Below are 95,860 nucleotides of genomic sequence, written 5' to 3'. Positions count from 1 at the left end.
CAAGAGGCAACCGCTCAAACTTACCCGAACCAGCACCCCACCGTCAACCACCCAGCCAAGCCACCGATTCCACCCCCGACGCACAACACCCGACCCGCAGCCAACCGGCCACGCCACGAGCACCACACTTCAGGGAGCCACCCCGGGACCAGCCACCCGCTCACGAAGAGCCTCGGTGTCCGTTCCTCCCTGCCGGGCGGCGAGGCGAAACATTACGCAGACCGCTCGTGGGACGTCAAAGCCGTCGGCCGTGACGCGGGTCACCGCTTCTGACCTGCGCCGATGCGCACCCGGGCGCGTCGCCCGGTGATCGGGCGCGGCCCGCGCCGCCCCACGCCGTCCCACCGGCCGGTCACCGGACGTGGTCACGGCGCGGCGCCCCCGGCGTCGACGACCGCGAGGGTGCGCTTGCCGCGGCGCAGCAGCGCCCAACGGCCGTGGAGCAGGTCGTCGGCCGACAGCACCGCCGCGTCGTCGGGCACCTTGACGTTGTTGACGGACGCACCTCCCTCGGCGATGGCCCGGCGTGCGGCCGCCTTGGACGCCACCACCCCGGACGCGGCGAGCAGGTCGACGAGGAGGTCGCCGGGGCGGCCGCTGGTACTGGGCAGCTCGGCGACTGCGGCCGCGGTGGTCACCGGGTCGAGAGCCCGCAGGTCCCCGCGCCCGAAGAGCGCCTGGCTCGCGGCCACGACGCCGTCGGCCGCGGCGACGCCGTGCACCAGTGACGTCACGTCGTGGGCGAGCACGCGCTGGGCTTCGCGGGCCGCCGGCCGCTCGGCGACCGCCGCCTCGAGGCCGTCGATCTCCTCGCGGGACCGGAAGGTGAAGACCTTGAGGTACCGGACCACGTCGGCGTCGTCGGCGTTGAGCCAGAACTGGTAGAAGGCGTACGGGCTGGTCATGTCGGGGTCGAGCCAGACCGTGCCGGACTCCGTCTTGCCGAACTTGGTGCCGTCGGCCTTGGTGATCAGCGGCGTCGTCAGCGCGTGGACGGCCCTGCCCTCGACCTTGCGGATCAGCTCGACGCCGGACAGCAGGTTGCCCCACTGGTCGCTGCCGCCGGTCTGCAGGGTGATGCCGTGGCGGCGGTGCAGCTCGAGGTAGTCCATGCCCTGCAGGATCTGGTAGCTGAACTCGGTGAACGAGATCCCCTGGTCGCTGCTCAGGCGGCGGGCCACGGTGTCCTTGGCGAGCATGGTGCCGAGCCGGTAGTGCTTGCCCACGTCGCGCAGGAAGTCGATGGCCGACATCGGCGCGGTCCAGTCGAGGTTGTTGGTCATCTGCGCGGCTGCGGGACCGTCGAAGTCGAGCAGGGGCTCGATCTGGCGGCGGATGCGCTCCACCCAGCCGGCCACCACGTCGGGCGCGTTGAGGGTCCGCTCCCCCGCCATCTTCGGGTCGCCGATCAGACCCGTCGCGCCGCCGACCAGCGCGAACGGCCGATGGCCGGCGAGCTGGAGCCGGCGCACGGTGAGGATCTGCACGAGGTTGCCGATGTGCAGGCTCGGCGCGGTGGGGTCGAAGCCGCAGTACAGCGCGACGGTCCCCTCGCCGAGGGCCGTGCGCAGCGCGGCCTCGTCCGTGGTCTGGGCGATCAGCCCGCGCCACTGCAGCTCGTCGAGGATGTGGGTCACGTCGGTGCTCTCCTTCTGCCTGTCCGGTCGGCCCACAGTGTGCCGTGCCCGGCGGCGCGGACGCTCAGGCTTTCCGGGCCGCGGGCCGCCGGCGAGGTGCGGCGGGCCGGTACACCGAGACGGTCGGCTCGTCCGGCAGCCACAGCCGCCACGGGTAGCGCCCGGCGTCCGCACCCTCGCCCGACACCCCGACCCGGGGACCGGTCACGTGCGGCAGCGCCGGCACGGCCGGGTGACGCTGCACGACGACGTCGCCGGCCGGGTCGGTGAGGTCGGCGCGCAGGGCGGTCAGGTCCAGGCCGAGGGCGACGGCGAGGCGGGCGGGGCCGCGGGCCAGGTCGACGTCGCTGCGCAGCACGCCCGCGCGGCGGCGACGCCCGCCGGCGACGTCGATCCCGGCGACGACCTCACCGGCGCGCAGGAGCACGGCCGAGGCGACGCCCTCCGGGCCGGTGACCACGTTGACGCAGTGGTGCAGGCCGAGGTGGCGGTACACGTACAGCCGCCCGGGCTCACCGAACATGGCCGCGTTGCGCGCCGTCGGGCCGCGGTAGGCGTGCGACGCCGGGTCGGCCTGCCCGCGGTACACCTCGACCTCGGTGAGGCGGACGGTCACCTCACCGTCGGGGCGCCGGGTCGTGACGTGGGCGCCGAGCAGGTCGGCACCCACGTCGTGGGCGTCGCGCTGGTACCAGTCCCGGGACGGGACGTGGTCGGGGCGGGTCGCGGCGGTCATGGCGGCCATGCTCGCTCACCGTCGACGACGACATCGGCCCGCTCCCGGGTCCGCTCGGCGGCGAAGTGCCGCCGCTCGGCCGCCATCCAGGCGAGCCACTGCGGGCGCATGCCCTCGCCGTCGCGTGCCAGGCCGCGGGCGAGCCGGACGTCGTCGGCCGCCTCGACCCAGACCGACAGGACGGCGACGTCGTCCGCGGCCCGGCGCGCGGAGCCGCAGCCCTCCACCACCAGCGCGTCGCCCGCGGGCACGTCGTGCCACTCCGCGAACGCCCCGGCGACCCAGTCGTAGCGGCGGTACCGGCCCGGCCGGCCCGCCGCCAGCGGGGCGAGCACCCAGGCGTCCAGCCGTGCCCACCACCCCTCGAGGTCGCCCCAGCCGGCGAGCAGGTCGTCGGCGTGCAGGACCGGCGCCCCGAGCGCGTGCGCCAGGCGCCCGGCCAGCGTCGTCTTCCCGGAGCCGGCCGGGCCGTCCACCACGACCAGCCGGGTCGCGCCCAGCCGTGGGGTGGCGGCTCGGACCCGCCCCGCGAGGTCGGCGACGACGGGGTCGGTCACGTCAGGCGGTGGTCCAGGCACGCAGCGCCGCGGCGCGCTCGGCGGCACGCTCGAGCTGCTCGCGGACCCGGGCCGGGGCCGTCCCGCCGTGCGCCGACCGCGAGCGCAGCGATCCCTCGACGGTCAGCACGCTGCGGACCGCCGGCGTCAGGTGCGGCGAGATCCGGGCCAGGTCGTCGTCGGACAGGTCCCACAGCTCGATGCCGCGGTCCTCGCACTCGCGCACGCAGGCCCCGGCCAGCTCGTGCGCGACCCGGAAGGGCACGCCCTGCCGGACCAGCCACTCGGCGATGTCGGTGGCGAGCGAGAACCCCTGCGGCGCCAGCTCGGCCATCCGCCCGGTGTCGAACTGCAGGGTCGCGACCATCCCGGCGAAGGCCGGCAGCAGGACGGTGAGCGTGTCGACCTGGTCGAACACCGGCTCCTTGTCCTCCTGCAGGTCGCGGTTGTACGCCAGCGGCAGGCCCTTGAGCGTGGTGAGGAGGCCGGTCAGGTCGCCCACGAGCCGGCCGGCCTTGCCCCGGGCGAGCTCGGCGACGTCGGGGTTCTTCTTCTGCGGCATGATGCTCGACCCGGTCGAGTAGGCGTCGTCCAGCCGGACGAAGCCGAACTCCTTGGTCGCCCAGACGATGACCTCCTCGGCGAGCCGGGACAGGTCGACCCCGGTCATCGCGGCGACGAAGGCCCACTCCGCGACGACGTCGCGCGAGGCGGTGCCGTCGATGGAGTTCTCCACCGGGCCGTCGAAGCCCAGCTCCGCGGCGACCGCCGCCGGGTCCAGGCCCAGCGACGAGCCGGCCAGCGCGCCGGACCCGTACGGGGACCGCGCCGCCCGGGCGTCCCAGTCGACCCAGCGCTCGACGTCGCGCAGCATCGGCCACGCGTGGGCGAGCAGGTGGTGCGCGAGCAGCACGGGCTGGGCGTGCTGCAGGTGCGTGCGGCCCGGCATCGCCGCCTCCCCGACGGCGCGTGCCTGCGCGACCAGCGCGTCGACCACGTCCAGCAGCAGACCCGAGACGGTGCGGGCCTGCTCGCGCAGGTACATCCGGATCAGCGTGGCGATCTGGTCGTTGCGGGACCGACCGGCGCGCAGCTTGCCGCCGACGTCCGGCCCGGCCCGCTCGATCAGCCCGCGCTCGAGCGCGGTGTGCACGTCCTCGTCGCCGACGTCGGGCGTGAAGGCGCCGCTGCGCACGTCGTCGAGCAGCCGGCCGAGCGCGCCGACCATGGTGTCCAGCTCGGCGTCGGTGAGCAGGCCCGCGGCGCGCAGCACGTGGGCGTGCGCGACCGAGCCGGCGATGTCGTGGCCGGCGAGCCGCCAGTCGAAGTGCGTGCTCAGCGACAGCGCCGCCAGCGCGTCCGAAGGGCCGCCGGCGAACCGGCCGCCCCACAGGCTCACCCGGGCGTCGCCGGCCCCTGACGGCACGGGCGGCGGTCCGGGCTGAGGTGCGGGTGAGCCGGTGGGCTGCGTCGGTCCCGTCACGATCAGGCCTCGCCGCCGCCGGAGAGCGTGCCCGAGCTGGACGAGCCGGCGACCGGGCTGAGGTCCACGCCGTTGCCGAACCGGACGTCGCGCGCCGCGGCGAGCTTGGCGGTGAGCCCGTAGATCTCGATGAAGCCCTTGGCGTTGGACTGGTCGAAGGTGTCGCCGGTGTCGTACGTCGCGAGGTTGAAGTCGTACAGGCTCGCGCCGCTGCGCCGGCCCGTCACCGTCGCCCGGCCACCGTGCAGCACCAGGCGCACCTCACCGGAGACGTAGCTCTGGGTGTCGTCGATGAAGGTGTCCAGCGACCGCTTGAGCGGGGAGAACCACATGCCGTCGTAGACCAGCTCGGTCCACCGCTGCTCGACGCCGCGCTTGAACCGCGCCTGCTCACGCTCGACCGTGACGTTCTCCAGCTCCTGGTGCGCGGCGATCAGCGCGATCGCCCCCGGTGCCTCGTACACCTCGCGCGACTTGATGCCGACCAGGCGGTCCTCGACGATGTCGATCCGGCCCACCCCCTGGGCCCCGGCGCGGCGGTTCATCTCCTGGATGGCCTGCAGCGGGGTGACCGGGACGCCGTCGATCGCGACCGGGACGCCCTGGTCGAAGCGGATGATCACCTCGTCCGCGACCGGCGGGAACGTGGGGTCGTCGGTGTAGCTGTAGACGTCCTTGGTGGGAGCGTTCCAGATGTCCTCGAGGAAGCCCGTCTCGACCGCCCGGCCCCACACGTTCTGGTCGATCGAGAACGGGTTGTGCTTCGTCGTCTCGATCGGCAGGTCGTTGCGGGTCGCGTACTCGATCGCCTTGTCGCGGGTCAGCGCGAGGTCGCGGACCGGCGCCAGGCACGCCAGGTCCGGGGCGAGGGACGTGATGCCGACCTCGAAGCGCACCTGGTCGTTGCCCTTGCCGGTGCATCCGTGGGCGACGGTCGTGGCGCCGAACTGACGGGCGGCCCGCACGAGGTGCTTGACGATCACCGGCCGGGACAGCGCGGAGACCAGCGGGTACCGGTCGAGGTACAGCGCGTTCGCCCGCAGCGCGGGCATGCAGTACTCGTCGGCGAACTCGTCCTTGGCGTCGGCCACGTACGCCTCGACGGCGCCGCAGTCCAGCGCCCGACGGCGGATGACCTCCAGGTCCTCACCGCCCTGGCCCACGTCGACGGCGACGGCGATGACCTCGGCGCCGGTGGCCTCGGCGATCCAGCCGATCCCGACGGAGGTGTCCAGGCCGCCGGAGTAGGCGAGCACGACGCGTTCAGTCATCACAGTTCTCTTTCGTCGGTGGTGCGAAGTGGGGAAGGCTCGGAGTCGGCGGCCGGTACGGCGCCCGGTGGGCCGCCGGAGGGGTCCGGCCCGGCTGCGCCGCGGGAGGCCAGCTCGAGGAAGCGCTCGGCGAGCGCGGCCCCGGCGGCGCCCGGCGGGACACCGGCCGGGCTCTCGCGCGCGATCACCAGCACCGTGTCGTCGCCGGCGATGGTGCCCATGACCGCGGGCAGCACCGAGTGGTCGATCGCGGAGGCGAGGAACTGCGCCGCGCCCGGGGGTGTGCGCAGCACGACCAGGTTGCCCGCGGAGTCCGCCGTGACGAGCAGCTCGGCGCACAGCCGTGCGAGCCGGGCCGCGAGGTACTCGACGTCCGGGGCCGGCTGCGGGCTGCGGTCGCCGCCCTCGGCCGGGATCGCGTAGGCCAGCGTCCCGTCGGACGTGCGGATCTTCACCGCGCGCAGCTCGACGAGGTCCCGCGACAGCGTCGCCTGGGTCACCGACACGCCCGCCTCGGCGAGCTGGCCGGCCAGCTCGGTCTGGGAGTGCACCGGCCGGCGGGCGAGCAGCGTCGCGATGAGCGCGTGGCGGGCCGCCTTGGTCGCGGGCAGCCGGGCGGCGTCGCGGGCGGACTCGCGGGCGGACCCGGCCGCGGCGTGCGGCGCCGGGGCACCGGCCCGGGCGGCGGCGCTCACGGTGCCACCGGCTCGCCGGCGGTGCCCTGATCGCTGCGCTCCCAGCGCCTCCCCCGGCTCACGGTTGCTCCAGGATCCAGGCGAGCAGCGCCTTCTGCGCGTGCAGGCGGTTCTCCGCCTCGTCCCACACCGCCGACTGCGGCCCGTCCAGCACCTCGGCGGTGATCTCCTTGCCGCGGTAGGCGGGCAGGCAGTGCAGGACGATCGCGTCCGGCGCCGCCCGGCTCACGAGCGCGGCGTCGACCCGGAAGCCGACGAACGGCGCCTCGCGGGCGGCGGCCTCACCCTCCTGCCCCATCGACACCCAGGTGTCGGTCGCCACCACGTCGGCTCCGGCGACCGCGTGGGCGGGGTCGTGCGTGACCAGGACCGACCCGCCGGTGCCGGCCGCGATGCGGGCGGCGTCGTCGACGACGGCGGGGTCGGGCAACCAGCCCTCGGGGGTGCCGATCCGCACGTGCATGCCCGCGGTCGCGCCGCCGAGCAGGTAGGACGCGGCCATGTTGTTCGCGCCGTCGCCGACGTACGCGAGGGTGCGCCCCGGCAGGGCGTCCACGCCGCCGCGCAGCTGCGCCACGGTCAGCAGGTCCGCCAGCACCTGGCACGGGTGGAAGGCGTCGGTCAGGGCGTTGACCACCGGGACCGCCGACACCGCGGCCATCTCCTCGAGCCGGTCCTGGCCGAAGGTGCGCCACACGACGGCGGCCACCTGGCGGTCCAGCACGCGGGTGGTGTCCGCGATCGACTCCCCGCGGCCGAGCTGGGACGTCGCGGCGTCCAGCACGAGCGGGTAGCCGCCCATCTCGGCGATGCCGACGCTGAAGGACACGCGGGTGCGCGTCGAGGGCTTGTCGAAGATGACGGCGACCGCGCGGGGCCCGGTCAGCGGGGTCCGGACGAACCGGTCCTCGCGGAAGGCGAGGGCGAGCTCGAGCACCTCGCGCTGCTCGCGCGGGGACAGGTCGTCGTCGCGCAGGAGGTGCCGCGTCATGCCGCACCTGCGTCCGCGGTGCCGTCCGCCGGCGCCCGGCCGTCGGCCTCGAGGAAGGCGACGAAGTCGGCGGCCTGCTCGGCGGTGAGGATCAGCGGTGGCGCGAGCCGGATGGCGTCCGGCGCGACCGGGTTGACGATGAAGCCGGCCGCGAGCGCCCGCGCAGCCAGTGCGGCGGCGGCGTCGGGACGCAGGCCGACCGCCACGAGCAGTCCCTCACCGCGCACGCCGGTCACCAGCGGGTGCCCCGCGGCGGCGATGCCGGTCCGCAGCGCCTCGCCCACGGCGGTGACCTGGGCCAGCAGACCGTCCCGCTCGATCACGCCGATGGTGGTCAGCGCGGCGGCCGCCGCGACCGGGTTGCCGCCGAACGTGGTGCCGTGCTGCCCGGGGCCGAGCAGGGTCGCGGCACGCTCCCCGAAGGCGACGACGGCGCCCACCGGGAAGCCGCCGCCCAGCCCCTTGGCCAGGGTCACGACGTCGGGCACGGCTCCGCCACCCAGGTGCGGGTGCTGGTGGGCCAGCCACGCGCCGGTGCGTCCCATCCCGGTCTGCACCTCGTCCAGGACGAGCAGGGCGCCGTGCTGGGCGGTGAGCTCGCGGGCGCGGGCCAGGTACCCCGGCGGCAGCGGCCGGACGCCGGCCTCGCCCTGGATCGGCTCGAGGACCACGGCCGCCACGTCGTCGGCCATCGCGGCCTCGAGCGCGGCCGTGTCCCCGAACGGGAGGAACTCCACCCCGCCCGGCAGCGGCTCGAACGGCTCCCGGTAGGCGGCCTTGGCGGTCAGGGCGAGCGCGCCCATGGTGCGGCCGTGGAAGGCCCCCTCGAGCGCGAGGATCCGCGGCCGGCCGGTGCGCCGCGCCATCTTGACCATGGCCTCGTTCGCCTCGGTGCCCGAGTTGGTGAAGAACACCCGCGACCCGGCCGGTGCGCGGCACAGCTCCAGCAGCCGCTCCGCGAGCGCGACCTGCGTCGGGGTGGCGAAGAAGTTCGACACGTGACCGAGCGTGCCCAGCTGCGCCGAGATGGCCGCGGTCAGGGTGGGGTGGGCGTGGCCGAGCGCGTTGACCGCGATGCCGGCCAGCAGGTCCAGGTAGCGGTTGCCGTCGGCGTCCCACACGTAGGCCCCCTCGCCGCGGACCAGGACCCGCTGCGGGGCCCCGAACGTGTTCATCACCGCGTGGGTGTAGCGCTCGGTCCACGCGGCGCCCGACTCGCGCGCGACGGCGTCCGCGCTGCCCGGGCCGCCCGGGGTGGCCGCGACCTCGTGGGTGCTCATGACTGGCCTCTCGGGTCGACGACGACGGGGATCGCGCCGGTGAACGGCGAGGGGACGGGCTCGTCGTCGGGCAGGACCATGGTGCCCACGCCCTCGGACGTGAACACCTCGACGAGGACCGAGTGCGGCTGCCGGCCGTCGATGACGTGCGCCCGCCCGACGCCGCCGGACACGGCCCGCCAGCACGCCTCCATCTTGGGCCGCATCCCGTGGTCCAGGGTGGGCAGCAGCTCGGTGAGGGACGACGCGCGGATGCGGCGCACGAGCGAGCTGCGGTCCGGCCAGGAGGTGTACAGCCCCTCGACGTCGGTCAGCACGATGAGCTTGCGGGCGCCCAGGGCGACGGCGAGCGCGGCCGCGGCGGTGTCGGCGTTGACGTTGAGCACCTGGGTCGGGTCGTCGACGTCCGGGGCGACGGTCGACACCACGGGGATGCGGCCGGCGTCGAGCAGGTCCAGGACGGCGCCCGGGTTCACCTCGACGACGTCGCCCACCAGGCCGATGTCGACCGTCCGGCCGTCCACCACGGCGGTGCGCCGCCGCGCCTGCAGCAGCGCCCCGTCCTCGCCGGAGAGGCCGACCGCGTACGGGCCGTGGGAGTTGAGCAGGCCGACGAGCTCGCGGGACACCTGCCCGGTGAGCACCATCCGGACCACGTCCATGGCCTCGGGCGTCGTCACGCGCAGCCCGCCGCGGAACTCGGACTCGATGCCGAGCCGGTCCAGCATCGCGTTGATCTGCGGTCCGCCGCCGTGCACGACGACGGGGCGCAGCCCCACCTGGCGCAGGAACACCATGTCCTGGGCGAAGGCGCGCTTGAGGTCGTCGTCGATCATGGCGTTGCCGCCGTACTTGACCACCACCAGGGCCCCGGCGAAGCGCTGCAGCCAGGGCAGCGCCTCGATGAGCACCTCGGCCTTCTGCTGCGGGAAGAGGCCGGTGCGGACGTCGAAGTCGTCGTGGTCGGGGGCGATGTCGGTCATGAGGAGTAGGCGCTGTTCTCGTGGACGTAGTCGTGCGTGAGGTCGTTGGTCCACACGGTGGCGCCGGCGTCGCCGGCGTGCAGGTCGACCTGCACGCGCACCTCGCGCGCCGACGCGAGGTCGACGCCCTCGCGGTCGTCCCCGACGCCGCCGGCGCGGCACACCGTGACGCCGTTGATGGTGACGTCGATGCGGTCCGGGTCGAAGGGGGCGACGTCGGCCGGGACCGTGCCCACCGCGGCCAGGACCCGGCCCCAGTTGGGGTCGTTGCCGAACACGGCGGCCTTGAACAGGTTCGAGCGCGTGACCGACCGCGCGACCGCGACGGCGGCGTCCTCGGTGTGGGCGCCGGTGACCGTCACGGCGATCTCGTGGCTCGCGCCCTCGGCGTCGGCGACCAGCGCGCGGGACAGAGTTGCGCACGCGTCGGTCAGGGCGGCGGTCAGCTCCTCGCGGCCGACCCGGACCCCGGACGCCCCGGACGCCAGCAGGGCGACGGTGTCGTTGGTGGACATGCAGCCGTCGGAGTCGACGCGGTCGAAGGTGAGGCGGGTGGCGGCGCGCAGGGCGGCGTCGGCGTCCTCGGCGGTGCACTCGGCGTCGGTGGTCAGGACGCTGAGCATCGTCGCCAGGCCGGGGGCGAGCATCCCGGCGCCCTTGGCCATCCCCCCCACGGACCAGCCGGCACGCTCGACGACGACGGTCTTGGGCACGCTGTCCGTGGTCATGATCGCGGTGGCCGCGTCGGCGCCGCCGTCGGCGGTGAGCGCGCCCGCGGCGGCGGTGACCCCGGCGAGCAGGCGGTCCATCGGCAGCCGGACGCCGATCAGTCCGGTCGAGCAGACCAGGACGTCACCCGCCGAGACGCCCAGCGCGTCCGCGGTGTGCTCGGCGGTGGCGTGCGTGTCCGCGAACCCCTCCGGACCGGTGCACGCGTTCGCGCCGCCCGAGTTCAGGACGACCGCGGACGCGACGCCGTCGGACACGGCCTGGCGCGACCACAGGATCGGGGCGGCCTGGACGCGGTTGGTGGTGAACACCGCCGCCCCCACGGCGAGCGGACCGTCGTTGACGACGAGGGCGATGTCGGGGGCACCGGTCGACTTGAGCCCGGCGGCGACGCCGGCGGCCCGGAAGCCGCGGGGGTGGGTGACGGTCATGAGTTCTCCTGTTCGCCGGCGGTGCCCTGCTCGCTGCGCTCCCAGCGCCTCCCCCGGCTCACGGTCTGCGGTTCGCCGGCGGTGCCCTGCTCGCTGCGCTCCCAGCGCCTCCCCCGGCTCACGGTGCGGTTCCGTTCGTGGTCAGGCCGAGCGTCTCCGGCAGGCCGAGCGCGAGGTTGAGGGACTGGACGGCGCCGCCGGCGGTGCCCTTGACCAGGTTGTCGATGGCGGTGACGGTCACGACCCGCCCGGCCCGCTCGTCGACGGCGACCTGGACGAGCGCGGTGTTCGCGCCGGTGGTGGCGGCCGTCGTCGGCCAGCGCAGTGCGCCCCCCGACGCGGCCGGGAGCAGGTGCACGAACGGCTCGTCGGCGTAGGCGCTCTCCCAGGCGGCGCGCACGGCGGCGGCGTCGGCCCCGGGGGCCAGGCGCGCCGTGGCGGTCGCCAGGATGCCGCGCGCCATCGGCACGAGGGTCGGCGTGAAGGAGATCGACACCGACGCCGCCCCGGCGACCTGCAGGTTCTGCTCGATCTCGGGGATGTGCCGGTGCGTGCCGCCGACGGCGTACGGCTGGGCCGAGCCGAGCCCCTCCGCGGCGAGCAGGTGGGGCTTGAGTGCCTTGCCCGCGCCGGAGTAGCCGTTGGCGAGCACGGCGACGAGGTCCGTGGGCTCGATGACGCCCGCGGCGACACCCGGCTGCAGTCCCAGGGTCACCGCGGTGACGTTGCACCCCGGGACGGCGACCCGGCGGGCCCCGGCGAGCGCGGCCCGCTGCGCGGTCGCGGTCCGCTCCCCGGCGTGCATGAGCTCGGGCAGCCCGTACGGCCAGTGCCCGGCGTGCTCCCCGCCGTAGAAGACCGACCAGGCGGCGGCGTCGGCGAGCCGGTGGTCCGCGCCGAGGTCCAGCACGAGGACGTCGTCACCCAGCTCGGCGGCGACGGCGCCGGACGCGCCGTGCGGCAGGCCGAGGACGACGACGTCGTGCCCGGACAGCGTCTCGGCGCTGGTCGGCGCCAGCACGCGGTCGGCCAGCCCGACGAGGTGCGGGTGGTGCTCGCCGAGCATGGTGCCGGCGCTCGCGTGGGCCGTCAGCGTGCCGATGCGCGCCTCGGGGTGACCCAGGAGCAGCCGGAGCGCCTCACCCCCGGCGTAGCCGCTGGCGCCGGCGACGGCGACGGAGAAGGACATATGCATGACCATACACCGCAATGCAGGTCGATGCATGTCGACGACGCGCGGGGGGCGGTCCGGCGCGACGCGAGGGATGACCCGCGGGCACGAGTATGTTGCCCCGACATGCGAGCCATCCGAGCCACCGCCGCCGGCGGACCCGAGGTCCTGAGCCTGGACGACCTGCCCGTGCCCACCCCGGGACCGGGCGAGGTCCTGGTCGACGTGGCGGCGGCGGGCGTCAACTTCATCGACGCCTACCGTCGCTCCGGGGTCTACCCGGTCGACTACCCGCACGTCGTCGGGTTCGAGGGGTCGGGCCGGGTCGCGGCGCTCGGCGACGACGTGGTGGGCCTCGCGGTCGGCGACCGGGTCGCCTGGAGCAACGCCGCCGGCTCCTACGCCGAGCGGGTGCTCGTCGCGGCCGACGAGGCCGTCCCCGTCCCGGACGGCGTGGACGACGACGTCGCGGCCGCGCTCCTGCTGCAGGGGCTGACCGCGCACTACCTGGCGACGTCCACCTTCCCGGTCGAGGTGGGGCAGGACGTGCTGGTGCACGCCGGTGCGGGCGGTGTCGGGCTGCTGCTCACCCAGCTCGCGGTCGCGCGCGGGGCCCGCGTGATCACCACCGTGGGATCGGCGCAGAAGGAGGAGCTGTCCCGGGCCGCCGGTGCCGCCGACGTCATCCGCTACACCGAGCTCGACGACCTCACGACCGAGCTGCCCGCGCGGGTGCGCGACCTGACCGGCGGGGCCGGCGTGCACACCGTGTTCGACGGCGTCGGACGCTCCACCTTCGACGCGTCGCTGGCGTCGCTGCGCCCGCGCGGCGGCCTCGCGCTGTTCGGCGCGGCGTCCGGGCCGGTCCCCCCGGTCGACCCGCAGCGGCTGAACGCCGCCGGTTCGCTGTACCTGACCCGGCCGACGCTCGGGCACTACGTCGCCACCCGCGCCGAGCTGGTCCGGCGGGCCGACGACCTGTGGGACGCCGTCCGCGCCGGGACGCTCGACGTCCGGATCGGCGCGACGTTCGCGCTCGCCGACGCCGCCGATGCGCACCGGGCCCTCGAGGGCCGGGCCACCACCGGGAAGGTCCTGCTGCACCCATGACCACCCCCGCCACCACCACCATCACCCGGGTGCGGCCGCTGCGGGTCGAGATCTGGGCCGACGTCGCCTGCCCCTGGTGCTACATCGGGCGGCGACGGTTCGCCGCCGCGCTGCGCACCTTCCCCCACCGCGAGCACGTCGAGGTGCGCTGGCGCAGCTACCAGCTGTCCCCCGAGGCGCCGGTCGGGTCCGCGCTCTCCGAGGCCGAGATGCTCGCCGAGGCGAAGATGCTGCCGCTGGCGGACGTGCAGGAGATGTTCACCCACGTCACCGCGGTGGCCGCGGGCGTGGGGCTGGACCTGCGGTTCGACACCGTGCGCCCGGCCAACACCTTCGACGCGCACCGCCTCGTGCACCTCGCGCGCCGCCGCAGCCCCGAGCTGGCCGACGCGGTGGTCGAGGCGCTGATGAGCGCGCACTTCACGCGGGGGCTCGCGGTCGACGACCGGGAGGTGCTCGCCGGGATCGCCGCCGACGTCGGCCTGGACGCGGGCGAGGTCCGCGCGTCCCTGGCCGACGACGACGCCGCCGACGACGTGCTCGCCGACCTGGAGGAGGGCCGGACCGTACGGGTCTCCGGGGTGCCGTTCTTCGTCCTCGACCGGCGCCTGGGCGTCTCCGGCGCACAGCCCACCGAGCTGTTCACCGAGGCGCTGGAGCGCGCGTGGGAGGCCGAACGGTGAGCGGCGGCGCGGGCGACGGCCCGGTCCGCGACACCGCTGCCCCACGCCCGATCACGCCCGGGGACCTCGAGGCGCTGGCCGAGCTGAACGACGCGGCGGTGCCCGCGGTCAACACCCTGGGCGTCGCCGGGCTGGCCGCGCACGTCCCGCGCTGCGAGGTGGCGATCACCGTGCCGGACGACGACGGCGCGCCGCTGGCCTTCCTGCTCGCACTCGCGCCGGACGCCGACTACGACAGCGAGAACTACCGGTGGTTCGCCACCCACCGACCGGGCTCGCTGTACGTGGACCGGATCGTCGTCGCCCCGCACGCGCACGGCCGCGGGCTGGGTCGGCTGATGTACGCCGCCGTCCTGGACCGGGCGCACCGGCTCGGGCTCGGCGAGGTGACGTGCGAGGTGAACCTCGAGCCGCCGAACCCCGGATCGCTCGCCTTCCACGGACGGCTGGGGTTCGCGCAGGTCGGCGAGCAGGTCACCAAGGGCGGCGAGGTACGGGTCGCGCTGCTGGCCCGGACCGTGTGACGTCGGTCCGGACCTCGACACATCGGGAGGACGCGATGACGGGCTCGTGGAGGGCGTCGCGCGCCGCGTTCGCGGACGCCGCGCAGTGGTTCGTGCAGGTGGCCGGCCTGGTCGACGGCCGGTGGGACGCAGCCGGGTTGGGTGAGTGGGACGTGCGGGCGCTCGTCGGCCACACCAGCCGCTCGCTGCTGACCGTGGAGGCGTACCTGGCCGACCCCGCGACCGCGGTGGACGTGCCCTCGGCGCCGGACTACTACCGGGCGACCCGTGCGATCGCCGCGGGCCCCGGGGTCGCTCGGCGTGGCCGCGACGCGGGCGCGGCGCTCGGGGACGACCCTGCGGGTGCGGTGCGGCAGATCGCCGCGCGCGTGGTCCCGCTGGTCCACGGGTCCGACCCCGACGCGCTGCTCACCACGATCGCCGGCGGGATGCGGCTCGCGGACTACCTGCCGACGCGCACGTTCGAGCTCGTGGTGCACACCGCCGACCTGGCCGCGGCGCTCGGGGTCGACGCCGACGTGCCGCCGAGCAGCGCCAGGCAGGCGCTGGGGCTGGTCGCCGACCTCGCGGTGGCGGACGGGACCTCGGTGCCCCTGCTGCTGGCAGCGACCGGACGGACCGGTCTTCCGGGTGGGTTCTCGGTGCTCTGAGACCCGCCGAGCAGGGTGGGCGGCCCGCTGCGCCGTCGCATCGCGCCCTGCGCAGACCGCGGCGCGGCCGACGGGCAGAGCCCGTCGACCGCGCCGTGGGTGGGACCGGTGGTGCCGTCAGGCGCCGGCACCGTCCGTGAACAGCCGGGGCAGGAAGTCGATGACCGCCTTCTGCCAGACGTCCCAGCTGTGCGGACCCGGGATGATCGGCGCGAACTCGTGCTCCACGCCGGCGTTGTCCATGGACGCCAGCAGCGACAGCGTCGCGTTGTAGGTGAAGTCCTGCACGTCCCCGGAGTACACCCGCAGCAGCTCGGTGCCCTCGTTGATCGCCTGGACGTCCGCGCTGGCCGGCACGCCACCGAAGGCCGACATGGCGCCGATGTAGCCGAACTCACCGGGGTGCGCCCACAGCGTGCTCAGCGTGAGGCCCGAGCCGAACGACAGGCCGGCGAGCGCGCGCTGGTCGCCCTCGGAGCTGACGTTGAACTGCGCCTCGGCGGCCGGTGCAATCCGGGTGGTGATCTCCGTGGGGAAGTTCACGCCGTTGCCGTTGGGCATGACGACCACCATCGGGACGATCTCGTCCTGGAGGTAGAGGTTGTCGAGGATGCGGTCGATGTGGCCGACCTCGAGCCAGTCGGTCCACGTCTGCCCGCCACCGTGCATCAGGTAGAACACGGGGTAGGCCTCGGCGCGGTCCGCGTCGTAGTCCGGAGGCGTCCACACGTACGCCGAGCGCGGCTGCTCGCCCGCGGTGCTCGGGTAGGTCATGACGCTGACCTCGCCCTGCGCCTCGGCCGGCACGTCGGCCATGTACCGGCCGCGGAGCGTGTCACCCTCGACGGTGAAGGTGCTCCACGTCGGCTCCGAGAACACGGTCGTGGGGTTGCCGTCGTCCTTGTGGTCGACGCCGTCCACCACGAACTTGTAGTAGTACGACCCGCCCTCGACCGCCAGGGACAGCCGCCACGAGCCGTCGGCCTGCTGGACCATGGGGGTGCGCGGCCAGCTCCCGGCCGGGCCGAAGTTCCCCCAGACCATGACGTTGTTGGCGTCGGCGAACTCGGGGCCGACCTCGAACGTCACGACGCCGTTCTCGTCGATCCACGGCGTCGGGGTCGTGCCGGGCGCGGGCAGCTCGTGCTCGACGAACGGCAGGTGACCCTCGCTCGGGCCCTCGTCGTCGACGTCCTGGAAGATCCGCTGCGCGAAGTCGTGCAAATTCTTCTGCCAGGTGTCCCAGGTCCCGCCGGTCACGGGGTCCGAGCCGTCGGACTGGACGTCCACACCCGCGGCCGTCAGCGTGTCCAGCAGGGCCACGGTGTCGTCGTAGGCGGGGTCGGTGACGTTGCCCGCGTACAGGCGGACGAGGTCGGTCGACTGGTTGATGCGCTTGACCCGGCCCCGGTTGATGTCCTGGTCGTAGCTGCCCGAGAACAGGCCGACGGATCCGAACTCGCGCGGCTTGAGGGCCAGGTTCTCCAGCACCTGCCCGGCGCCGTCGCCGATCCCGGCGATCGCGCGGCCGGACGCCTCGTCGGAGATGTTGAACGCGTCCTCCGCGTCGGGCACCAGGTCCTTCGTCACGCGGGCGCGGTCCTCGACCGCGCTGTCGCCCATGACGACCACCATCGGCTCGGCGTCCCCGTCGAGCGTGAGGTTGTCCATGATCTGGCCGAGCCGCCCGAGCTCCGCCCACTCGCGGGGGCTCTGGCCCTCGTCCTGGAGCAGGTACAGGACGGGGTAGGGCTCCCTGCGGTCGGCGTCGTACCCCGGCGGCGTCCAGACGAGCGCCTCGTGGTCGCGCCTGACCCCCTTGCCGTAGGCGAGCGCGTGCAGCTCACCGCCGCCGGCCACGTCCTCGAGCCACTCCGCCCCCGGCCCGCTGACGAACAGGGTGCTGTAGGTCGGCTTCGACGTCACCTCCTGCGGTGCGGCGGGGTTGCGGAAGGTGACGACGTCCTGGTCCACGGCCGGACGCACGGCGTACTCGTAGTAGTACAGGCCCGGCTCCAGCGGGCCGATCGTCGCGGTCAGGTTCGGCCCGTTGCCGCCGGTGTTCAGCGTGGTCCACGCCTTGCCCGGGCCGAAGTTGCCGTGGACCGCCACCAGGCCGTCCTCGATCCCGGTCGCCGCGGTCACCGCCTCCGCCGGCACCGTGAACCGGTAGACGTCGGAGATGGGGTTGTTCGGCACCTCCCCCACCCACGGGTCCGCGGACACCCCGGCCGCCGTCGCGGAGGGCACGACCACCAGCGTCGCGGCTCCGAGCGTGGCGGCCGCGACGGCAGCCAGCGCCGTCCGTCCCCGTCGCCCGCGTCGCCTCCGTCGGGGGGTCGTCCCTGGTTGAGATCGCATCGCCATCGACTCGCCTCTCGTCCACACCTCGGTGTTGTCGCAGGACGGGCACATGCGCGTCCCACCCGGGAATCGGCCACGACGAGGAAATTTACGACGTCGTAACTCCCGGGCCCGATGGTTCTGGCTGCCGTGACCGCCTGTCAACCCCCAGCCCGCCGCGGTCCGGCGCCGGGGCGAGGTGGTCGGCGTCCGGGACCCGCCCGGACCGCGGGATCCGAGCCTCAGCGGGGCCCGCAGCGCTCCACGGTGCAGATGGTCGTGCCGCTCGTGACGACCTCCGGTGGGCCCCCGGGCGTCGCGAACGGGTCCGTGAGCGGGACCGTGAGCGGGACCGACGCGATCGCGTGGGCGGCCCAAGACGTCGGCGGCAGCCCGGCCGACGGCGCCACCCCGGTCCACGTCGTGGTGGACCACCTCGGGTGCTTCTACTGGGTCGCGTTCGGCGGTCGAGCCGTCAGGCCGCGACGCCGGGCTGCCGCCGCATGGGCACGTGCGGGATGCCGTCCTCGTCGAACCCGTCACCGTCGACGGTGAACCCGAACCGGGCGTACCAGTGCGCCAGGTGTGCTTGGGCGTCGAGCACGACCGGGGCCGCCGGGTCCAGCTCGGCGCAGCGGTCGAGCGCGGCGTGCATGAGCCGGGCGGCGACCCCCCGCGACCGCGCCGCCGCCGCGGTCGCCACCCGGCCGATGCGCAGGGCGCCGTCGGCGTCGTGCAGCAGGCGCAGCGTGGCCCGCACGTCCGTCCCGTCGGCGGCCCAGAACAGCTCGGCGCCCGGCTCGGCGTCGCGGCCGTCCAGCTCGGGGTACGCGCACCTCTGCTCGACGACGAAGACGTCGACCCGCAGCCGCAGGATCGCGTACAGCGTCAGCGGGTCGATCGTGCGGACGTCGGCGCGGTGGACGGTCGCAGACATGCGCCGTCAGGCTCCCCGCAGCACGGCGCCCACCCGGCGGGCGGCCTCCGCGACCGCAGCCTCGCGCACCGCGGCGGCGTCGGCGGCGGTCAGCGTGCGGTCACCGGCGCGCAGGCGCAAGGAGAAGGCCAGCGACTTCTTGCCCTCGCCGACCTGCGGCCCGGTGAAGACGTCGAACAGCCGCAGCTCCTCGAGCAGGTCGCCGGCCCCGTCACGGACGGCGGCCTCGACGTCACCGGCCAGCACGTCGGCGTCCACGACGAGTGCGAGGTCCTCCTTGCCGACCGGGTAGGTGGACACGGGCTCCGCCTGCAGCGGCTCGCGCGGTGCGGCGGCGAGCAGCACGTCGAGGTCCAGCTCGAACGCCACGGCGCGCGCCGGCAGGGCCAGGCGGGTCAGCACCTGCGGGTGCAGCTCGCCGGCGTGCCCGACCAGCGTGCCGTCGGCGAGCTCGAGGCGGGCGGTCCGGCCGGGGTGCCACGGCGCGTGGTCGTCCGGCCGGACCTGCACCGGCACCCCGACGGTGCGCGCCACCAGCAGCGCGGCGGCGATCGCGTCGGCGTGCTCCGCGCGCCGACCCGGCCCCCACCACCCGGCGCGCTCACGGGCGCCGGCCAGGAAGCCCGCGACCCGCCGCGGCTGCGGCGGGACGGCCGCGGCCAGGCGGTCCAGGTCGTCGTCGGACGGGCGCACCGCACCGGGAAGCTGCGGGGCCGGCGGGGCGCCCTCGACCGGACGGGTCACCAGACCGATCTCGTACAGGGCCAGGTCCGTCGTCCCGCGCCCCACGTTGCGCCGCGCGGTCTCCAGCAGCGTCGTGAGCAGGTTGGTCCGCATCTCCGGCTGGGTGTCGGCGAGCGGGTTCGCCAGTCGCAGCGCCCGACGGCGCGGGTCGTCGGCGGGCAGCCCGAGCGCGTCGTGCTGGTCGGCCCCGACGAACGGGTAGGACAGCGTCTGCGTCCAGCCGTCGCCGGCCAGCGCCCGGGCGACGGCGCGCCGGGCGGCCTGCTCCCCGGTCAGCCCGCGGCCGCCGGGGGCGGCGGGCAGCACCGACGGGATCGCGTCGTACCCGCGCAGGCGGGCGACCTCCTCGACGAGGTCCACGCCCACGCGCAGGTCGGGGCGCCACGACGGCACGGTCACCAGCAGGGTGTCCCCCGACGGCGCGACCCGGCACCCGATGGTCTCCAGCGTCTCGGTGACCTCTGCGGCCGAGTACGGCACGCCGACCAGCCGGGCCGGCAGGTCGACCGGCAGCGGCACGGTCGGCGCCGGGACCGTGCGGTCCACGTCCGTCACGGCGTCGTCCGCGACGCCGCCGCCGTGGGCGACCAGCAGGTCCACCGCCCGCGCGACCGCGACCCGCGCGAGCTGCGGGTCGACCCCGCGCTCGAACCGCTTGGCGGCCTCGCTGGGGATCCGGTGCCGGCGGCTGGTCCGGGCCACCGAGACGGCGTCGAAGTGGGCGCCCTCGATCAGCAGGTCGGTGGTCGAGCCGCTCACCTCGGTCTCGGCGCCGCCCATGACGCCGGCCAGGCCGAGCAGGCGCGCACCGGTGCGCCCGTCGGGGCTGTCGGTGATGACGAGGTCCTCGGGGTGCAGCGTGCGCCCGACGTCGTCCAGCGTGGTCAGCGCGTCCCCGGGCCGGGCGCGGCGCACGACGACGGGCTCGGCCACGAGGCCGAGGTCGTAGGCGTGCAACGGCTGGCCCAGGTCGAGCATCACGTAGTTGGTGACGTCGACCGCGAGCGAGATCGGGCGCATCCCGGCCTGGGTCAGGCGGCGCTGCATCCAGGTCGGTGACGGCCCCGCGGCGGCCACCCCCCGCACGACCTGCGCGACGAACCGGTCGCAGCCGGCGACGCCGTCGATGGGAGCGTCGTCGGCCAGCTCCACGGTGAACCCGCCACCGGCCGGCCGCGTGACCGCGGCGACGTCGGTGACCGTGCCGGGCAGCCCGGGGTCGGTGAACGCGGCGCCGGTGGAGTGCCCGTACTCGCGGGCGACGCCGCGCATCGCGAAGCAGTAGCCGCGGTCGGGGGTCACGTTGATCTCGAGGACCTCCTCGCCCAGCCCCAGCAGCTCGCGCGCGTCGGTGCCCGGCTCGGCGTCCAGGCCCAGCCGGGAGATGACGATGATGCCGTCGTGGTCCTCGCCCAGCCCGAGCTCGCGGGCCGAGCAGATCATGCCGTCCGACACGTGCCCGTAGGTCCTGCGGGACGCGATCGGGAACGGCCCGGGCAGCACGGCCCCGGGCAGCGCGACGACGACGCGGTCGCCGACGTCGAAGTTGTGCGCCCCGCAGACGATGCCGCGCGGGCCCACGGTGCCGTCCTCGCGCACCTCGCCGTGCTCGGGGCCGACGTCGACCCGGCACCAGTTGATGGTCTTGCCGTTCCGCTGCGGCTCCGGGGTGCGCTCGACGACCTGCCCGATCACCAGCGGGCCCGTGACGGCGGCCGGGTGGATGGCCTCCTCCTCGAGCCCGACCCGCACGAGGTCGGCGGCGACGGACTCGGCGGTCGCGCCGGCGGGCAGCGCGACGTGCTCGGCGAGCCAGGACAGCGGGATGCGGGGCATCAGAGGACTCCTGCGAACTGCTGGGAGAAGCGGACGTCGCCCTCGACCATGTCGTGCATGTCGGCGATGCCGTGGCGGAACATGAGGGTGCGCTCGATGCCCATGCCGAACGCGAAGCCGGAGTAGACGTCGGGGTCCACGCCGCAGGCGCGCAGGACGTTGGGGTTGACCATCCCGCAGCCGCCCCACTCGATCCAGCCGGGGCCGCCCTTCTTCTGCGGGAACCAGAAGTCCATCTCGGCGCTGGGCTCGGTGAACGGGAAGTACGCCGGCCGCAGCCGGGTGCGCGACTCGGGGCCGAACATCGCCCGGGCGAAGTGGTCCAGCGTCCCCTTGAGGTGCGCCATGGTCAGGCCCTTGTCGATCGCGAGGCCCTCGACCTGGTGGAACACCGGCGTGTGGGTCGCGTCGAGCTCGTCGGTCCGGAACGTGCGGCCCGGGCACGCGATGTAGACGGGCAGGTCCCGCGACAGCAGCGTGCGGGCCTGCACGGGCGAGGTGTGGGTGCGCAGCACCAGGCCGGCGTCGGCGGGCTCGACGAAGAAGGTGTCCTGCATCTGCCGGGCGGGGTGGTCGGGGCCGAAGTTCAGCGCGTCGAAGTTGAACCACTCCGCCTCGACCTCGGGTCCCTCGGCGATCTCCCAGCCCATCGCGACGAACACGTCCGCGACCCGCTCCTGGAGCAGCTCCAGTGGGTGCCGGGCGCCGCGCGGGGTCCGGTCCGCGGGGAGCGTGACGTCCACCGCCTCCTCGACCAGCACCCGGGCGTCACGCTCGGCCTCCAGCTCACCCTGCCGGGCGGCGATCGCCGCGGTGAGCCGCCCGCGCACCGAGCCGAGCAGCTTGCCCGCGACGGCCTTGTCCGCCGGCGCGAGCCGGCCGATCTCCCGGTTCGCGAGCGACAGCGGGCTGCGGTCGCCGGAGTGCGCGAGGCGGACCGCCTTGAGCTCGTCCAGGTCGGCGGCGCCCGCGACGGCGTCGAGGGCCCGCGTCAGGGCGGCGTCGACGGCATCCGCGTCGAGCGGCGACAGGGCGGGGACGGGTTCTTCTGGGGTGGACATCCGAGCCTTCCGGGAGTGCGACGGGCCTCGCGGCCCCGTGGAGTCTAGGCGGGACGCCGCGGGGGACGCGCACGCATATCGGGCCGCCCGTGCCCGTCGCGCGTCCGCCCAGCCCCCTGCCGGGCCGACGCAGCAGCCGGCCCCAGCCGGTGCGGGGCAGGCGGGCCCTACCCGGACGCCGCCGGCCCGACGCCGTCCGGCCCGCCCAGCCGGTAGGCCTGCTCGGTGTCGTACGCCGGGCCTGCGCCCCGTCCCTCGCCGGGACGCGAGACGACCAGCGCGAAGCCGTCGACGGTCCACTCCGGTCCGGCGTACACGGCCAGCGCGTGGGCCAGGGCCGCCACCCGGTCGGGTCCGGCGGGTGCCTGCGGGCGCCGCCGGTACGGCGTCGATCGCGCGCGGGCCTGGCTGCGGACGCGGGCGACGGTCAGGTGCGAGCGGGACCGCACCCGGCCGTCGGCCCGGCCGGTGGTCGCGGACCCGAGCCCGACGCAGTCCGCGGTGAGCGCGGCGAGCGCGTCCACCTCGCCGCCGACGCCGATCCAGAACACCCGCCGGTCGAACACCCCGGCGCCGCGCAGCTGGGCGCGGAAGGGGCGGTGCGCCGCGGCCACGGCGGCCAGCCCCTGGTCGAGCTCGACGGCCGCCCCGGCCGGCACCTCCCCGAAGAACGCCAGCGTGACGTGGCGGTCCTCGGTTGGCGCCCACCGCAGCGGTCCCGCGCCGCCGGCGTCCTCGTCCGAGCCACGGACGGCGTCGAGCGCACGCTCCAGGTGCGCGAGGACGTGCTCGGGTGGCTGGACGGCGGCGAACAGGCGCACGGGGACCCTTCGGGTCGGGCGCGCGGGGGCGGCGGCGGCGCCGTCAGCGGTGCGCGCGGGACGAGGCGTACAGGCACACGGTGGCGGCGGTCGCGAGGTTGAGCGACTCGGCGCGTCCACGGATCGGCACCCGCACGACGGCGTCGGCGAGGTCGCGGTCCTCGGGGGCCAGCCCCCACGCCTCGTTCCCGAACACCCAGGCGGTGGGGGCCGACAGGTCCGGGCCCCCGACGGGGACGGCGTCGAGCAGGTCGTCCAGGTCGTGCTCGCCCGAGCCGTCGGCCGCGAGGACCGCGAGGCCGGCGTCGCGCAGGGCCGCCGTGACCTCGCCGAGGCTCGCCCCGGCGGTCACCGGCAGGTGGAACAGCGATCCGGCCGTGGAGCGGACCACCTTGGGGTTGTGGACGTCGACGCTCTGGTCGGTGAGCACGACGGCGTCGGCGCCGGCGGCGTCGGCCGCGCGGATGACGGCGCCCGCGTTGCCCGGGTCGCGGACGCGCGCGAGCACGGCGACCAGCCGCGGTCGCGCGGCGAGCACCGAGGCCAGCCCCGGGTCGTGGACGTCCAGGACCGCCAGGACGCCCTGCGCGTCGGGGCTCATCGCCGCCACCACGTCGTCGCTGGCGGTGCGCACGGCCACCGACCGCTCGGCGGCGGCGTCGACGATCTCGGGGTAGCGCCCGACGGCGTCGGGCGTGAGGTAGAGCCCGCGCACCCGGTCCGGGGCCTCCCGGACGGCCTCGCGGACGCTCTGGGGGCCCTCGACGAGGAACCGGCCCGCTCGCCGACGCGCCGAACGCCCGGACAGGGCCCGGGCTGCCTTGACCCGCTCGGCGCGGGGGTTGGTCAGCTCGGGTCCGGCCGGCGACGTCATGTCGAGGTCTGCCGGTGTCCGGGCGTTCGGTGGGTGTGCCGGGGTGTCGCGGATGTCAGGCCGCGGCGACGGGCGCGTTGACGTCCGCCGGCAGGGCGGCCTTGGCCACCTGCACCAGCGCCGCGAAGGCGGCGGCGTCGTTGACGGCCATGTCGGCCAGGACGCGACGGTCGACCTCGACACCCGCGGCCTTCAGGCCCTGGATGAGGCGGTTGTAGGTCAGTCCGTTGGCGCGCGACGCAGCGTTGATGCGCTGGATCCACAGCCGGCGGAAGTCGCCCTTGCGCGCCTTGCGGTCGCGGTAGGCGTAGACGAGGGAGTGGGTGACCTGCTCCTTCGCCTTGCGGTACAGGCGCGACCGCTGCCCGCGGTAACCGCTGGCGCGCTCGAGGGTAGTGCGGCGCTTCTTGTGGGCGTTGACCGCCCGCTTCACGCGTGCCACGTGATGCTCCTTGCGTTTCGGGGCTCAGGGGGGCGAGACGGGGCACCGGCGAGCGGTACCCGTACGGCTCACTTGCCGAGCAGCTTCTTGATCTTGGACGTGTCGGCCGGGGAGACGACCTGGTCGGTGGACAGGCGACGCGTCCGACGGCTGGACTTGTGCTCGAGCAGGTGGCGGGTGCCGGCCTGCTCACGCATCACCTTGCCGCCACCGGAGATCCGGAAGCGCTTCTTGGCACCGGAGTGCGTCTTGTTCTTCGGCATGGCCGGAGTCTCTCCTCTGGTCTCATCGCGCGGACCTCACGCGACTCGTTCGTTGCGGGCGCCGGTGGGCTCCCGCGCAGTGCTGGGTGGTGCTGGTCGCTCAGGCCGTCCCGCCGGCCGACGGCCGCGGGGCCCCCGGCTTGGCGGCGCCGGGCCGCGCGGACGGCTTGGCCGGCACCGGCTTGACGGCGGCCGGGCCCGGACGCGGCGCCGGGGTCGGGCGCGGGGCCTCCTCCGCAGGGGCGGACGACGCCGCGGGCGCCTGGCGGGCCGCCGGAGCGGCCGACGCGGGACGCTCCGCCGGACGCGCAGCCGCCGCCGGACGCGGCGAGGCGGCGGGACGCGCTGCGGCCGCGGGACGCGGTGCAGCCGGGGACGCAGCCGCGGGTGCCGCCTCGGCAGCCGCCGGCGCCGCCGGGGCGTCCTCGGCAGCGGACGGGGCGGCGGGTGCGGCCTGCGCCTGCTGGGCGGGCGCCGGGGCCTGCGGGGCCGGTGCCGACTGGGCCGGTGCGGATGCCGCAGTCGCAGGAGGGGACGCCGGCGCGACGACCTGCGGGGCGGTCGCCCGCGCCGCGGGGGTGCGCGGTGCCTCGTCGCGCGCGGCGCGACGCTGCTCCTGCTTCTGCTCGGCCTTCTTCTTGGTCGGGCCGAGCACCATGATCATGTTGCGGCCGTCCTGCTTCGGCGAGCTCTCGATGAAGCCGAGCTCGGCGACGTCGTCGGCGAGACGCTGCAGCAGGCGGATGCCCATCTCCGGGCGCGACTGCTCGCGGCCCCGGAACATGATCATGACCTTGACCTTGTCGCCGGCCTTGAGGAACCGCTCGACGTGGCCCTTCTTGGTGCCGTAGTCGTGCGGGTCGATCTTCAGCCGGAAGCGGATCTCCTTGAGGACCGTGTTCGTCTGGTTGCGCCGGGCCTCGCGCGCCTTCATGTCGGCTTCGTACTTGAACTTGCCGAAGTCCATGAGCTTGCAGACGGGCGGGCGGGCGTCGGGGGCGACCTCGACCAGGTCGAGGTCCGACTCCTGCGCCAGACGCAGAGCGTCCTCCACGCGGACGATGCCGACCTGCTCCCCGTTCGGGCCGACGAGCCGGACCTCGGGGACGCGGATCCGATCGTTGATGCGGGGCTCGCTGATGTGGTGCTCCTCGTACTCGCAGTGTCTCCACCGCCGGACGAGAAAGGCCCCCGTCCGTGGGCACAGGCGGGGGCCGAGGGATCCGCGTCACCCGGTGCGTAGCACCGGCGACACGAGCGCGACGACGGTGTGACCCGTGACGTGCTCTCGGACCGGACCCGGCACCTGTCGCCCGCGAGGGACGGTCGGCACCTGGGTGGGATCAGCTCCACTTGTGCACCGGAGATCTGCGTCTGCACCTGGGTGCGGGCACGGTTCACCGGTTGGTCGACCACCAGCATAGCACCGCACGCGCCGGCGACGGCGGGGGGACGACGTGACCGGCGTCTCCTGGCAGCCCGCGCCCGCCGCCCGGCGCCCGGGCCGGCCGAGTCCGGCCGACGACGGCCGACGACGGCCGACGACGGCACGGTGAGAGGATCGCAGCATGTCCCAGACCCCCACGCCACCGCCGTCGTCGACCGACCCCACCGCCACCGCGATGCGCGACATCGCCGACGTCGCCGCCGTCGAGGTCATCACCACGGCCGCCGTCCACCTCATGAGCGCGGCCGCCGTCAAGTGCGGCCTGGGCGAGGACACCCCGGACGCGGCCGGGTCGGACCACCTGGACCTGGACGAGGCCCGCAAGCTCATCACCGCCCTGGCCGCGCTGGTGACCGCGAGCGCCGCGGACCTCGGCAACCAGCACGCCCGCTCCCTGCGTGACGGGCTGCGCACGCTGCAGCTGGCGTTCCGTGAGGCGTCGCCCTATCCCGACGCGCCCGGCGAGGGCCCCGGGGAGAAGTTCACCGGCTACGTGAGCTGACCCGGCTCAGCCCAGCGGCGCGGTGGGGACGCGCGCCTCCCGCTCCGCCGGTGCGACGTCGGTGGGCAGGTCGTCCTGGGCCGGGTCGAGGGCGCCGAGGCCCACCGCCTGCTCCGCGGCCGGCGTCCCCGCCAGCGGGACCCGGGCGGCGCTGCTGGGCCGGGTCCGGCGCAGCACGAGGAGGCCGACGCCGGCCACCGCGGTCCCCACCGCACCGACCGCGAGGAATCCGGCGCCCGCACCGGCCCGGTCGATGAGGGCACCGCACACCGGCGCCCCGAGGGCCGAGCCCACCGTCATCGCCGAGCCGCTCCACCCCATGACCTCCCCTCGCCGCTCCTCCGGCACCAGCCGGACCAGGGAGGCGTTGATCGCCGACAGCGCCGGCGCGCACGGCAGCCCCGCCAGCACGACGGCGACCGCGAGCAGCCCCGGCGTGCCGGCCAGCGCGGCCGGGATGGTCAGCAGTGACAGCACCAGCACCAGGGTCAGCGGCCGCACCGACCGGCTCCCCGCCCCGTACAGCACCCCGCCGACGACGGAGCCACCGGCCCAGAGCGCGACCATCCAGCCCGTCGCCGCGACGCGGTCCCACTCCTCCAGCGACGCGACGATGCTGACGTCCGTGCCGGTCAGCACGAGCGAGGCCGCGCTCGCGGCGAGCAGGGTGACCAGCAGGGCCGGGGTCACCACGCGGGCCGCCGCGGCCGACGACGCGTCGCGGCCCGGACCGTCCCCGGCACCGCCCACGACCTGCGCGGCGCCGTCACCGGCGCGCGACCGGGAGGGGGTCGAGCGGGTCGGCGGGTCGACCCACATGAGCAGGGCGCCCGCGCCCACCGTCGCCACGCCGACGAGGACCAGCGCCGCCGTCGTCGACCACGTGGTGGCGACCACGACCCCCAGCACGGGCCCGAGCATGAAGGACAGCTCGGTGGTCACCGAGTCCAGCGCGAACGCGGTCCGCTGCTCGCGCTCGGGGACCAGGACCGACAGCGACTGCCGGATGACCGAGAACACCGGCACCATGAACAGCCCCGCCACCACGCCCGCCACGACCAGCCCGCGGAAGCCGAGCGACGGAGCGGTCGCCCAGACGGCCGCCTCGACGACGACCGAGGGCAGCACGGCGCGCCGCAGGCCCAGCCGGTCCACCCGCCGCCCGCGCCACGGCCCGCCGAGGGCCATGCCGATCGTGATGGCGGCCGCCACCGCACCGGCGTGGGCGTACCCGAGGTCGAGCGTCACCACGACGTGCAGGGTCAGCACGACCCCCACGGCGGCGTGCGGCAGCCGCGCCACGAGGGAGAGCAGCACGAGGCGCAGCACACCGGGGCGCCGCAGCAGGCGCCCGTAGGAAGCGAGGATCACGCGGGCGATGATCGCCCACGCGCGGCGGTCGACGCACGTCCATTCCACCCGGACGCCGCGGAGACGGGTGACCGCCGCGGGCTCCGACACGACCCCCCTCGGGGGGCGCTCGGCGCCTATCCTGACGCCGTGACGCACGAACCGACCGCCGAGGTGCCGACCCACCGGGTCCGCAGCGGCGAGCCCGGGTGGGGGACGTCGACGACGCCCCCCGGGTCGGTCGGTGCCACCCACCCGCCGCCGGTCCCCCTGGCCGTCCCGACGTCCGGCGGGTCCGCGGCGGAGCACCCCGTGACCGGGCCGACCCCACCCCGCGCGCGCCGCCGCCGGCGCTGGCCGGTCGTGCTGCTCGTCGTCCTGCTGCTCGCCGCGCTGGGTGCCGCCGGCTACCTGTACGCGACCACCACCGCCTACGCCGACCGTCTGGGCTGGACCGAGGACCAGGCCCGCGCCATCGGCACCGAGCTGGCCACCACCCGGCTCGAGCTGGACGGGGCGACCGCCGAGCTCCAGGCGGTCCGCGGCCAGCTCGCCATCGCCCAGGAGCGGATCACCGCCCTGGCGGACGAGAAGGCGCAGATCGGGGACGACCGCGAGGCGCAGGCCCAGCTGCTCGACTACCAGGCCCGGGTCACCGCTGCCGCGGGCACCGTGGCCTCGGCCCTGGACCGGTGCGTCAAGGGCCAGGACCAGCTCATCGACTACCTCGCGGACGCCGCCTCCTACGACCCCGACGCGCTGGCCCGGTTCGGCGCGGACGTCGAGCTGCTGTGCCGGTCGGCGTCGCAGGCCAACGACGCGCTGCAGGCCGAGCTGGCGAACCGGTGAGACGCCGGACCACCCGCGGCCGGGGCGACGCGTCCGGCGCCACCGTCCGGGGCGCCGCGCCGGGGGGCACGGTGAGGTCCGCGCCGGACGGCGCGCTGAGCTCCGTGCTGGCCGGCGTGCTGGCCGGCGTGCTGCTCGCCGGCTGCGCCGCGGTGCCGACGATGCCGGGGCCGACCCCGACGGACCTCGTGCCGTCCGAGGTCCCCCGCCCGACTCCGACCACGACCGGCAACCTCTCCCCCGACGGCTTCGACGCCGCGCAGCGGATGGCGGTGCGGATCCGCAACGTCGGCTGCGGCTCGGTCTCGACCGGCTCGGGGTTCGCGATCGACGCACGCACGCTGATCACGAACCGGCACGTCGTGGCGGACTCGGCGGAGCTGCAGCTGAGCACCTACGACGGGCGCGACCTCGCGGCCACCACCGCGAGCACCGCGAGCCTGGCCGACCTCGCCGTGGTCCGCACCACCGACGACCTGCCGGCCGTCCCCGAGCTGGCCGACGTCGACCCGTCCCCGGGCGACGAGGTCACCGTGGTCGGGTACCCCGAGGGCGGGCGGCTGACGGTGACCAGCGGCCGGGTGATCGGCGGCACGACCGACCCGCTCAACGAGAACCTCGGCGAGGTGCTGGTGACCGACGCCGAGGTCGAGCCGGGCAGCTCGGGCTCCGCGGTCCTCGACGAGGGGGGCCGCGTGGTCGGCGTCGTCTACGCCAAGAACAGCCTCGACCAGAGCTTCATCGTCCCGGTCAGCACCCTGCGCTCCATGCTCGACGACGCCGCCGCCTTCGTGGACGCTCCCTCCTGCGCGGGCTGACGACCGGCCCGGCACCATCCCGTCACGTCGACCCGGAGGACCGTCATGGACAGCACCCGACCGCGCACGTTCGACCCCACCAGCCACCTGCGCGAGGCGAGCGAGGCCCTCAGCGTCCGGCGCGTCTTCGGTGAGGCGTACACCCGGGGCGACGCCCTGGTCATCCCCGTGGCCAAGGTCATGGGGGGCACCGGCTCCGGGTACGGCAGCGGGACCACCCCGGCCGACGGGGCCGACCCGTCGGGGCCCGCGGGCCCCGCGACGGGCGGCGGTGCGCAGGAGGGCGAGGGCGGCGGGGGCGGGTTCGGCGTGCGCGTCCGCCCGGTCGGGGTCTACGTGGTGGACGACGCCGGGGTCCGCTGGCAGCCGGCGCTCGACCTGAACCGGGTCGTCCTGGGCGGGCAGGTCGCCGGGACCCTGATCGCCGTGGTGGTCGCCTGGGCGCTGGGCCGGCGTCGGGCCTGACCGGCTCGCGGCCGGGCGTCGACCCTGACCCGGGCCGGCGACCGTGGCCGGGCGTCAGCGGCCGGTGGGCGCCTGGGTCAGCCGCAGCTCGAGCGCGTCGACCCGCGCCGCCACGACCGTGTCCGCGGCGAGACGGGCGTTGACCTCGCCGAGCACGGCGTCCAGCCGTACCCGGTCCAGCCCCGGGGCCAGGGCGAGCACGACGGCGACCTCGGCGCGCCGCCCGGCCTCGGCGCGGGCCTCGACCACCGCCGGGACGCCGTGCACGGCGTCGGCGACGGCGGCGGCGACCTCACGGTCCACGACGCCGTCGACGACTGCCGGGTGCCACCGCTCGCCGCGCGCGAGCGCCCAGACGGCGGGTCGGGGCAGCACGGCGGTCACCGGCCCGGCCGGGTCCAGGACGACGACCTCCCAGCCCTCGCCCACGGCGGACAGCGCCGCCCGCGGGACGTCGCTGGGTACCGGGCGCGCGTCGGGGTGCCAGGCGTTCAGCGCCGCGACGCAGGAGAACACCGGCATCGCGGTGCGCCCGTCGGGCGTGCGCACCGCCACGATCCCGGCCGACGCCTCCTTGTCGACGGTGTGCTCGTGACCCTCGTGCACCACGACGTCCGCCACCTCGAGCTGGGCCAGCATCGGCACCAGCACGCGGGTCGGGGCGAGCGCCTGCACGACGTCACCCAGGCCCCCGGTGCCGGCGGCGTAGCGCCTGAGGGCGTCGACCAGCGCGGGGTCGGCGGTGCCGTCGTCGCCGGCGAACGGCGACGACGGCGGCAGCGCGCGGCCGGCCATCGGGTCGGGCACGGGGGCGGGTCCGGTGGGCTCGCCGGGGCCGGTCAGAACCGACCCGGCCCGGCGCCGCCGGGCTTGCCGGCGACCTCGAGCGCCTCGGGCAGCGTGAACGCCCCGGCGTACAGGGCCTTGCCGACGATCGCGCCCTCGACGCCGTCGTCGACCAGGTCGCGCAGGGCCCGCAGGTCCTCCAGGCTCGAGATCCCGCCGGAGGCCACGACGGCCGCGTCGGTGCGCGAGCAGACCTGGCGCAGCAGGTCGAGGTTCGGGCCGCGCAGCGTGCCGTCCTTGGTCACGTCCGTCACGACGTACCGGGCGCAGCCGGCGTCGTCCAGGCGGGCCAGGACCTCCCACAGGTCACCGCCCTCCTGCGTCCAGCCGCGCGCGGCGAGCGTCGTGCCGCGCACGTCCAGGCCGACGGCGATGAGCTCGCCGTGCTGGTCGATGACCTTCGCGGTCCACTCGGGGTTCTCCAGCGCGGCCGTGCCCAGGTTGACGCGCGCGGCACCGGTCGCGAGCGCACGCTCGAGCGAGGCGTCGTCGCGGATGCCGCCGGACATCTCGACCCGGACGTCCAGCGCGGCCACGACCGAGGCGAGCAGCTCGGCGTTGGACCCGCGGCCGAAGGCGGCGTCCAGGTCGACCAGGTGCACCCACTCCGCCCCCCCGGCCTGCCAGTCGAGGGCGGCGGACAGCGGGTCGCCGTAGGACGTCTCCGAGCCGGCCTCGCCCTGGACGAGGCGGACCGCCTGCCCGTCGGCGACGTCGACGGCGGGCAGCAGGACGAGCGGTTCGGTGGACATCGGTGGGGCGTCTCCTCGGTGGGGGCGGTGGGCGGTGGCGCGCGGGCTAGGAGCGCAGCGAGCCGACCCAGTTGGCGAGCAGCTGCGAGCCCGCGTCGCCGGACTTCTCGGGGTGGAACTGGGTCGCGGCGAGCGGCCCGTTCTCGACGGCGGCCACGAACCGGCCCCCGTGCTCGGACCAGGTGACCAGCGGCGGGGTGAAGCGGGAGTCCCCGAGCGGGGGGAAGCTGCGCGCGGCGTAGGAGTGCACGAAGTAGAACCGCTCGGACTCGATGCCGGCGAACAGGGTCGAGCCGTCCGGGACGTCCACGGTCGACCACCCCATGTGCGGCACGACGTCGGCCTCGAGCCGGTCGACCACGCCGGGCCACTCCCCGAGGCCCTCGGCCTCGACGCCGTGCTCCTCACCGCGCTCGAACATGACCTGCATGCCGACGCAGATGCCCAGCACCGGGCGGCCACCGGCGAGCCGGCGGTCGATGATCTGCCCGCCGCGCACGCCGTCCAGGCCCTCCATCACGGCGGCGAAGGCGCCGACGCCGGGCACGACGAGGCCGTCCGCCTCGGCGGCGGCCCGGGGGTCGGCCGTCAGCTCGACCTCGGCCCCGACACGCTCGAGGGCGCGCACGGCCGAGCGCACGTTGCCGAAGCCGTAGTCGAGGACGACGACCTGGGGGGTGGGAGTCACGTGGCCTGAGTTTACCGGCGGTTCGCGCGGGCCGACGCGGCCAGCACCCGCAGCGCCCGGAACCGGGACATCCCCACGCTGGAGACGACCCCGGGGACGTCCGCCGCGGTGGTCGTGCCCAGCAGCAGGTCCTCGACCACCTCGGGGGCCCCGTTGAGCGCGAGGCCGGCGGACAGCTTCTCGCCCTCCTCGCCGTCCATCCACCGCGAGGCCGTCGCGCGCCCGCCGGACTTCTGCAGCAGCACCACAGGGACGCCCTTGAGCAGGCGGGACACCGCGATCGCGGCGTCCCGGGGTGCGCTGCCGGAGGAGTCGCGGCACACCGCGACCGCGCCGACGTCGGTGGGCACCACGTCGACCCGGACCTTGGCGATCGCACAGGTCGCCGCGAGCGGCGCCGGCACCGCGACCGGCGTGATCACCAGCGCGACGCCCGCCGGTGCGGCCGGCGCCCCGGGGGCGCCCGGCGCCGCGTCGCGGTCGGCCATCACAGCGCGCCCTTGGTCGACGGGACGCCCACCACGCGCGGGTCCGGCTGCACCGCGGCGCGCAGCGCCCGGGCGAGCGCCTTGAACTGCGCCTCCACGACGTGGTGCGGGTCGCGGCCGGCCAGCACCCGCATGTGGATGCAGATGCCGGCGTGGTGCGCGATCGACTCCAGCACGTGCCGGGTCAGGGACCCGGTGAAGTGGCCGCCGATGAGGTGGTACTCCTGGCCGGCCGGCTCCCCCGAGTGCACCAGGTACGGCCGGCCGGACACGTCCACCACGGCCTGGGCGAGCGCCTCGTCCAGCGGCACCAGGGCGTCGCCGAACCGGCCGATGCCGGCCTTGTCGCCCAGCGCGACCCGCAGCGCCTCGCCGAGGGCGATCGCGACGTCCTCGACGGTGTGGTGGGCGTCGATGTGGGTGTCACCGGTCGCCCGCACGGTCAGATCCAGCAGGGAGTGCTTGCCCAGCGCGGTGAGCATGTGGTCGTAGAACGGCACGCTGGTGGAGATGTCGGTGCGCCCGCTGCCGTCCAGGTCGAGCTCGACCAGCACGCTGGACTCCGACGTGGTCCGCTCGATGCGCGCGGTGCGCCCGGGGCCGCCGCCGGGTGGGGTGCCCGGCGTCGCCGCAGCCGTCGTCGCGCCCGTCGGCGTCGTCCCGGTCGTGTCGCCGGTCATCGTCCCGTCACCTCCACCAGGGCGTCCCGGAAGGCCGCCATCTCCTCGCCGGTGCCGATGGACACCCGCAGCCACTGCGGCGGGCCGACCTCGCGGATGAGGACGCCACGCCGCAGCAGACCCTCCCAGATCGCGTGCCGGTCGTCGAACGGCCCGAACAGCACGAAGTTGGCGTCCGAGTCCGCGACGTCCAGGCCCCGGCCGCGCAGCCACGCGACGCACGCGTCGCGCTCCTCGCGCAGCGAGCCCACCTGCGCCATGAGGGCGTCGGAGTGCTTGAGCGCGGCCCGGGCGACCGCCTGCGTCACCCCCGACAGGTGGTACGGCAGCCGCACGACCCGCAACGCGTCCACCAGGGCCGGGGCGGCCGCGAGGTAGCCGACCCGCGCCCCGGCGAGGCCGAACGCCTTGGACATGGTCCGGCTGACCGCCAGGTGCGGGTGCTCGGCCAGGATCTCCAGGGCGGACGGCGTCCCGGCGCGGCGAAACTCCCCGTACGCCTCGTCGACCACGACGACGCAGCCACCCGGGACCTGCGCCGCGGCCGCGAGCACGGCGCGGATCGTGTCCAGCGGCAGGGCGGTCCCGGTGGGGTTGTTCGGGCTGGCCAGCAGCACCACGCTGGGTGCGTGCTCGGCGACCGTCGCCGCGGCACGGTCGGGGTCCAGCGTGAAGTCGTCCTCGCGGCGTCCCTGCACCCAGCCGGTGCTGGTGTCCCGGGCGTACTCGGGGTACATCGAGTAGGTCGGTGCGAAGGACAGCGCGGTGCGGCCCGGCCCGCCGAAGGCCTGCAGCAGGTGCAGCATCACCTCGTTGGAGCCGTTCGCGGCCCAGATCTGCTCGGGCGCGAGCGGGACGCCGGACTCGCGCAGCAGGTAGGCGGCGAGGTCGGTGCGCAGCGCGAGGAAGTCCCGGTCCGGGTAACGGTTCAGCCCGCGGGCGGCGGCGGCGACGTCGGCGGCGATGTCGGCGACGACGTCGTCGGCCGGCGGGTAGGGGTTCTCGTTGACGTTGAGCAGGACCGGGACGTCGAGCTGGGGCGCGCCGTACGGCTCCAGGCCCGCCAGCTCGGGACGCAGGGGAAGGGTCACGCCCCGAGTCTAGGGAGCACCGGGGGCACCGGCCGCGCCGGGGCGTGTGGGTGCCGCTGCCTACGATCGACGGATGAGCCAGCCCTCGACGTCCACCGACCCGCAGACCCGCAGCGGCGGCCCGGCCGCCCAGGCCGGCGCCGCGACGGCGGACCGGGCCGCGCTGCGGGCCGAGGCCGAGGCCGCGCTGGTCGCGCTGGTCGGCCGCCCGGACGCCCGCCTGCGCGACGACCAGTGGGTCGCGATCGAGGCCCTGGTGGCCGACCACCGGCGCGCGCTCGTGGTGCAGCGCACCGGGTGGGGCAAGTCGGCCGTCTACTTCGTCGCGACCGCGCTGCTGCGCGCCCGCGGGTCCGGTCCGACGGTCATCGTCTCGCCGCTGCTCGCGCTGATGCGCAACCAGGTCGAGGCCGCCCAGCGCGCCGGGATCCGCGCCGAGACGATCAACTCGGCCAACGTCACCGAGTGGGACGGCGTGCACCAGCGGGTCGCCGCCGGTGAGGTCGACGTGCTGCTGGTCTCCCCGGAGCGGCTGAACAACCCCGGCTTCCGCGAGGAGGTGCTGCCGCGGCTGGCCGCCTCCGCGGGGCTCGTGGTGGTCGACGAGGCCCACTGCATCTCCGACTGGGGCCACGACTTCCGCCCGGACTACCGCCGGATCCGCACGCTGCTCGCCGAGCTGCCGGCCGGCATCCCGGTGCTGGCCACGACGGCCACCGCGAACGCGCGGGTGACCGCCGACGTGGCCGAGCAGCTCGCGGTCACCTCGGACGACGGCGGGCCCGACCGCGCCCTGGCGGCCGACGTCCTGGTGCTGCGCGGGTCGCTCGACCGCGAGAGCCTGCACCTGGCCGTCGCGCGGCTGCCCGGGACGGCGGCGCAGCTCGCCTGGCTCGGCCACCGCCTGCCGCAGGTCGACGGCTCCGGCATCGTCTACTGCCTCACGGTCGCGGCCACCCAGCAGGTCACCGAGTACCTGCGCGACCTAGGCCTCGAGGTACGCGCGTACACCGGGCAGACCGACCCGGCCGAGCGGGAGGCCGCGGAGCAGGACCTGCTGGCGAACCGGGTCAAGGCGCTCGTGGCGACCTCGGCGCTGGGGATGGGGTTCGACAAGCCCGACCTGGCGTTCGTGGTGCACCTCGGGGCGCCGTCGTCGCCCATCTCCTACTACCAGCAGGTGGGTCGTGCGGGGCGCGCGACCGACCGCGCGGAGGTCGTGCTGCTGCCCGGGCCCGAGGACCGCGCGATCTGGGACTACTTCGCCTCGATGGCGTTCCCGCCGGAGGCCGAGGTGCGCGCGACGCTGGCGGCGCTGGAGGCGGCCGGCACCCTGTCGACCGCCGCGCTGGAGACGCGGGTCTCGCTGCGCCGCAACCGGCTCGAGCTCATGCTCAAGGTGCTGGACGTCGACGGCGCCGTCCGGCGGGTGCGCGGCGGCTGGGAGTCGACCGGGCGCCCCTGGTCCTACGACGCCGAGCGGTACCACCGGGTCGCCGAGACCCGCCGGGCCGAGCAGCGGGCGATGCTCGACTACGTCTCGACCGACGGCTGCCGGATGGCGTACCTGCGGCGCGCGCTGGACGACCCCGACCTGGATGCCGGCTGGCGCTGCGGTCGCTGCGACGGGTGCGGGGGCACCTCCGCCGGCCAGGCGCCCGACGACGCCGAGGTGGCGGCGGCACGCGAGCGCCTCGCCGTCCCCGGCGTGGAGATCGAGCCGCGCCGTCAGTGGCCGACCGGGATGTCCGGCCTCGGCGTCGACCTGTCCGGCCGGATCGCCGCCGACGAGCGGCCGGAGACCGGGCGCGCGGTCGCCCGGCTGGACGGCATCGGCTGGGGCGGGCTGCTGCGGGACCTGTTCGCACCGGTTCCCGGGGCGCCGGCGCCGGACCACGACGCCGCGGAGGCCGGCGGCGGGCGCGACGGTGCCCTGCCGGTGGCGCTGCGGCGCCCGGTCCTGGACGTGCTCGACGCGTGGCACCCCGACCCGGCGCCCGCCGGGGTCGTGGTCGTGGAGTCCGCGAGCCGACCGGAGCTCGTCCGGCACCTGGCCGAGGGGGTCGCGCACCGGCTCGGGGTGCCGGTCGTCGGCTCGGTCGGGCCGGTGGCGGGTGTCGAGGCGGGCCGGCGCGACGTGAACTCGGCGCAGCGACTGGCCGGGGTGGCCCGGCGCCTGGAGCTGCACCTGTCCGAGGCGGCCGCGGCGGGCCTGCCGGGACGTGCGGTCGTGCTGGTCGACGACCGCACCGACTCGGGGTGGACGGTGACGGTCGCGGCGCGCCTGCTGCGCCGCGCGGGGGCGTCGGCGGTGCACCCGTTCGTCCTGGCCGTCGGCTAGACCCGGCCCTCGGGAGACGTCGGCGCCGGCGCGGCGGCCGCCGGGGCCAGGTGCGCCGCGAGCCGGGCGAAGCCCTCGTCGAGCGTGACCGCGGGAGCCCAGCGCAGCGCCTCGCGGGTGCGCCGCTGGTCGAACCAGTGCGCGGTGGACATCTGCTCGGCGACGAACCGGGTCATCGGCGGCTCACCCCACTGCGGGCGCACGGCCCAGACCCGTTCGATCGCGGCGCCGGCCACCCGGGCGACCCCCGGCGGCACCGACCGCGCCGGGACCGGCACGCCGGCCGCCCGGCACATCCCGGCCAGCAGGTCTCGGACCGGCCGCGGCTCGCCGTTGGTCACCACGTACGACCCGCCCCACGCGTCGGCGGGCGCCTGGAGCGCGGCGACCAGCGCGTCCGCCGCGTTGTCGACGTACGTGGTGTCGATCAGCGCGGTCCCGCCGCCCAGCAGCGGCAGCCGGCCGCGCCGGGCCCGGTCGACCACCCGGGCGACCAGCTGGGTGTCCCCCGGGCCCCAGACGATGTGCGGCCGGACCGCCAGCACGCGCATCTCGGGAGTGTCGGCGGCCAGCGCCGCGAGCTCCGCGGCCGCCTTCGTGCGGGCATACGGACCGCGGGCCCGAGCCGGGTCGGCCGGGCCCGCCGGCTCGCCGACGATCGACGACCCCACGTGCGCGACCGAGGGCGACGACACCATGACGAACCGCCGCACCCCGGCAGCGCGCGCGGCGGCCAGCAGCGTCCGGGTGCCCTCGACGTTGACCGCGCGGTACTCCGCCTCCGGACCCGTCACGTCGACCTTCGCCGCGAGGTGGACCACCGCGGTGCAGCCCTCGACGGCGCGGGCCACGGCGGCCGGGTCGGTGAGCGAGCCACGCTCGTCCACAGCCCCGGGGAGGTCCGCGGCGCCGCGCTGGAACGTGCGGACGGCGTGGCCGCGGGCGAGGATCGCCGTCGCCACCGCGCGACCGAGCATCCCGCTCGCGCCGGTGACCAGCACGGGCAGGACCGACCCAGCCGCGTGCCGCGCGCTCACGGCCGGCCCGTCCGCCCGCCGGCCAGCACCCGCTCGGCCCAGCGGGACAGCCGGGTCCGCTCGATCTTGGAGTTGTGGCGGACGTCGGTGGGCAGCGCGTCGACGACCAGCACCGCGGCGACCGGGACGTCCAGCGCCGCCCGCACCCGGGCGGTCAGGTCCAGGTCGGCCAGTCCGGGACGCCGGACGGCCGGGGTCGTCTCGACGACCAGCACGACGGTCTGGACGCCGACCGGGCCCACGCCGACGGCCGCGGCCCGGGTCACGCCGTCCACCCCTTCGGCCCGCCGCTCCAGGCCGACCGGCGTGAGCACGCCGTCGGGGGTGGTGATCACGTGCGCGAGCCGGCCCTCGACCCACAGCCGTCCCTCGCGGTCCAGGTGGCCCACGTCCCCGGTGCGGTGCCACCCGGCGTCGCGGCGCGCGGCGTGATGCGTGAGCCACAGCCGGTCGTACCGGTCCATCACGTGCGGCGCGCTGACCAGGATCTCGCCGGTCACGCCGGGTTCCCGGCCGGCGGGGCCGGTCGCGGCGCCGTCGACGTCCAGGGCGCTGATCGCCACCTGGGCGCCCGCGACGGGCCGGCCGACGCACACGCCGTCGCCGTCGCCGGCGGCGGTGATCTCGGCCAGCGAGATGTCGGTGACCGGGAGCACCTCGGTCATGCCGTAGGGGGTGTGCGGCTCGGCGGCCGGCATGATCCGCCCCACCGCCGCGAGCAGCTCCGGGGGCACGGGCGCCCCGGCGGACAGGAACAGCCGCACCCCGGACAGCGCACGCCGGTCGGCGTCGTCCAGGCGGCCCGCGTCGGCGACCACGCTGGTCAGCGCGGCCGGCGAGGCGAACACGACCGCCGCGTCGACCGCGGCGACCGCGTCCGCGAGCGCCGTCGCGGTCAGCGTCCGCGGTGCGGTGACGTCCATGTCGGGACTCGCGCAGGTCGCGCCGAGCGCGGGCCCCAGCAGGGCGAACGGGGCGAACGCGGCCACCAGCGACGACCCCGGGCCGATGCCGTACGTGGACCCGACCGCGCGAGCCATCGCCGCGAGCTGCGCGTGGGTGTACGCGACGCCCTTGGCCGGCCCGGTCGAGCCGGAGGTGAACAGGATCGCGGCGTCGTCGTCGGCGGACGGCTCGGGGGGCGCGTCGGACACACCCGCGCGCGCCGCTGCCCGGCCCCGGTCGGCGAGCTCGACGAGCGTGCAGTCGATCCCGAGCGCGGCGCGGGCACCGGTCGGCAGCGGGCCGGCGGCGATGCGGCGGGCCGACCAGCCCAGGGCCCGGGCGGCGGCCAGGGCCCGCGGGACGCCGATGACGACCTGCGGACGGGCGCCGCGGACCGCACGTGACAGGCCGTGCAGCCCCAGGCCGGCGTCGGCCACGACGACGACGGCGCCGATCCGCAGGCAGGCGTAGAGCACGGCGGTCAGGTCCGCACCCGGCGGCACGAGCAGCGCGACCCGGTCGCCGGGCCGCACCCCGCTGCCCAGCAGCCCGCGGCCGAGCTCGTCGACGCGGCGTGCGAGCAGCGACCACGGGACGGCGCGCGGCCCGCTGGCACCGGGGGGCGCCATCTCGACCAGCGCGACGCCGTCGTCGCCGGCGCGTTCCTCGAGGGCGCGCCACAGCGGGACGAACGGCGCGTCGGCGACGGCGGTGCCGAGCTCCGGCGCGGCGGACGCGGCCTCGTCCGCGGCACCCGCACCGACGACGGCACCTGCCGTGCCCGGGAAGCGGTCGCTGAGCCAGGTGACGACCGCACCGGCGACGTCGACGTCCTCGGGCAGCAGGTGGCTCGCGCCCTCGTACCGGTGCACGTCGGCGTGCGGCAGCCGGTGCATCAGGTCGGCGAGGAACTGCTCGCCGAAGACGGGGTCACCCGGGCCCCACAGCAGCAGGGCCGGCACGCGCAGCGCGCTGATCCCGGTCGCGAGCGCCTCCAGCGCGGGCCGGCTCGGGTGCTCGGCGTCCACCGGGATGTCGGCGACGAAGTCACCGATCGCCTGGCGCCGGTCCGCCGAGGGGTACGGAGCCCGGAACGCGTCGCGGACCTCGCGGCTGAGCGGGGGCCGCGCGAGCGCCAGGGTGGTCTCCAGGAACGCCGGTGTCGCGACCGTGCTGGTCCCCAGCACGCCGGGGGTCATCGCCAGCCGCAGCGGCGCGGGGGTACGCCCGTCCAGGTCCTGGTAGACCGCGGTGTTCGTGACCACGACACCGGCGAGCTGCTCGGGGTGGTCGACGGCCCAGCCCAGCGAGATCGGGCCGCCCCAGTCGTGCCCGACCGTCAGCACCGGCCCTGTCAGGTCGAGCACGTCGGTCAGCGCGCCCAGCTCGGCGATCCGGTCGGCGAGCCGGTGCACGCGGCCGGTGCGCTGGGAGAAGCCCATGCCGAGCTGGTCGACGGCGACCACCCGCCACCCCGCCGCCGCACCGGCGCGGAGCAGGTCACGCCACAGGTAGGACCAGGTCGGGTTGCCGTGGACGCACAGCAGGGTGCCCCGCACCGGCGCGTCGACCTGCGAGGCGTTGTCCAGCACGTGCCACGTGTCGCTGCCGCTGCGGACCTCGGCGTCGTGCCGGCCTCGCCGACCGCCCCGGGGCACCTCGACGAGCCGGGACCAGGCGGGGTCGAGCCCGGGCAGGCCGCCCGGGGGGTGCTGCGCCGGCTGGACGGGGAGGGGCGACGCCGTCACCAGACGATCTCGGTCATGGCGGTGTTCAGGCCCGAGCCCACCCCCATGCACAGCACCCGGTCACCCGCGGACAGGCTGTCCGCCTCGGCCGCGAGCGTGATCGGCACGGACGCCGGGCCGACGTTGCCCAGGTGCGGGAACGTCAGCGGCACCGCGCGCCGGTCGAGGCCGAGCTCCTCCACGATCCGCTTGATGTGGATGGTCGAGACCTGGTGCATGACGAACCGGTCGACGCCGGACCACCCCCACTCGGGCTCCGCCTCGTGCCACGCCTCCTGGACCAGGGCGAGCCCGTTCTCCAGCAGCCCGGTGGCGTCGGTCTGCATGCCCGCGTCGATCCCGCCGACGCACAGCCCGTGGTGCTGGGTCGCGGCACGCGAGACACCACCCAGGACGCGGTGGGCGCCGGGGTGGTCGTCCACCGGGCCGAGCACGGCCGCCGCTGCGCCGGAGCCCAGGGTGAGGGTCGCGAACTCGCGCAGGTAGTCCTCGCGGGTCGTGCCCGGCCGGTTGAGCCGCGCGATCGTGCCCTCCTGCGTGGCCTGCGGGTCCTCGCCGTCGACGATGAGCGCGTAGCGGATCTGGCCCGAGTCGATCATCCCGGCGGCGAGGGTCAGCCCGTTGACGAAGCCCAGGCACGCGTTGGTGACGTCGAAGTTGAGGGCCGACGGCGGCAGCCCGAGGCCGTCGTGCACCTTGGAGGCGACGGACGGCTCGAGGTGGGCGCGGGTCACGGAGGTGTTGATGAGCAGGCCGACGTCGGCGGCGTCGACGCCGGACTCGGCGAGCGCCTTGGCGCCGGCCGCGATCGCGGCCTCGTCGAAGGCGGTGCCCGCGTCCCACCAGCGGCGCTCCTTGACGCCCGCGACGCGCTGCAGCAGGCCGCGGGGCAGCCGCAGCCGCTTCAGGGTGCCGGCGAGCTCGTCGTCGAAGTGGGACGAGGGGACCACGACCGGGGCCTCGAGGCCGGTGATCGCCAGGAGGGCGGTCCCGGTGTGGCGGAAGGTGGCATTGCCGTTCACGTGCTGACCCGGTTTCTGCGATGAGCTGCGGACGCCGGTCCCCGTCGTCCGGCGTGCGTGGCCGACGTGTCCCGGTTCGGCCCTGCACCGCACGGGCCGGGTCGGATGCCTAGTTTGGCATCGCCGTCCGTGTGCGTCGTGCCGAACGGCGTGAGTCTCGGCACGCTCGCCGCGGGCACGGGCCGCCCGGTGGCGCGCCGACGCACCGCCACCGGGCGTCGGGTCCCGCTCAGAAGCGGGCCCGCACGGCCTCGCCGTGCGCCGGCAGGTCCTCGGCCTCGGCGAGCGCGGCGATCCGGTCGCTCACCGCCCGCAGCGCGTCGGCGTCGTACTCGATGACCTGCACGGCCTTGAGGAAGCTGTGCACGCCGAGCACGCTGGCGAAGTGGGCGCAGCCGCCGGTCGGCAGCACGTGGTTGGACCCGGCCATGTAGTCACCCAGCGACACCGGTGACCACGGTCCGACGAAGATCGCGCCCGCGTTGTGGATGCGGTCGGCGACCCGGGCGGCGTCCGCGGTCTGGATCTCCAGGTGCTCGGCCCCGTACGCGTCGACCACCGCGATGCCGTGCTCGAGGTCGTCGACCAGGACGACCGCGGACTGCCGCCCGGCCAGCGCGGTGCGCACCCGCTGCTGGTGACGGGTGGCCGCGGCGCGGTCCTCCAGCTGCGCCTCGACGGCGCCGGCCAGCTCGACCGAGTCGGTCACCAGCACCGCGGCCGCCAGCGGGTCGTGCTCGGCCTGGCTGATCAGGTCGGCCGCGACGTGCACCGGGTCCGCGCCGCCGTCGGCCAGCACGGCGATCTCGGTCGGCCCCGCCTCGGCGTCGATGCCGACGACGCCCCGGACGAGGCGCTTGGCCGCGGCGACGTAGACGTTCCCCGGCCCGGTGATGACGTCGACCGGCTCGCACAGCCACTCGGTGTCGACCGGCTCGGAGCCGGCCGCGCCGTAGGCGAACATCGCGACCGCCTGCGCCCCGCCGACGGCGTACACCTCGTCCACACCGAGCAGCGCGCACGCCGCCAGGACCGTGGGGTTGGGCAGGCCACCCTCCTCCGCCTGCGGCGGGGACGCCACGGCGAGGGACGTCACACCGGCCTCCTGCGCCGCCACGACGTTCATCACCACCGACGACGGGTACACCGCGAGCCCGCCCGGGGCGTACAGGCCGACCCGCTGCACCGGGACCCAGCGCTGGCGGACCTGACCGCCGGGGCCCAGGTCCACCGTCAGGTCGGCGGGCCGCTGGGCGGCGTGCACCGCCCGGACCCGGCGGACCGACTCCTCCAGGGCGGACCGCACGGCCGGGTCGAGGCCGGCCAGCGCGGACTCCAGGGCCTCCGGCGGCACCCGCAGGTGCGCGGGGCGCACGCCGTCGAAGCGCTCGGCCAGGTCGCGCAGCGCCGCCGCGCCGTGGGTCCGGACCGCCTCGAGCGTGGGGGCGACGAGGTGCGTCGCGGCGTCCACGTCCACCTCGGCGCGCGGCAGCACCGCGCGCAGCTCGCGGGGGGTCATCGCGCGACCGCGCAGGTCCAGACGGGTGATCACGTCCGGCAGTCTAGGCCTGCGGCGACCGGGGCTCGGTGGGCCGCCGCCGGCCCTCGCCCGGGCGGCGTCGTGACCGCGCCGGGTCAGGACCGCGGTGGCGCGCGGCGTGCGGCACCACCGGCATCATGGGCGCATGGACCCCGTGCCGATCACCGACGACGTCATCCGCCTCGGGCAGTTCCTCAAGCTGTCCGGGCTCGCGGACTCCGGTGCGCAGGCGCGTGAGCTGCTCGAGGACGGCGCGGTGACCGTCAACGGCCAGGACGAGGCGCGCCGGGGCCGCCAGCTGCGGCGCGGCGACGTCGTCATGGTGGACACCCCGGCCGGGCCGGTCACCGCCACGGTCGGCTGACGTGCCCCGCCGCTGACCCGCCCCGACCCGTCCCGACGGGCCGCGTCGCGACGCGGCCGTGGCCGTGGCCGTGGCCGTGGCGTGAGTGCCGCCGACGGGCGTCAGCGCACCGTGCCGAGCACCCGCGCCACCTGCAGGTGGAGCACGACCCGGGTCGGCTGCTCTCCGAGCACGCGGTACCGGTCGGCGTACCGCTCGACGGCCTCGGCGACGTCGGCCGGGTCGTCGGAGAGCGTGATGGTGCCCTCGAGGGTCATCCAGCGCCGCCCGTCGACCTGGCACAGCGCCGCCGGCAGCGGCTCCCCGTCCGGTCCGCCGCGCGCGATCCGGCGCGCCTTGACCGAGGTCGAGCGGGTGGTGATCCGCGCCCGGCCACGCGCCGCGTCCCAGGTGAACGCGACCGGGACGACGTGCGGGCTGCCGTCGCGGCGGACCGTGCTGAGCGTGGCCAGGTGCCGGTCGGTGACGAACGCGAGCCCGGCGTCGCTGAGCACGACCGGGCCGGGCGGCCCCGGCGTGTCCGGGCGGGGCGGCTGCCGGTCCCCCGGCTCGCGCGGCGGGGTGGTCACGCGGTGGCGAGGCAGCTGGGACCGAGCAGCGCCTTGAGGTCGCCGAACAGCGCCGAGGTCCGCTCCACCCGCAGCCCCTGGTCCAGCCGCATCACGGTGGCCTTGCCGGGGCTGGTGAGCTTCAGGTGCACCTCGGTGGTGCCGGGGTGGGTGGACAGCACCTCACGCAGCCGCTCGACGACCGGCGCGGTGCACCGGGCGACCGGCAGGGTCACCAGCACGGGCGCGTCGGCGGCCGCCGAGACGTCCGGCAGCGACACCTCGATGGCCTGCAGCTGCATCGACTCGTCACGGCGCCGGACCCGGCCGCGCACCACGACCACCGTGTCCTCGGCGAGCGCGGTGGAGTAGGCGAGGTACGTCTCGCCGAAGAACATGATCTCCACCGAGCCCTCCATGTCCTCCACGGTGACCGCGGCCCACGGGTTGCCCTGCTTGGACATCTTGCGCTGCAGCGACGTGATCAGGCCGGCGACCACGACCGTCGAGCCGTCGGGCCGGGCCTCGTCGGCGAGCAGCGTCGCGATGGACACGTCGGCCGCCTGGGCGAGCACGTGCTCGAGGCCGGACAGCGGGTGGTCCGAGACGTACAGCCCGAGCATCTCCCGCTCGAAGGCGAGCCGCTGCTTCTTGTCCCAGTCCGGCAGCGCGGGGACCTCCACCGAGAAGCCGGCGTCGTCGTCGCCGCCGAAGCCGGCGAACAGGTCGAACTGCCCCTCGGCCTCCTTGCGCTTGACCCCGATGACGGCGTCCACCGCCTGCTCGTGCACGAGCAGCAGCGCGCGGCGGGTGTGCCCGAGGGAGTCGAACGCGCCGGCCTTGATCAGCGACTCGATGGTCCGCTTGTTGCACACGACCGCGGGCACCTTGTCCAGGAAGTCGGTGAAGGAGGTGAACGCTCCCTTGGACTCGCGGGTGGCCACGACCGCGTCCACCACGTTGGCGCCGACGTTGCGCACGGCGGTCAGCCCGAACCGGATGTCCTCGCCGACGGCGGTGAAGTTGGCCGACGAGGAGTTCACGTCCGGCGGGAGCACGGTGATGCCCATGCGCCGGCACTCGTTGAGGTACAGCGCCGACTTGTCCTTGTCGTCGCGCACGGAGGTGAGCAGCGCGGCCATGTACTCGGTGCGGTAGTTCGCCTTGAGGTAGGCCGTCCAGTAGGACACCACCCCGTACGCCGCCGAGTGCGCCTTGTTGAAGGCGTAGTCGGAGAACGGCAGCAGGATGTCCCACAGCGTCTGCACGGCGGCCATGGAGTACCCGCGCTCACGCATGCCGGCCGAGAAGCCCTCGAACTGCTTGTCCAGCTCGGACTTCTTCTTCTTGCCCATCGCGCGGCGCAGCAGGTCCGCCTGGCCCAGGGAGTACCCGGCCACCTTCTGCGCGATGGCCATGACCTGCTCCTGGTACACGATCAGGCCGTGCGTGGTGCCGAGGATCTCCTCCAGCGGCTCCTGCAGCTCGGGGTGGATCGGGTCCTTGGGCTGCAGCCCGTTCTTGCGCAGCGCGTAGTTCGTGTGCGAGTTGGCGCCCATGGGCCCCGGGCGGTAGAGCGCGCCGACGGCCGAGATGTCCTCGAAGTTGTCCGGCCGCATGAGCCGCAGCAGCGAGCGCATGCCGCCGCCGTCGAGCTGGAACACGCCCAGGGTGTCGCCCTTGCCGAGGAGCTCGTACGTGGCCGGGTCGTCCAGCGGCAGCGACTCGACCTCGATGCGCTCCTTGCCGTTCATCACGATGTTCGCCAGGGCGTCGTCGAGGATCGTCAGGTTCCGCAGGCCGAGGAAGTCCATCTTGATCAGCCCGAGCCCCTCGCACGTGGGGTAGTCGAACTGGGTGATGATCGCGCCGTCCTGCTCGCGGCGCATGATCGGCACGATGTCGATCAGCGGCTCGCTGGACATGATGACGCCGGCGGCGTGCACGCCCCACTGCCGCTTGAGGTTCTCCAGCCCCTTGGCCGTCTCGACCACGCGCTGGGCGTCCGGGTCGGTGGCGACCGCCTGCCGGAACTCCTCGGCCTCGCCGTAGCGCTTGTCCGCCGGGTCGAAGATCCCGGACAGCGAGATGTCCTTGCCCATGATCGACGGCGGCATCACCTTGGTCAGCTTCTCCCCCATCGCGAAGGGGTAGCCGAGCACGCGGGAGGAGTCCTTGAGGGCCTGCTTGGCCTTGATGGTGCCGTAGGTGACGATCTGGGCGACGCGGTCCTCGCCGTACTTGTCGGTGACGTACCGGATCACCTCGCCACGACGGCGCTCGTCGAAGTCGACGTCGAAGTCGGGCATGGACACGCGGTCGGGGTTGAGGAACCGCTCGAAGATCAGCCCGTGCTGCAGCGGGTCGAGGTCCGTGATCCGCATCGCGTACGCGGCCATCGACCCGGCGCCGGACCCTCGACCAGGCCCGACGCGGATGCCGTTGTCCTTGGCCCAGTTGATGAAGTCGGCGACCACGAGGAAGTACCCCGGGAAGCCCATCTGCGTGATGACGCCGGTCTCGTACTCCGCCTGCTTGCGGACCTCGTCGGGGATGCCGCCGGGGTACCGCACGTGCAGCCCGTGCTCGACCTCCTTGACGAACCAGGACGTCTCGTCCTCACCGTCCGGCGTGGGGTACCGCGGCATGTAGTTCGCCGCGGTGTTGAACTCGACCTCGCACTGCTCGGCGATCCGCAGCGTGTTGTCGCACGCCTCGGGCAGGTCCGCCCAGGTGCGGCGCATCTCCTCGGCGGACTTGAGGTAGAAGTCCTCGGCGTCGAACTTGAACCGCTTGGGGTCCGCGAGCGTCGAGCCCGACTGGACGCACAGCAGCACCTCGTGGGCCGCGTGGTCCTCCTTGCGGGTGTAGTGCAGGTCGTTCGTCGCGACGATCGGCGCGTCGATCGCCTCGGCGACCCGCAGCAGGTCCTTGATCACGCGGGTCTCGATGTCGAGGCCATGGTCCATCAGCTCGACGTAGAAGTAGTCCTTGCCGAAGATGTCCTGCAGCTCGCCGGCGACCCGCACGGCCTCGTCGAACTGGCCGAGCCGCAGCCGCGTCTGCACCTCCCCGGACGGGCACCCGGTCGAGGCGATGAGCCCCCTGCCGTAGGTCTGCAGCAGCTCGCGGTCCATCCGGGGCTTGTAGAAGTGGCCCTCCAGCGACGCCAGCGACGCCATCCGGAACAGGTTGTGCATGCCCTCGGTGGTCCGCGCCCACATCGTCATGTGGGTGTACGCGCCACCTCCCGAGACGTCGTCGGACGCCTGGTGGGCCTCCCCCCACTTCACGCGGGTGCGGTCGTGCCGGCTGGTGCCCGGCGTCAGGTACGCCTCGACGCCGATGATGGGCTTGATGCCGGCGGCCCGGGCCTTGGACCAGAAGTCGAAGGCGCCGAAGACGAACCCGTGGTCGGTCGTGGCCATCGCCGTCTGGCCGAGCCGCTGGGCCTCGCCGAACAGGTCACCCAGCCGCGCCGCACCGTCGAGCATGGAGTACTCGGTGTGGACGTGCAGGTGCGCGAAGTCCGTCGACGAGGCAGTGGGCATGGCGCGATTCTAGGCTCCGCCACCGACACCTCCGGCGCCGCCACACCCGCCGTCGACGGGTGACGCGGGCCATGTCGGCCGGGGTGCCCGCCGGGCTCGGAGTGGGCTCCGGCGGGTGCCGGACGGGCGTCAGCGCGCCGGGCCGCGCAGCACCGCCAGCGCCGCGGCGAGGTCCTGCGGGTACTCGCTGGTGACCTCCAGCCGCCGCCCGGTGGCGGGGTGGTCGAACGCCAGCCGCATCGCGTGCAGCCACTGCCGGCCCAGGCCCGTGCGCTCGGCCAGCCGCGGGTCGGCGCCGTAGGTGAGGTCCCCGACGCACGGGTGCCGCAGCGCGGAGAAGTGCACGCGGATCTGGTGGGTGCGCCCGGTCTCCAGGTGCACCTCGACCAGGGACGCCGACGGCAGCATCTCCAGCACCCCGTAGTGCGTGACCGAGGGCTTGCCGTCCGCGACCACCGCGAACTTCCAGTCCGCGGTGGGGTGCCGGCCGATCGGGGCGTCGATGGTGCCGGTGGTCGGCTCGGGGTGCCCCTGCACGAGCGCGTGGTAGACCTTGTCGACCGTGCGCTCCTTGAAGGCGCGCTTGAGCACCGTGTACGCGTGCTCGCTCTTGGCCACCACCATGAGGCCGGACGTGCCGACGTCGAGGCGGTGCACGACCCCCTGGCGCTCGGCGGCTCCCGAGGTCGAGATCCGGTAGCCGGCGGCGGCCAGCGCGCCGACCACGGTCGGCCCGGTCCAGCCCGGCGAGCCGTGCGCCGCGACCCCCACGGGCTTGTCGACGACCACGACGTCGTCGTCGTCGTGCACGATCCGCATGCCGGGGACCGGCTCGGGCGGGGCCTGGTCGACCGCTCGCGGCGGGTCGGGCAGCTCGACCTCGAGCCAGCCACCCGGCAGCAGCCGGTCGGACTTGCCGACCGCGACGCCGTCCAGCCGGACGCCGCCGCTGGCAGCGAGCTCGGCGGCCCGCGTCCGGGACAGCCCGAGCAGCCGTGCGATCGCGGCGTCCACCCGCTCGCCGGCCAGACCGTCGGGGACCGGCATGGCCCGGGTCTCAGCCACGGAGCCGGTCCTGGGTCGCCGCACCGTCCGCGCGGCCGCGGCCGGCGACGTCGTCCGCCGGGTCCGTGGCAGCCGCCTCCGGCGCCGCGGCGGGTGCGGGGTCGCGCGGGGCGGCGTCGTCGGTCGCGCCACGGGGACGGGGATCGTGCTCACGCGTGCCGTCCAGCCCGACGCCGCGCAGGGCGAGCAGCATGATCAGCCCGGCCGCCGCCACGATGGCGATGTCCGCCACGTTGCCGACGAACAGCTCGCCGTACGCGATGAAGTCGACGACGTGCCCGCGCGCCGGACCGGGCTCGCGCAGGAACCGGTCGGCGAGATTGCCGATCGCGCCGCCCAGCAGCAGTCCGAGGCCCACCGCCCAGCCGCGCGAGCCGATCCGCCGCGACGCCCGGAGGGTCACCACCACCACGCCCACCGCGACGACCGTGAGCACCCACGTCATCCCGGTCGCGATCGACAGCGCCGCACCGGGGTTGTACAGCAGGGTCAGCCCCAGCAGGTCCCCGACGAGCTCGGTCCGCCGCCCCTCGGTCAGGGTCGCGACCGCCCACACCTTCGTCACCTGGTCGACCGCGAGGACGACGACGGCGAGCAGGGCGAGCAGCGTGAGCAGGCGACGGCGGCGCGCCGGGTCGACGGGAGCCGGGTCGACAGGGTCGGTGCGTCGCGCGGGGTCGTGGGCAGGCACCGCGTCTGGGGTCGTGGACATCGCCGACGAGTGTCCCATGGCGGGACGGGTCAGCGACGCTCCTCGCGCTGCTTGCACACCACGCACAGCGTCGCGCGGGGGAAGGCCTGCAGGCGGGCCTTGCCCACCGCCTTGCCGCAGGACTCGCAGGTGCCGAACGTGCCACGACCGATCCGCGCCATCGCGTGGCTGGTCTGGGCCAGCAGGTCGCGGGTGTTGTTGACCAGGGTGAGCTCGTGCTCGCGCTCCAGTGCGCTCGACCCGGAGTCGGCCTGGTCGTCCCCGGCCCCGTCGCCGGAGTCGCGCAGCAGGTCCGAGAGGACCTCGTCCGCCGCCGCCAGCTCGGCCTTGAGCCGCTCGATCTCCGCGGTGAGCTCGTCGGCGATCTCGCGGACCTCGGTCTCGGTCCAGGGCTTCTCGGAGTCGCGGACGGGGAAGCGCCGGACGAGCGCCGCGAGATCGGGCACGTCAGCCAGCGTCGTCGTCGAGCCGGCACCTTCGGGACTCGTCACGCCTGCCCCCTCTGGTCGAAGTCACGTGAGAGTAGACGCCACGCCCCGGACGCACAACACACCACGCCGGATCGCTCCGGCGTGGTGTGCTGCGGGGTCGTTCGAGGGGTGATGCCGGGGCTACAGGCCGCTCTGCGGCCCGCCGGCGGCGGCCGGGTTCCCCCGCGGCGGCAGCGCGCTGCCCCGGTTGTCCAGGTCCCCGAGCAGGTTCTCCAGGTAGCTCTTCAGGCGGGTGCGGTAGTCCCGCTCGAAGACGCGGAGCTCGTCGATCTTGCGCTCCAGCAGGCTGCGCTCCTGCTCGAGCTGGGCGAGCGTGCGGTGCGACGTCTCCTCGGCCTCACGGACGATGCGCGTGCCCTGGGTCTTGGCCTCGGCGATGAGCCGCTCGCCCTCCTCCTGGCCGTTGCGCACGTAGTCGTCGTGCAGCTTCTGCGCGAGCAGCAGCATCCCGGTGGCCGACTCGGGCTCGCTCGCCCGGGCCGGGGCCGCCGGGGCGGCGGGGGCTGCCGTGGCGGCCGGCGCGGGCGTCGGCGCGGCCTGCTCCGACCCGCCGTCGGCGGGTGCCGGGGACGCCTGGGCGCCGGCGCGGCTGAGCTCGGCGACGCGCCGCTCGGCGGCGGCGAGCTTGTTCTCCAGCTCGTCGTTCTCGGTCTGCACCGCGCGCAGGGTGTTGACGACCTCGTCGAGGAAGTCGTCGACCTCGTCCTGGTCGTAGCCCTCTCGGAACTTCGTCGCCTGGAACTTCTTGTTCAGGACGTCGTCTGCCGTCAGCAGTGCCATCGGTGTCACCTCGGAAGAGTTCGTGCCGCTCGTGGTCGAGCAGGTCGGACCGGCAGTCCAGCGACCGCCCAGCGATCACCGTAGCGGAGTCTGCCGGAGGCCACGCACCGCGGCCGGGGCGGGCAGCGGTCAGACGCTGGCCAGCAGCGACTGCAGGATGACGCAGATCACCACCAGCACGAGGAAGGCCAGGTCGAGCCGGATCGTCCCGAGCGTCAGCGGCGGGATCACCCGCCGCAGGGCGCGCAGCGGCGGGTCGGTGATCGTGTACGTGATCTCGGCGACCACGAGCGCCGGACCGCGGGGACGCCAGTCCCGGGCGAAGACCTGGATCCAGTCGAAGACGACCCGGACGAACAGCACCAGCAGGAACAGACCGACGAGGAACGACGCCAGCGAGGCGACGGTGCGCACGCGCGCGTCAGCTCTGGTTGTAGAAACCGGCGCGCATCTCGCCGGGCACAGCCTGCTCCTCGGCCGTCACCTCGACGTGCGCGGGGGACAGCAGGAAGACCTTGTTCGTGACCCGCTCGATGGCGCCGTGCAGCCCGAAGATGAGCCCGGCCGAGAAGTCGACCAGGCGCTTGGCGTCGGAGTCGTCCATGTCGGACAGGTTCATGATCACCGGGGTGCCCTCGCGGAACGCCTCACCGATCTTGCGCGCGTCGTTGTACGACCGCGGGTGCACGGTCGTGATGCGGCGCAGCTCCGTCTCCGGCGCGGCGTGCGCCGGGACCAGCGCGTGGCTGCCGTTCGCCCGGATCGGGGTCACCTGCGCCTCGTACTCCTGCGGCACGTCCGCCTCCAGCTCGTGGTACTCGTCGGCGAAGTCCTCGCCCTGGTGCTCACCGCGCTCGTCAGCGAGACCGAGGTACAGCATCGTCTTGCGCAGTGCTCCGGCCATCGCCTCTTCCTCTCACACCCTGGTTGTCCTGCGGTTTCACGCTAGCAAGCGCCGACGGCGCCGCCGTCGTCCGACACGCCCGGGCCCGGCGCCGCGCTGCGGACCACGCCCGCGCACCGACCCTCCGCCGCTCCCGTCGCCATGGACCGGCGGTGGGAGAAGAACCTCTCGTCCGTCCGGGTGCACAGGCCGGTCGGGTGCACGTGCCCCACGCCCGCCGTGCGCAGGACGGCGGCGACCCCCGCGGGCAGGTCCAGGGCCGGCGTGCCCCACGAGGTCCGCGCGGCGACGTCGGGCACGACGGCGGCGACGGTGTCGCGCAAGTCGGCCGGGACCTCGTAGCACCGCCCGCAGATCGCCGGCCCCACCGCGGCGCGCAGATCGGCCGGTCGTGCGCCGCGTGCGACCATCCGAGCCACGGCGGCCTGCACGACGCCGTCCACCAGCCCGCGGCGGCCGGCGTGGACGGCGGCGACCACCCCGGTGGCGGGGTCGACGAGCAGCACCGGCACGCAGTCGGCGACCACGACGGCGACCCCGGCGCCCGGGCCGGCGACCAGCGCGTCCGCCTCACCGCACGGCTCGCCCGCCGGGCCGTCCGAGCCCACCGGGCCCTCCCGGCTCCCCGCGCCCCTCGCCGGGAGGTCGACCGGCACGGCGGCGGCCGTACGGTCCGCCCCGCGCACCCCGGGCAGGTCGAGGACCGCCGTCCCGTGCACCTGGGTGCTCCACGCGACGGGCCCGCCCGCCCAGCGGGCGAGCCGGCGGCGACGGTCCAGCACGGCCGCCGGGTCGTCGGCGACACCCAGACCCAGGTTGGCGTCCGCTCCGTCGTCGGCCGGGGACCGCGTCGTGAAGCCGGCCCGGACGCCGGGGCCGAGGTCCACCTCGAGCACACCGAACCCCGGCCCGGACCGGCCGGGCACGGCCGGTCCGGAGGTCCTCACCGCGGCGCTACTTGAGGAAGTCGGGGACGTCGAGGTCCTCGTCGCGACGGCGACGCTGCTCCTCCTCGAAGACCCGCGGCACCTCGAGCTGCCCGGTCGACACCACCGCGTGCGGGTCCGAGGCCAGGAACGCCGGGACGGGGGTCCCGTTGGGCCCCGTGGGCACGGGCTGCGTCGCGGGGGCCCCGCCGTGCGCCGGCGGCGTGCTGACCGGCGGCGCGCCGTGCGACGGCGCGGTGTGGGACGGCGTCGACGGCGTGACCGGCACGCTGACCGGCGAGGGGGTGGGCACGGCGCGCCCACCCGCCACCTGCCCGACCTCGCGGTGGCTGCGCCGGGTCTCCGGGCCGCCGCTGTCGAACCCCGCGGCGATCACGGTGACGCGCACCTCGTCGCCGAGGGCGTCGTCGATCACGGCACCGAAGATGATGTTGGCCTCGGGGTGCGCGGCCTCCTGCACGAGGCGGGCAGCCTCGTTGATCTCGAACAGACCCAGGTCGCTGCCGCCCTGGATGGACAGCAGCACCCCGTGCGCGCCGTCGATGCTGGCCTCGAGCAGCGGGGAGGAGATCGCCAGCTCGGCGGCCTGGACGGCCCGGTCGTCGCCCCGGGCGGAGCCGATGCCCATCAGGGCGCTGCCGGCGCCCTGCATCACCGACTTCACGTCGGCGAAGTCGAGGTTGATCAGGCCCGGCGTGGTGATGAGGTCGGTGATGCCCTGGACACCGGACAGCAGCACCTGGTCGGCGGAGTGGAAGGCGTCCAGCACCGAGACCGAGCGGTCGGAGATCGACAGCAGCCGGTCGTTGGGGATGACGATCAGGGTGTCGACCTCGGCGCGGAGGTTGTCGATGCCCGAGTCGGCCTGCACGGTGCGGCGGCGACCCTCGAAGGTGAACGGCCGGGTGACCACACCGATCGTCAGCGCGCCGAGCGAGCGAGCGATCCGGGCGACGACCGGGGCGCCGCCGGTGCCGGTGCCACCGCCCTCCCCCGCGGTGACGAAGACCATGTCGGCGCCGCGCAGGACGTCCTCGATCTCCTCCGCGTGGTCCTCGGCCGCCTTCTTGCCGACCTCGGGGTCCGCGCCGGCGCCCAGGCCGCGGGTCAGCTCGCGGCCGACGTCGAGCTTGACGTCCGCGTCGGACATGAGCAGGGCCTGCGCATCGGTGTTGATCGCGATGAACTCGACGCCCTTGAGGCCGACCTCGATCATGCGGTTGACGGCGTTGACGCCACCGCCTCCGATGCCGACCACCTTGATGACCGCCAGGTAGTTCTGCGGAGCTGCCACGTCTATGCCTCTCGTTGCCACGGGTACTTCAGGGGTGCGGGTGCTACGTGCGTCACGGCCGCGCCGCGTGCGCTGCGACCCGGTGCTGCCACCGGGTCAAACCCTCAGTCTCAGGTAGAGGGTTACAGTTATGTCAGGTTGTTCGAGCGCCAGGACGGTAGGTGGCGCACCGGGACGGATCAACGACCGTCGCGCGCGTGTCGCGATCGCGTCCGATCGCCGGGCGTCCCGCGGCAGGTCAGCGGGTGATCGGCAGCGTCGGCGCGGAGACGTCGTACTCGCGCGCGTCGGCCGCGGCGGGCGCGGCGCGCAGCGCCTGGAGCACCCGGATCTTCAGCTCCGCCTGTGCCGCGCTCCCCCAGACCACCGTCCGGTCGTCGCGCAGGGTCATCCGCACCGTGTCCTGCGTCTCGGCCTCGATCGTGGCGACCTCCGCCGCCAGCTCGGGCGGCAGGGCCTGCAGGATGGCCAGCACCGCGTCGAGGCTGCGGTTGCGGCCGTCGGACACCACCGGCACCGACACGACCGGCAGGCCCTCGGGCGGCGTCGCCGTCCAGCCGACCCCGAAGCCCTCGACGTCGAGCAGGGTGTACCCCTCCGGCGCGTCCGGCACCGACGCGGCCTGCGGCACCGCGGCGACCGGCTCGCGCGACACCAGCGCGATCACCAGCCCGTGCGGCCAGATGCGCGACACCTTCGCCTCGCGCACCCCGGGCACGCCCAGGACGGCGTCGCGCAGCCCGACCGTGTCCAGCCGCGGCAGCGGGACGCCGTCGACCTCGGCGACGACCGCCTGCACGTCGGCGACGTCGACCACCGTGCCGGCACCGGTGACCTCCACCCGGGCCGCGTCGAGCGCCAGCACGGGTGAGAGCAGCAGCAGCCAGGCCAGCGCCCCGAGCAGCACCGCGACGGCCGCGGCGAGGTAGACCTTGTGCCGCGCGAGGCGCCGGCGCATCGCGACGCGCTCGGCGAAGCGCGCCGCGGAGCCGCTGGACACCACCGGCCGGACCGGCACACCGAGCGACCGGCGGCCCGCGGTGTAGGTGGTGACGGCGTCCGAGACGGCGGACGCCGGGCGGTGGGCGGCGTCGCCGGTGGGTGCGCCGCCGCGCCGGGCGTCGACGGTCACCGCGGCGGGCGGTGTGCGGACCGGACCGCGCGTGGGCTCGGGCGTGCGCGGCGTGGGCGGGTCTGCCGACGTCGCGCCGCCGCGGTCCGGGCCGGTCGTGGGGCGGGGACGCGGCGGGGTGGGCCGGGGCCGTGCCCCGCGCGGGACGGGCATGCCGGGTCGGGCCGGCGGCGTCACCGTGACGACCGCCCGGGACCGCCGGCCGCCCGGTCCTCGAGCGCGCCGAGCACGACGGGGGCCAGCTCGGTGACGTCCCCGGCGCCGACCGTCAGGACGAGGTCCCCGGGCCGTGCGAGCTCGGCGATCCGGCGCGCGGCGGCGAGCCGGTCCGGCACGTGCTCGGCCGGCGTCGTGCCGGGCATCCGGTCGGTGATCGTCGCACCGGTGACGTCCGGGTCGGGGTCCTCGCGCGCGGCGTAGACGTCGGTCACCACGACGGCGTCGGCCAGGGCCAGCGCGGCGGCGAACTCGGCGGCGAAGATCCGCGTCCGCGAGAACAGGTGGGGCTGGAACAGGACGAGGACCCGTCCCTCGCCGGCGACCGGGCGGGCGCCGCGCAGCAGTGCGGCCACCTCGGTCGGGTGGTGGTCGTAGCTGTCGACGACGCGCACACCCCCGGCCGACCCGCGGTGCTCGAACCGGCGGCCGGTCCCGCGGAAGCCCGCGAGCCCGCGGCGGGCGTCGTCCGGCGCGACACCCAGCAGTCGCGCGGCCGTCCACGCGGCGGCCGCGTTGAGGGCGTTGTGCGCCCCGGGCACGGCGAGCTCGAGGTCCACCGTCACCTCGCCGTCGGCACCGACCAGGTCGGGGTGGGCGGTGCGCAGGGTCGCGGTGGACCCGCCGGCGGGGTCGGCCCGGAACCCGGCGACGACGACGTCGGCGGACGGGTCCTCGCCGTAGCCGATCGTGCGCACGCCGCGGGCGGTGAGCCGGGACCGGGCCGCCGCGAGCAGCCGACGCGCGCCGGGGTCGTCGGCGCAGGCGACCAGGGCACCGCCGTCGGCGATGCGGTCGGCGAACTGCTCGAACGCCGCCTCGAACGCCTCACGGGTCCCGTAGTGGTCCAGGTGGTCGGGCTCGACGTTGGTCACCACGGCCACCGTCGGGGTGTAGGCCAGGAACGACCCGTCGGACTCGTCGGCCTCCGCGACCAGCACGTCCCCGGCCCCGTGCCGTGCACCGGCCAGCGGACCGCTCGCACCGGCGTCCGCACCGAGGACCGTGCCCCCGATCGCGTAGGACGGGTCGAGACCGCCGGCGAGCAGCGTGACGGCGACCATCGCCGACGTCGTCGTCTTGCCGTGCGCGCCGGCGACCGCGACCGTGCGGCGGTCGGCCATCAGGGCGGCCAGCGCGGCGGAGCGGTGCAGCACCCGCAGGCCCGCGTGGCGAGCGGCCGCCAGCTCGGGATTGACGGGCCGGACGGCACTGGACACGACGACCGTGTCGACGCCCGCCACGTGCGCCGCGTCGTGCCCGACGTGCACCACCGCGCCGGCCTCGCGCAACGCCGCCACGACCGGGCTGTCACGCGCGTCGGACCCGCTGACCGCCAGCCCGCGGGCGAGCAGCAGGGCCGCGACCACCGACATCCCGGCACCGCCCACGCCGATCAGGTGCACCCGGCCCAGCTCCGCCACGCCCCCCGGCGCGACCGCCGCGGCGGCGTCGCCCGCGCTCACCGGGGCTCCGGCGTCGCCGAGCGGGCCGGACGGGCCGGGCCGCCGGCGACGGCCAGCTCGACCAGGTCGGCGACCCGGGCGGCTCCGTCGACGGTCCCCGCCCGGGCCGCGGCGCGCCCCATCGCGTCGAGCCGGCCGGGGTCGGCGAGCAGCGGGAGCACCTGCCCACGGAGCCAGGCGGGGCCGAGGTCGTCGTCGGCCACCAGCAGCCCGCCGCCGGCCTGGACGAGCGGGGCGGCGTTGAGGCGCTGCTCGCCGTTGCCGATCGGCAGCGGCACGTACACCGCGGGCAGCCCGAGAGCGGCCAGCTCGCACACGGTCGCCGCCCCGGACCGGCACACGACCAGGTCGGCGACCGCGTACGCCAGCTCCATCTCGCTCAGGTACTCCCGGACGTGGTACCGCTGCCCGGCCTCGCCGGTGGGCAGCACGGAGCGGACCGCCGCGTCCTTGCCGGTGCCGGTCAGGTGCAGGACCTGCGCGCCGGTGACCAGCAGGTCCGCCGCCACCGCCGCGACCGCGGCGTTGAGGCTGACGGCGCCGGAGCTGCCGCCGGTGACCAGCACGGTGCGCCGGTCGGCGTCCAGGCCCAGGGCGGCGGCGGCGTCCCGCCGGGTGCCGGCGGCGTCCGCGGACCGGCGCTCGACGAGCCCGGCGACGGCGGCGCGCAACGGCATCCCGACCACCTGGGCGCCGGGCAGCGGCGTGCCCGGGAAGGTGACGCCGACCTGCGCGGCCCATCGCGCGCCCAGGCGGTTGGCCAGTCCGGGCCGGGCGTTGGCCTCGTGCACCACGACCGGCAGGCCGCGGCGCCGGGCCGCGAGGTAGGCGGGGGTGGACACGTAGCCCCCGAAGCCGACGACGACCTGCGCCCCGGTGCGGTCGATCGTCTCGCCGGCGGCGCGCACCGCGCCGGCCAGGCGCCCGGGCAGGCGCAGCAGGTCGACCGAGGGCCGGCGCGGCAGCGGCACGCGCGGCACCAGCTCCAGCGGCAGGCCATGCTCGGGGACCAGGCGGGCCTCGAGGCCGGTGGCGGTGCCGAGCACGGACAGCGCGGTGGACGCGTCCCGGCGGCGCAGCTCCTCGGCGACCGCGAGCAGCGGGTTGACGTGACCGGCCGTGCCGCCCCCGGCGAGCAGGACCGAGCGCAGCCTCGCGGTCGACGCGTCACCGACGGCGCGGGACCCGGCGGACCCGTCGGCCGGACCGGCCGTGCTGCCCGGCGCGGTCACCGGCGGGCCCCGCGGGTCCGGCCCAGCACGGCGAGGGAGCGACGCACGACTCCCGGGCGTGCCGCGAGCGCCTCGGCCGCGCCCGGCTCCTGGCGGGCGAACGAGATCAGCACGCCGATCGCCGCCATCGTCATGATGAGCGCCGAGCCGCCGGCGGACACCAGCGGCAGCGGGACGCCGATCACCGGCAGCAGGCCGATGACCACCCCGATGTTGACCAGCGCCTGGCCGACGATCCACACGCTGATGCCGCCGGTGGTGATGACCACGAAGGGGTCGGGGTGGCGGCGGATGATCCGGCTCATGGCCAGCCCGAGCAGCGCGAACAGCGCGAGCACGAGCAGGGTGCCGACCAGGCCGAGCTCCTCGCCGATGATCGCGAAGATGAAGTCGTTGTGCGCCTCGGGCAGGTAGGACCACTTCTCCCGGCTCGCCCCCAGACCGACGCCCCACCAGCCGCCGGTGGCCAGGCCCCAGGTCCCGTGCAGGGTCTGGTAGCCCTCGTCGGTCGGGTCGCAGGTGCCGGTGAACAGGCAGGTGATGCGGGTCATGCGGTTGGCGCTGGTGGTCACCAGCGCCACCACGGCCGCCGCGGTGAGGGCGCCCGCGACGGCGAAGATGCGCAGCGGCACACCGGCCATGAACAGGGCGCCGCCGACGAGCAGCATGATGATGAGCGCGGTGCCGAGGTCGTGGCCGAGCAGCACCAGCCCCACCATCGCACCGGCCACCGGGAGCACGGGGATGACCGAGTGCTTCCAGTCCCCCAGGAGCGCGTGCTTGCGGGCCAGGACGGCGCCGATCCACAGGGCGAGCGCGAGCTTGACCACCTCGGACGGCTGCATGGTGACCGGGCCGACGCCGATCCAGTTCTTGTTGCCGCCCGCACCCAGCCCGAGCGGGGTGAAGACCAGCAGCTGCAGGCCGCCGGCGCCGAGCAGCATCGGCCACGCGAGCTTCTTGAGCACCGGGACCGACATCCGGCTCATCACCCAGAGCACCGGCAGGCCGACGATCGCGAACTGCGCCTGCTTGAGGAACTCCGCGTACGGCGACTTCTCGTCCGCGAGCGACTCGACGCTCGAGCTCGACAGCACCATGACCAGCCCGAGCACGAGCAGGATCGTGGTCGCCCCGGTGAGCAGGTAGTAGCTCGTCACCGAGCTGTTCCACAGCCCCAGCGCGGCGGCGACGTCCCGGCGCGTCCCGCCCGGCGTGCGCCCGGTGGTGGCTGCGGCGTCGGTGACCGGCGTGGAGGCGGCGGCGCGGGCCGACGACGCCGGGCGGTACCCGGTGGTCTGCGTCATGACGGTCCCCGGCTCACCGGTCGCCGAGCGCGCGTGCGGCCGCCGCGAAGGCGTCGCCGCGCTCGGCGTAGGAGGCGAACTGGTCCATCGAGGCGCAGGCGGGTGCGAGCAGCACGGTGTCACCCGGCCGGGCGAGCCGGCGGGCCTGGTCGACGGCGCGAGTCATCACCGTCCCAGTGTCACCGGGATCGATCGACTCGACGGGAACCTCGGGTGCGTGTCGGGCCAGTGCCTGCGCCAGCGGTCCCGGGTCGACGCCGATCAGCACGACGCCGCGCAGCCGGTCGGCCCGGGCGCGCACCAGCTCGTCGAAGGTCGCCCCCTTGGCCAGTCCCCCGGCCACCCACACCACGCCCCCGGGCGGGTACGCCGCGAGCGACGCCGCCGCGGCGTGGGCGTTGGTCGCCTTGGAGTCGTCGACGTACGTGACGCCCTGGGCCACGGCGACGGTCTGGATGCGGTGCGCGCCCGGGACGTAGGCCCGCAGGCCGTCGCGCACCGCGACCGGCTCGACCCCGTGCGCGAGCGCGAGCGCGGCGGCGGCCAGCGCGTCGGCGACGACGTGCGACGGCACCGCCCCGGTGCGCGGGTCGGTGGCCTCGCCGCTGCCCAGGTGGGCCAGGTCGGCGAGCGTGCCGAGCTCGGCAGCGTGGGTGTGCCGCAGGGTGGCGAAGCCGCGGTCGACCAGCACGTCCTCGACCAGGCCGACCTGGCCGACGGACGGCATGGCCAGGGTGAACCCGACCGCGACGGCCCCGTCGACGACGTCGGCGTCCCGCACGAGCCGCTCGGTGACCGGGTCGGCGCTGTTGTAGACGCACGCGACCTGCGTCCGCTCGAAGATGCGGCCCTTGTCGGCGGCGTACGCCTCCACGGTCCCGTGCCAGTCCAGGTGGTCGGCGGCGACGTTGAGCACGGCCGCGGCCTGCGCGGACATGGAGTGGGTGAAGTGCAGCTGGAAGCTGGACAGCTCGACCGCGAGCACGTCGAGGTCCGGGTCGGTGACCGCGTCGACGACCGGGCGGCCGACGTTGCCCACCGCCGCGGTGCGCCGGCCCGCGGCGGCCAGGATCGACTCCAGCATGCCCACCGTCGTGGTCTTGCCGTTGGTGCCGGTCACCACCAGCCACGGCGCCGGCCCGCGGTGGGTGCCGTCGGGTCCGGGCCTGCGGTCGGTGCGCAGCCGCCAGGCGAGCTCGACCTCGCTCCACACCGGCAGCCCCCGACCGGTCGCGGCCTGCAGCAGGGGCGACGTCGGCGGCCAGCCGGGCGAGGCGACGACGAGGCCGACGTCGGCCAGGCCGTCGTCGGCGAGGAGCGCGGCGACGTCGGCCACGTCCGCGCCGGGCTCGCGGGCGTCCACGGTGGTCACGTCGACGCCCCGGCCCCGCAGCGCGGCCGCGACGGCGCGTCCGGTGACGCCGAGGCCGGCGACCAGCACGCGCCCCGGGGGCAGGCCGGGGACCGGGGGCTGCTGCACCGGCTGCGGCGCCATCAGCCCGCGACCCACTCGGCGTAGTAGACGCCGATCCCGGCGGCGACGAACAGCCCGGCGATGATCCAGAACCGGATGACGATCGTGACCTCTCCCCAGCCGGACAGCTCGAAGTGGTGGTGCAGCGGCGCCATCTTGAACACGCGCTTGCCGGTCATCTTGAAGAAGCCGATCTGGATGACGTCCGAGAGCACGATGAGGACGAACAGCCCGCCGACGATCGCGCCGAGGATCTCGGTGCGGGACAGGATCGACAGCCCCGCGAGCGCGCCACCGAGCGCGAGCGATCCGGTGTCGCCCATGAAGATCTTCGCCGGGCTCGCGTTCCACCACAGGAACCCGAAGCACGCCCCGGTGATCGCCGCGGCCACCACCGCCAGGTCCAGGGGATCACGCGTCTCGTAGCAGCGCGGCCCCACCGTGAGGATCGACTGGCAGCTCTGGTTCGACTGCCAGACGCACACGATCACGTAGGCGCCGAACACGATCAGCGAGACGCCGGTCGCCAGGCCGTCGAGCCCGTCGGTGAGGTTGACCGCGTTCGACCACGCCGTGATGAGGAAGTTGGCCCACAGCACGAACAGGATGAGCCCCAGGGTGGCCCCGGCGAAGGCGAGGTCCAGGCCGGTGTCCCGGATGAACGAGATCTGCGTGGACGCCGGGGTGCGGAAGTTCTCGTTGGGGAACCCCAGCGCAGCGACGGCGAACGTGATGCCGACCAGGCCCTGGCCCACGACCTTCCAGCGGGCGCGCAGGCCCAGGCTGCGTTGCCGGGAGATCTTGATGAAGTCGTCGAGGAAGCCGACGACGCCGAGCCCGGTCATGAGGAACAGCACGAGCACCGCCGAGGCGCTCGGCACGTTGCCGGTCACCACGCTCGCTGCGCCCCACCCGATCAGGGTCGCCGAGATGATGACGACGCCGCCCATCGTGGGCGTCCCGCGCTTGGTGAAGTGGGCCGTCGGACCGTCCTGGCGGATGAACTGGCCGTACTGCTTGCGCACGAGGAAGCGGATGAACAGCGGTGTCCCGAGCAGGGACAGGACCAGCGCGAAGCCACCCGAGAGGAGGACCGCCCTCATCGGCCGGTGCCCGCGGGTTCCGCGGCGCCGTCCGCCGTGCCGTCGGGCGTGCCGTCCGCCGTGCCGGCCGTCCTGCCGTCGGGCGCGCCGTCCGGTGTGCCGGCCGTCCTGCCGTCGGGCGCGCCGTCCGGTGTGCCGGCCGCGGTGAGGATGTCCCCCAGCCGCCACAGCCCGGCCCCGTAGGACGACTTGACGAGCACGACGTCGCCCGGGCGCAGCTCGTCGGCGAGGAACGCCGCGGCGGAGTCGACGTCGTCCACCATCGCGACCTCGTCGCCCCACGAGCCCTCGCGCAGGGCGCCGTCGGCGATGGGCTGCGCGCCCGCGCCGACCACGACGGTCAGCCCGATGTTGAGCCGGACCACCATCAGCCCGAGCGCCTCGTGCGCCGTGCGGTGGTCCTCGCCCAGCTCGAGCATCTCGCCGAGGACGGCGACGGACCGCCGGTCGCGGCCGGAGACGATCGCGAGCGTCTTCAGGGCGGCCCGCATCGAGTCCGGGTTGGCGTTGTAGGAGTCGTCGATGACGGTGACGCCGTCCGGACGCTCGACCACGTGCATGCGGTGCGGGCTGAGCGGTCCGGCGCCGGACAGACGCTCGGCGACGTCGGCCAGCGGCACACCCAGGCGCAGGGCGACGGTGGCCGCGGCGAGCGCGTTGTGGACGTGGTGCTCGCCGACCAGGCGCAGCGCGACGTCGGCCGGGGCGCCACCCGCGGTGAGCGTGAAGGACGCGCGCCCGGCCCGGTCCACCCGCAGCCCCGTGGCGCGCACGTCGGCGCCGGCGGTGGTGCCGAACGTCGTGACGTCGCCGGGCGCCAGGTCGGCCATCGCGGCCACCCGCATGTCGTCGGCGTTCAGCACCGCCACCCCGCCGGGGGCGAGCCCGGCGACGATCTCGGACTTGGCGCGGGCGACCGCCTCGATGCCGCCGAACTCGCCCAGGTGCGCGCTGCCGACGACGAGGACGACCGACACGTCCGGCGGCGCGATCCCGGTGAGGTAGGTCAGGTGCCCCAGGCCGCTCGCGCCCATCTCCAGCACGAGGTAGCGGGTGCTCTCGTCGGCGCGCAGGACGGTCAGCGGCAGGCCGATCTCGTTGTTGAACGACGCGACCGGCGCGATCGTCGGCCCGGTCGGGGTGAGCAGCTGGAGCAGCAGGTCCTTGGTCGTCGTCTTGCCGACCGAGCCCGTGACGCCGACGACGGACAGCCGCGTCGCGCCGGTCTCGTCGTCGGTGCGCAGGCGGAGCAGGACCTCGCGGGCGAGGTCCCCGAGGGCACGCTCGACGTCGTCGACGACGACGACCGGCAGGTCCGCGCCGTCGGGCCCGGTGACCGGGCGCGCCCCGAGCACGAGCGCGGCCCCGGCGGACACGGCGGCGGCGGCGTAGTCGTGCCCGTCCGCGTGCTCGCCGGGCAGGGCCACGAAGAGCGACCCCGCCTCGACCTGCCGGGAGTCCACGACCACCGGCCCGTGCACCATCCGGGCGGGGTCGAGCCCGTCGGGGTGCAGCCGTCCACCGGTCGCGGCGGCCACCTCGGCGACCGTCAGCGCGATCACTCGCCGGCTCCGTGGGCCGCGGGGTCGGTGGATGTCGCCGTGGCGGCCAGCAGGACGTCCCGGTCGTTGTACCGGTGGAACACCCCGGCGATCTCCTGGGTGGGCTCGTGCCCCTTGCCGGTGATGATGATGGTGTCCTTGTCGTCGGCGAGCGCGAGCGCGGCCCGGATGGCCTCGGCGCGTGAGGTCGCCTCGTGGATGTCGGTGCCGTCCGGGCGGGTCCGCCGGGCCCCGGCGAGGATCTGGGCCCGGATGGACGCCGGGTCCTCCGAGCGGGGGTTCTCGTCGGTCACCACGAGCACGTCGGCGAGCCGAGCGGCGATCTCGCCCATGAGGGGGCGCTTGCCCTGGTCGCGGTCGCCGTCGGACCCGAAGACGATGATGAGCCGGCCGGGGGTGATCGGGCGGACCGCCTCCAGCGCGAGCACGAGGGCGTCGGGGGTGTGGGCGTAGTCGACGAGCGCGAGCGGCCGGCCGGCAGCCCGCTCCACGACGCGCTCCATCCGGCCGGGGATCGCGCCGGCCGTGCCGACCGCGGTGATCGCCACGTCCAGCGGGACGCCGGCGCGGTGCGCGAGCACGATCGCCAGCGCGGCGTTGGACACGTTGACCAGTCCGGGCAGCGGGCTCGTCGCCGGGTGCCGGACGCCGTCCGGACCCCGCAGCGTGAACGTGGAGCCGACGCCGTCCAGGCCGATCGTGGCGTCGACGACGGCCCAGTCCGCGGTGTCGGTCTGCGGCGTCCCGACGTGGGTCGCCACCGACTCGACCGGGATGTCGGCCGTCGCGGCCAGCCGCCGGCCCCACTCGTCGTCCACCACGACGACGCCGCGGGCGGCCTGCCCGGGCGCGAACAGACGCGCCTTGTCGGCGAAGTAGCCGTCCATGTCGCCGTGGAAGTCGAGGTGGTCGCGCTGGAGGTTCGTGAAGCCCACGACGTCGAACGTCAGGCCGTGCACGCGACCGAGCGCGAGCGCGTGGCTGGACACCTCCATGGTCACCGCGCCCGCGTCCCGCTCCCGGGCCAGCCGCAGCAGCGCGTGCAGGGCGGGTGCCTCGACGGTGGTCCGCGGGCTGTCGATCGCGGTGTCCCCGATCCGCAGCTCGACCGTGCCGAGCAGGGCCGTGGTGGCGTGCACGGCACGCAGCGCGGCGTCCACGAAGTAGGTGGTCGTGGTCTTGCCGTTGGTGCCGGTGACGCCGACCGTGACCAGCTCGCGCGCGGGGTGGCCGTGCATCCAGGCCGCGACGTCCCCGAGCAGGCCGCGGGGGTCGTCCGCGACCAGGACCGGCACGCCCAGACCCTGGCAGTGCGCGGCGCCGGCGGCGTCGGTGAGCACGGCCACCGCACCGGCGTCGACGGCGGCCGGTGCGAAGGTGGCGCCGTGCGCCCGGAAGCCCTGCAGCGCGACGAACAGGTCGCCGGGCCGCACGTCCGAGCTCGCGTGGGTCAGGCCGGTCAGCACGACGTCGGCCGGGCCCGGGTCGGCGGTGCGCAGGTCGAAGGCGGCCGCGAGGTCGACGATCCCGTGGGCCGAGGGATGCGCAGGACGCATCAGGGCGTGCGGGGACGTCATGCGAGAAATCTACCGCGGGCGCACCGGCCCGCCCCGGCGCGGGGCATGGCCTGCCTCACTCGTAGGTCGTGGGGAAGAGGGTCGCCGGCGCGCCGGTCGGCGGCACCGAGAGCATCTGCAGCGCGAACCCGGCCACCTCGCTGAACACCGGTGCGGCGACGTCACCGCCCCACTCGGAGGTGCGCGGGTTGTGCATGATGACCGCCACCGCGATCTGGGGGTCGTCCGCCGGCGCCACGCCGATGAACGACGCCGTGATGCCCGTGCGCCCGTCCGAGCCCCAGGACTGCGCGGTCCCGGTCTTGCCCGCGACGCGGTAGCCCGGGATGGCGGCCTTGGAGCCGGTGCCCTCGTCGACGGCGCTCTCCAGCATGGTCAGCACGGTGTCCGCCGTCGCCTCGGACACCACCCGGGTGCCCTCCCCCGGCGGGGCGGCGGTGACCGTGCCGTCCGGCGCGGTGACGTCCCGGACCAGGTGGGCCGGCATCCGGACGCCGCCGTTGGCGATGGTCGCGAAGACCTGGGTCGCCTGGACCGCGTTGACGGACACGCCCTGGCCGAACAGGACGGCGTACTTGGTGCGCCCGTCCCAGGCGTCCACGGGGTGCAGGATCCCCGCGGACTCGTTCTGGAGCTCCAGGCCGGTCGGGGTGCCGAAGCCGAACTTGGCGAGGTAGTCGTAGCGGACCTGCTCGGGGATCTGCTGACCGAGCATGACGGTGCCCGTGTTGGACGACTCGGCGAGGATCCCGGTGGTCGTGAGCTTCTCCAGGCCGTGCTCGTGAGAGTCCTTGAAGGTCTGCCCGTTGGCGGTCGTGTACGTGTAGGGCACCTCCCACGGCTGGTACGGGTCGGTGATCCCGCTCTCGATGGCGGCCGCCATGGTGATGACCTTGGCGGTCGACCCCGGCTCGAACACGTCGGAGATGGCGCGGGACCCGCGCCGGTCGGCCGGCGTCCGGCCGGGCTCGTTGGGGTCGACGGCCCCGGAGTCCACCAGCGCGAGGATCTCCCCGGTGTCGACCTTCATCGCCACGAGCGCGGCGGAGTCCGAGCCGGTCTCCACCAGCTGCTGGTCGACCGCCTCCTGGGCCTTCCACTGCAGGTCGCGCCAGATGGTCGTGCGCACGTCGTGACCCGGCTGGGCGGGCGTCTGCTCGCGTGCGCCGCCCGGGATCTCCTGCCCGCCCGCGCCGCGCTCGTACCGGTACGTGCCGTCGACGCCGGTGAGCTCGTCGTCCAGCGCCCGCTCCAGGCCGGCGAGGGCCTCGCCGTCCTGGTTGAGGAAGCCGACGACGTTGCCGGCGACCGAGCCGGCCGGGTAGATGCGCTCGTCGGCGCGGTCCGCCTCGACCCCCGTGATCCCCTCCTGCCGGATGGCGCGCCACACCTCGGGCAGCACCCCGCGGCGGATCTCGACGTACGTCCTGTCGCCGGTGAGCTGGAAGCCGAGCTCGCCGGCGTCGACGTCGAGCAGCGGCGCGAGGATCTGCGCGGCTCCGGCCGGGCCCTCGGCGACGACCGTCCCGTTGACGGTCCGCTTGAAAGTCGCGATCTGGGCCTGGTTCACCCAGAGCACGTAGCGCTCGACCGTGGTGGCCAGCGCGACGCCCTCGGCGTCGGTGATCTGTCCCCGCGGGGCGACCAGCGTCGCGGTGCTCATGCGCTCCTCGAGCGCCGTGGCCGCCACCGCCGACCCGGCCAGGCCCTGGACGTAGAAGAGCCGTCCGGCGAAGACGACGAGCAGCGCGAGCGCGATGCCCAGCAGCACGCGGTGGCGGCGGTCCGGGTCCGCGGCGGCCGGGACGGCGCCGCCGGTCACCGCGGCGCCGCGCGTCTCGACGGAGGTCGCGGCCCGGGCCAGCGTGCGCGCGGTGGGCCGTTCGGTGGTGGCGGTTCTCGCCGCACCGCGGGTGGCCCCGCGGCCGGCGGTCGACGCCGTGCGGGCGCCGGCCGGGGCGGTGCGGGCACCGGGTGACGCGGTCCGCGTGGCGCGAGCGGGCGTCGTCGTCGTCCCTGTCGGGCGGGGTGCGGGCGTGGGGCGCGCGGCGGGCCGGGGGGTCGCCACCCGCCCGCGGCCGGGGTCGCGACCGGTCACCCGCCGGCTCCCGCCGGGGTCGGGGTACCCAGCACGGCCCCGTCGGACAGGCGCAGGTAGGCCGACGGCGGGGCCTGGACCAGACCCAGCGCGCGGGCCGACGCGGCGAGCTGCTGCGGCGCCTTGTGCGCGTCGATGCTGGTCTGCAGCGACTGCTCGGTGCGGGACAGTCCGGCGAGCTCGACCTCCATCCGGTGCTTGTCGTACGCCGCGCTGGCCATCGACGTGTTCAGCACGAGCGCGCCGAGCAGTGCGCCGGCCAGGATCGCGATGCAGAGCAGCACGAACGGCACCCGGGTGCGGTGGTGCTCGGGCGCCCGGACGACCCGGAGCCGGGACCCCGGCGTGCGGGACCGCGACGGACCGGGCGGCGCCGGGACCGGCCGCGGCGCCGGGGCGAAGGACTGCGGCAGAGCACTCATGGGCGCACCCCCCGGAGGTGATCGGGTGTGGGACGAAGACGTTCGGCGGCGCGCAGGCGCACCGACGCCGAGCGCGGGTTGTGCTCGCGCTCGTCGGGCGGCGCCTCCTCGGCGCCACGGGTCACCAGCCGCAGGTAGGGCAGGTGGGTCTCGGGCACGACCGGCAGCCCGTCGGGGGCGCTGGACGTCGCGCCGGCCGCGAACGCCCGCTTGACGATCCGGTCCTCGAGCGAGTGGTACGCCTCGACCACGATCCGGCCGCCGACGGCCAGCGCCTCGATCGCCGCCGGGACCGCTCGGCCGAGCACCTCGAGCTCGGCGTTGACCTCGATCCGCAGCGCCTGGAACGAGCGCTTGGCCGGGTTGCCACCGGTCTTGCGCGTGGCGGCGGGGATGCTCGCCCGCAGGATGTCGACGAGCTCGCCGGTCCGGGTCAGCGGACGGGTCGCACGGGCCCGCACGACGTTGCGGGCGATCCGGGCCGCGAACCGCTCCTCGCCGTACTCGCGCAGCACCCGGGCGAGCTCGCGCTCGTCGTAGGTGTTCAGCACGTCGGCGGCGGTCAGGCCGCCGGAGGAGTCCATCCGCATGTCCAGCGGGGCGTCGTGGGCGTAGGAGAACCCGCGCTCGGCCTCGTCGAGCTGCAGGGACGAGACCCCGAGGTCCATCAGCACGCCCTGGACCGCAGGCAGGTCGCGCTCGGCCAGGACGTCGCCGATCTCGTCGTACACCGCGTGCACCCCCTCGAAGCGGTCACCGAACCGGGCCAGCCGGCGACCGGCGAGGTCCAGGGCCTGGCGGTCGCGGTCCAGCCCGATGACCCGCACGCCGGCGAGCCGCTCGAGCACCGCCTCGGTGTGCCCGCCCATGCCGAGGGTGCAGTCCACCAGGACGGCCCCGGGCTGCTCCAGCGCGGGCGCGAGCAGCTCGACGCAGCGGTCGAGCAGGACCGGCGTGTGCCGGTCCGCCGTCTCGCGCGGCTCGCTCATGGGGTGCTCCAGGTGCTGGGGAGGCGGTGGGACGGGGGGGGTGGGAGGTGGTGGAGGTGGTGGGACGGGTGCGGGGGCGGCCGGACGGCCCTCCGCCGTCCGGCCAGGTCCCCCTCCGACCCTCTGGCGCCGGGGAAGTGCGTCAGACGAGGCGGGAGGAGACCTCACCGGGCGGTGGCACGGGTGCCCACGCGCGTGGTCAGAACGGTCCGTCGGGGAAGACCTCCTCGGCGGTGTCGGCGTATCCGGACTCCTGCTCGGCCAGGTACCGCTCCCAGGCCGCCAGGTCCCAGATCTCGACCCGGGTCCCGGCGCCGATGACGGCGACGTCCCGGTCCAGCCCTGCGTACGTGCGCAGGGTCGGCGGGATGGAGATCCGGCCCTGCTTGTCGGGCAGCTCGTCGCTGGCACCGGACAGGAAGACCCGCAGGTAGTCGCGCGCCTGCTTGCTGGTGACCGGGGCCCGGCGGATCTGGTCGTGCATCCGGCGGAACTCCTCGATCGGCAGCAGGAACAGGCAGCGCTCCTGGCCGCGGGTCATGACGAGCCCCGGGGCGAGCTGCCCCCGGAACTTGGCGGGAAGGATCAGGCGGCCCTTGTCGTCGAGCCGGGGCGTGTAGGTGCCCAGGAACATCGCCGACCCGGCACCGAAGAGGTCGCTCATGGACGACCGACCTCCCCCGTGGACTCCCGCACTCACCCAGTGGCCCCACAGTACTCCACTTCCCTCCACCGTCCAGAGGTCCGGGCCGACCCGCCGGTGCACCGGCGCACGTTCGTGCAGGTCAGGCCGGCACGGTCCGGTGGAGGAGATCCGCCCTCCCGGCTCGTCCCCGCGGTCGACATCGCTCGTCCGGCCGCATCGCTCCCCCGCCGGCGCGTCGGCGCCCACGGTCACCGGCGCGTGCCCGCAGGCGCGGTGGAGCGGGGTGGGGCGGACCGGGACCCACCGGTGGAGGGAGGTGGGGCCACCCGGCCGGGTGGCCCCACCCGGTTCTTCGCCGCACCGCCGCGCGGTCGCCTAGGCTCTGGGGCAGCCCGTGAGGAGTCACCATGCTGCAAGCCGTGCCGACGTCGGCCGAGCTCGACGAGCTCGTCGACACCACCAGCCTGATCAGTGCCGGGATCGGACGGGTGGTCGCGGGGCGTCCGCAGCTCATCCGGCTCACCGTGGCGGTGCTCCTCGCCGAGGGGCACCTGCTGCTCGAGGACGTGCCCGGGGTCGGCAAGACGACCCTGGCCAAGGCACTGGCCCGGAGCATCGACTGCACCGTCGGGCGGATCCAGTTCACCCCGGACCTGCTGCCCAGCGACCTCACCGGCGTCAACATCTTCCGCGCGCAGACCCACGAGTTCGAGTTCCGCCCCGGGCCCGTGTTCGCCAACATCGTCATCGGCGACGAGATCAACCGGGCCTCGCCCAAGACGCAGTCGGCCTTGCTGGAGTGCATGCAGGAGTCGCAGGCCACCGTGGACGGCGCGACCTACCCGCTGCCGCGACCCTTCCTGGTCATCGCGACGCAGAACCCGGTCGAGATGGAGGGCACGTACCCGCTGCCGGAGGCGCAGCGCGACCGCTTCATGGCGCGGCTCAGCGTCGGGTACCCCGAGCGGTCCGCCGAGCTGGAGATGCTCGAACGTCAGGAGGTCGCCGACCCGCTCGCCGACCTCGCCCCGGTGACCGACGCCGCACAGGTCGGCCGGCTGATCGCGACGGCGCGGCGGCTCTACGCCGCACCGGCGGTCAAGGGGTACGTGCTGGACCTCGTCGCCGCCACCCGCTCGGACCCCGGCCTGCGGCTGGGCGCGTCACCGCGCGCGTCGATCCAGGTGCTGCGGGCTGCGAAGGCGCTGGCGGCCCTGTCCGGTCGTGACCACGTCCTGCCCGACGACGTGCAGGAGGTCGCCGAGCCCGTCCTGGCGCACCGCCTGCTGCCCAGCACCGAGTCGCGGCTCGCCGGACGCTCCACGCCCGACGTCGTCCGCGGCATCGTGGCCCGCACCCCGCTGCCGCCCGTCGAGACGCCCCGCGCCCGACGCGCGACCGGCTGACCGACCACGGCCGCGTGCGCGACCGCGCACCACGCCATGCCACGGGCCGGCCCGGCACGGCCCCGTCCCCCCGAGGAGGCGTCCCCATGTGGTCGATGCGACCCACGCCGCGCGGCTGGGGCCTGCTCGCCGGCGGATCGGTGCTCGCGCTCGCGGGCGGGCTGTGGGGTTCCATCGACATCGCCCGGCTCGGGCTCGTCGGCCCGCTGCTCGTCCTGGCCGGGGCGCTGTGGGTGGTGCTGTTCGACCCGGCTCGTGGTCGTCATGCGCTCCGGGTGCACCGGTCGGTCCAGCCGAACCCCGTCTCGGCGCACTCCCCCGCGACCGCCCACGTCGAGGTCCTCGCCGGCGACACCTCGGGCCGGTCACGGCTGGCGGACCTCGAGCTCGGCGAGCAGGCGGCCAGCCAGCTCTCCGGTGGGCTCACGCTGCGGGCCCGGGTGGAGCGCTCCGCCGGCCGCATCGCGCTGTCCTACGCCCTGGCTCCCGTCCGGCGTGGCCGCTGGCCGCTGGGCCCGCTGGTCGCCCGCCGCACCGACCCCTTCGGCGTGGTGCGGACCCGGTCCACCCTGGGCGAGCCGGTCGACGTCACGGTGTGGCCAGCGGTCGTGGACCTCGACCTGCCCTCCGGTGCGCTGGTGGGCGAGCCCGACCGCGTCGCGCTCGGCGCCCGGTCCCCGTCCCCCGACGACGCAGCCCTGCGCGGCTACCGGGTCGGGGACGACCTGCGCCGGGTGCACTGGGTGAGCTCGGCGCGGCGCGGCGAGCTGGTGGTGCGCAGCGACGAGCGAGCCGGCCGGCGCACCGCCTCGATCCTGCTCGACCTGCCGAGGGACCGTTCGGGCATCGAGTGGAGCGTGTCGCTCGCGACGTCGATGGGGCTCGCGGCGCTCGGTGGCGGCCACCCGGTGCGGCTGCTCGGCGGTCACACGACGCGCCCCGGCGGCGAGACCGTGGGCACGCACGGGCAGGTGCGCGAGGGGGGCGGCAGCCGCGGCCGCGCCGAGCTGCTGGACCGCGCGGTCGACCTGGAACCGGCACCGACCGATGCCGAGAACGAGGCGGTCCTGGTGGCGGCCGTGGCCGAGCTCGGCCTCGCCGTCACGGGGCGCGAGCTCGTGCTGGCCGTGGTCGGCGCGCTGTCGGCCCGTGGACGGGCCGCGCTGGCGCCGCTGGCCGACGGCTGCGACGCCTTCGCCGTCGTGCGCGTCCCGCCGGCGCTCGGCGCGGCCCGGCGGGACGCCGACGTGACGCTGGCCGCGCTGCGACGTGCCGGCTGGCACGTGTGCGGCGCCGAGCCGGGCGAAGACCTGCACCAGACCTGGGCCCGACTGCTGGAGACCGCGCGATGAACGACGTCATCCGAGGACCGCGCGCCTGGATCGCCGGTGGCCTGTGCGCCCTCGGGGTGAGCTCGGGCGTGCTCGCGCTGTCCGGGCTGATCGGGCCGGGCCGGTGGACGACGGCGGCCGTGCTGGCGGTGTTCACGCTGGCGGCCGTGCTCGCCGTGGTCCGGTCGGCGGCGCGGACCTGGTGGGTCCCGACCGTCGTCGGCGCCGTGGTGGCCGCCGCCGGGATCCTGGTCGTGTACGGCAGCCCACCCGGGCGACTGGACGTCCTGCCGGACGGGGAGTCGTTCGGGCGGTTCGGTGACCTGCTGCGCAGCGGCCTGCTCACCGCGGACACCTCGACGCCGCCGGCCGAGCCGGGCCTGCCGCTCGAGGCGCTCGTGGTGGGCGGCGCCCTGCTGGTCGTGCTCGCCGCCGACCTGCTCGCCGTCGGCCTCGGCGCACCGGCGTGGACGGGCGTGGCGCTCCTGGCGCTGTGGATACCGCCGCTGGTGATCGGTCGTCCTGCCCCGACGGCTGCGTTCGTGGGGACCGCGCTCGCCTACCTGCTCCTGCTGGCCGTCGGCGCCTCGCCGTCGGCGCCGACGCGCCGTGCCGCGGCGGCGGTCGACCGGCGGCGGCGCATGGTGACCGCGGCGGGCACGTCCGTCGCGGTCACCGTCGCGGCTCTCGTGGTCGGTCCGGTGAGCACGGCCCTGCCCGGATGGTCCAGCGTCCGGCTGCCCGACGTCGGCAGCTCGACGTCGGGCTCGCTGCAGCTCGCGGACGACCTGGACATGCGGCAGAGCCTGGGCGCCCGCTCGACCGAGGTGGTCCTGGCGTACCGGGCGGACCCGGTGCCCGCCGGTCCGCTGCGCCTGTTCACGCTGCGCGACTACGACGGCGACAGCTGGTCGCGGGAGGCCGACGTCCCCGAGGACCTGCCGCCGGTGGACACCGGCTCGGTGCTGTGGCCGGTCCGCGACCTCGGCCCGGTCCCCGCGGGTGACACGTCGCCGACCTCCACCCGGCTCGAGGTGCGCCTGGAGGGGCTGCGCGAGGACCGGCTCCCGGTCCCGGTCATGCCCCGGACCGTCGAGGTCAGCGGGAGCATCGCCTACGACAGCCGCCGCGACGAGGTCGTGCGGCCCGCGGTGACCCGGAGCGGCCTGGAGTACTCCGTCGACGTCCAGCTGCTCGGGCTCACGGCGGACACGCTGCGCACGTCCGGCACCGACGACCCCCGCGACCTCGCCGACTACCTCACCGTCCCGCAGACGTCCCGCACCGACGACGTCACGCGGGCGGCGCAGGAGGTGACGGCGGGGCTGACCGATCGCTACGACCAGGCACTGGCCCTGCAGTCCTACTTCCGCAGCGCCCAGAACTTCACCTACACCACCGACGTCGACACCGCACGCACCGACGACGCCGTGTGGGACTTCCTCGGGTCGCGCAGGGGCTACTGCGTGCAGTTCGCGACCGCCATGACGGTCATGGCGCGCACTCTGGGCATCCCCTCGCGGCTGGCCGTCGGCTTCCTGCCCGGCAGCAGGGACGACTCCGGCCGGTACGTGGTGACCGGGCGGGACTCGCACGCGTGGCCCGAGCTGTACTTCCCCGACACGGGCTGGGTGCGCTTCGAGCCGACCCCCGCCGTGCAGACCGGCGCGCCGCCGCAGTGGGCCGATCCGTTCGCCGGCACCGACTTCGCCGACCCGAACCTAGCCGAGCCGGAGATCCCCGAGGCCGGTGCGGTGCCGGCGCCGTCGACGGCCCCCGTGCCGCAGCCGACCGCCGCCACGCCGACGGCCGGGACGCCCGGCTACCTGGTGCCCGTCGCCGTGGCGGGTGGGCTGCTCATGCTGGCGCTCGGCGCGCTGCTGCTGCGCCGGCGCCTGACGAGGTCCGTCGAGATGCGTCCCGAGGCGGCCTGGGCGCACCTGCGCCGACGCCTGGCGACGTCCGGCATCACCTGGAACGACGCGCACACACCGCGGCAGGCCGTCGCCGTGGTGCAGGAGCAGATCGAGAGCCGTCGCCAGGGCCCGATGGACCCCGGCGCGCGCACCGCGCTGGGCGAGCTGGCCCACGCGGTCGAGAACCACCGGTACGCGCTCGCGCCGCGGACCTGGGATCACGCCGAGCTCGAGCAGCGGGTCGCCGTCGTGCTGCGCGACGTCGCCCGGCTCGCCTCGGCCGGTAGCCGCCGCCGGTAGTCCGCACGGCGGTCGCCCGGCGCGCCTGCGCGTCGGGCGCTCCGCCCGACACCCCGGCGGCTCGGCGCGACCCGGGTCGGGCCGAGCGCACCGCGGGTGCGGCCGTGGTGCCGTCGGAGGTGTCCGCGTGCGGTGGACCGGCTCGCCCATCGGCGCGGTCCGCCCGAGCGGCCGGGCCGGAGCGGCCGGAGCGAGGCGCGCACGGGAACGCTGTCGCGGGACGTGAGCCCACCGTGGTGGGCGGCGGCCGCCGGTCACCCGGGGCGGGATGTGCCGATCAGCGGGATCGCGAGGGCGGTGCGGGCGGGTGGGCCGCTGCCCTGCCGGACCGGCGAGAGCGCCCGATCTGTGCCGACCGGTGCGGGACGGTCAGCGCCCCTGGTCGCGACGTCGGTCCCAGCGCTCCTCGAGCCGCGCCATGAAGCCGCGTCGCGCCGCGGGCTTGTGGCCGCGGGCCGGGCGAGGACCGACCGTGCCGTCCCCCCGGACGACGCCGACGGGCCCCGGCGACGACGCCGGGCCGGCGAAGGCGAACGCCACCGCCCCGAACATCAGCAGGAACCCGATCACCCCGAGCCACAGCTGCGACATCGCCGCTCCGGCAACGAGGAGCAGGAGCCCGCCGACGAAGCCGGCGCCGACGATGAGCCACCGGCCCACACCGCGCCGGCCGCCCCGTGACTGGAGCGTGTTGGCCAGCCTGGGGTCGTCAGACGTGAGCTGTCGCTCCATCTGTTCCAGTACGCGCTGCTCGTACTCGGACAGAGGCATCACTACCCCCGCACTTCCCCTGATGGGACTGGTCATGGTCTGGGTCATCAGGATAGGTCGCTCGGCCCCGGTTCGGTAGTTGACCGGAGGATGACAACGTCACGGTTCTGCGGTCGCCGATCCGGGAACTATCGCGGCGGTCCCGAACCTGGCCCGCACGAGGTCCATCGCGCGCTCCGCGTCCCGGCGTGCCGCCCCGTCGTCGCCCACCGCCTCCTCGAGGGTGGGCTGCCGCGGCGTGGACCCCGCCGGCGACAGACCCTCGGCCCGGACGCCGACCAGCCGCACCGGCAGGCCGCCGAGGTCGACGGCCGCGAGCAGGTCCCGGGCTACGCCGTGCAGGTCACGCCCGACGTCGGTCGGCGTGGGCAGCGTCCGGGAGCGGGTCAGCGTCCGGAAGTCCGAGGTGCGCACCTTGATGCTCACGGTGCGGGCGAGCATCGACTCCGCACGCAGCCGCTGCGCGCACCGGTCGGCGAGCACCGCGGCCTGTCGCTGGACGACGGCGAGGTCGGCGACGTCGGACGGGAAGGTCACCTCGGCGCCGATGCTCTTCTCCACCCGGCCGGGCTGCACCGGGCGCGGGTCACGGCCCCACGCGAGGTCGTGCAGGTGCGCCCCGGCCACCTTGCCCACCGCGCGCTGGATCGTGGTGACGTCGCTGTGGGCCAGCTGGGCGACCGTCTGCACGCCCCACCGGGCCAGCGCGACCTCGGTGCGCTCCCCCACTCCCCACAGCGCACCGACCGGCAGGGTGTGCAGGAAGTCCACCGTGGCCGCACGAGGGATGAGCAGCACGCCGTCCGGCTTCGCGTGGCCCGAGGCCAGCTTGGCGACGAACTTGGTGCCGGCGATGCCGACCGAGCAGGTGATGCCGTGCTCGGCCCGGACCCGCTCCCGGATGCGGGCGGCGATGACGGTGGGCGGCCCGAGCCGGCGTCGGGCACCGGACACGTCCAGGAAGGCCTCGTCCACGCTGACCTGCTCGACCAGCGTCGTGACGTCGGCCAGCGCGTCCATGACGGCCGCCGACACCGCGCGGTACGTCGCCTGGTCCGGCGGCACGACGACAGCCTGCGGGCACATCCGGCGGGCCGTCGCCATCGGCATGGCCGAGTGCACCCCGTACGCGCGGGCCTCGTAGGTCGCGGCGAGGACCACGGCGCGCTCCTCGCCACCGACGATCACTGGACGGCCGCGCAGCTGTGGCCGGCGGGCGAGCTCGACGGACGCGTAGAAGGCGTCCATGTCGACGTGCAGGATCGAGCAGCCGTCCTCCTGCGCGCCCCAGTCCCGGCGGGCGCCCTCGGCCCGTGGCCCCCGGCTCACGTCCGCGCGCCCCGGCGGGTCGGCGTGCTCACGAGGCGTGCACCGCGGTCAGGTGCCGGGGTGCCGGCACGGGCCCCCGGCCGGCCTCGACCTCCAGCATCGACCGGACGTCGTCGAGGAAGTCCTCGGCGGCGCACAGCGTGCGCTCCGCACGGTCGGCGTCGACCGCGTCGAAGCGGCCCGCGTCGACCGCCTGGCGCAGCGACGCTCCGTCGGCGAAGAACGCGGCCCAGTCGGCCGCGCCGGGCTCGACCGCGGCCAGCATGTCCCACACCGTCCGCGGCGCCCGGCGGCCACCCGGGCGGCCGCGGGCGGCGATGACCGCCGCCGCCGCACGCAGGGCGGCGAGGTGGGCGTGGTTGAACATCTCGGCAGGCACCGCGGAGAACTGGGCGGCGAGCAGCTCCGCGTCGGCGCGGCGGAGCAGGTCGACGACGGTGGTCGGCAGCGGCGCGACATGGATCGTTCGGCTCATGGTGGGCACCTCCCGGACTATCGTCGAACATCTGTTCGATCGCGTCAAGACGTGGTCGGACGGCCTACGGTGGTCGGGTGGGACGGTCCGGTGGCACCTCGTCGGGGCGACGCCGTGGAGCATCCCATCCACCACCCACAACACCGGCCGAGCTCCCGACCATCCCCGTCGCCACCAGCACCGGGACCGTCCGCCTCGAGCGCAGCCGGGACGACCCGAGCGGAGTGACGCTGCTGGTCAACGGCGTGCCGAGCTCGCACCTGGACCTCGTGGACCCGACCCGCCTGGAGTTCGAGTACATGCAGCAGATGGCGGCCGTGCTCGACCGCCTCGCGCCCCCCGGGGCCCCGGTGCGCGCCGTCCACCTGGGCGCCGCCGGCTGCACGCTGGCTCGCTACCTCGAGGCGACCCGGCCGGGCTCGCGCCAGCTGGCGGTCGAGCTGGACACGGCGCTCACCGAGCTGGTGCGGGACTGGTTCGACCTGCCGCGCTCGCCCGCCCTGCGGATCCGCGCCGGCGACGCCCGGGTCGAGCTGGCGGGCCGACCGGCCGCGAGCGCCGACGTCGTCGTACGTGACGTGTTCGCCGGGGACACCACGCCCGACCACGTGCGCACCGTCGAGTTCACCCGGGACGTCGCCCGGGTGCTGTCGCCGGGCGGCGTCTACCTGGCCAACTGCGCCGACCGGCCACCCCTGGCGGCGGCACGCGCAGAGGTCGCCACGCTCGCGGCCGTGTTCGCCGACGTCATCGCGATCGCCGAGCCCGCCCAGCTCAAGGGGCGGCGGTACGGCAACCTCGTGCTGGCCGGCAGCGACGACGCCGACCTGCTGGGCTCGGCCGACCTCGCCCGCGCCGTGCGCTCGCTGCCGGCGCCGACGCGGGTGCTGCACGGGCCCGAGCTGGCCGCGTTCGTGGCGGGCGCCGCACCGCTGCACGACGCCTGACCGGCGCCGCCGGACGACCCCGCACGTGCCGCGAGGCCCCGTCCCGGACGGGACAGGGCCTCGCGGAGGTCACGCGTCAGAGCGGGCGGACCTGCTCGGCCTGCGGGCCCTTGGGTCCCTGGGTGATGTCGAACTCGACCCGCTGGCCCTCTTCGAGGGAGCGGTACCCCTGGGTCTCGATGGCGGAGTAGTGGACGAAGACGTCCGCGCCGCCGCCGTCCTGGGCGATGAACCCGTAGCCCTTCTCAGCGTTGAACCACTTGACAGCACCCTGTGCCATGTTCTGTGTCCTTCTGTCCATCCGAGGTGAGTGACCGGACCTGTGCTGCCCGGCCGCCGTGCCGCGATGCACACGTCCTTCACCGGGTGGACCAGCCAGGGCTGGGGTACCGCGTCCCCCCGGGGGACGCGGCGCCGGGTCGAGCGTCCGTACGTCACTGCAACGCGGCCGAGTCTGGCACAAGGGGCCGGGCCGCGGCGCGCTTTCGGTGGACGCCGCGGACCGCCGCCACAACGGTTCGGTCACGGCCGCGACGGCCCCGAACGAGGGCCCCCGCGCCCCCGGCGGACGGCTACAGCCCGGGGCCGTCGCCGCGCTGCTGCGAGGCGAGGAACCGCTCGAACTCGTCGCCGAGCTCGTCGGCGGTCGGGATCTCGGCGGTGTCCGCGAGCAGGCTCGTGCGACCGATGGACCGGGTGAAGCTGTCGTACTGCTCCTCGAGCGCGTGCACGACGGCGGCCACCTCGGCGGACGCCTCGACCTGCCGGTCGATCTCCTCGTTCGCCTCCCGGACGGCCGCCTCGAGGGCGGCGACCCGCAGGTCCAGGCCGGTGGAGCGCTCGACGCTGCGCAGCGCGGTCTGGCTGGCGACCGGGAACGGCGACTGGGCCAGGTAGTGCGGGACGTGCACCGCGAAACCCATCGCGTCGTGACCCGACTGGCCCAGCCGGTACTCGAGCAGCGAGCTGGCGCTGGCCGGGACCTGCACCGTGCCGAACCACGCGGTGTGGTCGGCGACCAGCTCGGGCCGGGTCGCGTGCGCCGTGGCGGACAGCGGCCGGGTGTGCGGCACCCCCATCGGGATCCCGTGGATGCCGATGGTCAGCGGCACGTCGAAGCGCTCGACGAGCTGGCGCACCGCGGCCGCGTACCGCTCCCACTGGACGTCGGGCTCGACGCCGTGCAGCAGCAGGAACGGGACGCCGTCGGCGTCGGTGACCAGGTCCACGCCGAGCTCGGGCTCGGCGTACTCGCTCCACGTGGTGGCGTCGAACGTCATCAGCGGCCGGCGCGACCGGTAGTCCAGCAGCTGGTCGACGTCGAACGTCACCAGCCGGACGGTGTCCAGCTCCTCGCGGATGTGGTCGGCCGCCAGCTGGCCGGCGCTGCCGGCGTCGACGAAGCCGCGCACCGCGTGGACCAGGACGGGGCCGCCGTCGGGCAGGTGGGCCGACAGCTCCGCGAGGCGGCTCGCCGCCTGCGGGTCGACCTCGTAGATCTCGCTCGGGTTCAGCATCGTTCCCTCTCCGCTGCTCGCTGCCGACGGCGCTTGCACCACCGGCACCTGCGTCAACGCGCCTGCGGTCCCGATCCTTCCCGGGCGGGCGGGGCTCAGCGACCGGGCAGGCGCACCACGGAGACGAAGAACTCGTCGATCTGGCGCACCACGTCGATGAACCGGTCGAAGTCGACCGGCTTGGTGACGTAGGCGTTGGCGTGCAGCGAGTAGCTGCGCAGGACGTCCTCCTCGGACTCGGACGTGGTCAGGACCACGACCGGGATCCGGCGCAGCTCGTCGTCCTCCTTGAGCGCGGCGAGCACCTCGCGGCCGTCCATCCGCGGCAGGTTGAGGTCGAGCAGGACGAGGTCCGGGGTGGGCGCGTCGGCGTACGGCCCCTCCTTGCGCAGGTACTCCATCGCGCTGACCCCGTCGCTGACGACGGCGAGCCGGTTCGCCACCTTGTTGTCCTCGAACGCCTCCCGGGTCATCAGGACGTCGCCGGGGTCGTCCTCCACGAGCAGGACGTCGATCACCTTGGGTGTGCCGGGCATGGAGGTCCTCTCAGCGCCCGGGGGCGGGCGTGCGGTCGTCGGTGGTCTCGGGGGCGTCGAGGGCCGACGGGGGTGCGTCGTCGGCCGCCGGCTCGGGGTCGGGCGTGATCGGCAGCGAGAAGCGGATGCGGGCGCCGGGAGTGTCGTCCGGCGGCTCGAGCCAGATGTGCCCGCCGTGGTACTCGACGATCTTCTTGCACAGCGACAGGCCGATGCCCGTGCCCTCGTAGGCGTCCTTGGCGTGCAGGCGCTGGAAGATGACGAACACCCGCTCGGCGTACTGCTCGTCGATGCCGATGCCGTTGTCGCGGCACTCGAACTGCCAGGCGTCGTCGGACCGCCAGGCGGTGACCCGGACCTGCGGGGCGCGGTCCGGCGCGCGGAACTTCACCGCGTTGCCCACGAGGTTCTGCAGCAGCTGCACCAGCAGCGGGCGCTCGCCGCGGACCACCGGCAGGTCGCCGTGCGTGATCGTCGCCCCCGACTCCGCGACCGCCTCGTCGAGGTTGGACACCGCCTCCGCGAGCGCGTCCGCCATGTCGACGTCCACGGTCTGCCCGCTCATCCGGCCGACGCGGGAGAACCCGAGCAGGTCCTGGATCAGGCGCTGCATGCGCTTGGCGCCGTCGACGGCGAACTCGATGTACTGGTCCGCGCGCTCGTCCATCTGCCCGCCGTAGCGCTTCTGGAGCAGCTGGGTGAAGCTCGCCACCTTGCGCAGCGGCTCCTGCAGGTCGTGCGAGGCGACGTAGGCGAACTGCTCGAGGTCGCGGTTGGAGCGCTGGAGCTCCTCGGCCTGCTCGGTGAGCAGGCGGTGGGCACGCCCGAGCTCCGCCGTGGACGACGCCGCCTCGTCGACGTGGCGCACGAGGACCTGCCGCATCGTCTCCACGTCCACGGCGAGGGCCGCGATCTCGCCGGGACCTGTCGAGCGCACCGGGTGCCCGAGGTCGCCGGAGCTGACGTGCCGGGCGTCGGCGGCCAGCGCGGCGAGCGGGCGGGTGACCCAGCGGCCCAGCGTGGTCCACAGCGCCAGCCCGACCACCGCGGCGCCGAGCGCGAGGGCGGCGGTGGCCGCGACGAGGATGGTCGTCCACCGGTGCAGGTCGTCGATCGCGTCGGTGCGCCGCTCGCGGATGTCGTCGAGATAGGTCTCCACCGCGTCGCGGGTGGCGTCGAAGAGCACCCGGCCGCGCTCGATCTGCGCGGGGGTCACCGCCGCGGTTCCGCCGGTCTGCACGGCGGCGGTGGTCGGCTGGGCGAACTCCACGACCCAGCGCCGGGCAGCCTCCACGGCCCGCTCGCGCGAGGCGAAGAGGTCGGCGTCGGCGGCGAGCTCGTCCGCGAGCGCGGCCGTCGACTCCCCGGAGCCGCCCAGCGCCTGCGCGTACGGCTCGAGCGTCACCGGGTCGGCCGTCAGCGCGTACCCGCGGACCGCCGTCTCGGCGTCCAGCATGCGCACGTAGCCGTCGTTCGCCTCGGTGATCGCGTCGTAGTACAGCTCGGTGACGTCGTCCTGCGCGCGCACGACCTGGACGGTCGCCGTCACGGCACACAGCACCAGCACACCGAGCGCGACGGCCGCGGCGAGCAGGGCGCGACGCAGCTGCGAGCGCAGGGTCGCCGGCCGGCGTCCCGCATCCGCTGGCGTGGCGGTCACGGGCGGTCCTCGTCCCAGCCCAGCACGACGGCCGCGGCGTCGTCGGCGAGCTGGCCGCCGTGGCGCCGGCGCACCTGCGCGATGACGTCCTCGACGAGGCAGGGCGTGCCCTCGGCCAGGGCCGCGTCGACCAGCTCCACCAGCCCCGACTTGCCGATCCGCTCGCGGGCGCCGGCGATCGTCGCCTCGATGATCCCGTCGGTGTACATCATCAGCCGCCACCGCGGGCCGAGGTCCAGGTGCTGCGGCTGCCAGGCGCCGGGCACCGGGACGCCGATGGCGCGACCGCGCTGGTCGGGCGGCACCAGCCGGCTCGGCGGCCCGAGCAGCAGGGGGGACGGGTGCCCGGCGTTGTACAGGTCGGCCCCGCGCCGGTCCGGTGCGAGCTCGACCATGCCGGCGGTCGTGAAGATCTCCTCGGCCCACCGTTCGGCGGCCAGCACGCGCTCCACGAGCGGCAGGACGGCGGCGGTCTCGGTGCCGGCCAGCACCAGGGTGCGCCACGCGGTGCGCAGCGTGGCGCCCAGGGCGGCGGCGTCGGGACCGTGGCCGCACACGTCGCCGACGATCGCCAGCACCGACCCGTCCGGACGCTCGACGACGTCGTAGAAGTCCCCGCCGAGCAGGCCGTGGCGCCCCGCGCGGTACCCCACCCCCACCTCCAGCCGCGGGTCGATGACCGCGGGCGTGGGCAGCAGGGCGCGCTCCAGACGCGCGGTCTCCTCCGCGCGGACCTGGCTGCGGTAGAGCTCGCGCTCGGTGGCCTCCGACCGCCTGCGCTGGACGGCGTAGCGCACGGACCGGCCGAGCATGCCGGCGTCGGCCTCGCCCTTGACGAGGTAGTCCTGGGCGCCGGCGGCCAGCGCCTGCAGCCCCAGGTCCGTGCCGCTGAGCCCGGTCAGCACCACGACGGCCGGGGCGCCCGCGGCCAGCAGTCGCTCGAGCGCGTCCAGGCCGACGGCGTCGGGCAGGCCCAGGTCGAGCAGCACGCAGTCGGCGTCCAGCGCGCCGAGGGCCGCGTCGACGGACCGGACGTGCACGAGGTCGACCGCCATCCCGGCGTCGTGGAACAGCTCCTCGACGAGCACCGCGTCGCCCTCGTCGTCCTCGACGAGCAGGACGCGGATCGGGGCACCCCCCGTCACGCTGCTGCTCACGCCCGCCCTCTCGTCCGGTCCCCGGGTCGGAGCATACGGGCGACGCGGCGACGCACGGTCCCGGGTCGACACGCGGACGCCGGATGGACGTGGTGCCGTGCTGGCGGATAATGGACGGCCGCCTTTCCCGGGCGGTCGGTCCTCGGGCCGGGTGCCGGCACCGGAGGGCGGGACGATGGCAGGCCACGAGGCCGAGCTGCGGGGCGAGCAGGACCGGGTCGACGCGCTGTACGCGCGGCTCGACGCCCTGCGCGCGCACCAGCGCGAGCGGCTGCGCGAGGTGCGCCTGGAGGGCCCGTCCGGCTCACCGCAGAACCGCAGCGAGCGCGACGCGTTCGCGACCCTCTACGAGGACCGGGTCGCCCAGCTCGAGGCCGTGGAGGACCGCCTCGCGTTCGGCCGGCTCGACCTGGATGACGGCACCCAGCGGTACATCGGGCGCATCGGCCTCACCGACGAGCAGCAGACCACCATGCTCACCGACTGGCGCGCCCCGGCGGCGCAGGCGTTCTACCGCGCGACCGCCGCCCACCGCGACGACGTCGTGCGCCGCCGCCACCTGGTGACCCGCGGGCGGTCGGTCACCGGCATCGAGGACGAGGTCCTGCACCTCGCCGCGCTCGGCGTCGGGGGGGACGACGACGGCGAGGCGAACGCGGCGCTGTCCGGCCTGACCGGCGAGGGCGCGCTGCTGGCCGCGCTCGCGGCGGGACGCACCGGCCGGATGGGCGACATCGTCGCCACCATCCAGGCGGAGCAGGACGCGATCATCCGCTCGGATCTCGCCGGGGCGCTGGTCGTGCAGGGCGGGCCGGGCACCGGCAAGACCGCCGTCGCCCTGCACCGCGCCGCATACCTGCTGTACGCGCACCGCCGCGTGCTGGAGCGCTCCGGTGTGCTGCTGATCGGGCCGAGCGCGGTGTTCCTGCGCTACATCGACCAGGTGCTGCCGTCCCTCGGCGAGACCGGCGTCGTCACCACGACGATCGGCGACCTGCTGCCCGGCGTCGAGGTGACCGCGACCGAGGACGAGGCCGTCGCCGAGGTCAAGGGCCGGGCCGTCATGGCCGGTGTGGTGGCCCGGGCGGTCCGGCAGCGGCAGCGCGTGCCGGCCGAGGCCCAGGAGGTCAAGGTCGAGGGGCGGGTGGTGGTGATCACGCCCCGCGACGTCCAGGACGCCATGGCCCGCGCCCGGCGCAACCACCGGCCGCACAACGCGGCCCGGGTGACGTTCGTCCGGGAGATGCTCGCGCGGCTGGCCGACCAGTACGTCGAGCAGCTCGGGTATCCGGTGCCGGCCGACGAGCGGGGGGAGATCCTCGAGGAGCTGCGCACGACCCGGGACGTCCGGGTGGCGCTGAACCTGGCCTGGATGCCGCTGACCCCTCAGCGTCTCGTGGAGGACCTGTACGCCAAGCCGCACCGGCTGGCCGCCGCCGCCCCGGAGCTGTCCCGCCGGGACCGCGCGCTGCTGCGGCGCGACCCGGGCTCGCCGTGGACCGCCGCCGACGTGCCGCTGCTGGACGAGGCGGCCGAGCTGCTCGGCGAGGACGACCAGGCGGCGCGGGCCCAGGCGCGCGCGGACGCCGAGCGCCGCAGCGCCGAGGTCGAGTACGCGCGCCGGGTGCTGCAGTCGTCCGGCAACTCCGGGATGGTCTCCGCCGAGCTGCTGGCCGACCGCTTCGCGAGCAGCGGGCCGCGGCTCACGACGGCCGAGCGCGCCGCCGCCGACCGCACCTGGACCTACGGCCACGTGGTCGTCGACGAGGCCCAGGAGCTGTCCGCCATGGCCTGGCGGATGCTGCTGCGCCGGGTGCCGACCCGCTCGATGACGATCGTGGGCGACGTCGCGCAGACCACGGCCCGCGCCGGCGCGCGGTCGTGGCGCGCGATGCTCGACCCCGTGCTGCGCAGCACGTGGCGCCTGTCGGAGCTCACGGTCAACTACCGCACACCGGCCGCCGTCGCGGACGGCGCCCAGCGGGTGGCCCGCGCGGCGGACCTGCCGGTCAGCGCGCTGCGGTCGGCCCGCGAGGTGCCCGACGCACTGGTCGTCCACGAGGTCGCGTCCGCCGACGCGCTGGTGGCCATCGTCGTGCGGGAGGCCGCCACCGCACTCGGCCGGGTCGACGACGTCGCGGACGGCGGCCGGGTCGCCGTGGTCGCCCCCGAGGGGCTGGTGGCCGCGGTGCGCGCGGCCGCCGGGCAGTCGGGTCTGGCGGCCGCGCTCGGGGCGGGGACGTCGGCGCTCGACGCCCCGCTCGTGGTGCTCACGCCGCGCGAGGCCAAGGGCCTGGAGTTCGACGTCGTCGTGCTCGCCGAGCCGGCCGACGTGCTCGCCGCCAGCGCCGGCGACCTGTACGTCGCGATGACCCGGCCCACCCGGCAGCTGCGGGTCGTGCACCACCGGCCACTGCCGGTGGGATGGTCCGACCCCGCCTGAGCCGCGTACGGCGGGCGGTAGGCCGACGCGGGCGGTAGGCCGACGCGGGCGGTAGGCCGGCGCGGGGCAGGCGGGGCAGGCGGGGCGGGGCAGGCGGGGCGGGCCGGGCCGGGCACGGGACGGCAGGGGGCGCGGGTGGGGCGGGGCCGGTGTGCGGCGCGTGCCCGGCCGGGTCGAGCCCGAGCACCCGAGGGGTCGTCGGACCCCTGCCACCGGCCACCTCGCCCAGCGGCGGGCGTCCGAGTGGCGGGACCGCTTTGGTCCGAACCGCGGACACGGCGCACCATAGGCGGGTGCTGCGCGCCCTCCTGCTCGAGAACCTCCATCCACTGGCCGGGTCGATCCTGGCGGCCCAGGGCATCGAGGTGAGCACCCGCACCGGAGCCCTGGACGAGGACGAGCTGGTCGAGGCGCTCGACGGCGTCCACCTGCTGGGCATCCGCTCCAAGACCCAGGTGACCGACAAGGTGGTGGCCCACGCCCCCGACCTGCTCGCCGTCGGCGCCTACTGCATCGGCACCAACCAGATCGACCTGGGGGCGGCCGCGGCGCACGGGGTGGCCGTGTTCAACGCGCCGTTCTCCAACACCCGGTCGGTCGTGGAGATCGCGCTGGCCGAGATCATCGCCCTCACCCGGCGCCTGACGGTCCTCGACCGCGCGATGCACGACGGCGTCTGGGAGAAGTCCGCCACCGGCGCGCACGAGGTGCGCGGCCGCACGCTGGGCATCGTCGGCTACGGCAACATCGGCACCCAGCTGTCGGTGCTCGCCGAGAACCTCGGCATGTCGGTGGTCTTCTACGACACCGCGGAGAAGCTCGCGCTGGGCAACGCCCGACGGATGGACAGCCTGGACGAGCTGCTCGAGGCCGCCGACGTCGTCACGCTGCACGTGGACGGCCGCAGCGGCAACGCGGGGCTGTTCGGGGCCGACCAGTTCGCCGGCATGAAGCGCGGAGCCATCTTCCTCAACCTGTCCCGCGGCTTCGTCGTGGACTACGCCGCGCTGCGCGACGCGGTGCTGTCCGGCCACGTGGCCGGCGCGGCAGTCGACGTCTTCCCGGTCGAGCCCAAGCGGCGCGGGGACGCCTTCGAGTCGGAGCTGCGAGGCCTCCCGAACGTCATCCTCACCCCGCACACCGGCGGCTCGACCGAGGAGGCACAGGAGGCGATCGGCCAGTTCGTGTCGAACAAGCTGCGGGACTACCTGGGCACCGGCACCACGACGCTCAGCGTCAACCTGCCCAACCTGGCGCTCGACCAGGGCACCGGCATCCAGCGCATCGCCCACCTGCACCGCAACACCCCCGGCGTGCTCGCGGCGGTCAACGCGGTGCTCGCCGAGCACGGGGTCAACATCGAGGGCCAGGTGCTGGGCACGCGGGGCGACATCGGCTACGTGGTCACCGACGTGAACTCCGACATCGCCGCGGACGCGGTCGACGCGCTCGCCCGGATGCCGCAGACGGTCCGGCTGCGCGTCCTGTCCTGACCGACGGCTCGGCGACCGTCGGCGGGGGCGGCCTGACCGCCCGCGCCTCGGGCCGGTCAGGCGGAGCCCGCGCGCCCGCGCCTCGCGCCGGTCAGGCGGAGCCGGACCGGCGGCGGAACGTCCGCTGGGCCGGGCCGGTGGTCTCCGACCCGTGCACCGAGCCGGTGTTGCCCGATCCCTGCGCCGACCGGTGGCTGGCCGCCTTCTTGCGGTCCAGCGCCTCGCGGAACCGGGCCTTGGCGTCCTCGCGGCCTGGGGCGTCGTCCTGCCCGGTGGGGCTCCCCGCCGCGTCGTCCTGCCCGGCCGGACTCCCCGCGGCGGGCGTCGGTGCGTCTGCGTCCTTCGTCGTCACGCGTGCCTCCTGGCGGACTGATGCGCGCCGGGTCCGGCGCTGGGCCCAGGGTAGGCGCCGCTCGCGCGGAGCGCGGCGTAGCGTGCCGCGCATGCACCTCGCCGACCCTCAGCGCCACGGCTCGCTCCCCCTGCGCCGGGCTGGTCGCTCCGGTCTGGACCTGCCCGCCGTCTCGCTCGGCCTGTGGCAGAACTTCGGCACCCGCGATCCGGTGGCGCGCCAGCGTGAGATCGTGCTGCACGCGTTCGACCGCGGGATCACGCACCTGGACCTGGCCAACAACTACGGACCACCCCCCGGGGCGGCCGAGGAGGGCGTCGGCCGGCTGCTGGCCCGCGAGCTCGCGCCGTACCGCCACGAGCTCGTGATCTCGACCAAGGCCGGGTACGACATGTGGCCCGGCCCCTACGGGAGCGGCGGCTCGCGCAAGCACCTGCTGGCCTCCCTGGACCAGTCGCTCGGCCGGCTCGGCCTCGACCACGTCGACGTCGTCTACAGCCACCGGTACGACCCCACGACGCCGCTCGAGGAGACGCTCGGCGCACTGCGGACGGCGGTCGACTCCGGCCGCGCGCTGCACGCCGGCATCTCGTCCTACTCCGCGCGCCGCACCGTGCAGGCGCTGGCGGTGGCGGCCGACCTCGGCCTGCCGCTCACCCTGCACCAGCCCTCGTATTCGATGCTCAACCGGTGGATCGAGCGGCCGGACGCCGACGCCGGTGGGCGGTCGTTGCTCGACGTGGTCGACGACGCCGGGATGGGAGCGGTCGTGTTCTCCCCCCTCGCGCAGGGCATGCTGACCGGCAAGTACCTGGACGGCGTCCCCGCGGGATCCCGGGCCGCCGTCGGCACCTCCCTGCGCCGGGAGTTCCTCACCGCCGAGAACCTGGGCCACGTGCGCGCGTTGGCCGGCATCGCGGCGCAGCGCGGCCAGTCCCTCGCGCAGATGGCGATCGCCTGGGCGCTGCGCGACCGGCGGGTCACCTCGGTGCTGCTCGGGGCGAGCAGTGTCGCGCAGCTCGACGAGAACCTCGCGGCGCTCGACCGGGCCGGCTTCGACGACGACGAGCTGGCCGCCATCGAGACCCACGCGGTGGACGCCGGGATCAACATCTGGGCGGCCCGGTCCAGCGACCTGTAGCCGAGGGCACCGGGTCCAGCGGCCCGCACGGGTGACGCCCGCTGCCAACCTACGGTTGCGTAGGTTAGCCTCACGCGGTGCCCGACTCCCTCGCCGACCGTCCCTGGCTCCGTTCCTACCCGCCCGGTGTCCCGGCCGACGTCGACGTCCCGGACGAGCCGCTCACCGCGGCCCTGCACCGGTCGGCGCAGCGGTTCCCGGACCGGGTCGCGGTCGACTTCAGCGGCCGGGCCACGACGTACGCCGAGCTCGACCGCGAGGTCGCGCGCGCGGCCGCGGCGCTGGCCGCGCTCGGTGTCCGCGCCGGTGACCGGGTGGCCGTCGCCCTGCCCAACTGCACCGCCCACGTCGTCGCGTTCTTCGCGGTGCTGCGGCTGGGGGCGGTCGTCGTCGAGCACAACCCCACGTACACCGCCGAGGAGCTCGCGCACCAGCTCGCCGACTCCGGCGCCGTGGTGGCGATCTGCTGGCAGCGCACCGCCGCCGAGGTGGTCCGGGTGCTGGCCCGCACGGACGTCCGCACGGTCGTCGCGGTGGACCTCGCGCGCGACCTGCCGCGCGCCAAGCGGCTGGCGCTGCGGCTGCCCGTCGGGCGCGCGCGCACGCTGCGTGCACAGCTCCGGGCCACGGTCCCCGACGGCTGCCCCGACTGGCACCGGCTGCTGCAGGCCGCCACACCGCTGCGTGACGACGTCCCGGGCCCCCGGGCGGACGACACCGCGCTCCTGCAGTACACCGGTGGCACCACGGGGACCCCGAAGGCGGCGGTGCTCTCCCACCGCAACCTCGTCGCGAACGCCGTGCAGGGCGCGGCGTGGGCGGGGCTGCGCGACGGCGAGGAGACGGTCTACGGGCTGCTGCCGTTCTTCCACGCGTTCGGTCTGACGCTGTGCCTGACGTTCGCGACCCGGATCGGCGCCACCTTGGTCGCCTTCCCGAAGTTCGACCCCGAGGCCGTCGTCGCCGCCCAGCGCCGGCGCCCCGCGACGTTCCTGCCCGGGGTCGCGCCGATGTTCGACCGGATCGCCGCGTCGGCCGAGCGGACCGGGGCCGACCTGACGTCCATCCGGGTCGCCTTCGCCGGGGCGATGCCCGTCCCCGCCGCCACCGCGGCCCGGTGGGAGGCGCTGACCGGGGGGCTGCTCATCGAGGGCTACGGCATGACCGAGACGTCACCGGTCGCGCTGGGCAACCCCTGCTCGCCGGACCGGCGCCCGGGCACGTTGGGCCTGCCGTTTCCCAGCACGGCGATCCGCGTGGTCGACCTCGACGACCCCACCACGGACGTCGGTCCGGGTGAGCGCGGTGAGCTGCTCGTCGCCGGCCCGCAGGTGTTCGTCGGCTACTGGAACCGGCCGCAGGAGACCGCGGCGTCCGTGCTGCCCGGCGGGTGGCTGCGCACCGGCGACATCGTCGTCGTGGACGACGCCGGCTCCGCGACGCTGGTCGACCGCTCCAAGGAGATGATCATCACCGGCGGGTTCAAGGTGTACCCCTCGCAGGTCGAGGAGCACCTGCGCGCCATGCCGGACGTCCAGGACGCCGCGGTGGTCGGGCTCCCGGGCGGCGAGCTCGGCGAGACGGTGGCCGCGGCGGTGGTGCTCTCCCCCGGCGCGTCCGGGGTGGACCTGGCCACCGTGCGCGCCTGGTGCGAGCAGCGGCTCGCGCGGTACGCCGTGCCGCGCCGGGTCGAGATCGTCGCCGACCTGCCGCGCTCCCCGATCGGCAAGGTCCTGCGACGCGTCGTGCGGGACCGGCTGCTGGACCGACCCGGTCCCGACTGAGCGACCGCCTGCCGCGGCTGCGTCAGCGGGCGGGGCTGGGCTCGGACGGCTCGCCCGGACCGACGTCCCCGGCGGCGGCCGTGGGCGGCGCGGCGGCCTCGGGCGCCGCGGACCCCTCGTGCTCCGCGCGCAGCACGGTGATGGCGGCCTCGAAGTCGTCGAGGGAGTCGAACGCCTGGTAGACGCTCGCGAACCGCAGGTAGGCGACCTCGTCGAGGTCCCGCAACGGCCCCAGGATCGTCAGGCCGATCTCGTACGCGTCCAGCTCGGCGCTCCCGGTGCTGCGGATCAGCTCCTCGACCCGCTGCGCCAGCAGCGCCAGGTCGTCCTCGGAGACCGGTCGCCCCTGGCACGCCTTGCGCACCCCGTTGACGATCTTCTCGCGACTGAACGGCTCGGTGGCCCCGGACCGCTTCACGACCGACAGGCTCGCGGTCTCCACCGTGGTGAACCGGCGGCTGCACTGCGGGCACTGCCGCCGGCGGCGGATGGAGGAGCCGTCGTCGGAGGTCCGGGAGTCCACGACGCGCGAGTCGGCATGGCGACAGAACGGGCAGTGCACAGCTCGGCCTCCGGCCCTCGCAGCGGCCGGCCGCGTCGACCGGCGAGGATCGCGGTGCGGTGCCGCGGCCGCTGACACCGACAACAACTGCGCCCAAGGTAGAGGGCGGGCACAGGCGCTGCAAGGCGCCTCGCTCCCGCTGCGCGGCTGCCGCGGCGAGCGGCGGACCACCACGGTCCCCGTACCGGCACCCGCCGGTCCGCGCCGGACGGTCGCCGGCTCCCGTCCCCCTGCTCAGTCGGCGGTCGGCACCAGGATCTGCTGCCCCGCGACGAGCTCGCTCGACGCCATGTTGTTCAGGTCCGCGAGGTCGTCGACGGTGACCCGCACGTCCTCGCCGGGGTCGGTGAATCCGGCCGCGATCGACCACAGGCTCTCGCCCGAGCCCACGGTGTAGGTGTCCACCGGCACCGCGGGCGCCGGGGCCTCGGCGACCGCGCGCCCGCCGGTGAGCAGAGCCCCTCCGGCGAGGAGCACCGCGGCCGTCCACACCACACGGCGTCCACGGGGCGTGAGCCGGAGCTCACCCCTGCTCGACGGCGCCGGTGCCCACGTTGCTGCGCTCATGTCCTTGCTCCCTCCACTGCCCGAGTCGAACGTGCGTTCGTCGAACGTCTGTACGAATGTCTAGCACGCCTGGCCCGGCACGTCGAGACACGATCGAACAGGTGTTTGAAACCCGGTCCCGGCGCTCCTAGGCTGCGAGCACGCGAACAGCGCACCACGAGGCACCCACACGCACGGTGGGCGGCCTCGGTGACGAGGAGGACTTCGGTGGCAGCAGACGGCACGACACCCGGCTCGGGCGACACCACGGCGGGGGCGACGGACCTCGCGTCCGTGCACGTCCTGCCCGACGGCGCCGCCGGTGACGACGGCCTGACGCCGCGCCAGCGCCTCGTCCTGGAGACGATCCGCTCGTCGGTCGAGCAGCGCGGCTACCCGCCCAGCATGCGCGAGATCGGGGAGGCCGTGGGCCTGACCAGCCCGTCCAGCGTCAAGCACCAGCTGACCGCCCTGGAACGCAAGGGCTACCTGCGCCGTGACCCGAACCGGCCGCGTGCCATCGAGGTCGTCCACCCGGACGACTCGCGGTCCATCCCGGCCCTCGCGGGCGATCGGTCCGCCGACCGGTACGGGCAGGACGACCTCGCACCGCAGGACTCCGCGCCAGCTCCGTCCTACGTGCCCGTCGTCGGCCGGATCGCCGCGGGCGGGCCGATCCTCGCCGACCAGGTCGTGGAGGACGTGTTCCCGCTGCCCCGCCAGCTCGTCGGCGACGGCGACCTGTTCCTGCTCAAGGTGGCCGGGGACTCGATGATCGACGCCGCCATCTGCGACGGCGACTGGGTGGTCGTGCGCCGCCAGCCGGTCGCCGAGAACGGGGAGATCGTCGCGGCGATGATCGACGGCGAGGCGACGGTCAAGACCTTCAAGCGCACGGACGGTCACGTGTGGCTGCTCCCGCACAACCCGTCGTACGCCCCCATCCCCGGCGACGCGGCGCAGGTGCTCGGGCGCGTGGTCAGCGTGCTGCGCAGCCTCTGAGACCGGGCCGGCGCGGCCCCCACCGGGGTGCGGGGCCGCGCGCACGGCGGCAGGGTTGAGGCAGGCACGACGAGAGGACGACACGTGGCCGGACCCCTGCGCGACCCCAGCCACCGCGTGCGCGGGCAGCTGCTGCGCGTCGCCGAGGCGCACGCGACCGAGCCCGATGCAGCTCCGCCCGGCGCGCCCGCTCCCGGCGCGACGGCGCCCCGTCGGTCGGCGGCCGGCCGGGACGCCTCGGACACCGACGCCGGCGCCGGCCGTGACGCGGACCACGACGCCCGCCGCGATGCCGGCCGTGGTGCGCGGGCCGACCTCGACGGCGCGGGGCCGCCGGCCACCGCGACCACCTAGCGTCCGCCGGCGGCGCCGCGCGGACCGGCTCGCCGTCGGCCCGCGGCCCCCGTCAGCGCCGGTCGGGGCCGGTCGGTGCCGGTCGGTGCCGGCCGAGCCCGGTCGGCGGCGGCCAGCGCCGGTGGTCCGGGCTCTTCGGGTCCGGCCGTCGCCGGTCAGTGCGGCTCAGGAGCCAGCGAGCGGTCAGGCCCCGGCGATGTACCCCACGACGTCGGCCACGAGGTGCACCGAACCACCGGGCTGGTCGGAGTAGACGTTGATCCGCCCGTCGGGCGGCAGGGCGACCACCACGAGGTTCGGGATGTCGCGCCCTGGGACGTAGTTGATCGCGGAGGCGTCCGGCGGCGGCGTGCGCCCGTCCCCGTCGGCGTCCGGGTACACCCGCAGGTTGCCCCGGGCGGTGGGCCCGACCGCGGTCACGTTGAGGACGACCGCGGTCGCGTCCGGCGGGACCCCGCCGGTTCCCGCGACCGGCACGGAGCGGACCGTGGCCGGACCCAGGTGGCCTGCCACCGGGCCCCGTTGACCCGGTCCGGGTCGGCTGTCGAGCAGCCGCGTGGGCGCCAGCGCCGTGTACGCCGTCCCCGCCTGCGTGTAGCCGACGACGTCGATCACGACGTGGACCGGGCTGTGGTCGGCGGCCGCCGTCGTGTCGGACCAGAACGAGATCCGGCCCGACGCCGGCAGCCCGACGATCGTGCTGTTCGCCTTGGTCTGCCCCGGTGCGAAGTTGACCACCGACGTGTCCGGCACCGGCTGGTCCGCGGGGTACACCCGCAGGTTCCCGCCGGCGGTGGGACCGGTCACCGTGACGTTGACGATGACGGCGGTCGCATCCGCGGGGACGCCGGCACGGCCGGTCACCTGCACCGTCTGGACCGTCCGGGGCGCCACCGGGCCGGCCAGCGGACCGACCCTGAGCGCACCACCTCGGGTGTCGGTCAGCCGACGCGGTGCCTGCATGACCACCCCCGACCCGGGCAGCGTGTACCCGGTGACGTCGAGCAGGACGCCCACCCGGCTCGCCCCGCGGGTCGCGTAGCAGAGCCGGCCGTTGGCGGGCAGCGCGGCGAAGGTGGAGTTGGCGACGTCGGCGCCGAGCTCGAAGTTGACGGTCGAGCCCTCGGGTGGCGGGGTCGCGCCCGTGCCGGACGTGTCGGGGTACACCACGACGTACCCCGGTCCCTGGGGGGCGACGGTCGTGACGTTGAGGATCACGCCCGTGGCACCGGTCGGGACGCCGCCGCGGCCCGCGACCGGCGTGCACCGCACGCGGTCCGGTGCGACCGCGGCATCCGTCAGCACGCGCGCCGGCGTCTGCGTGACCACCGTGGGACCGCCCTGCGGCGACGACCCGGGGGCCGGGACCGACGCCGCGCCGGGGACCACCGGTGCGCTCGGCAGCGAGGACGGACCGGTGCCGGCCGTGTTCATGGCCGCGACGGTGAACGTGTACGCGGTCCCGTTCGCCAGCCCGGTGACCGTCGCCGACGTCGTCGTGGTGGTGACCGCCCGGTCACCGGGCTGCACCGTGAGCGTGTACCCCGTGACGGACGGACCGCCCGCCACGGGCGCCGCCCAGGACACGGCGGCGCGGCCGTCCCCGGGGACGGCCACCACCCCGGTCGGCGCGCCGGGCGGGACGGCCGGGCCGACCGGCCCCTGGACCGTGACGCTGCGCGCACGACCCGGCTGCCCCCACCGGTCCAGCGCACGCACGCGGTACGTGCGTGCCTGCCCGGCCGGCGGAGCGGGGACGACGGCGCCGCCGGTCTGCGCGGTGCGCACGACCGCTCCGTCGACCTGGACGTCGTAGGTGACGTCGCCGGGGTGCTCGTCCCAGGTCAGCAGGACCCGGTCGCGGTCGCGGTCGAGGGCGCCGTGCAGGCCGGTGAGGTCGCCGGGCGGCGCCGTCCGGCCCTCACCGATGGCGACCGCGTTGGAGGCCTGCGCCGTCCGCCCGAGGTCGTCCGCCGCAAGCAGCTGGTACCGGTGCTCACCCGGGGTGGGGGTGGGGACCTGCACCTCGACCCACCTCGGCGTGGTGCTCAGCTGAGCCGAGATGGTGCCCAGCGTCTGGCCGTCGCGGAGCAGGACGTAGCGGCTCGCGCCCGCGCCGTCGACGCTGACCTCGAGTCGCAGCACGGCCCGGGCACCGTCGACCGGGTCGATCCGTCCGGCGTGCAGCCGGACGGGCGCGGGAGCCGCGGGCCCCGGCACCGCGAGCACCGGCAGCCCGCGCGGTCCCGTACCGGGCTGCACGTCGAGCGCCACCTGGGCGCCGTCGGTCAGGCCGGTCAGGCGGGCCGCGGTCCCGGTGACCTGGGCCTGGACGGTCCCGTCGACGCGGACCACGTAGTGGCTCGCGCCGAGCTCCCGTGCCCAGACCAGGTCCACGGTGCCCGGCCCGGTCGCGGTCACGGTGGCGGTCGCCATCCGGTCGGCCGCGGCGATCGCCGCCGGGATGTCGAGGCGACCGGCACCCCACTCCCTGCTCCAGCCCCCGCCGCTGTCGACGCCTGCCTGGAGCGCCGCCTGGACGGCGTCGGGCCCGATGCCCGGGTGGGAGGCGCGTACCAGCGCCGCCGCGCCGGCGACGGCGGGCCCCGAGAAGCTCGTGCCGTTGCCGGAGCCGTACCGGTTGCCGGGCGCGGGCAGGACGACGCCCTCGCCGACCGTGGACAGGTCCAGCTGCCAGCCGTGCACCGACCACGCCGCGGGCGCCCCCGAGGGGTCCGTCGCGCCCACGGCGATGACCCCCGCGTGCGCCGCGGGGTACATCACCGGGTTGCCCTTCTGGCCGTCGTTGCCGGCCGAGGCCACGACCACGATGCCCCGCTCCCGGGCGTACAGCACCGCGCGGGCGGTGATGTCGGAGTAGCCGGGGCCGGACAGCGACAGGTTGATCACGTCGGCGCCGCGGTCGGCGGCCCACAGGATCCCGCGGGCGACCGCGGTGGACGGGCAGCCGAGGTCACCGCACACCCGGACGGGCAGGATGCTCGCCTCCGGCGCGATGCCGGCGCTGCCCAGCCCGTTGTCCGCGCGGGCCGCCACGACGCCTGCGGCGCCCGTGCCGTGGGCGGCGTCGACCGTTCCCGTCACGAGGTCGACGCCGGGCAGGACGGCGCCGACGAGGTCCTCGTGCCCGCCGTCGACCCCCGTGTCGAGGACCGCGACCACCTGGCCGGCCCCGCGCGTGCGCTCCCAGGCCTGGCGGGCGCGCGCGGTCCCGACCGGCCCGTCGTCGTCCCACCGCGGGTCGGGAGCGACGGTGCCGGTCGGCTGGTAGACGACCCGGGCGTCGACCTCGAGGACCTCCGGCCGCGCCTCGAGCGCGAGCTCGGTGGTCACGGCGTCCCGGCTGGGCACGACGACGGACTCGACGGTGGTCGTGCCGTCCACGACGGTCAGGACGTCGAGCGTCGTGGCGGTCGTGGCTGCGGCCGGGGCGAGCGCACCGACCAGGGTGAGTGCCGCCGCCAGCGCCCCGCCGACGGCGGCACGGACAGGTCCGCGCGGCGGGGTGTGCAGGTGCATGCCCGCATCATCGGTCCACGCCGGCCCCCGCTGGAGGCGCATGCGGCGCGATGGCCCGTTCGGCCCTGGCCGGGCGTCCGGTGTGGCCGGTTCCGCACCCTTCGTCCGCCCGGGACGCGAGGGCTGGGAGGTCACCGGTGAGGTCACCGCCCGACGACGTCCGCAGCCGCCGTCGACCTAGAGCCCGAACCGCCGGGCGACCGCCTGCAGCGCCTCGGCCGAGCGGCGCAGGCTGACCAGCTCGTCGTCGGACATGGGGACCTCCAGCCGGCGCTCGGCGCCGCGCCGGCCGACGACGGTCGGCACCGACAGGCAGATGTCGCTGATCCCGTGGTAGCCGTCCAGCAGGCTGGACACCGGCAGCACGCGCCGCTCGTCCTTGAGGACCGCCTCGATGATCCGGGACCCGGCGAGCGCGATGGCGTAGTTGGTCGCGCCCTTGCCCTCGATGATCCGGTACGCGGAGTCGATCACCTCGCGGGTCATCGTGTCGCGCACCTCGGCGGTGAGCGGGCCGGCGCTGCGCGAGCCGCGCCACTCCAGCAGCGGCACGCCGC

At 75.5% G+C, this 95,860-nt stretch carries 86 protein-coding genes (1 of these 86 running past the window's edge); 20 read left to right on the top strand and 66 right to left on the bottom strand.

The window, feature by feature from the left end; translation table 11 throughout:
• Nucleotides 1-365: 365 nt before the first annotated feature.
• The 11 genes from tyrS to argC form a co-directional block, all read right to left on the bottom strand.
• On the bottom strand, nucleotides 366-1,637 hold the full coding sequence (tyrS, locus tag Q0840_RS12195) for a tyrosine--tRNA ligase (protein WP_298459764.1): 1,272 nt from the start codon (nucleotides 1,635-1,637) through the stop codon (nucleotides 366-368).
• Nucleotides 1,638-1,701: 64 nt separating this feature from the next.
• Nucleotides 1,702-2,373: a DNA-3-methyladenine glycosylase gene (locus Q0840_RS12190; protein ID WP_298459763.1), complete on the bottom strand. Its 672-nt coding sequence runs from the start codon at nucleotides 2,371-2,373 to the stop codon at nucleotides 1,702-1,704.
• Nucleotides 2,370-2,930, bottom strand: coding sequence for a uridine kinase (locus Q0840_RS12185; RefSeq protein ID WP_298459762.1), 561 nt, complete (start codon nucleotides 2,928-2,930; stop codon nucleotides 2,370-2,372). Before Q0840_RS12185 ends, Q0840_RS12190 begins: the two co-directional genes overlap by 4 nt.
• Nucleotide 2,931: 1 nt before the next feature.
• The gene (gene argH, locus Q0840_RS12180) at nucleotides 2,932-4,356 is read right to left on the bottom strand and encodes an argininosuccinate lyase (protein ID WP_298459760.1); all 1,425 of its coding nucleotides are present in this window, start codon (nucleotides 4,354-4,356) and stop codon (nucleotides 2,932-2,934) included.
• Nucleotides 4,357-4,415: 59 nt separating this feature from the next.
• Nucleotides 4,416-5,684, bottom strand: a complete 1,269-nt coding sequence (locus Q0840_RS12175) for an argininosuccinate synthase (RefSeq protein WP_298459758.1) — start codon at nucleotides 5,682-5,684, stop codon at nucleotides 4,416-4,418.
• Nucleotides 5,684-6,379 carry an arginine repressor gene (locus Q0840_RS12170; protein ID WP_367183123.1) on the bottom strand — a complete coding sequence of 232 codons (696 nt, stop codon included), beginning with the start codon at nucleotides 6,377-6,379 and terminating at the stop codon, nucleotides 5,684-5,686. The genes Q0840_RS12175 and Q0840_RS12170 overlap by 1 nt, the downstream gene beginning before the upstream one ends.
• Nucleotides 6,380-6,437: 58 nt before the next feature.
• On the bottom strand, nucleotides 6,438-7,370 hold the full coding sequence (gene argF / locus Q0840_RS12165) for an ornithine carbamoyltransferase (protein ID WP_298459756.1): 933 nt from the start codon (nucleotides 7,368-7,370) through the stop codon (nucleotides 6,438-6,440).
• Nucleotides 7,367-8,650 carry an acetylornithine transaminase gene (locus tag Q0840_RS12160; protein WP_298459754.1) on the bottom strand — a complete coding sequence of 428 codons (1,284 nt, stop codon included), beginning with the start codon at nucleotides 8,648-8,650 and terminating at the stop codon, nucleotides 7,367-7,369. The genes argF and Q0840_RS12160 overlap by 4 nt, the downstream gene beginning before the upstream one ends.
• Nucleotides 8,647-9,633 carry an acetylglutamate kinase gene (gene argB, locus Q0840_RS12155; protein WP_298459753.1) on the bottom strand — a complete coding sequence of 329 codons (987 nt, stop codon included), beginning with the start codon at nucleotides 9,631-9,633 and terminating at the stop codon, nucleotides 8,647-8,649. Before argB ends, Q0840_RS12160 begins: the two co-directional genes overlap by 4 nt.
• On the bottom strand, nucleotides 9,630-10,793 hold the full coding sequence (gene argJ / locus Q0840_RS12150) for a bifunctional glutamate N-acetyltransferase/amino-acid acetyltransferase ArgJ (RefSeq protein ID WP_298459751.1): 1,164 nt from the start codon (nucleotides 10,791-10,793) through the stop codon (nucleotides 9,630-9,632). The genes argB and argJ overlap by 4 nt, the downstream gene beginning before the upstream one ends.
• A gap of 118 nt (nucleotides 10,794-10,911) precedes the next feature.
• On the bottom strand, nucleotides 10,912-11,982 hold the full coding sequence (gene argC / locus Q0840_RS12145; protein ID WP_298459749.1) for an N-acetyl-gamma-glutamyl-phosphate reductase: 1,071 nt from the start codon (nucleotides 11,980-11,982) through the stop codon (nucleotides 10,912-10,914).
• Nucleotides 11,983-12,090: 108 nt separating this feature from the next.
• On the opposite strand from argC, the gene Q0840_RS12140 reads away from it, so the two are divergent.
• Genes Q0840_RS12140 through Q0840_RS12125 form a run of 4 tightly spaced genes read left to right on the top strand, consistent with a single transcriptional unit; the run spans nucleotide 12,091 to nucleotide 14,931 of the window.
• Nucleotides 12,091-13,074, top strand: a complete 984-nt coding sequence (locus Q0840_RS12140; protein WP_298459747.1) for a quinone oxidoreductase — start codon at nucleotides 12,091-12,093, stop codon at nucleotides 13,072-13,074.
• Complete coding sequence (locus Q0840_RS12135) at nucleotides 13,071-13,757, top strand: DsbA family protein (RefSeq protein ID WP_298459745.1); 687 nt, start codon at nucleotides 13,071-13,073, stop codon at nucleotides 13,755-13,757. Before Q0840_RS12140 ends, Q0840_RS12135 begins: the two co-directional genes overlap by 4 nt.
• On the top strand, nucleotides 13,754-14,281 hold the full coding sequence (locus Q0840_RS12130; protein ID WP_298459743.1) for a GNAT family N-acetyltransferase: 528 nt from the start codon (nucleotides 13,754-13,756) through the stop codon (nucleotides 14,279-14,281). The genes Q0840_RS12135 and Q0840_RS12130 overlap by 4 nt, the downstream gene beginning before the upstream one ends.
• A gap of 35 nt (nucleotides 14,282-14,316) precedes the next feature.
• Nucleotides 14,317-14,931, top strand: a complete 615-nt coding sequence (locus Q0840_RS12125) for a maleylpyruvate isomerase N-terminal domain-containing protein (RefSeq protein ID WP_298459741.1) — start codon at nucleotides 14,317-14,319, stop codon at nucleotides 14,929-14,931.
• Nucleotides 14,932-15,048: 117 nt separating this feature from the next.
• Here the strand turns inward: Q0840_RS12125 and Q0840_RS12120 are convergent, their stop codons facing one another.
• From Q0840_RS12120 to infC, 9 genes are all read right to left on the bottom strand, one after another.
• Nucleotides 15,049-17,181 (bottom strand): esterase family protein, encoded by a 2,133-nt coding sequence (locus tag Q0840_RS12120; RefSeq protein WP_298459739.1) that lies wholly within the window; start codon nucleotides 17,179-17,181, stop codon nucleotides 15,049-15,051.
• A gap of 568 nt (nucleotides 17,182-17,749) precedes the next feature.
• Nucleotides 17,750-18,211: a GNAT family N-acetyltransferase gene (locus tag Q0840_RS12115; protein WP_298459737.1), complete on the bottom strand. Its 462-nt coding sequence runs from the start codon at nucleotides 18,209-18,211 to the stop codon at nucleotides 17,750-17,752.
• Between the two features lie 6 nt (nucleotides 18,212-18,217).
• On the bottom strand, nucleotides 18,218-20,791 hold the full coding sequence (gene pheT / locus Q0840_RS12110) for a phenylalanine--tRNA ligase subunit beta (protein ID WP_298459735.1): 2,574 nt from the start codon (nucleotides 20,789-20,791) through the stop codon (nucleotides 18,218-18,220).
• Nucleotides 20,791-21,852, bottom strand: coding sequence for a phenylalanine--tRNA ligase subunit alpha (gene pheS, locus Q0840_RS12105; protein ID WP_298459733.1), 1,062 nt, complete (start codon nucleotides 21,850-21,852; stop codon nucleotides 20,791-20,793). The genes pheT and pheS overlap by 1 nt, the downstream gene beginning before the upstream one ends.
• A 167-nt stretch (nucleotides 21,853-22,019) precedes the next feature.
• Entirely contained in the window at nucleotides 22,020-22,673 is a 654-nt protein-coding gene (gene thpR / locus Q0840_RS12100; protein WP_298459731.1) for an RNA 2',3'-cyclic phosphodiesterase, read from the bottom strand.
• A gap of 43 nt (nucleotides 22,674-22,716) precedes the next feature.
• Entirely contained in the window at nucleotides 22,717-23,547 is an 831-nt protein-coding gene (locus Q0840_RS12095; protein WP_298459729.1) for an RNA methyltransferase, read from the bottom strand.
• Nucleotides 23,548-23,602: 55 nt separating this feature from the next.
• Nucleotides 23,603-23,989 carry a 50S ribosomal protein L20 gene (gene rplT, locus Q0840_RS12090; protein ID WP_298459727.1) on the bottom strand — a complete coding sequence of 129 codons (387 nt, stop codon included), beginning with the start codon at nucleotides 23,987-23,989 and terminating at the stop codon, nucleotides 23,603-23,605.
• 68 nt (nucleotides 23,990-24,057) lie between these two features.
• Nucleotides 24,058-24,252, bottom strand: a complete 195-nt coding sequence (gene rpmI / locus Q0840_RS12085) for a 50S ribosomal protein L35 (protein ID WP_298459726.1) — start codon at nucleotides 24,250-24,252, stop codon at nucleotides 24,058-24,060.
• Between the two features lie 100 nt (nucleotides 24,253-24,352).
• Nucleotides 24,353-25,378 carry a translation initiation factor IF-3 gene (infC, locus tag Q0840_RS12080; RefSeq protein WP_298459800.1) on the bottom strand — a complete coding sequence of 342 codons (1,026 nt, stop codon included), beginning with the start codon at nucleotides 25,376-25,378 and terminating at the stop codon, nucleotides 24,353-24,355.
• A gap of 442 nt (nucleotides 25,379-25,820) precedes the next feature.
• Between infC and Q0840_RS12075 the strand changes: the two genes are divergently transcribed.
• Entirely contained in the window at nucleotides 25,821-26,201 is a 381-nt protein-coding gene (locus Q0840_RS12075) for a DUF1844 domain-containing protein (protein WP_298459725.1), read from the top strand.
• A 6-nt stretch (nucleotides 26,202-26,207) separates the two neighbouring features.
• On the opposite strand, the gene Q0840_RS12070 is transcribed toward Q0840_RS12075, so the two are convergent.
• A complete protein-coding gene (locus Q0840_RS12070; protein WP_298459724.1) occupies nucleotides 26,208-27,572 on the bottom strand; it encodes an MFS transporter in 1,365 nt (454 codons plus the stop codon).
• A gap of 129 nt (nucleotides 27,573-27,701) precedes the next feature.
• Between Q0840_RS12070 and Q0840_RS12065 the strand changes: the two genes are divergently transcribed.
• From Q0840_RS12065 to Q0840_RS12055, 3 genes are all read left to right on the top strand, one after another.
• Nucleotides 27,702-28,400 carry a hypothetical protein gene (locus tag Q0840_RS12065; protein ID WP_298459723.1) on the top strand — a complete coding sequence of 233 codons (699 nt, stop codon included), beginning with the start codon at nucleotides 27,702-27,704 and terminating at the stop codon, nucleotides 28,398-28,400.
• Between the two features lie 71 nt (nucleotides 28,401-28,471).
• Nucleotides 28,472-29,218: a S1C family serine protease gene (locus Q0840_RS12060; RefSeq protein ID WP_298459722.1), complete on the top strand. Its 747-nt coding sequence runs from the start codon at nucleotides 28,472-28,474 to the stop codon at nucleotides 29,216-29,218.
• Nucleotides 29,219-29,263: 45 nt separating this feature from the next.
• A complete protein-coding gene (locus Q0840_RS12055; protein ID WP_298459721.1) occupies nucleotides 29,264-29,683 on the top strand; it encodes a spore germination protein GerW family protein in 420 nt (139 codons plus the stop codon).
• A 54-nt stretch (nucleotides 29,684-29,737) separates the two neighbouring features.
• Here Q0840_RS12055 and Q0840_RS12050 read toward each other — a convergent pair whose 3' ends face one another.
• The 6 genes from Q0840_RS12050 to Q0840_RS12025 all read right to left on the bottom strand — a co-directional run bounded on the left by Q0840_RS12050 (nucleotide 29,738) and on the right by Q0840_RS12025 (nucleotide 34,228).
• The gene (locus Q0840_RS12050; protein WP_298459798.1) at nucleotides 29,738-30,478 is read right to left on the bottom strand and encodes an SseB family protein; all 741 of its coding nucleotides are present in this window, start codon (nucleotides 30,476-30,478) and stop codon (nucleotides 29,738-29,740) included.
• Between the two features lie 44 nt (nucleotides 30,479-30,522).
• On the bottom strand, nucleotides 30,523-31,281 hold the full coding sequence (gene priA / locus Q0840_RS12045; protein ID WP_298459720.1) for a bifunctional 1-(5-phosphoribosyl)-5-((5-phosphoribosylamino)methylideneamino)imidazole-4-carboxamide isomerase/phosphoribosylanthranilate isomerase PriA: 759 nt from the start codon (nucleotides 31,279-31,281) through the stop codon (nucleotides 30,523-30,525).
• Between the two features lie 46 nt (nucleotides 31,282-31,327).
• Nucleotides 31,328-31,969 (bottom strand): imidazole glycerol phosphate synthase subunit HisH, encoded by a 642-nt coding sequence (hisH, locus tag Q0840_RS12040; RefSeq protein WP_298459718.1) that lies wholly within the window; start codon nucleotides 31,967-31,969, stop codon nucleotides 31,328-31,330.
• Between the two features lie 11 nt (nucleotides 31,970-31,980).
• Nucleotides 31,981-32,457, bottom strand: a complete 477-nt coding sequence (locus Q0840_RS12035) for a hypothetical protein (protein ID WP_298459717.1) — start codon at nucleotides 32,455-32,457, stop codon at nucleotides 31,981-31,983.
• Nucleotides 32,457-33,038, bottom strand: a complete 582-nt coding sequence (gene hisB / locus Q0840_RS12030; protein ID WP_298459796.1) for an imidazoleglycerol-phosphate dehydratase HisB — start codon at nucleotides 33,036-33,038, stop codon at nucleotides 32,457-32,459. Before hisB ends, Q0840_RS12035 begins: the two co-directional genes overlap by 1 nt.
• A gap of 95 nt (nucleotides 33,039-33,133) precedes the next feature.
• A complete protein-coding gene (locus tag Q0840_RS12025) occupies nucleotides 33,134-34,228 on the bottom strand; it encodes a histidinol-phosphate transaminase (RefSeq protein WP_298459716.1) in 1,095 nt (364 codons plus the stop codon).
• Between the two features lie 73 nt (nucleotides 34,229-34,301).
• Between Q0840_RS12025 and Q0840_RS12020 the strand changes: the two genes are divergently transcribed.
• Nucleotides 34,302-36,569, top strand: a complete 2,268-nt coding sequence (locus tag Q0840_RS12020; protein WP_298459715.1) for an ATP-dependent DNA helicase RecQ — start codon at nucleotides 34,302-34,304, stop codon at nucleotides 36,567-36,569.
• Here Q0840_RS12020 and Q0840_RS12015 read toward each other — a convergent pair.
• The 4 genes from Q0840_RS12015 to hisD form a co-directional block, all read right to left on the bottom strand.
• Nucleotides 36,566-37,576 carry an NAD(P)-dependent oxidoreductase gene (locus Q0840_RS12015; RefSeq protein ID WP_298459794.1) on the bottom strand — a complete coding sequence of 337 codons (1,011 nt, stop codon included), beginning with the start codon at nucleotides 37,574-37,576 and terminating at the stop codon, nucleotides 36,566-36,568. The genes Q0840_RS12020 and Q0840_RS12015 overlap by 4 nt on opposite strands.
• A 26-nt stretch (nucleotides 37,577-37,602) precedes the next feature.
• The gene (locus tag Q0840_RS12010; protein WP_298459714.1) at nucleotides 37,603-40,299 is read right to left on the bottom strand and encodes an alpha/beta fold hydrolase; all 2,697 of its coding nucleotides are present in this window, start codon (nucleotides 40,297-40,299) and stop codon (nucleotides 37,603-37,605) included.
• A complete protein-coding gene (locus Q0840_RS12005) occupies nucleotides 40,296-41,321 on the bottom strand; it encodes a 3-oxoacyl-ACP synthase III (RefSeq protein WP_298459713.1) in 1,026 nt (341 codons plus the stop codon). Before Q0840_RS12005 ends, Q0840_RS12010 begins: the two co-directional genes overlap by 4 nt.
• A gap of 229 nt (nucleotides 41,322-41,550) precedes the next feature.
• A complete protein-coding gene (gene hisD / locus Q0840_RS12000) occupies nucleotides 41,551-42,873 on the bottom strand; it encodes a histidinol dehydrogenase (RefSeq protein WP_298459712.1) in 1,323 nt (440 codons plus the stop codon).
• A 133-nt stretch (nucleotides 42,874-43,006) separates the two neighbouring features.
• On the opposite strand from hisD, the gene Q0840_RS11995 reads away from it, so the two are divergent.
• A complete protein-coding gene (locus Q0840_RS11995; protein WP_298459710.1) occupies nucleotides 43,007-43,225 on the top strand; it encodes an RNA-binding S4 domain-containing protein in 219 nt (72 codons plus the stop codon).
• Nucleotides 43,226-43,326: 101 nt separating this feature from the next.
• Here the strand turns inward: Q0840_RS11995 and Q0840_RS11990 are convergent, their stop codons facing one another.
• From Q0840_RS11990 to mraZ, 22 genes are all read right to left on the bottom strand, one after another.
• A complete protein-coding gene (locus Q0840_RS11990; protein WP_367183122.1) occupies nucleotides 43,327-43,794 on the bottom strand; it encodes a pyridoxamine 5'-phosphate oxidase family protein in 468 nt (155 codons plus the stop codon).
• Nucleotides 43,791-47,324, bottom strand: coding sequence for a DNA polymerase III subunit alpha (gene dnaE, locus Q0840_RS11985; protein WP_298459709.1), 3,534 nt, complete (start codon nucleotides 47,322-47,324; stop codon nucleotides 43,791-43,793). Before dnaE ends, Q0840_RS11990 begins: the two co-directional genes overlap by 4 nt.
• Before the next feature lie 129 nt (nucleotides 47,325-47,453).
• Entirely contained in the window at nucleotides 47,454-48,389 is a 936-nt protein-coding gene (locus Q0840_RS11980) for an RluA family pseudouridine synthase (protein WP_298459708.1), read from the bottom strand.
• Nucleotides 48,382-49,101: a signal peptidase II gene (locus tag Q0840_RS11975; RefSeq protein WP_298459707.1), complete on the bottom strand. Its 720-nt coding sequence runs from the start codon at nucleotides 49,099-49,101 to the stop codon at nucleotides 48,382-48,384. The genes Q0840_RS11980 and Q0840_RS11975 overlap by 8 nt, the downstream gene beginning before the upstream one ends.
• A 29-nt stretch (nucleotides 49,102-49,130) precedes the next feature.
• Entirely contained in the window at nucleotides 49,131-49,592 is a 462-nt protein-coding gene (locus tag Q0840_RS11970) for a TraR/DksA family transcriptional regulator (protein ID WP_298459705.1), read from the bottom strand.
• Between the two features lie 120 nt (nucleotides 49,593-49,712).
• Complete coding sequence (locus Q0840_RS11965) at nucleotides 49,713-50,372, bottom strand: DivIVA domain-containing protein (protein WP_298459704.1); 660 nt, start codon at nucleotides 50,370-50,372, stop codon at nucleotides 49,713-49,715.
• A gap of 129 nt (nucleotides 50,373-50,501) precedes the next feature.
• Nucleotides 50,502-50,786 (bottom strand): YggT family protein, encoded by a 285-nt coding sequence (locus Q0840_RS11960; RefSeq protein ID WP_298459703.1) that lies wholly within the window; start codon nucleotides 50,784-50,786, stop codon nucleotides 50,502-50,504.
• A 7-nt stretch (nucleotides 50,787-50,793) separates the two neighbouring features.
• Nucleotides 50,794-51,276 (bottom strand): cell division protein SepF, encoded by a 483-nt coding sequence (locus tag Q0840_RS11955; protein WP_298459702.1) that lies wholly within the window; start codon nucleotides 51,274-51,276, stop codon nucleotides 50,794-50,796.
• A gap of 41 nt (nucleotides 51,277-51,317) precedes the next feature.
• On the bottom strand, nucleotides 51,318-52,223 hold the full coding sequence (locus tag Q0840_RS11950) for a polyphenol oxidase family protein (protein ID WP_298459701.1): 906 nt from the start codon (nucleotides 52,221-52,223) through the stop codon (nucleotides 51,318-51,320).
• A gap of 7 nt (nucleotides 52,224-52,230) precedes the next feature.
• Nucleotides 52,231-53,517 (bottom strand): cell division protein FtsZ, encoded by a 1,287-nt coding sequence (ftsZ, locus tag Q0840_RS11945; RefSeq protein ID WP_298459700.1) that lies wholly within the window; start codon nucleotides 53,515-53,517, stop codon nucleotides 52,231-52,233.
• Between the two features lie 238 nt (nucleotides 53,518-53,755).
• Nucleotides 53,756-54,649, bottom strand: coding sequence for a cell division protein FtsQ/DivIB (locus Q0840_RS11940; protein ID WP_298459699.1), 894 nt, complete (start codon nucleotides 54,647-54,649; stop codon nucleotides 53,756-53,758).
• Between the two features lie 173 nt (nucleotides 54,650-54,822).
• Nucleotides 54,823-56,331, bottom strand: coding sequence for a UDP-N-acetylmuramate--L-alanine ligase (gene murC / locus Q0840_RS11935; protein ID WP_367183121.1), 1,509 nt, complete (start codon nucleotides 56,329-56,331; stop codon nucleotides 54,823-54,825).
• The gene (gene murG / locus Q0840_RS11930; RefSeq protein ID WP_298459788.1) at nucleotides 56,328-57,470 is read right to left on the bottom strand and encodes an undecaprenyldiphospho-muramoylpentapeptide beta-N-acetylglucosaminyltransferase; all 1,143 of its coding nucleotides are present in this window, start codon (nucleotides 57,468-57,470) and stop codon (nucleotides 56,328-56,330) included. Before murG ends, murC begins: the two co-directional genes overlap by 4 nt.
• 89 nt (nucleotides 57,471-57,559) lie before the next feature.
• On the bottom strand, nucleotides 57,560-58,870 hold the full coding sequence (gene ftsW / locus Q0840_RS11925) for a putative lipid II flippase FtsW (protein ID WP_298459697.1): 1,311 nt from the start codon (nucleotides 58,868-58,870) through the stop codon (nucleotides 57,560-57,562).
• Between the two features lie 13 nt (nucleotides 58,871-58,883).
• Nucleotides 58,884-60,365, bottom strand: a complete 1,482-nt coding sequence (murD, locus tag Q0840_RS11920; protein ID WP_298459696.1) for a UDP-N-acetylmuramoyl-L-alanine--D-glutamate ligase — start codon at nucleotides 60,363-60,365, stop codon at nucleotides 58,884-58,886.
• Entirely contained in the window at nucleotides 60,365-61,447 is a 1,083-nt protein-coding gene (gene mraY / locus Q0840_RS11915; RefSeq protein WP_298459695.1) for a phospho-N-acetylmuramoyl-pentapeptide-transferase, read from the bottom strand. The genes murD and mraY overlap by 1 nt, the downstream gene beginning before the upstream one ends.
• Nucleotides 61,444-63,009: a UDP-N-acetylmuramoyl-tripeptide--D-alanyl-D-alanine ligase gene (gene murF / locus Q0840_RS11910; protein WP_298459694.1), complete on the bottom strand. Its 1,566-nt coding sequence runs from the start codon at nucleotides 63,007-63,009 to the stop codon at nucleotides 61,444-61,446. Before murF ends, mraY begins: the two co-directional genes overlap by 4 nt.
• Nucleotides 63,006-64,586: a UDP-N-acetylmuramoyl-L-alanyl-D-glutamate--2,6-diaminopimelate ligase gene (locus Q0840_RS11905; protein ID WP_298459693.1), complete on the bottom strand. Its 1,581-nt coding sequence runs from the start codon at nucleotides 64,584-64,586 to the stop codon at nucleotides 63,006-63,008. The genes murF and Q0840_RS11905 overlap by 4 nt, the downstream gene beginning before the upstream one ends.
• 55 nt (nucleotides 64,587-64,641) lie before the next feature.
• Nucleotides 64,642-66,684, bottom strand: coding sequence for a penicillin-binding protein 2 (locus Q0840_RS11900; protein WP_298459692.1), 2,043 nt, complete (start codon nucleotides 66,682-66,684; stop codon nucleotides 64,642-64,644).
• Nucleotides 66,681-67,106 carry a hypothetical protein gene (locus tag Q0840_RS11895; protein WP_298459691.1) on the bottom strand — a complete coding sequence of 142 codons (426 nt, stop codon included), beginning with the start codon at nucleotides 67,104-67,106 and terminating at the stop codon, nucleotides 66,681-66,683. Before Q0840_RS11895 ends, Q0840_RS11900 begins: the two co-directional genes overlap by 4 nt.
• Nucleotides 67,103-68,095: a 16S rRNA (cytosine(1402)-N(4))-methyltransferase RsmH gene (gene rsmH, locus Q0840_RS11890; protein WP_298459690.1), complete on the bottom strand. Its 993-nt coding sequence runs from the start codon at nucleotides 68,093-68,095 to the stop codon at nucleotides 67,103-67,105. Before rsmH ends, Q0840_RS11895 begins: the two co-directional genes overlap by 4 nt.
• Nucleotides 68,096-68,294: 199 nt before the next feature.
• On the bottom strand, nucleotides 68,295-68,729 hold the full coding sequence (mraZ, locus tag Q0840_RS11885; protein WP_298459785.1) for a division/cell wall cluster transcriptional repressor MraZ: 435 nt from the start codon (nucleotides 68,727-68,729) through the stop codon (nucleotides 68,295-68,297).
• A 419-nt stretch (nucleotides 68,730-69,148) separates the two neighbouring features.
• Between mraZ and Q0840_RS11880 the strand changes: the two genes are divergently transcribed.
• The 3 genes from Q0840_RS11880 (at nucleotide 69,149) to Q0840_RS11870 (ending at nucleotide 73,694) form a co-directional block, all read left to right on the top strand.
• Nucleotides 69,149-70,147: a MoxR family ATPase gene (locus Q0840_RS11880; RefSeq protein ID WP_298459689.1), complete on the top strand. Its 999-nt coding sequence runs from the start codon at nucleotides 69,149-69,151 to the stop codon at nucleotides 70,145-70,147.
• Nucleotides 70,148-70,233: 86 nt separating this feature from the next.
• Nucleotides 70,234-71,499: a DUF58 domain-containing protein gene (locus tag Q0840_RS11875; protein WP_298459688.1), complete on the top strand. Its 1,266-nt coding sequence runs from the start codon at nucleotides 70,234-70,236 to the stop codon at nucleotides 71,497-71,499.
• Nucleotides 71,496-73,694 (top strand): DUF3488 and transglutaminase-like domain-containing protein, encoded by a 2,199-nt coding sequence (locus tag Q0840_RS11870; RefSeq protein WP_298459687.1) that lies wholly within the window; start codon nucleotides 71,496-71,498, stop codon nucleotides 73,692-73,694. The genes Q0840_RS11875 and Q0840_RS11870 overlap by 4 nt, the downstream gene beginning before the upstream one ends.
• 369 nt (nucleotides 73,695-74,063) lie before the next feature.
• Here the strand turns inward: Q0840_RS11870 and Q0840_RS11865 are convergent, their stop codons facing one another.
• The 3 genes from Q0840_RS11865 to Q0840_RS11855 all read right to left on the bottom strand — a co-directional run bounded on the left by Q0840_RS11865 (nucleotide 74,064) and on the right by Q0840_RS11855 (nucleotide 76,269).
• Nucleotides 74,064-74,465, bottom strand: coding sequence for a DUF3040 domain-containing protein (locus tag Q0840_RS11865; protein ID WP_298459686.1), 402 nt, complete (start codon nucleotides 74,463-74,465; stop codon nucleotides 74,064-74,066).
• Between the two features lie 99 nt (nucleotides 74,466-74,564).
• Nucleotides 74,565-75,794 (bottom strand): DNA polymerase IV, encoded by a 1,230-nt coding sequence (dinB, locus tag Q0840_RS11860; RefSeq protein ID WP_298459685.1) that lies wholly within the window; start codon nucleotides 75,792-75,794, stop codon nucleotides 74,565-74,567.
• Nucleotides 75,795-75,822: 28 nt separating this feature from the next.
• Nucleotides 75,823-76,269 (bottom strand): SAV_6107 family HEPN domain-containing protein, encoded by a 447-nt coding sequence (locus Q0840_RS11855; RefSeq protein ID WP_298459684.1) that lies wholly within the window; start codon nucleotides 76,267-76,269, stop codon nucleotides 75,823-75,825.
• A 77-nt stretch (nucleotides 76,270-76,346) separates the two neighbouring features.
• Here Q0840_RS11855 and Q0840_RS11850 point away from each other — a divergent pair, with 77 nt between their 5' ends.
• Nucleotides 76,347-77,216 (top strand): spermidine synthase, encoded by an 870-nt coding sequence (locus tag Q0840_RS11850; RefSeq protein ID WP_298459683.1) that lies wholly within the window; start codon nucleotides 76,347-76,349, stop codon nucleotides 77,214-77,216.
• A 76-nt stretch (nucleotides 77,217-77,292) separates the two neighbouring features.
• Here the strand turns inward: Q0840_RS11850 and Q0840_RS11845 are convergent, their stop codons facing one another.
• The 5 genes from Q0840_RS11845 to Q0840_RS11825 all read right to left on the bottom strand — a co-directional run bounded on the left by Q0840_RS11845 (nucleotide 77,293) and on the right by Q0840_RS11825 (nucleotide 82,086).
• Nucleotides 77,293-77,496 (bottom strand): cold-shock protein, encoded by a 204-nt coding sequence (locus tag Q0840_RS11845; protein ID WP_298459682.1) that lies wholly within the window; start codon nucleotides 77,494-77,496, stop codon nucleotides 77,293-77,295.
• 292 nt (nucleotides 77,497-77,788) lie between these two features.
• On the bottom strand, nucleotides 77,789-78,733 hold the full coding sequence (locus Q0840_RS11840; protein WP_298459681.1) for a proteasome assembly chaperone family protein: 945 nt from the start codon (nucleotides 78,731-78,733) through the stop codon (nucleotides 77,789-77,791).
• A 95-nt stretch (nucleotides 78,734-78,828) separates the two neighbouring features.
• Complete coding sequence (locus Q0840_RS11835; RefSeq protein ID WP_298459680.1) at nucleotides 78,829-79,269, bottom strand: response regulator; 441 nt, start codon at nucleotides 79,267-79,269, stop codon at nucleotides 78,829-78,831.
• A 10-nt stretch (nucleotides 79,270-79,279) separates the two neighbouring features.
• A complete protein-coding gene (locus Q0840_RS11830) occupies nucleotides 79,280-80,929 on the bottom strand; it encodes an ATP-binding protein (RefSeq protein ID WP_298459679.1) in 1,650 nt (549 codons plus the stop codon).
• The gene (locus tag Q0840_RS11825; RefSeq protein WP_298459678.1) at nucleotides 80,926-82,086 is read right to left on the bottom strand and encodes a PP2C family protein-serine/threonine phosphatase; all 1,161 of its coding nucleotides are present in this window, start codon (nucleotides 82,084-82,086) and stop codon (nucleotides 80,926-80,928) included. Before Q0840_RS11825 ends, Q0840_RS11830 begins: the two co-directional genes overlap by 4 nt.
• A gap of 175 nt (nucleotides 82,087-82,261) precedes the next feature.
• On the opposite strand from Q0840_RS11825, the gene Q0840_RS11820 reads away from it, so the two are divergent.
• Nucleotides 82,262-84,529 (top strand): AAA family ATPase, encoded by a 2,268-nt coding sequence (locus tag Q0840_RS11820; protein WP_298459677.1) that lies wholly within the window; start codon nucleotides 82,262-82,264, stop codon nucleotides 84,527-84,529.
• A 257-nt stretch (nucleotides 84,530-84,786) separates the two neighbouring features.
• Nucleotides 84,787-86,022 carry a phosphoglycerate dehydrogenase gene (serA, locus tag Q0840_RS11815; protein WP_298459676.1) on the top strand — a complete coding sequence of 412 codons (1,236 nt, stop codon included), beginning with the start codon at nucleotides 84,787-84,789 and terminating at the stop codon, nucleotides 86,020-86,022.
• Between the two features lie 91 nt (nucleotides 86,023-86,113).
• Here the strand turns inward: serA and Q0840_RS19090 are convergent, their stop codons facing one another.
• Entirely contained in the window at nucleotides 86,114-86,374 is a 261-nt protein-coding gene (locus Q0840_RS19090) for a DUF5302 domain-containing protein (protein ID WP_367183120.1), read from the bottom strand.
• A 91-nt stretch (nucleotides 86,375-86,465) separates the two neighbouring features.
• Here Q0840_RS19090 and Q0840_RS11805 point away from each other — a divergent pair, with 91 nt between their 5' ends.
• The gene (locus tag Q0840_RS11805; RefSeq protein WP_298459675.1) at nucleotides 86,466-87,515 is read left to right on the top strand and encodes an aldo/keto reductase; all 1,050 of its coding nucleotides are present in this window, start codon (nucleotides 86,466-86,468) and stop codon (nucleotides 87,513-87,515) included.
• Between the two features lie 77 nt (nucleotides 87,516-87,592).
• On the top strand, nucleotides 87,593-89,299 hold the full coding sequence (locus Q0840_RS11800; protein ID WP_298459674.1) for an AMP-binding protein: 1,707 nt from the start codon (nucleotides 87,593-87,595) through the stop codon (nucleotides 89,297-89,299).
• A 22-nt stretch (nucleotides 89,300-89,321) separates the two neighbouring features.
• Here Q0840_RS11800 and nrdR read toward each other — a convergent pair whose 3' ends face one another.
• Nucleotides 89,322-89,861 (bottom strand): transcriptional regulator NrdR, encoded by a 540-nt coding sequence (gene nrdR, locus Q0840_RS11795; RefSeq protein ID WP_298459673.1) that lies wholly within the window; start codon nucleotides 89,859-89,861, stop codon nucleotides 89,322-89,324.
• Between the two features lie 234 nt (nucleotides 89,862-90,095).
• A complete protein-coding gene (locus Q0840_RS11790) occupies nucleotides 90,096-90,428 on the bottom strand; it encodes a LysM peptidoglycan-binding domain-containing protein (RefSeq protein ID WP_298459672.1) in 333 nt (110 codons plus the stop codon).
• 273 nt (nucleotides 90,429-90,701) lie between these two features.
• Here Q0840_RS11790 and lexA point away from each other — a divergent pair, with 273 nt between their 5' ends.
• Nucleotides 90,702-91,409: a transcriptional repressor LexA gene (gene lexA / locus Q0840_RS11785; RefSeq protein ID WP_298459782.1), complete on the top strand. Its 708-nt coding sequence runs from the start codon at nucleotides 90,702-90,704 to the stop codon at nucleotides 91,407-91,409.
• Between the two features lie 84 nt (nucleotides 91,410-91,493).
• Nucleotides 91,494-91,763 carry a hypothetical protein gene (locus tag Q0840_RS11780; RefSeq protein WP_298459671.1) on the top strand — a complete coding sequence of 90 codons (270 nt, stop codon included), beginning with the start codon at nucleotides 91,494-91,496 and terminating at the stop codon, nucleotides 91,761-91,763.
• Between the two features lie 183 nt (nucleotides 91,764-91,946).
• On the opposite strand, the gene Q0840_RS11775 is transcribed toward Q0840_RS11780, so the two are convergent.
• Complete coding sequence (locus Q0840_RS11775) at nucleotides 91,947-95,303, bottom strand: S8 family serine peptidase (RefSeq protein ID WP_298459670.1); 3,357 nt, start codon at nucleotides 95,301-95,303, stop codon at nucleotides 91,947-91,949.
• Nucleotides 95,304-95,480: 177 nt separating this feature from the next.
• Nucleotides 95,481-95,860, bottom strand: the 3' portion of a protein-coding gene (locus Q0840_RS11770; protein ID WP_298459669.1) for an L-lactate dehydrogenase. 625 nt of this gene lie beyond the right edge of the window; 380 of the gene's 1,005 nt are visible here — the last part of the coding sequence; its start codon lies off the right edge, out of view; the stop codon is at nucleotides 95,481-95,483.

Source organism: uncultured Cellulomonas sp. (assembly GCF_947494015.1).
GTDB lineage: Bacteria > Actinomycetota > Actinomycetes > Actinomycetales > Cellulomonadaceae > Pengzhenrongella.
Note: the sequence above shows the minus strand (reverse complement) of the source record. Positions and strands in the feature narration are given on the sequence as shown.

What these genes read in the sequence shown, in the direction of transcription:
- Q0840_RS12190 (WP_298459763.1), bottom strand. Translation starts at nt 2,373, where the DNA reads ATGACCGCCGCGACCCGCCCCGACCACGTCCCGTCCCGGGACTGGTAC.
- argB (WP_298459753.1), bottom strand. Translation starts at nt 9,633, where the DNA reads ATGACCGACATCGCCCCCGACCACGACGACTTCGACGTCCGCACCGGC.
- Q0840_RS11820 (WP_298459677.1), top strand. Translation starts at nt 82,262, where the DNA reads ATGGCAGGCCACGAGGCCGAGCTGCGGGGCGAGCAGGACCGGGTCGAC.
- Q0840_RS11905 (WP_298459693.1), bottom strand. Translation starts at nt 64,586, where the DNA reads ATGACGTCCCCGCACGCCCTGATGCGTCCTGCGCATCCCTCGGCCCAC.
- ftsW (WP_298459697.1), bottom strand. Translation starts at nt 58,870, where the DNA reads ATGACGCAGACCACCGGGTACCGCCCGGCGTCGTCGGCCCGCGCCGCC.
- Q0840_RS12075 (WP_298459725.1), top strand. Translation starts at nt 25,821, where the DNA reads ATGTCCCAGACCCCCACGCCACCGCCGTCGTCGACCGACCCCACCGCC.
- Q0840_RS12035 (WP_298459717.1), bottom strand. Translation starts at nt 32,457, where the DNA reads ATGGCCGACCGCGACGCGGCGCCGGGCGCCCCCGGGGCGCCGGCCGCA.
- Q0840_RS11880 (WP_298459689.1), top strand. Translation starts at nt 69,149, where the DNA reads ATGCTGCAAGCCGTGCCGACGTCGGCCGAGCTCGACGAGCTCGTCGAC.
- argJ (WP_298459751.1), bottom strand. Translation starts at nt 10,793, where the DNA reads ATGACCGTCACCCACCCCCGCGGCTTCCGGGCCGCCGGCGTCGCCGCC.
- Q0840_RS11865 (WP_298459686.1), bottom strand. Translation starts at nt 74,465, where the DNA reads ATGCCTCTGTCCGAGTACGAGCAGCGCGTACTGGAACAGATGGAGCGA.
- Q0840_RS12020 (WP_298459715.1), top strand. Translation starts at nt 34,302, where the DNA reads ATGAGCCAGCCCTCGACGTCCACCGACCCGCAGACCCGCAGCGGCGGC.
- mraY (WP_298459695.1), bottom strand. Translation starts at nt 61,447, where the DNA reads ATGAGGGCGGTCCTCCTCTCGGGTGGCTTCGCGCTGGTCCTGTCCCTG.
- Q0840_RS12175 (WP_298459758.1), bottom strand. Translation starts at nt 5,684, where the DNA reads ATGACTGAACGCGTCGTGCTCGCCTACTCCGGCGGCCTGGACACCTCC.
- mraZ (WP_298459785.1), bottom strand. Translation starts at nt 68,729, where the DNA reads ATGTTCCTGGGCACCTACACGCCCCGGCTCGACGACAAGGGCCGCCTG.
- priA (WP_298459720.1), bottom strand. Translation starts at nt 31,281, where the DNA reads ATGTCCACCGAACCGCTCGTCCTGCTGCCCGCCGTCGACGTCGCCGAC.
- pheT (WP_298459735.1), bottom strand. Translation starts at nt 20,791, where the DNA reads ATGCCCCGCATCCCGCTGTCCTGGCTCGCCGAGCACGTCGCGCTGCCC.
- Q0840_RS11895 (WP_298459691.1), bottom strand. Translation starts at nt 67,106, where the DNA reads ATGAGTGCTCTGCCGCAGTCCTTCGCCCCGGCGCCGCGGCCGGTCCCG.
- pheS (WP_298459733.1), bottom strand. Translation starts at nt 21,852, where the DNA reads ATGTCCACCCCAGAAGAACCCGTCCCCGCCCTGTCGCCGCTCGACGCG.
- Q0840_RS12125 (WP_298459741.1), top strand. Translation starts at nt 14,317, where the DNA reads ATGACGGGCTCGTGGAGGGCGTCGCGCGCCGCGTTCGCGGACGCCGCG.
- Q0840_RS12095 (WP_298459729.1), bottom strand. Translation starts at nt 23,547, where the DNA reads ATGACGTCGCCGGCCGGACCCGAGCTGACCAACCCCCGCGCCGAGCGG.
- Q0840_RS11975 (WP_298459707.1), bottom strand. Translation starts at nt 49,101, where the DNA reads ATGTCCACGACCCCAGACGCGGTGCCTGCCCACGACCCCGCGCGACGC.
- Q0840_RS11965 (WP_298459704.1), bottom strand. Translation starts at nt 50,372, where the DNA reads ATGGCACTGCTGACGGCAGACGACGTCCTGAACAAGAAGTTCCAGGCG.
- murD (WP_298459696.1), bottom strand. Translation starts at nt 60,365, where the DNA reads ATGGCGCCGCAGCCGGTGCAGCAGCCCCCGGTCCCCGGCCTGCCCCCG.
- dnaE (WP_298459709.1), bottom strand. Translation starts at nt 47,324, where the DNA reads ATGCCCACTGCCTCGTCGACGGACTTCGCGCACCTGCACGTCCACACC.
- Q0840_RS12140 (WP_298459747.1), top strand. Translation starts at nt 12,091, where the DNA reads ATGCGAGCCATCCGAGCCACCGCCGCCGGCGGACCCGAGGTCCTGAGC.
- Q0840_RS11835 (WP_298459680.1), bottom strand. Translation starts at nt 79,269, where the DNA reads ATGCCCGGCACACCCAAGGTGATCGACGTCCTGCTCGTGGAGGACGAC.
- Q0840_RS11775 (WP_298459670.1), bottom strand. Translation starts at nt 95,303, where the DNA reads ATGCACCTGCACACCCCGCCGCGCGGACCTGTCCGTGCCGCCGTCGGC.
- Q0840_RS11845 (WP_298459682.1), bottom strand. Translation starts at nt 77,496, where the DNA reads ATGGCACAGGGTGCTGTCAAGTGGTTCAACGCTGAGAAGGGCTACGGG.
- Q0840_RS11805 (WP_298459675.1), top strand. Translation starts at nt 86,466, where the DNA reads ATGCACCTCGCCGACCCTCAGCGCCACGGCTCGCTCCCCCTGCGCCGG.
- Q0840_RS12160 (WP_298459754.1), bottom strand. Translation starts at nt 8,650, where the DNA reads ATGAGCACCCACGAGGTCGCGGCCACCCCGGGCGGCCCGGGCAGCGCG.
- Q0840_RS11840 (WP_298459681.1), bottom strand. Translation starts at nt 78,733, where the DNA reads ATGCTGAACCCGAGCGAGATCTACGAGGTCGACCCGCAGGCGGCGAGC.
- Q0840_RS12115 (WP_298459737.1), bottom strand. Translation starts at nt 18,211, where the DNA reads ATGTCTGCGACCGTCCACCGCGCCGACGTCCGCACGATCGACCCGCTG.
- Q0840_RS12055 (WP_298459721.1), top strand. Translation starts at nt 29,264, where the DNA reads ATGGACAGCACCCGACCGCGCACGTTCGACCCCACCAGCCACCTGCGC.
- Q0840_RS12135 (WP_298459745.1), top strand. Translation starts at nt 13,071, where the DNA reads ATGACCACCCCCGCCACCACCACCATCACCCGGGTGCGGCCGCTGCGG.
- Q0840_RS12050 (WP_298459798.1), bottom strand. Translation starts at nt 30,478, where the DNA reads ATGGCCGGCCGCGCGCTGCCGCCGTCGTCGCCGTTCGCCGGCGACGAC.
- rsmH (WP_298459690.1), bottom strand. Translation starts at nt 68,095, where the DNA reads ATGAGCGAGCCGCGCGAGACGGCGGACCGGCACACGCCGGTCCTGCTC.
- rpmI (WP_298459726.1), bottom strand. Translation starts at nt 24,252, where the DNA reads ATGCCGAAGAACAAGACGCACTCCGGTGCCAAGAAGCGCTTCCGGATC.
- Q0840_RS11790 (WP_298459672.1), bottom strand. Translation starts at nt 90,428, where the DNA reads ATGAGCGCAGCAACGTGGGCACCGGCGCCGTCGAGCAGGGGTGAGCTC.
- Q0840_RS11870 (WP_298459687.1), top strand. Translation starts at nt 71,496, where the DNA reads ATGAACGACGTCATCCGAGGACCGCGCGCCTGGATCGCCGGTGGCCTG.
- argC (WP_298459749.1), bottom strand. Translation starts at nt 11,982, where the DNA reads ATGTCCTTCTCCGTCGCCGTCGCCGGCGCCAGCGGCTACGCCGGGGGT.
- argF (WP_298459756.1), bottom strand. Translation starts at nt 7,370, where the DNA reads ATGACGCGGCACCTCCTGCGCGACGACGACCTGTCCCCGCGCGAGCAG.
- Q0840_RS11855 (WP_298459684.1), bottom strand. Translation starts at nt 76,269, where the DNA reads ATGAGCCGAACGATCCATGTCGCGCCGCTGCCGACCACCGTCGTCGAC.
- Q0840_RS11875 (WP_298459688.1), top strand. Translation starts at nt 70,234, where the DNA reads ATGTGGTCGATGCGACCCACGCCGCGCGGCTGGGGCCTGCTCGCCGGC.
- Q0840_RS11955 (WP_298459702.1), bottom strand. Translation starts at nt 51,276, where the DNA reads ATGGCCGGAGCACTGCGCAAGACGATGCTGTACCTCGGTCTCGCTGAC.
- Q0840_RS11995 (WP_298459710.1), top strand. Translation starts at nt 43,007, where the DNA reads ATGGACCCCGTGCCGATCACCGACGACGTCATCCGCCTCGGGCAGTTC.